Source organism: Pseudoalteromonas rubra (genome assembly GCF_005887115.1).
Lineage (GTDB): Bacteria > Pseudomonadota > Gammaproteobacteria > Enterobacterales > Alteromonadaceae > Pseudoalteromonas > Pseudoalteromonas rubra_F.
This window is the reverse complement of the sequence record NZ_PNCJ01000007.1, coordinates 115,343-230,685: the sequence shown is the minus strand read 5'-3', so window position 1 is coordinate 230,685 and position 115,343 is coordinate 115,343. Positions and strand designations below refer to the sequence as shown.

Sequence of the window (115,343 nt, the reverse complement as noted above, 5' to 3'; positions counted from 1 at the left end):
CTTATGCACGCTGATCTAACCATAGCGTTAGATATGATGGGGGGCGATTACGGCCCCCGTTCATCAATTCCTGCCGCAATCGCTGCAGTCGAAAAACATCCTCGCTTAATCCTACTCTTATGTGGCAATCGTTCCGTTTTGGAAGAGGCGCTCGAAAAAGCCAATGCACTGTCTCATCCACGTCTTATTGTTAAGCACTGTGATGAAGTGGTGACCAATACCTGCGATCCCGCTCAGGCGTTACGTAACAAGCGAAATTCTTCTATGCGCGTAGCATTGGATCTGGTCAAAGCCGGTCAGGCACAAGCCTGTGTGAGCTCTGGTAATACGGGCGCGTTGCTATCGATGGCGCACTATGTACTGAAGATGCTCCCTGGTATAAAGCGACCAGCACTGATCACTTCCGTACCCACTGAAAAGAAACAACCTGTGTATCTACTGGATCTTGGCGCTAACGTGCAATGTGATCCGGAAACCCTGTTGCAGTTTGCTATAATGGGGTCGATTGTTGCAGGTGCCGCGCTTAAACTCGACAAACCCAAAGTTCATTTGCTTAACATTGGCCTCGAAGATATAAAAGGTCACGATGGTATTAAGCAAGCAGCCAAGCTTATGCATGATTGCAAAGTGATCAATTATCAGGGGTATTGTGAGGGCAGTGATATATTTTCAGGTAAATCAGACGTCATTGTATGTGAGGGGTTTGTTGGCAATGTCGCATTGAAAACTTGTGAAGGAATTGCCAAACTTATCATGTTTAAGTTCACAAAAGCGTTGAAAAAACACCTTTTTTACCGATGTCTGGCGTTTTTACTCAGGCCCGTCATAAAAAAACTGTATAAACGTGTGAACCCCGACCAGTATAACGGCGCAAGTCTGGTAGGATTGCGCGGTATTGTAGTGAAAAGTCACGGAAATGCGTCGAAGAAGGCATTTATGGCTGCGATTGAAGAAGCAGCCAGAGAGATCGATAGACGTATTCCAGATAAAATCCAGGCGGCCTTTGAAGAAATGGCGCCGGTTGAAGAGACATCTGCCAGATCCTAGTTTCATCCAAATAGTGTGGCTAAGGAAAAGGCAGAATATAGAAATCAAAAGAGCACACTATGTCACAAAAGATTGCTTTACTATTCCCAGGCCAGGGCTCTCAGAGCGTAGGCATGCTATCGGAATTATTAGAAACTTCTCAAGTTGTTCAGGATACGTTTGCAGAAGCCTCTGCTGCATTAGGATATGACCTGGCTAAATTAGTATTAGACGGCCCTGAAAGCGAATTAAATGAAACACACCGTACTCAGCCTGCATTGCTCACAGCCAGTGTGGCTATTTTCCGTCAATGGCAGAGCGAGCAGGTCGATGCTGAATTGGTGCTGGCTGGCCATAGCCTGGGCGAATACTCTGCCCTGGTATGTGCAGGTGTACTAGAACTGTCTACTGCCGTTAAACTGGTTGAAAAACGTGGTCTGTATATGCAACAAGCAGTACCGACTGGTACGGGGTCTATGGCTGCAATCATAGGTCTGGATGATGATACCATTGCGACGATCTGTGAGGAACAGTCTGAGCATCAAGTCGTGGCGCCGGTCAATTTCAACTCTCCGGGCCAGGTGGTCATTGCTGGTCATAAAGAAGCGGTAGAGCGTGCGTCAGAAGCTTGTAAAGAGGCGGGCGCGAAGCGTGCATTGCCATTAGCGGTGAGTGTGCCTTCTCACTGTGCATTAATGAAACCGGCTGCGGAGCAACTTGCAACAGATCTTGCCGAAATCGAGTTTTCAGCACCAAACTTTCCAGTGATCAATAATGTCGACGTTGTTGCGCAAGAAAGTGGTGAAGCGATTAAAGATGCGCTTATTCGCCAGTTATACAGTCCGGTTCGTTGGACTGAGACGGTTCAGCAATTAGCAAAAGACGGGATCACGCAGGCGTATGAGTTTGGTCCAGGTAAAGTCCTGACTGGCCTGGCAAAGCGCATTGATAAATCTGTTGCATGTAGCGCGGTAAACGACGTTGCTTCTCTTACATCTGCAAAGTAAATAACGGAAATTAAGATGACAAACCTATTTGATTTAACAGGTAAAGTAGTACTTGTTACAGGCGCGAGCCGTGGTATTGGTAAAGCCATTGCAAATGCGATGGTTGCACAAGGTGCAAAAGTAGCGGGTACCGCAACAAGTGAGTCAGGTGCAGAAAAAATTTCTGACTACCTCGGCGAAAATGGTAAAGGGTACAAACTTAACGTAACCGATGCTGAGTCAATTGAAGCAACTCTGCAGGCAATCAAACAAGACCTGGGTGATGTAGATGTCTTGGTTAACAATGCCGGTATTACCCGTGACAACCTGTTGATGCGAATGAAGGACCAGGAGTGGGATGATATCCTTGATACTAACCTGAGCTCAATTTTCCGTTTGTCGAAGGCGGTTTTGCGTCCTATGATGAAGAAAAAATCAGGCCGTATCATCAATATCGGCTCAGTAGTAGGCACAATGGGTAACGCTGGTCAGGCGAACTATGCAGCGGCTAAAGCTGGCGTGATTGGTTTTTCGAAGTCGATGGCACGCGAAGTCGCATCACGTGGTATCACTGTGAATGTTATCGCACCTGGTTTTATCCAAACAGACATGACTGATGAGCTAACTGACGAGCAAAAGGCGGCAACGCTCGCGAACGTGCCAGCAGGGCGTCTTGGTAAGCCAGAAGAGATCGCAGCAGCGGCGGTTTACCTTGCATCAGATGCTGGTGCCTATGTTTCAGGCGAAACTTTGCACGTAAATGGCGCTATGTACATGGTGTAACAATTGTACGCGAGGTTGAAGTTTTTGTGATCTTGCGGCAATCTTACTTGAAATCGCTATTAAAATAGGCGATAAAAGTACAAAATATTTAGTAACAGGTTTGACCAGAAAAAAAAGTCATGGTCAATCCTTGAATCACAGTATGATGCGCCGTAAACTACGCCGCAATCTGAAATTAACGCGATAGCGTTTAAATAAAGGAAAGAAGAATGAGCGACATCCAAGAACGCGTAAAAAAAATCATCGTTGAGCAACTAGGTGTTAAAGAAGAAGAAGTAAAATCAGAAGCGTCTTTCGTAGACGATCTGGGTGCTGATTCTCTTGATACTGTTGAGCTGGTAATGGCTCTGGAAGAAGAGTTCGACACTGAAATCCCTGACGAAGAAGCTGAGAAAATCACGACTGTTCAGGCAGCGATCGACTACGTTACTGCTCACGCTGAGTAATTAACGACTTTAAATTAGGGCAGCGTTCGCTGCCCTGATTCTTTATCCCCCCATCATTTCGAAAATCCCTTTTGGAGGAAACCGTGGCTAAACGTCGAGTCGTAGTAACTGGCTTAGGTATGTTGACGCCGCTAGGTAATGACGTGGAGTCAACCTGGCAGGGCTTGTTAGAAGGCCGAAGTGGTATTCGCAATATCACACACTTTGACACAACTCAGTTCGGTACCAAATTTGCGGGTCTGGTCAATGATTTTGACGAGACTCAATACATGTCAAAGAAAGATGCCAAGAAAATGGACTTGTTCATTCAGTACGGTATCGCGGCGGGCGTACAGGCGCTTAAAGATTCCGGACTGGAAATCACAGAAGAAAATGCCAAACGCGTTGGTGTCGCTGTGGGATCTGGGATCGGGGGCCTGACACTGATTGAAGAAAACCATGTGAAGCTGCTCAACAGTGGCCCGCGCAAGTTGTCTCCTTTTTATGTGCCCTCGACCATCATTAATATGATCTCAGGTCATTTGTCCATCATGCACGGCCTGCAAGGCCCTAATATTTCTATTGTGACGGCATGTACGACAGGCCTGCATAATATCGGGCACGCGGCACGTATGATTGCCTACGGCGATGCGGATGCGATGGTTGCCGGTGGTGCAGAGAAAGCGTCAACCCCAATCGGTATGGGTGGCTTTAGTGCAGCGCGCGCTTTATCGACACGCAATGATGATCCACAAGCGGCGTCTCGCCCTTGGGATAAAGATCGTGACGGCTTCGTCCTGGCAGACGGCGCGGGTGTGATCGTGCTTGAAGAATATGAGCATGCGAAAGCACGTGGCGCGAAAATCTACGCAGAGCTGGTTGGCTTTGGTATGAGTGGCGATGCTTATCACATGACGTCACCGCCAGAAGATGGTGCAGGTGCTGCGCTGGCGATGGAAAATGCCTTACAAGACGCAGGTGTAAATGCCGAGCAGGTCGGTTATATCAATGCCCACGGTACGTCTACATCGGCGGGTGACAAAGCAGAAACTTCAGCAGTGAAGTCTATCTTTGGTAATGCGGCGAAAGACGTGATGGTAAGCTCATCCAAGTCTATGATGGGCCACTTATTGGGTGCTGCGGGTTCTGTAGAGTCGATCATCAGTATTTTGTCGTTACAACATCAAAAAGTAACACCGACCATCAATCTGGATAATCCTGATGAAGGGTGCGATTTGGATTACGTACCACACACGGCACGTGATGCTAAGCTAGACTATGCGCTATGTAACTCATTTGGGTTCGGTGGCACAAATGGCTCTTTGCTGTTTAAGAAAGTCTGATAGCTAACTCAGTATAAGAACCCGGCAATGCCGGGTTTTTTTATGTCTATATGGCACCGTGTGAATGGCGAATATGATACAGTTGGGTCAATCTATTTGGTGTGGTTAAGAATAATGCAGCAGGTAAGTAGTCTGGATCGTGGCCTCAATTACGGTGATGGCTTTTTTACAACGGTTAAAATTTCAACGGGTAAATTGGAGCACTGGGAAGGCCATTTAAAACGCTTGGCGCAGTGCGCACGTGCTTTGTATTTCCCAGAGCTAGACTTTAGGGCACTGACAGAGCAATGCGAGAGCGCGTCGAGGGATGTGGATGAAGGCGTGCTCAAAGTGGTGATCACCCGAGGAGAGGGCGGCAGAGGCTATAGCTTGCCCGACCAGGTTCAGGTGAAAACCCTAGTGTCGCTATCGGCGTATCCAACTCATTATGCGCGCTGGCGTGATGAGGGCGTGACTCTCGCCCTGTCTGATGTTCGTTTGGGTCACCAACCTACGTTAGCCGGGCTGAAAACACTGAACCGTCTGGAGCAGGTGCTGATCAAGCAAAATGCTGCCAATAAAGCTACGGATGATGTACTTGTGATGGACTTACAGGGCTTGGTCATAGAGAGTTCTGCAGCCAACATTCTGATCTATAAAGATAAGTACTGGTATACGCCCGATTTATCTCACTGTGGGATCCAGGGCGTTTTTCTCTCCAGCCTGCAACAGCATAACGCCATTCAAACGACTTCTCTGAGCCTGGAGTCTGTTTATGTGGCTGACGCTGTTTATCTGTGTAACAGCCTGATGGGCCTGGTGCCGGTACGTCAGATTGATAATCATTGTTTCAACCTGGAAAAGGCGCATGCCTGGGCAAAGGAGCTTGTTGTTAGATCATGATTAAAAAGCTGATTTTACTTTTGCTGTTGGGATTAGTCATTGTTGTACTGGCAGCCACGCACACCATTTCAGAGTTTAAGGATGCACCACTTCGCAGCGATACCCACTACTTTGAGGTGAAGCGGGGAGACAGCTTTTTGGCCATTTGCCAGCGCTGGCAACGCCAGAGCTGGGTAGACAGCTGCTTGCCTTATCAGGTTTACGGCAAAATATTCCCCGAGCGGGTCAAAGTCAAAGCGGGTGTCTATGAATTACAAGGTTTGAGTGTACTCGATGCGCTATCAAAGCTAAGTGCCGGGGCGCAGGCCGATTTCATGTTCACCATTATTGAAGGGCAAACCTTTAAACAGGTACTGACAAACCTCAAAGATGCACCGTTTATTCACTTTGACCTGAACGAAGCGGACGTGGCAAAGCACATGCGCCTTGATACAGCAGGGCTGTCCGGTGATCAGGCTTTTCATCCGGAAGGCTGGTTATATCCCGAAACCTATCATTACCACGCGCACAGTAAAGCATCTGCCCTGATAAAACGTGCCAGTGAGCGTATGCAGCAGCAACTGAAATTTGCATGGCAACAACGTTCAGAGGATCTTCCTATCAATTCAGCCTACGAGGCACTGATCCTGGCATCAATCATCGAAAAGGAAACCGGCAAAGCAGTGGAGCGCCCAGTTATCGCGTCTGTATTTGTCAATCGGTTGAACCGCAAGATGCGATTGCAAACGGATCCGACGGTCATTTATGGATTGGGTGAGCGTTTTGACGGTGATATCAAGCGCCGTGACTTACGTGAACATACACCTTATAACACATATAGAATTAGAGGGTTACCGCCGACTCCTATCGCCATGCCGTCATTTGATGCGATAAAAGCGGCAACTCAGCCAGCGCAAACAGATTATCTGTATTTTGTATCCAAAGGTGACGGCAGCCATTATTTTTCAAAGTCTTTACGAGAGCATAATCAGGCAGTACAGCGCTATATTTTGAGCAAGCAAAGTGGGTGAGTGAGCGACAATAGTCATGATTATCAAAGCGTGTCATAAGCGGCTGTATAAATAAAAAAGCACCGCAATACTTCTCGACATTACCGCCTCAAAAAGTAGCAGTTCGCCGCATTGTCAAAAAAAGTTGGAGTCGTTGCACCGGGTGGCTATTACAGTGTGCTTTATATGGATGATAGCCGACCGGTGTATTTGCCATCAATCTCAAAGACATGAAAGCTGTTCCAAGCTTTGGTATGAAAACGCTGATTTATCGCGATGCAGCGCCAGGACATCACTTTCAGATAGCGCTGAACATGCTGTAATCAGATATTGGCCCGATGTGCCAGAATGCCTCGTTGAGCTGCGTGACAAAGTGGCGTAAGGCACTCGGTGACAAGCTTGATACCAAAGTATTCCATTAAGTGAACTTACCAACAGGTAGCAGACCACTGCGATTGTGGGAGAAAGTGTCGACCGTTGGAGAGTATCATAAAGCTAAATTTTAGAGGCGCCTTAGTTTTAGTCCGTAAAAAGGCGCTTATTGTAGATCTAATTTACGTCTTTTTATTATTCTGATTCATTGTTCAAAAAGAGGGAGTGATATCCCTCTCAGTTACCTGACTTAGCAGTTACCGCAGTCTGTGTGTGGCTGACAGTCCCCGGCATGCGCCGTATGGGGATTAGGCAGGCCACCACCCACCACATCTGCGGTTAGATTTTTATTGATGATAGCTTGATGTGTAAGGGCTTTCAGGCTTTTTTTCTTTAAAAGTATTTTCATTTCAATTTTCCTTATCTTTTCAAATATTGAAGAGCAACACTACCTGAGCCAACTAGGTTAAAGTGATGGTCTACAGCTGTCGCTCAAACTGTATGCTTATTGCATACAATATCCATTATTGGTTTTTTATGATGGTTAGTCAAGAGTACGTTAGTTTAAAAGTATGATATTAAGATGCTTATCTTTGATTTAAAGATGAAGTAATACGGTTTTATGATGAAAAATGTTTTATTGGTATAATGTATTCAAAGCTATTTTTGTCTGGTAGGCTTAGCTTATTGAGGTATGAAATAGGTCTTTTCTAAGATGAGTCAGTATATACAACGGCAAACCAGTTTACGCAATCAGCTTCTGACATCCGGCTATGAGGGAATGCTAGTCTTCGGTTATGAGAACATTCGTTATTTGTGTGGATTCAGTGGTCATGCAGCCACGCTATTGATCAGTCATGAACAGTGTTTACTGATTACCGACTATCGTTACTTTGAGCGAGCACAGAAAGAAGCTGAACAGGCTGAAGTGGTACTCAGGCACCGAGATACTGAAAGCCTGGGTCAATGCCTGAGCCGTTTATCTGGGCAGTTAAAGGTACTTGCTTTTGATGCAGCTCATATTGATGTAGGCCAGTGGCAGCAGATCAGTAAGGAACTCTCAGGCCGTGTTCTAACGCCAATACTCGGGCTGGTAGAACAATTAAGACAGGTTAAAACCGCGCATGAGATTACCCGCATTCGTCAGGCTGCACAGATAGCTGATCAGGCACTGGCAGATACGTTACCTCTAATAAAAGAGGGGGTGAGTGAACGTGATCTAGCATTGGAGTTAGATTATCGGATGCAAAAATTAGGATCTGAGGGCGTTTCGTTTGACACCATACTTCTGTTTGGTGCACGCAGTGCCTTACCACACGGAAATCCTTCAAAGCAGACACTTCAGCATGGAGATTTAATCCTGATTGATTTCGGTGCTGTTGTGGACGGCTATCGCTCGGATATGACACGGACCTATGTGTATGGCACCCCAAGTACCAGACAACGGGCAATGTTTGATACAGTGCAAACAGCTCAGCAAGCAGCTCTGGCTAGAGCGCGCGCTGGTTTAGATTGTCAGGTGTTGAATGAGGCTGCCCATGCTGTGCTGCTTGACAGTGATTTTGCTCAATATGCAGGTGAGGGACTAGGTCATGGCCTGGGGCTTTTCTTACATGAGCAGCCTTTCATCAAATCCGGTGTCAATTATCATCTTGAACAGGGCAATGTCATTACCATAGAGCCTGGTATTTACATTCCGGGTTATGGTGGGGTCAGGCTGGAAGAAGATATTGCTATCACTGAAGCTGGCTATGAGCTCCTTACTCACTCCCCTCAACATTTTGAGCTCTAAGAAGAGATTATGAAAATCATCGACCGTAAACAGGTTCATCAGGCGCTCACATTTCCAAATCTGATTGCGGCGCTTCAGTGCGGGTTTGCCAGCGAGCATGCTATGCCAAAGCGCAGTGTTTTTGAACTGGATACACATACCGATAATCATGATGCATTCGCTGTGCTACCAGCATGGAATGACACTGTCATTGGTGTAAAAGCTTTCACCTATTTCCCCGACAATGACGTCCATGGTAAAGCCAGCCTTTACTCCAAGATTATGTTGTTTGATCGTGCGTACGGTGAACCGTTGGCGCTGGTGGATGGCACCCAGGTGACTTTATGGCGCACGGCAGCGGTGTCAGCTCTGGCAGCATCATACCTTGCCAGAGAAGATACCACGCATTTGGTGGTGTTTGGCTCTGGCAAGCTGGCACCTTACATGGTCCGCGCGCATCTGGCCGTAAGGGGTTATAAAAAGGTAACGCTGATCGCCAGAAATGCCGATAAAGCGGCCAGCCTTCAGGCGTCTTTGGTGGCTATGTTTCCTGAGGTTAGATTCGAGCTAGGTCAAAGCAGTGCAGAGGTGATCAGTTCGGCAGATGTTATCTGCACTGCGACAGGAAGCCATAAGCCACTATTTGACGGGCGCTGGTTGAAACCAGGTACACATATTGACCTGATAGGTAATCATCACAAAAATGCCAGAGAAATAGATACTGCGACTTTACTTGCCAGTCGTGTGTTTGTGGACAGCAGAGCTAACGTCTTGAATGAAGCTGGAGAACTACTTATCCCAATACAGCAAGGGGTATTTAAAGCCGAGCAGGTTGAGGGGGAGCTGGCTGATATGGCTCGGGAAAATCGTTATCTGCGCAACCTCGATAGTGAAATTACTTTGTTTAAGTCGGTAGGTACAGCACTCAGTGATTTGATTGCTGCCAAACTGGTAATGGAGCATTGTTAATATGTGGCGCCTTTCAAGGAAAGAGAAACCGTATTATCGTCAGTGCCCGGTCATTGATTTAGTGCTTGTCAGTGATAAGCGTCTGATTAACCCGTTGGTGTGTCATCAGGCGCATATGCTGGTAACCTACCAATATGCTGATCAGAGGGTGAGTGACACGATTTTGTTTGACCATGCGTTATACGAGCGTTTCAAATCCGGGCGGCCATGCCAGATATTAGCAGCGAGTGACGGTGTGATACAGAGATAACATTTTTCAACATTCTCTCACTGAATGCCACGGTGTTCCCGAATATACTCTGCCTTAATAAATACATATTAGTCAGGGTAAACATCATGAAAAACTGGATTGCATTCTCTTTGGTCGCCATCTTTGCAAGTGGTTGCGCACATCACAATAACGTTCGTCCTTCAGCTGACGGCAAGCACTATGTAAACTTGACTGCTGAGACCAGAGAGGCTGCGGGTAAGGAAGCGCTAGATCAGGCCAATCATTATTGCGATGAGCAAGAGCGCGGTCATGCTTACATTCAAAATGAAAACATTACTTATATGGGATCAATGCCTGAGCAGGAGTACTTGCAAAAACGCAACATAGCGACGGCAGTCGAAGCAGCTGGCACCGCAATGTGGATCTTAGGTGAGAATGCAGTTGATGATGTTGGTGCTGCAATGAGTATTGGTGGTGGTATAGCCGAAGATTCTATGGGTGAACCGTATCAGATCACTTTGGCATTTAGTTGTAAGTAAAGATCAAGATGGCTTAAAGGCTGTGCTGATACCTGGGAAGTAGCCTGACTTTTCATCATTCTTTGAGCTGTAAGCAGCTTGCAATAAGCATGAAGGTGATTGTTTTTTAATGTGATTTGGTTACACTGTCAAAAAGTAGGCAGTTACGGGGCCAGGCACCTGCATGATCCAATGGGTTGCACAGAAATCTCTCCTTTTTATCACACTGGCGTGCTCTCAGGTATTGGCCTTTGGTGCCAATGATGCGGTCACGCCTATCAATATTGCCGTGGTCGGAAAGACCAAAAACGACAGCTTCTACCAGCAATCGCATAAAGGGTGCGTGCACTTTTCACATGACTACCCCAATGTTAATTGTCTTTACGATGGTGCTGACGACTATCAGGATGTCAGGACACAGGTTCTGATAGTCAAAGAGCTGATCAAAAAAGGCATCGACGGTCTGCTTATTTCAACTACAGATTCAAAGTTCCTTGTTGATGGTGCACTCAAACTGGCTGCTAAGAAAGGCATTCCAGTCATTACCTTTGACTCCGATTTACTTAAAGAACATGAGGCATACCGCTTAGCGTATGTCGGCACCAATAATTTTGATTTTGGTAAGGCACTCGGAGAAGAAGCAAAGCGCTTTAAAACCGAGTCGAAACAATATATCTGCCTGCAGTCCGGGCATCAGACAACTCCTAATCTGAATCAACGTATTGCGGGCGTGCGATTTGCGTTGTCCGGGCAAAGTAAAGCCAGAATGTCTGGTGAAAATGGCTGGATAGAGCACTACCGTTGTCCACTCTTTACGATGGGAAGACGAGCTGATGCGTTGGATCAGTTGGTTACAATGATGAAGTACCCCAATTCACCCATATTTCTGGCTGTTGCCGGGTTTGCACAATTTAACCCTGACTACATAGCCCGGATGGCGCAGTTTAAAACGCTGATCGCTAACAAGGAACGGGTGATAATCTCCGCTGATACAGAAAACACGCAACTTAAAGCGCTTCAACGAGGCTTATCTGTGACCAACATCGGTCAGAAGCCTTTTGAAATGGGACGTCTGGGGGCTGAGCTACTGTACCAGTTTATTACCCAGAACAAGAAGCCAGCTCAATCACACTACTACCTGGATTATCACTATTGCAACAAGGGCAATGTTGCAACTTGCACGACCAATCATTGATATTTACCCTAGTGATACTAAAATAATCGAATAAACATTACCTTAAAAGCTCGGTAAGCCAATGAAGAAGTCCCTGTTATTGTTGCTGTTGTGGTGCGACAACGTGTTTGCTGGGCCCTTACAGTTTGTATCAATTAATTATCTGATTGAGCAGGAAGTAGGGCGCTTGGTCTTACCTGAGGTGTACCGCAAGCTTAATGTATCGATTGTGATAACGCCTTACCCGGGCAAGCGGGCACAGCAGCTGGTGCGCAGCGGAAAGCGACATGGCGAAATCATGCGAATATACAGCTATGGCGATGAAAATCCGCATACTATTCGCGTACCAACCCCTTATTACACGCTAGAGACCATGGCCTTTGTTCGCAGTGATAGTCATGTCGATCTCCAAAGTGAACAGGATTTGAGTAATTATAGAATTGCAAAAGTGCGCGGTGTAAAACACACCAATAACATCACTAAAGGAATGTCCAAGGTAGAGGACACGGACACCACAATACAAGCATTGAATCTGGTTTCTAAGGGATTGGCCGATGTTGCACTGACCAATCGTATCGACGGTTTAGTCATGCTGGCTCAGGCTGGCATTGAGAATGTTGTACCGCATCAGAGTAGTTTTCGAGTGCTGGAGTTATACCATTATGTCCACAAGGACCAAAGGCATTGGGTTAAAAAAGTCGATGACGTGTTACGTCGTATGACACACAGTGGTGAGCTGGCTATACTGATAAAAAAAGCCGAGAATCAGGTAATTTCACAACACTGTCGGCAAAGTGCAGTCGTGACTGAACTATGCCGGCAGCATTTGTCTCAAGAAGAAGAATGAGTAGTACGGTTGGCTCGCCATTGGCGTATTTTGTTACCCAGGCTCAGTTTTAGGCACCAGTACACAATAACGAGTAAGATTACGGGCTCAGGGATTGCTAACAGACCTGAGTCTATAAGTGCCTGCGGCACGACTTTTACTGCGCCTTGTGACAAGAATGAGCCAACCGATATAAATAAAGCAAAACACATCCTCCATAAATGGCGTATCAGTCGTGGCGCTGAGTCCAGACCTGCGGAGTACACCAGGCGTACGTCACCAATAAAAGACAGGCTGGCGAGTAATACAAAAAAGTAGTAATCATAAGCGCTGATGCCATGTTTCATTTCAGCTGGGCTCGAGCCTGCCTGACCACTATAGTACATACAGGCGATGATGATCAGCAGTGAACACACTGGGAAAGCGTAATCGAATCTTCCTCGAGTATTCGGTGCTGACTTGACTGCCAGCCACGCGGAAATGACCAGATAAGCAGTGTAGATACCTGCGATAGCTGTGATAATCATGGGCTGTAATATTGCGATTAAGGTGCCGCTTAGCGCCATTATGAGCATAGTGTAGACAAACCAAGTGCCTGCCGCGGCGTGTAAGGACTTTCCTTTTGCAACCGCTATAGCGATACCCCCTGCAATTATGGCAACGGTTCCAGTAATTATATGTATCAGCATAGTCAATGTAATCTGTTCCATCTTGTTATTCCTGTTTATTGCGATGTGTTGGTAATGCACTTTATACTGGCAGTCACAGGCTGTCGTCCAATACTAAAGGTTAGGACAGTATTGTTATTTATAAGTATAAAAATCATAAGGTTGAGCTTTTGTTTGGTGCTGAATTGACGTTTGTCTACACTTTTTTACTCGGTGCATTAGGGCTTGCATTGACAATTCTGGCTGGCAGAGTGCAACGTTGGCATTGTTACCGGGCACTGGCACTGTTTCTATTTTCTTTGTTTGTGATCTTATCTGGCCCACTTATCTTCGCCCAGTTCCCCGCAGCGCGTTATGTTTATATTGCGGCGATTGTTCCGGCATGGTTGTTACTTTTTCCCTGTTTTTACCTCTATACGAGAGGGTTGACCTCACAGCTTCCCTGGCTCTTTACCCGCCAAAGTTTGTGGCATTTTGTTCCGGCCTGTATTTCATGTGTGCTGTCAGCCAGCTTGTTGCGGCTTTCTGACAGCGCCTTGTTTAGTATCTTTTTTGCCGAAGGTGACGTTGAGCTGGCAGATGATGCGCGACTCACTGTGTGGTTTATTATAACTGTTATGCTGTTCTGGCCGTTGCAAAGCTTGATTTATGTGGTTAAAACCTGGCGTAATTTGCTTACTTATCGGCGTCAGTTGCATGCGGTATTTGCCAGTACTAAAGAGCGTGAACTGGGCTGGTTAGGTGTTGTGCTAACCCTGATGGTATTTACCTGGGGCTGGCTGGCGCTGACCCTTATCCAGGATCTGAGTGCACAGCCCACGTTCTTGCGTGAGGGGGGAGTCGCGACGTTGACCGCTGTAACTATCTGGCTGTTGCTCTACTGGTCTTTGAGACAGAAGCCTGGGTTCGACAAAATTTATCATCTTACCGAACAGCCAGAGAGGTCAAACGTACTAAGCGACAAGGCAGCAGAGCGGTCAGTTTTAGCCAAATACCAGCATTCGGCGTTGAGTGATGAGCAGGCAAAACGTATTGCAAAGAAAATACACACTGCCGTGGTCACAGAAAAGCTCTATTTGGAGCCGGACCTGACCCTCTACAAACTGGCGGAATATTTGAAAGTATCTGCAAATTATGTGTCTCAAACTTTAAATCAGACATTAGGTAAGTCATTTTTTGACTATGTGAATAAAGCTCGGATTGACGCCGCCGTGGAGCTATTGCGCACCGGTGATAAAACTGTGCTTGATATAGCCATGGCAGTGGGTTTTAACGCGCGCTCTTCTTTTTACAAGGCGTTTAAGACTCACACAGGCATGACACCAGGAGAATATAAGAAGCATACACGTGCGAATACATAGTGTGATAAATGTGTTGTATTTTTGTTTATTTTTTGTTGATTCGGTTGGGGGGTAGCTGTTAGCTTAAAAGGTGAGTGATAAATAAACAAGGAAATAATATGAAACTGAAAATTAAGAAGTTAAAAAATTTGACTAACACAAAAAAGCTTGCCGATGCACAAACACCTTTTATCGCAGGTGGTATGCCACCAGATATTACCAACTATGAACTATGTAATACGCTGACTGACAGGTGGAGTTGTACGCGTGCAGCCTGCCAGGTGTAAATAGTCGGAGAAAAGGTCAGCTCAATCGCATTAACATCATTTGTTGCGATTGAGCACTACTGAGGTGTTTTTCTCTGTAAACTCAGAAGTTGTAATTACTGATGCAAATACCTGCTCAATATAACTCTACCAGTGGTACTCTGATATTGCTGGTTTGCACCGATTTACCTGCTAAAAATGTTTTTATCACTTCCGTCACCTGTGGCGAGCGCATAAACAGATTATGCCCTGCATTTTCGATGATGACTTGCGTCACATCGCTAAAATTCCTGACGGCGTCCAGCTGACTGTGTGGGTAAGTGCGGCCATCTAATGAGCCCGACAGCACTAATGTCGATACATCAGATACTGGGGCTTTGCGAAACGTATCACCTAAGTCCAATTCGGCAATGACCCCCTGCAATTGAGGCATAGGGAAGTTTAAATAGGCACCAAGCAATGCTGTTGTGCTTTGCTGGTTAACCTGAGCCAGCCTTTGCTGTGTGATGCCGGAGGCTATGTCCATGGCGAATGGCATGAGTCTGAAACTAATTTGATTATCGCTGAAATAACCTCTATTTGCGATGTGCTGAAGCGGTTCAACGTTCCCCATGTCCAAAGCCCGATAAAGTGCCAACAAACGTTTCAAACCCCGATGTGGGTCGGCTATCATTGCTGATGCCAGGCGCTGCATCTGCCAGCGCTGGAACAATAAGCCGACTTTTTCCCCATTTTTATCAGTTAGTTGTATTTTTACTGGAGACGTATCAAGGCGCTTGTGTACACGACGGATCAGTGCGGCAATATCGGGATACAGCGCCTTTGCTTTAGGCTGAGTGTTAATAACCTGCTGAACCCGGGCAAAGTAGGCATCTGTCCGAGCCGGCAGTTTGACTGTCTGGTCTAGTCCCTCAACACTGGCCAGCACTAGCTTGTCCAGCTTATTGGGCATCAGTTTGGTTGCAGCCAGCGCCAGATGAGTGCCATAACTGATCCCCCAAAGAGTCAGTTTTTTGGCTTTGAGATGACGTCTGAGGTCATCCAGGTCTTCTGCACTTTGCTCTGTTGTGTACCCCTTAATATCATATCCTTGTGTCTGCCAGAATGCGGCACATTTGAGTGCGGCATGCTGATATAGGTGGGTAATTTCCAGATCGGTTTGTGGCGTATCTGTGCTGGTGTAAATGCCTGACTGACAAGCGGGGAGTTGATCGGATTTACCTGTACCGCGTTGATCCAGTGCTATCACATCACCAAATTCGCGCAGGGCCATAAACAAAGGAAATCGGAAATTGGCATATTCGGCTGTCTTAATGCCTGACCCACCGGGGCCGCCGGCAAGGTAGACAATGGGGCTGCCGGGTTTCTTGGTAGTTGCTGGAAATCGTACATAGTGAACACGAATAGTTCGGCTACTTGCCTGAGTGCGATTCTCTGGCACGGTAATAAAACCTGAAAAGGCAGCGACTTGTTGGTTGTCCTGAGTCTTAAATGTAATAGCCTCCTCATTCTCATAAGCTGGTTGGTGTTGCTCCTGACTGATTGTATCAAAGGACATGATTAAGATGATGAACAGTAGTGTTCGCAATATAGAGCTGCGAAATTCGTCATAGCGGGTGTCTTTCATAATGATGATCTTGTTGGTTGGAAGTGCACTCAGTTAAGCTTGTTCGAGACCAAATATCATGCGATATTCTACCGAATGTATTGATCTTAATAGTAATATCGACAAGCGGTTGAATTCAGCCGACCAAAGGTCGACATAGGAGAAGCTGTGCGATTTCGTGACAGTAGATTATTGCGAACAGTGCTCTGTACACTGCTGGTGTTGTCTGGCAATGTGTTCGCGCTAGATTGGACACACATAAATTATCATCAGGTGTGGGTGTGCCCGGGCGGTGGGCCGATACCAACTTTTGAAGAGCCAGCTTGTAAGACGCAGTCATTTTTCAGTAGCGATCCACAGGGGCAAGCTATCTGGTTAAAGGCACGATTACATTTATCTGAGCATTGGCAAGAGCGTACGGGGCCATACGCATTTTATCTGTTCGCGAAAGCTTCCAGTGAGGTTTATCTGAATGGCAGGTTGCTCGGCACGAATGGCCGTGTTGCTCTCGATGGTCAGCAAGAGCTGGCCGGGCGTATGGACACTCGGTTTTATGTCCCTACCGATGTCATCAAAGAAGGTGAAAACTGGGTGGTCATGCATCTGTCCTCTCATCAGAGCCTTTTGCGCTTATCTTCACCGTTGCATCTTGCAGCACTGGGTGAGTACCAGAACAGCACAGAATACTTTGGCATAGAGCCACATATTCAACTGAGCATTTTGTGTGTTCTGGTCCTCGGGGTGCTTTATTTGCTGATCCTGAGGTTAAGCCCTTTGCGGGCTCAGATCCCGGCAGGGCTGCTTTGGCTGTTTGGCATTGCTGCCGTTCAACTGGCGCTAGAGCAGTTGCGCGGTTGGATCAGTTATCCTTACCCTTTGCATGACGTCAGGCTCATATTGATCTTACTGTGTGCGTTGGGCTTCGGCTGTGGATTACTGGCATACCTGCTGCGTTCTTGTCAGGTCCTTATTAATACCCGGCTGACGATCCTGGCTCTGAGTATGAGCCTTACCTTGCTTATGGTATTTTTTAGTCCCGGGTTTGACCAGAAAACAACGCTGGCTGTGGCTTTTCCGGTACTCGTTGGGATATTGGTATCTGGCCGATATTATTATCAGTCCCGTACCAATAAAGCTCTGATATTCGTTGCGACGCAATGTGCGTTCCTTCTGGCGTCGATACTGAGCGTACAGTCATTTCACAGTCTGTTGTTCTATATCATGGTCACCGCATTGCTTGGGGTTTTTTTGGGATTGCATATTCGTCATCTTGGTGAGCTTCAAATCCAGAGCATGATAGACCAACAGGCCATTGCTAAATTGCAGGTAAAACTGGCGCAACTGGATAAAACAGACGCACAGCAGTATCTCAAGCTCACTTTTGGTAGCTCAACGGAGCGTATTGATATAGGACAGTTGATATGGTGCCGCGCAGCTGGCGATTATGTTGAGCTGCATTTGGAAGGCGGTGGTGAGCGATTGTATTCAGGCTCGCTGAAAAGTTTGATAGAAAAACTACCCGCCACATTTATGCAGGTACACAGATCTTATCTTGTTGATTTGGACAAAGTCAGAAAGGTCGCGTTGAATAAGGATAAAGCAGTCGCTGGATATGCGTTCTTACACCTCAGTGACGGTCAGAGAGTACCGGTTAGTCGGCGTTTAATTGGTCAGGTAAGGGAATCAATTGAATGAAACAAACTGTGTGCTACCAGCAAAGCTGCTCTGGTAGCACAGACGTCGATTTAGTCGATCAGATCTTCCACACCGACAATAACCCAAGGCGCATCGCCCTGTGTTTTTCTTTCCAGATGCCAGATCTCGTGGATTGGTTCTTCCTGCTTATCGCCAAGATCACGGTATTTACCCTTGAACATGACGCTCACTTCCCAGGCCACCGGTGAGGTTTCTGCACGCACTAACTGCGCATCAACAAACATCACTTCTGTTGCAACATCGCCATGCTGTGCACGGTCTTGTTTAAACTCTTCGACCAGTTCAGGGCTCAGGTACTCAGCCAGAGTGGCAAAATCGCCCTGGTTCCAGGCAGTCTGTACGGTATGATAATGCTCTCGGGCGCCTTGTAAGAAGCCGTTCACATCAAAGTCAGCTGGCAAATTAAATGGTACTTGCTCCTGCTTCTGACCAAAGCCACCGCTCGTCGTGGTTGGTTGAGCTTGCTGACGGAACTGAGCGCTCTGGTTTTGACCCTGATCAGCATTATTCTGGCCAAAGTTACCACCACCAAAGTTACCACCTTGAGGCATCCCCGCCATATGTGGTTGCTGGCGTTTAGTCATGAAGGATTTTATGACTTTGAATAGTACGAATGCCAGAATCGCAAACAAGATCATTTCCATAAACTGGAAACCTTCGAAGTCATCGCCCATCATTGCAGCGATAAGGCCACCTGCCAACAGGCCGCCTAATACGCCAGCCATAATGCCTTTTTTGTTTGATTTAGGCTTTGCGGCGGTATTCGGTGCCAGTGTTTTGGTGTCCACTTGTTTTTTCTGTGCCGTGGTGCTGGTAGCGTGGGTTTTACCCGCACTTTTTTTGCTGCCGAACTTTTTCCGTGCTTCTGCACTGAAACTGGTTGATACCAGAACGGCAATTAATGTCATTAAAACAACAAATTGTTTCATGGTGTTCCTCTGAGTTTTAGATCTGAAGGCATTGTAATTAATCAATGTGGTGAAGCGAAGCGATTTCAACAGCGGGATCTGGTTGTGTTGCACAAAGAAAATGCTAAGTATCTGAAATTGCTTAGGTTATATATGTTTTTTATTCAGGTCGAAATAATCTTTCTGATTGTTCGTAAATAACTGATGGTTATTCCTTTTTCATCAGCTAATTGCTTTAGGTGATGAAGTTGGCTCACAGAAATACCACAACACCGAGTTTAAACCCGGTGTTGTGGTTGGATATAAAGGGCGTAAAATTTATAACCAGCGTAATGATTCTGTCACAGCGGTTTCGTAGCGCTCCAACGGGGTATTCAGATCAGCCACTAAAATGGTGTCTGCTCTTTCTCCTGGCTTGATGCTTCCGCTGAAACGTCCATCGGCAAACTGCTCGTCTGTGCCTGTGCCTTCATTCCTGTCGGTGGGCACAATAAACACAGTTACCGGGCCATGCTCCGACTGAAATATCAAATGCAGACTGCGTTGCCCTTTAAAGTTACAAAACGTTGCATAGGTCACTTTACCCGGCATGGATTCCAGTTTGCCACCAAACATAGCAAGCTTCTCGTTGACAACCTGCAACTGAACTTCATCTGTTAACGCCAGGGCTTCGGCTTCGTAATATACGTGTTCTAACGCGTGTTCACCTGCATGTAATGGCGCCTGAACTGAGGTTGCAAAGTACAAGGAGACAGCCAATAAGGCTGAGGCAGCCGTGGCCAACGGCGCTTTAAAGCGACGGTACCAGGCCAGCTGTCTTACTTCGGCACTTTGTTTGCTGGAAGTCTCTGTATCTGCTTGCTGCTTTGCAAGGATTTTTTGTGCCAGGTCATCAGGCACTGAAATATCCAGCGCACTGTGAAGCGTTGCATCAAAATCCTGCATCTCTTTTACGAGACGTTGTTTGGCCGGATCTGTGTCTGCCTGTGCAATTACATCCTTATCATTGGGATCGGCAAACAAGCGGCGGCGAAATTCAAGTTCATCCATCAGTTTGATGCCCCTTTTGCTGTTTCGGTCACTTGTGTTAAAGCCTCTTTCAATTGGTTTCTGGCACGATATAGCCTGGTCATCACGGTATTTTTGTTGAGTTCCAGGATCTGTGCTATTTCTTCGCCGGAGCAGCCCATTACAACCTGTAACAGCAGTGGCTCACGATATTCCGGTGACAGTAAACTAATCTGTCTTTGGACCATCATTTGTTCTGTCTGCGAGTCGGGTGATGCGCTGGTTGCGTCAACCAGCGTGTCCTGCTCTACGTCGGCATAATCAAATTGTTTGCGTTCAAAGCGGCGCGCATTTTCTCGCCGCAAAATGGTTAATAACCAGGATTTGGCTGCGCTGTCATCCTGCAGGGCGTCCAGTGATCGCCAGGCGCGTAAAAAAGTTTCCTGTACCAAATCTTCAGCAATGGTCGGATCCTGGCACAACCAGTAAGCAAAGCGATAAAGCTCCTTGTTGTACACCTGGACCAGACTTTCGTAACGTTTTTGTTTTGTGGTCATGCTAATAAGACCTTGTCTCTAGCAACATTATTTCATCTTACCGAAGAAAATTTAGTACAACGGCTCAAGATGCTGTTTTTTCGCGTTTTTAACCTGTTTATGCTGTGCGGCAATCAATTGATATAGCACGCTCAGGTCAACGTTCTCTTGTTTGGCACTATAGAGCGCCCCTTGCAACTTTGCAATTTCGTTTTGCAACTCATGGCTGAGCTGGTGGCGCCAGGCATGGATATGGTCATAGCCTTGTGCGCGCGCAAGTGCTTTGAGGGCCTGATAGCATTGTCCCGGATCAGAGTGTTGAGCGGCGTGTTTGAGCTGTTTAATTGCTTGCGCTTCGTTTGGCGTCTGTGGTGCGCTATCGCTCTGCGTTGGCGCTACTTTAGCCGATTGCCGAGTTATAAACCACACTAACAAGGTAATGAACCACAGTACGTAGCCAGATGCAATCAGTGCCCAGTCCAGCCAGGTTTTATCCGCTGGTTGGGTCACAATGTGTGGTTCTGCCTGAGTTGCTGTTTGTTGAGGTGCGTTGACGACAGACGCAGGCGCGACTGATACCTGATTCGGATCGGCTTTTACCTCAATGGTTCTGGATGGCAAGGTTGCATACTGTACTTTGTTGATGACGGTATTGAACCAGGGCACTTTAATTTCTGGCAAAGTATAAGTGCCAGGTGTCTGGGGCAACAAGGCATAAGAGGCGATCAGCTGAGAAATCACCCGGCCGTCGCGCGTCATCTGTTTTCGGTCTGTTTCATCCGGATAAGTTCTGAAGCCATCGACATCTGGCACTTGTATATCGGGCAGCTGTTCTTTGGTGATCCCCAGAGCTGTTAATGTCAGAGTGCGGGTGATTGGTGTACCAACGGTGACGGTCTGCTCATTTGGTTGCCATTCTTCGCTCAGGTTGACCAACTCACTGGGCAACCAGGCTCCTGCATAGGTATCCGGAATAGGTTTCACTTCAACTTCAAAACTGTCAGCTACCGCTGAGACCGCCATCCGACGGTAGCCTTCGCGGATCTGACCATTAAAGATAGGTGGCTCTAATGTAAAGGTGCCGCTTTTTTGTGGCTGTACCAGATATTCTCGGGTCACGACCATATAACGACGACCATTGACTATCTCATAGTCCTCACTTTGTTTTCCCAGTTGGGCAATTTGTGCATCCTGCATCTGCGGGGCACTGAGTTGGCCATCGAGCAGATCCTGGCCGAGATACAGCTTAACAGTGAAGAGCGCAGCCTGCTGAACATGCAATGTATCTGGTTTTAGCTCGGTTTTAATAAAGATATTTTGCTGCGCTTCGCTATCCTGGTCGCGGGCAAGTACCTTGAGCTTGATGGGACGTGACTGATGACCTGCAACCTCAAAACTTGGGATGGTAAATTCCCCGGCTTTGCGAGACAGAAGTTGCATTTGCCAGCTGGTGGTACTGCTCATACTGCCATTAACGATACTGGTGCGGGAGCTGGTACTGACAGGGCTGGTGACAAACTGAGCGCTCAGGGCGCTGGTGTCTGGCATCTGTCCGGATACTTTGCCGTTAGCTTCTATGGTCAGGGTAAAATACTCTCCAACCAGCACCGGGTTTTTGTCGACGCTGGCGCTGAGCTGGTCTACCGCCCAGACAGGCATCATTGTAATAAGTAAGATCACGGATCCCAGTAATCGCGTTACCATGATTTTTCTTCTCCTCGCGGGCGTCGCTGACGCACCCGTTGTTGTGATTCTAATAACATTTTGTTGCGCAGCAAGATGGCCGGATCGTCTGGCACTTTACGCAGTAACTGATCGAGTTGCTGTGCTTTTTCTTTTTCTTCTGGTGTCAGTGGGCGACTTTGCATCATTTGTTGTGCCCCCTGAGGCTGACCTTCATCTTCAGTAGCTTGTTGCTGTGCCTGCTGCATCTGCTGAGCACTCTGTTCAGCTTGTTGATCCTGCATTTCTTGTTGCTGCGGTTGTGCAAGCTCAGGGGCATTGTCATTGTCTGACTCAGGCGTTTCCTGAGATTCAGCGTTTTGCTGGCTTTGTGTGTCACTTTGTGATGCGCCTGATTGTTGCTCAGAGTCAGACTGTTGTTCAGAGTCAGATTGCGAAGACGACTGCTCGTTCTGTTGTTCGCCTGATTGTTGCCCGCTCTGCTGTTCACCGTCTTGCTGCTGGTCACTTTGCTGTTGATCTTGCTGATCACCGGATTGTTCCTGATCGTCAGACTGATCGCCATTTTGTTGCTGAGACTGCTGCTGTTGCTCTTTGAGGCTTTCGACCAGCTGCTTATTGTCCTGCGCTTGCTTGAATTCGGGATCCAGTTGCAAGGCTTGCTCATAGGCCGCAATCGCCTGGTCGAGTTGCCCTGACTTGGCCAGCGCATTGCCATAGTTATACTGCCCGGTGGCAGATGTGGTGTGTTTGAGTTGTTCTGCCGCCTGTTCATACTCTCCGGCTTTGTATAGTGCGGTGCCTTTTAGTAGTGGATCCTGAGCACTCTTAGCCTGTTCAAAGTTGCCTTGCTGATAGGATTCCAGTGCCTGCTGATCCTGATTTTTAAACCAGCTGGTCCAGTCTGCAGTATATCCAGTCTGAGGTTGTAACAACGCCACAACAAATAAACCCAGAGTAAGTGGTTGGGAGCGCATCAACCAAAGAGCCAGCGGTACAATGATAAACAGCAGATATTTACCAGCATCCAGGTGCCACAGCGTTTCACCAGGTTGTTCATTGCTGTCCAGATCGGTCACTTTGGATGGGGCAAAGGTTTTGATGTCATTGTCACTGGGGGTATAAGTCGCATAGCGGCCACCCTGTCGGGAGGCAAGCGCAGACAAACGCTCAGGATACAGTTTGGGTACCACAATCTGTCCATAGCGGTCTTTCAAAAAGCCGCCTTCAGGCAGACCAATTGGCGCACCGTCCACAGTACCAATACCATAAACGTGTAGTCGGTAACCTGTGCCATTTAACAAGTCTGCGATATCTGCGAGCTCTTCCTGTTCGACCTCGTCGCTGATGAGGATAATTTCACCCTCAGTGTAACCGGCCTGATCCAGTAAAGTCTTAGCCTGATCCAGCCCTGCCAGCACATTAGCGCCTTTGCTGGGCATGATGTCAGGGCTCAGGCTGGGTACCAGGTTGGCCAGGGTTTTGACATCGTCAGTCAGGGGAGATACCACAAAGGCGTCTCCTGCGTAAGCAACCAAAGCGGTGTCGCCCTCAGTAAACTGGCCAATCATATCCAGGGTTTTAAAGCGCGCCTGAGTGAGCCGGTTGGGCTGAATGTCAGTGGCATACATGGAGTAAGACATATCCATGACCAGCACCCGGGCTTGTTTGCTCTTGAATACCGGCACTGTGTGCTTTTCAAAGCTGGGTCCGGCTGCGGCCAGTATACTTAATAACAGCAGCAGACTAACCAGCCAGGGCGTGCTTTTGCGCTGCTTGCGGGGGCCATCCTCTAGTACTATTTGTGCAAGGTGAGGTGCGATCAGCGCCTCGTCTGTACTACGGTGACGCCTTAGCCATTGCATGCCCGTTAGCAGTAGCCAGGGTATAAGTAACCATAACAAAGTAGGGCGAATAAATATAAACTCGGTCATAGTGGTTTAACTCGCAATTGTTTGACTGCTTTGCTGAGCAGAGTCAGACTCCATAGCGCCAGTGCAATCAGCAGTGGCACATAAAAGAGTGACAGACGGGGCCTGAAAGTCTGGTTTTCATCGGCAATGGGTTCCAGTTTGTCCAGTTCAGCGTAGATTTGTTGCAAGCCTTTCACATCTTTGGCGCGGAAATAGGCACCACCGGTTTCTGAGGCAATGTGTTTCAGGGTATTTTCATCTATGCTGCTGCCTGTCATCCCACCCATACCAAACAAACTAAAACCACCTCGGCCATCGGAACCGACGCCGACGGTATAGATTTTAATACCTTCTTCCCGGGCCAGGATCAGGGCCTCTTTGGGTTCCAGGTTACCAGCCGTGTTCTGACCGTCGGTAAGCAGGATCAGAATACGGCTACTTTGATCTTTCTGGTTAAAGCGTTTAACCGATAAGCCAATGGCATCACCAATCGCAGTCGCCCGTCCAACCAGACCAATTTGCGCTTCGCTTAGCATCTGACTGACGGTTTGTAAGTCTCGAGTAAGGGGGGTTTGTAAAAACGCCGTGTCACCGAACAGGATCAGTCCCAGTCGGTCGCCTTGCCGCTCGACAATGAAGTCAGACAGCACGGCTTTTACCACTGACAGACGGTCAACATATTTGCCCTGATAAGCCATGTCCTGTTCAGTCATAGAGCCGGACAAGTCCACCGCCAGCATAATATCACGGCCTTCATTGGGTAAGGTGACCGGGTCATCAAGCCAGCTCGGTCCGCTCAGTGCCACAACAAGGCAAAGCCAGATCAGTGCTTCAATTATATTCACGCCACGTTTTGGTGCAGCTGACTTTTGTCCTGCACCGGTTTGCTGCTGATACCCAGGCATGCGTAAGCGCACCTGAGTTTGCGCCGCAGCGGGCTTAAAACGCGCTATCAGCCAGGGCAGGGGAAGCAGAAAAAGGGCCAGGGGCCAGTCAAGTTCAAACATGCACGGCCTCTTTAGTTTTAAAGGTTTTTATTGCCGCTAACAATTTACTGCACGCCACGGTTGGTGTGCTGCTGTATAGCGAGTTCAAATCTTGCTCACTAAACTGTTGACGCGTCAGTTGATTGAGCATCTTATGCCATTGTGCCGTTGGTTTTGCGGCCTGCTCGCTGCCATAGTAATGTCGGGTCAGGCGTTTGAGTATGCCATGTAGCGCCAGCGCATCCTGAGTATGCTGCTGACTCAGTTTAATGGCTTCTCGTTTGGCTCTATTGTGCTGCCAGTGTCTTACTGCTAGCCAGATACCGACACTCACTATGAGTAGCGCGATAAGGATCACAGCCCAACTGGCCGGGGTCAGCGGCCACCAGCTTACCTGCTCGGGCGGGAGCACATCATGGAGTGCGTCTAAAGGGTTTTGCATCATCACTTACCTGCAGATCTGTGTTTCTATTGGCGCTGAGGCGCAAAACGTTTGCATTGTCATGCCGGCACGTTGCAAACGGGCCAGCCGGGTCTGAAAAGCCTGTTCAGCCTGTTCGGCAAATTGGGCTCTGAATTGTTTATCCGCCAGTGGCAATGTCCAGTTACCAGAGGCAGAACTGACTTCAATCGCATCTTTATAAGCGGGCAGGGTATGCTCGAACGGATCGCTGACTTGGCAGCCAATCAGTTCACAGTGCCGACTAAGATGCTCAAGCTGCTTAAAACTGGCCTCGTTAAGCTGGCTGAAGTCGGAGATAAGATAAATAAGACTGCCGGGTTTGGCCAGGTGCGATAAACGTTTCAGGTTATTATCAAACGTCGAGGCTTGATTGTTGCCGCGCTGAGCCAGGCTTTGCGTGTGGATATCACACAGCTGGTGGCAAAATGCCAGCACGCCTTTGTCGCGTGCCGTGGGCTTAAGTTCATGGTGGCCTTGCTCACTGAACACCACACCACCGAGCCGGTCACCGCGCGCGCATGCGGACCAGGCAACCAGGGCACTCAGATGTGCAGCCTGAACAGACTTGAGCAACAGGCGACTGCCGAACAGCAAAGAGCTGGACAGATCGCAGAAGATAAACACCGGACGTTCTTTTTCTTCCTGATACAGCTTGGTATGGGCCTCACCTGTACGTGCCGTAACTCGCCAGTCGATAGCGCGAATATCGTCTCCGTATTGATACTGACGTACCTCGGCAAATTCCATTCCCCGGCCTTTATGTGGTGCCAGATATTGCCCAGCCTGATCACTGCGGATAGCGCGCTTGGGCTTGAGATCCAGCAAACGCGCTTTGCTTTTGTAATAAAGCAGCTCTTTAAGTGTCAGTTCAACGCCATTGCTGTGGCTTTGTGCCAGCCAATTGATATGATCGGTGTGGTGCATTGAATGCTTCATTATCACGACCACTTATGGCACAGGGACCAGTTCCAGAATACGACTGATCACCTGATCTTTGCTGATCCCGTCTGCCTGGGCTTCATAACTCAGAATAATACGGTGACGCAGCACGTTATGCAGCACCGCCTGAATATCATCCGGTGTCACAAAATCCTGACCCTGCAACCAGGCATGCGCGCGCGCACACTTGTCCAGTGCGATGGTGGCCCGCGGGCTGGCGCCGTATTCAATCCAGGCACCCAGCTGTTGATCCAGCTTAGCGGCTTCACGGGTAGCAATGATCAATTGCACCAGATAGTGCTCAAGTGGCTCGGCCAGATGCAGTGATAGCACTTTTTTGCGTGCTTCAAATAAGGCCTGCTGTGAAATAGGCGTAAACTGCGCAGTTTGTTCCGACAGCGCCTCGCCACGTGTTAAACGCAAGATTTCCAGCTCTGTGCTCGCCTGCGGATAATCAATATTAAGATGCAGCAGGAAACGGTCTAGCTGCGCTTCCGGCAGTGGGTAAGTTCCTTCCTGCTCAAGTGGGTTCTGCGTTGCCATAACCATAAACAGCTCTGGCAGCGGGTAGGTCGTTTTGCCTACTGTGATCTGCCGCTCTGCCATGGCTTCGAGTAAGGCTGACTGCACCTTAGCCGGCGCGCGGTTAATTTCGTCCGCCAAAATCAGATGGTGGAACAAAGGGCCTTTTTCAAACACAAACTCACTGGTTTGCTGGCGGTAAATGTCAGTGCCGGTAATATCAGCGGGCAACAAGTCAGGGGTAAACTGAACGCGTTGAAAGCTGCCCTCAATGCCCTTGGCCAGCGCGTTTACAGCACGGGTTTTAGCCAGTCCTGGCGGGCCTTCTACCAGCAAGTGGCCATCTGCCAGCAGGGCAATGAGCAGCGCTTCTGTCAGTGCGCTTTGACCTAGTATTTGAGAGTCGAGGTAGTTTTTCAATTCACTAAATGCGTTTACTGCCATGGTGCTTTGTCCTTGTTGTGACAAATTTTTTGCTTATTTATAAGGATTAAGGCGCAAAACTCAAGGTTTTGCGGGCGATTTTTTGTAACTTGATTAGACACTGAAGCAGACGAAAGTTCCCAAAACTTCATTTATTTTTCAGGGACTTTTTGAATTGAGCAAAAATCAGGCTAGATTTAAAAGCGGCGTTTAGATGGACCATCTCAGTCATGCTCGAATGATAAGATTTTCCAATTTGCTATTGGCATTAAGGATTCGGTTGTTTAGAATCAAACGACAATAACAGGTCAGACCTGTCAGCGGGAGAGCAAAATTCATGTCTGAACAACACATTCTAAAAACAACAAAAGGGGACCGCATTGCCATTGTGTCTGGTCTGCGTACACCCTTTGCGAAGCAGGCTACGGCCTATCACCACGTACCGGCACTGGACCTGGGTAAGGTCGTTGTCAATGAAATGCTGGAACGCCTCAACATAGATAAAAACGAAATCGACCAGCTGGTTTTCGGCCAGGTGGTGCAAATGCCGGAAGCGCCTAACATTGCGCGTGAAATCGTACTGGGCACTGGCATGCCGGTATCCGTCGATGCTTATTCTGTATCTCGTGCCTGTGCCACCAGTTTTCAGGCGGTAGCGAACGTTGCCGAGTCTATTATTGCAGGTCACACGGCGGTGGGTATCGCCGGTGGTGCAGATTCATCGTCTGTACTCCCCATTGGCGTGAGCAAAAAGCTGGCAGGTAGCCTGGTTGATTTAAACAAGGCGCGTACTTTGTCACAGCGTTTGAAAATTTTCTCAAAGCTCAGACTGAAAGATTTGATGCCAGTGCCACCGGCTGTTGCGGAATACTCAACAGGCTTGTCGATGGGTCAGACGGCAGAGCAAATGGCCAAAACCCATGCTATCAGCCGTGCCGATCAGGATGCCCTGGCGCATCGCTCGCATACTCTGGCTGCTAAAGCCTGGGATGCCGGTTTGCTAAAAGACGAAGTCATGACGGCACATGTAGAGCCGTACAAAGGCTTTATCGACAAAGATAACAACATTCGTGCGAACTCGTCTTTGGAAGGCTACGCGAAATTACGCCCGGTCTTTGACCGCAAACATGGCTCGGTCACAGCGGCAAACGCCACGCCGCTTACTGATGGTGCCGCTGCGGTACTGATGATGAGCGAAAGCAAAGCCAAAGCACTGGGTTACGAAATCCTGGGCTATGTGCGCAACTATGCATTTACCGCCATCGGCGTACACGAAGACATGCTGATGGGTCCGGCCCACTCCACGCCACTGGCATTGGAGCGCGCGGGTCTGACTCTGCAAGACTTAGACTTAATTGAAATGCACGAAGCGTTTGCGGCGCAAACTCTGGCCAACATGAAGATGTTTGCCTCTGAGAAGTTTGCTCAGGAGAAGCTGGGTCGCAGCAAAGCGCTGGGTGAAATCGATATGGATAAATTCAACGTAAACGGTGGCTCTTTGGCCTATGGACACCCGTTTGCGGCAACAGGCGCGCGTTTGATCACGCAAACCCTGAATGAACTGAAACGTCGCGGCGGTGGACTTGCGCTGACTACAGCTTGTGCGGCTGGTGGTCTGGGTGCAGCCTTTGTATTGGAGAGTGCATAATGTCAGTATTTAGTTATGAATTAAACAGCCACCGCGTGGCCATCGTCACCATCGATGTGCCGGGCGAGAAGATGAATACGCTGCGCGACAGCTTTGCCGATGAACTGCTGACTATCCTGGAGCAGGGTCGCAGTGATGATGTAACTGGTATGGTGTTTGTCAGCGGTAAAGACGATAACTTTATCGCCGGTGCCGACATCAAAATGCTGGATCAGGCAAAAACCCGCGAAGACGCGCTGCGCTTATCTGAAATGTGCCAGCAGGCATTTTTCAAAATGCAGAAGTTGCCATTCCCGACGGTTGCAGCCATTCACGGTGCGGCACTGGGTGGCGGTCTTGAATTCGCGTTGGCGTGTGATTATCGCGTATGTAGTGATGACGATAAAACCAAATTAGGTTTACCAGAAGTGCAATTAGGCCTGTTACCAGGCGGTGGCGGCACACAACGCCTGCCAAAACTGGTGGGTATTCAAAAAGCATTAGAATGGATGCTGACGGGCAAGCAAGTGCGTGCCAAGCAGGCTAAAAAAGCCGGTCTGGTAGACGACAGCGTGCCGCACAGCATTTTACTGGATGTGGCCATAAAACTGGCCCGTGGCAGCAAGCCTAAAGCACGTAAACCTAAGCTGGATAAGCTGAGCCAGTTACTGGAATCAAATCCGTTTGGTCGTAATATCATTTTCAAAAAAGCGCAGGAAAACGTTGAGAAGAAAACCGGTGGCCACTATCCGGCGCCACTGGCTATTATCAAGGCCGTGCGTGCTTCGGTTGAATTAGGTGAACTGAAAGCCTACAAAACAGAGGCCGAAGGGTTTGCTGACTTGGTCATGACCGAAGTGTCGCAGTCTTTGCGTGGCATTTTCTTCGCGACCACAGAGATGAAAAAAGAGTGGCAAAGCGACGACGCACCAAAAATCAACCGCGCGGCGGTATTGGGTGGCGGCCTGATGGGGGGCGGTATTGCTCACGTGAGTGCAGTAAAAGCCGGTGTGCCTGTGCGCATTAAAGATGTTGCACATCAGGGGATCAGCAATGCCCTAAGCTACAGCTACAAGATCCTGTCTAAAAAGCAGAAAAAACGTATTCTGTCTAAGGCCGATCTGCAACTGGCGATGAACCGCATCACCGGTACCACTGATTACACCGGCATGCGTCATACTGATATCGTGATTGAAGCGGTATTTGAAGATCTGGCACTGAAGCAAAGCATGGTGGCCGACATTGAACGCGAATGTACAGAGCAAACCATTTTTGCCAGTAACACGTCATCGTTACCGATTGCGCAGATCGCTGAAAAAGCAGCACGTCCTGAGAACGTGATTGGTCTGCATTACTTCTCGCCGGTCGAGAAAATGCCTCTGGTTGAGATCATCCCGCACGAGGGCACATCACAAGAGACCATTGCGCGTACCGTGAATTTTGCGCGCAAACAGGGCAAGACGCCTATCGTGGTAAAAGATAAAGCGGGCTTCTATGTCAACCGCATTCTGGCGCCTTACGTAAACGAAGCGGCTAACCTGCTGCTAGCGGGCGAGCCAATCGAAAAGATTGACCAAGCCCTGGTTGAGTTTGGCTTCCCGGTTGGTCCTTTGGCACTGCTGGATGAAGTGGGTGTGGACATCGGCTCGAAGATTGCGCCTATTCTTGAAAAAGAATTGGGTGAGCGCTTTAAAGCACCGGATGCCTTTGCCCGCATGATCGACAGCAAACGTCTGGGTCGTAAGACCGGCAAGGGCTTCTACAAATATGAAGCCAAAGGCAAGAAAGTGGACGAGTCTGTTTATGAGTTGCTGGGTATTACACCGGCACCACGTCTGAACAAGCAAGAAATTGCCAGCCGCTGTGTGGCGCAAATGCTGAATGAAGCTGCGCGCTGTCTGGACGAAGGTATCATTGATAGCGCCCGCGATGGTGACATTGGTGCCATCTTCGGTATCGGCTTCCCGCCATTCTTAGGTGGGCCGTTCAGCTATATGGACAAACGCGGTCTGAACAAAGTGTGTTCAGAGCTGTCTACCTATGCCACCGACAACGCGGTGTTTACACCAGCGGAGCCGCTGCTGGCTAAAGCCGAAGCGGGCGAAGCTTACTACAGCTAAGCATTTGTCTGAACATTGAAAAAGCCGCATTGATGCGGCTTTTTTATTTTCGGCTACAATAAAGGGAATCATTGTCGGCACACTGCTTGCTATTGGTAACAAAGGTGATAGCGCTCGTCATTTGCCCGGGGATATGGCATGCACAACAGGTACTTTTTTACGTTTATTGCCACGCTGGCTGGCGTGACTGTACTGGCGAATGTTGTGATGTTCTACATCAGTGATGATGCCAACGAGGTGATAGCAAGGTTTGAGCAGCACTGGCAGGAACAGGCCGATATTATTTTACGCGAGGCTGAGCTGCTCGATGATCTGGAACATCAACTCAGCAGCGTAAATACGGCGCATCAGGTTAAGGATTATTTACCTGCGCAACCTCGTCCTGAGGCTGATGTCCGAACTACGATGGCCCTGCAGATAGTAGCGATGATTGGGGCGCTTGACTTGAGTGAGGCGGAAAGGCAGGCCCTTGAACAAATTCAGCGCTATCTTGAACACATACCTACTCACAGTGACAACACCACATCACCTCTCTCAGAGACTCAGCCACCTGAGCAGCTGAATCCGCACCAACATCAGCAACTGGACAGCGCGCTGCAAGCATTACGGTCAGGTATGGAAGCTCGCATTCAGACAACCCGGCATCAACATCAGGCTGCACTTGAAAGTGTGATCAACAAGGGCTCAATTGAAGCCTGGTTGCTGTTGTCATTGATAGTGATCCTGGCTTGTGCCGGTGCTGTGGTGCTGCGTGGACAGTTCAGAACCATAGAAGAGCGAGCCTGTTTATTTAATGCGATCCCAGATGCGCTGTTGTATTGCGAGTATAACGGCAGGATCACGCGTGTTAATCAATCCTGTACAGAACTGTTTGGCTATGGCGCTCGTGAACTGCTCACAATGACAGTAGAAGACCTCATCCCTGTACGTTTTCGAGAGCTACATCGTAAAGAGCGGCGCAATTTTAGCGGGCGTGCGCAGATGCGTCGAAAAGGAGAGAACGGGCTGAATATCGTTGGCTTACATAAATCGGGTGATGAGATCCCATTGGATATAGCAATTGCCAGAACGGCATTGGGACAGGAGACTTACTTTGTGGCAGTGATCCGAGATATTCGCCCGGAATTGCAATTGCAGCAAAAAGCCGAACTGGACTTTTTAACTCAGGTCTATAATCGCGGGCAGATAGAGCAGATCCTCAAAGATGAGTTAAGTCGAGCGCATCGCTATCAGAGGTCCCTGTCGGTCATGATGGTAGACATAGACAAGTTTAAGACCCTAAATGACACGCTGGGACATCAGGTTGGAGATGCGGCATTGGCGGAATTAAGTGGATTCCTGACAGCCTCTATTCGCCCCAGTGACCGTCTTGGTCGCTGGGGCGGCGATGAATTTGTGCTGGTATGCCCTGAAATAGGTGCCGAAAAAGCCTTACAAATGGCCGAACGTCTGGTAATGACTTATAACGAACAGAATCAGTATGATCTGAGTTTGAGTATCGGTGTCACCAGCCGGACTCAGGTTGGCTCACAGGCCGATGTAGAGACATTGATTGGCGAGGCTGATGATGCCTTATACCAGGCCAAAGCGGCGGGTCGGGGCAGAGCGATACTGTTCAGCGATCACTAGCACGGGTTTTTACTTTCCCCCTAAAAATCCGTACAATCTGCGGCCATAAACCGATTAGAGGGCCGCCTGCGAGTTGTATGCACCACATTGACGATCTGATCTCGATATTTAACGCCTTATTTTATCCAACGCACAATACCAAACTGGTCGCAGGGACCGATGAACCCATTTATCTGCCTGCGGATACACAGTGCGATTATCACCGTATTGTTTTTGCACACGGTTTTTATGCCAGTGCGATGCACGAAATAGCGCACTGGCTGGTGGCTGGCAAAGCGCGGCGGGAGCTCGAAGACTATGGCTACTGGTACTGCCCGGATGGGCGCAGTAAAGATCAGCAACTGGCCTTTGAGCAGGTGGAAGTCAAGCCTCAGGCCATTGAATGGGCACTGAGCGCAGCAGCCGGGTTTGCCTTTAATGTCTCGGTCGACAATTTAAATGGCGAGCCGACATGCCGTTTTGCTTTTCAGCGTCGTGTTCATGCGCAGGTGCTGAAAATGTTAACCTGCGGGCTCAATGCCCGAACTTTAGCTCTGTTAGAGGCTTTATCTCAGTTTTATTCGACCCCCTGGCCACTGCAGACTGGCCAGTTTGATTGGCACTGTCCAAAGGAGTTCGCAGATGCAGTTTAAACTTGGATTGATAGTGAACCCGGTTGCCGGGTTAGGCGGTGCGGTGGCACTAAAGGGCAGCGATGGCAGTGAAACCGCAGAGCTTGCCCGCTCGCTGGGCGCTGAACCAAAGGCACACAGCCGTACTGCACAGGCTCTGGCGCTGTTGCAGCCTTACCGAGATATGATTGAAGTCTATACCGTGAGCGGTGACATGGGAGAAGACCTGGCGCTTGAGCATGGTTTTTCTACTCAGGTTGTGATGTCCTGTGGCACGCCCAGTACCCCAGAAGATACCGAACAGGCGGCCAAACTGCTGGCCGAAGCCAAAGTCGATCTCTTGCTGTTTGCAGGTGGTGATGGTACCGCGCGCAACATCTGCGCAGCCATTGGCAGCGAAGCCCCGGTACTGGGTGTACCAGCCGGTTGTAAGATCCACAGTGGCGTGTATGCAATTACCCCCAAAGCGGCTGGTCGGGTAGTAGAAATGCTCATTAAAGGTGAGCTCGTTACCATAGACGACGCCGATGTGATGGACATAGATGAAAGTGCTTTTCGGGCAGGCACTGTGCGCGCCAAGCGCTATGGTGAAATGCAGGTGCCCAGTGAAGTGCGGTACGTACAAAGCGTAAAAAATGGCGGCAAAGAAAGTGATGAACTGGTACTGGCCGACATTGCCGCGTATGTGATCTCAGAAATGGAAGAAGATGAGCAGTATATTATGGGGTCAGGTTCAACGGTGGCCGCCATAATGGAAGAGCTGGGCCTTGATAACACCCTGCTGGGGGTCGATTTGATCCGCGACCATGCACTGCTGGGCAGTGACCTGACGGCGCAACAGCTGTTGGATGCCGCCTCACAGGCTCCCACAAAATTGGTGATCACCCTGATAGGTGGACAGGGTCATATATTTGGCCGGGGTAATCAGCAGCTCAGTCCGGCTTTGATCCGCCAGATTGGCAAAGACAATATCATAGTGGTTGCAACCAAGACCAAGTTGCAGGCACTCAATGGTCGTCCTTTAATAGCAGATACGGGCGATCAGGAACTGGACAATGAACTGAGTGGCTACATCAAAGTAGTTACAGGGTATAATGACCATGTAATGTATGCCGTCGGGCATCAGGATTTAATTTAGGAGACAGAATGTCACTTCAAGCGTATATAGAAGCTGCGCAGCAGTTTTTTGATGAGTTGGTAGATAGAGCGAACGATGACGAGCTGTTTGCTGGTGGCTACTTACGCGGTCATTTTGACCTGGCAGTTGGTTATGCTCAGGTTGAGGAGCTGACACTGTCAGTAGATGAGCTGAATGCTAAAGTCGAGGCAAGCCTGGTGAAGGCGTACCGTGATGGCGAGCTTAACGAAGAAGACAAGCACCACGTGGTGACCATCTGGGAGCGTCTTAAGCAGTTAGGGGCTTAGCCAGGGGCTAATACCAATTTCATTTAATACCTGTTCAATTTGAAGGAGCAAATATGACGCTAACGGCGTTAAAAATTTCTCATTTAGAGTAACTAAATAGCAAAATTTTTGCCTTGTTATCGACCCTATTTTCTCGCCTCAAAATGGAACACTTAATTAAGCAAATTGGTATAACTTCCCTTCGAAAAAGGCGGTTTAACACCGCCTTTTGTGATTCACAGTATCCAGCGCCACACCACAAACAACGCCGCAAAAGCAATCAGGTAAGTTAAGCCTGCCCAGGTCAGCAGTTGTACTGGCTTACTTTGCTGCGCAAACTGCGCTTTCGAGATCAAAGAGAAATTCAGCCAGGCGAAAAATGGCGTGGTCAAAAATGCCAGTGTCATGGCAAACATCAGCATGTCTTTCAGGTTGGCTTTAAAAAACAACACCAGCACCATGCCGAAGATGGCCTGCACGGTAATGAAAATCGACAAGCTGGCCTTGTTTTGGTGGGGTTTGATCAGCTTAAGCGCATCGTCCAGGGTTCTGGCGTAGCCGTCCAGTACCGTGATTGTGGTACCAAACATACACAAAAAGGCGATGGTGGCGATTAACCAGCGGGCCCATTCACCTAAGGTCAGTGCATACATATCAATCAGCTGTTTTGAAAAGGCCACGCCGGCAAGTTCTATTTTCTGGCTCTGGCCGTATTGCAGCAACACGCCCAGAGAAAAGAACACCACGGCCAGAAAAAGCGTCAGAAAATAGCCCAGATTAAAGTCAAACAAGCCCTGTGCTTTGCTGAGTGACTGGGTACGGGTTTTGGCTTTAAGCCACAATGAATTGATTGCTGATATTTCAATGGGGGCCGGCATCCAGCCCATCAGAGCCACCATAAAGCCGAGTAATGCAAGCGAATAAGGGGAGGGGGTCGGTTGTGGCGATGGATGTGCCTGGCCCTGTGACACGGCTACTAACAAGGCAGCGAGAGTCGTGACACACAACACCGCCATGATCCCCTTACTTGCTCTGTCGAGCAACTTGTAGTGACCAAATAATAAAATTCCCAGACACACAAACAGCAGGGCATAGCACAGGGTTGTCAGTGAGATACCCCAGGGCAGGGCATACTGCAGCAACGCGGCCGTGAGTAAGAGTACACCTGCGGTATTCACTACAGCAGCGATGATATTGAGTGCGACAAAAAGATAAAACAGGACTCGGTTTTTATTGTGATAACCAGTGACAAGGCTATTACCGCTGTGTAGCGTATATTCCACACCAAAGCGGAAGAAAGGATACTTAAGCAAATTAACCGCTATCACTAGCCACAGCAGCTGCCAGCCGAACAGGGCACCGGCCTGCGTAGCGGCGACAAGATGCGAGCCGCCGACTGCGGCGGTGGCCATGAGGATCCCGGGGCCCAGGTTCCTGAGTTTAGCAAACATTGATTCCAACACGACTTTCCTATTTTTTGCCACTCATGTTAACGATTTGAAAGCATTTGCCAAGTGGAAAATGACTGGGCTAGTGAGGTTGGGTGGTCAAAAGCCCTGTCAGGACGTGTAGTCGGTTAGCTGGTAAAGTATTCTTCGGTGTCGTCTTTGAGGTCCTGATAATCGTCCTCATCCAGGTTCAGGGCATCCAATACGCTTTGCTTCATAATGGGCCAGTCCGGCGCGGCCACAAAACGCTTATTAACGTGGACCAGATTTTCGGCCATTTTCAGCGTGGAAAATGTCAGCATTTCCTCGTCGGTGCGTTTTTCCTGAAGGTAAGTCACATCATGATGGCGAAGAATGAGTTGGCAAATGGGTTTGGGTAAGTTCCAGCTGTTGGCCAGGTAGTAGCCAATGACGGCATGATTGGTCTGGTAGCGCTGCTCTTCGAACTCTACCAGCATCTTATCGTAATTACTGTTTGCAGCGCCCAGTACTTCGACATAATCTGTATAGTTAAAAGCCATGGCCGGAATACCGGCATCATGAAACAGGCCCAGCATATAGAGGTTTTCTACCGGGACTTTACTTTTGATTTTATTACCAATCAAGGTGGCGACATCGGCAATTTCCTGAGCACTGTCCCAGAATCGCTCAAGCTTGATACAGCACTTTGACTGGTCAAAGGCCTGCTTAAGTAAGTAGCCGGTTACCAGCATGGTGATACTGTTTAGCCCCAGAAACATAACGGCCTGACGGATATCAGTAATGGTGCGCGAAAAACCATAGCTGGAGGAATTAATGACTTTGAGTACAGCAGCAGAAGTGGCTACGTCTGTCGCTATCAGAGCGGCGATTTCGCCAAGCTCGGGCTCTGGTTGTTGTAAAACCTGATGCAAGCTTTGCAACAGTTCTGGCTTTGCTGGCAGGCAAAAGCCATGATTCATATCCTTAAGCACGGCGTTGTCTATTTCGATCATAGCGGTCTCATTGAGAAAATACTAAAAAACACAATTAGCCCGTTGAGGATCAGGCTATTTCGCCAAGTATAGTAGCTGAGTCGGATTACGCATTCTTTGCGTCAACGCAAAATAACGCATAAATAATACCCACGTAATGGATAAAGGAACAAATGAATTGGCATTGTTACGGTTGTTAAGTTAAAGTTGGCTAATTTTCTTTTTAGGGATTAACTATGGAACAAGCGAAAAACGCAAATAACGACGCCAGCTTCGTTATGCGATTCCTCAATAATATAGAAAGGGTGGGGAACAGGCTGCCCGACCCGGCCATGATTTTCCTCGGTGCTATGCTGCTTATCTGGCTGTTATCCTGGATGTTTTCAGGTGTTAGCTTTGATGCCATCGATCCGCGCACCGGCGAGGCGATTGTTGTCCACAACTTACTTAGCGGTGACGCTTTGGCGGGCTTTTTAGCCTCAATGGTTAAAACTTTTACCGGCTTTGCTCCCTTGGGCGTAGTGCTGGTTGCTATGCTGGGTGTGGGTGTTGCTGAACATTCTGGTTTCATTAATGCTGGTCTTAAGCTCATGCTTAAACGCACACCTCAGGCACTGCTTACTCCCTCTATTATTTTGATTGCGATTGTCAGCCACACAGCGACTGATGCTGGCTACGTTCTGGTTATCCCGCTTGCCGGCGTTATATTCTACGCCATGGGTCGTCACCCGCTCGCGGGTATCGCGGCTGCGTTTGCGGGTGTAAGTGGAGGCTTTAGTGCCAACTTTATCCCGTCTGGTATAGACCCGTTGCTACAGAGCTTTACGCAAAGTGCAGCACAAATTATTGACCCGGATATCGCGGTCAACCCACTGAATAACTGGTTCTTTACCTCAGCATCGAGCGTCTTTATTATTCTGCTGGGCTGGTATATTACTGATAAAATCATTGAACCACGGCTGGCTTCTACTAAAGTCGATGGCGACACTGACGACCTGCCTGAGTTTAACGAAGTGACCAGCAAAGAGCGTTCGGCTTTCTACACCGCCTCTGCGGTTATGCTGGCGGGTATTGGCCTGCTTATTTTCGCCGCCAGTGGTGAAGACTCGGCGCTGCGCAGTAAAAGTGGCGCACTGACTGACTTTAGTGCTCCTCTCATGCAGTCAATTGTACCGCTGATCTTCTTATTGTTCTGGATCCCTGGTGCCGTATTTGGCTTTATGGTGGGTACCTTTAAGTCTTCAAAAGACATGATAGATGCAATGAGTAAATCGATGAATTCGATGTCTTATTACATTGTTATGGCGTTTTTCTGTGCGCTGTTTATCGCAGCATTCAGCCAGTCAAATCTGGGCGCCTTGCTGGCCATCGAAGGAGCTGAAATTTTAAAAGCAATGGCCCTGCCAAGTTCTGTGACCGTAATTGGTATTATTTTCCTGACTGCATTTGTTAACTTGTTTGTCGGTTCCAGCTCGGCAAAATGGGCACTGCTAGGCCCAATTTTTGTGCCTATGCTCATGCAGCTGGGGATTTCACCGGACTTGTCTCAGGCGGCATATCGGGTTGGGGATTCCAGCTCAAACATCATTACCCCACTGATGCCTTATTTCCCGCTGGTGGTGGTGTACTGTCAGAAGTACGTTAAAGACACGGGGATTGGTACATTGCTGGCACTGATGCTGCCATATTCAATTGCCTTTTTGGTTGGCTGGAGTTTATTCCTGTTGGCATACTGGGGTTTGAGTATTCCTCTGGGCCTGCAATCTAGCTACATCTATCCTGCGGGTTAATTACCTCCCAGGTAAACCCTGCTCGCCGCTGGATGGGGCCGCTGCGCCTCATCCTTCCCTCACTTCCTGCTTTGTTTTAATTCAAACTAATATTCTGTTTGGCAGTCACAAAGAAAAAAGCCGACGTCCGCCGGCTACGTGGATTTGCTATTGGTTGGGCCAAAAGCACCAAGGGAAACTGTACTGCCTCCGTGCAGTAAATATTCAAGGGAGGCTCAAAAATCAAAGTAACCAAAAAGAGCACACATTGGTTAAGAGCGAGCGCATCATACCCATATTAAATGACTAAATTATGACAATTTATTGTGTTCAGTGGTTTAATTTTGCTTGGTCTATTCAGCTGTATAGCTATTGTTCAGTAGTAGCACCTAGTGTACGTTGATAGAGAAAAGTACTTGAATAGATTAGAATAGTTTCAGGTGAAGGGCCTACATGGTCAACTAACGAGGAAGGTGAAATGTTACGAGTCACGCTTGAGCAGTGGCGTATGCTTCGCGCCGTGGTAGAACATGGCGGTTTTAATCAGGCGGCCAAGGCTATTCACAAGAGTCAGTCGAGCATTCATACGGCAGTGCAGAAAATAGAAGCAGCCCTGTCTGTTAAGTTGTTCCTGGTTGAAGGGCGCAAAACCCGCCTGACTGAAGCGGGCGAAATGATGCTGCGTCGGGCCAATTACCTGCTAGATGAAGCCGAGAAAGTCGAAGCGGTCGGTCAGACTCTGGCTAAAGGGGTAGAAAGCCACCTGCGCATTGCGGTTGATGAAATATTCCCTCAGACATTGCTTTATAAGGTGCTGGAGGCGACTTCTCAGGCCTATCCTTTGCTACGCATTGAACTGGTCGAATCTATCCTTTCAGGCTCCTTTGAGGCACTGCAGCACGCCAAGGTCGATATTGCTATTTCGCCTATGGTGCTGAGCGATGGATTCAGCGAGCAGTTGTGTCAGGTTGAGTTTGTGGCTGTTGCTCACCCGGAGCATGCCTTGCATCAGTTGGGTCGCGAGCTGACGCTGGAAGATCTTAAGTCTTTCAGGCAGATAGTGGTCAGAGATTCTGCACTGGGTAAAGGCACAGACAGTGGTTGGCTGGGGGCTGATCAGCGTTGGACGGTCAGCCACTTGCGCACTATGGTGGATATGGTAACACAGGGGCTGGGCTTTGCCTGGCTACCCAGAAGCGCGATAACACAGCAACTCAGCAGCGGGGCACTGCTACCATTAAAACTGATGCACAATCGTACGCGTTTGGCGCAGCTTAATCTGATCTTTAAAGACGGAGATACACTGGGACCTGCAGCCCGGGCGTTTATCGGTGAGCTCAGATACCAGTGTATGGCGCTTGAAGCGCAGGAAAAGACTTAAAGCTCCTGCATTTGATGTGTTTTTGCGAGTACCTGCTCAACCGCAACAGGACGGCTAAACCAGTAGCCCTGAAACTCTTTAACACCCAGCTCGAGCAGTTTATTTAGCTGCTCCTGAGTTTCAACCCCCTCTGCCAGCGCAGCAATCCCCAGGTTATCACACATAGTGAGTATCCCCAGTAGCAGCGCTTGCTGCTTTTGATCTGAGGTGATCTGAGTCACCAAAGAGCGATCCAGTTTGAGGCGTTTAATGGGCGAAGCCAAAACCCGGGCGATGTTAGAATATCCTATTCCAAAGTCATCGATACTGAGACTGAACCCCATTTTGTCCAGCGCTTCCATGATCTGATTGTGATCGTCCGCAAAACTGTATTCTGTCAGTTCAAATTCGAACATACGTGGGCTCAGACCGTAACTATGCACAATGGCCAGGGTTTTACGGGCAAATTGCTCACAGGCAATATCTCGGGAACTGATATTGATGGCAATTGGCACGTGAATGTCCGGGTGGCTCTGAAGCGTATAACAAACCTTGTGCAAAATACGTTGCGTCAGCTGATTGACCAGACCAAACTCCTCGGCAATAGGCACAAACTCACCGGGAGACACCCATCCCAGCAATGGACTGTGCCAGCGTGCGAGTGCCTCATAGCCAATCACCGAGTGGGTATTATCGTGCTTACTTTGCAGCACAATTTGTAATTCGTCATGTTCCAGTGCTTTTTCCAGCAACAGGGCCATTTCATGGCGGGCAAGTGTCTGACGTCGGGTACCGTGATCAAAAATGGCTAGGTCATCGCCGGGGCTGCGCAGCTCGCACGCCTGCTGCGCATTTTTCAATAAGCGCTCAGGAATGTAGCCATGCTCGGGGTAGGTTGCAATGCCCACGGCGTAGCGCGCATGAAACTGGTGCTGACCCAGCTTGAGCCAAAAATCCAGGTGCTGATGCCAGCGCTGTGCGACCTCCAGTACAGGTGCGTCGGGTTCAATGATTATCGCCAGTCGGCCCGCACCAATATAAGCTATCTGGTCGAGCAGGCTGGGGTCGTGTTCGGCAACCTGGTTAATATGGCCATACAAATGTTTATGGAGTTCACCATCAATCAGGTAGTCCAGTACGTGTTTGTTGAGGTTTTCGGCGATCAGCAGAGCAAATGGCCGCCCACGGTCAATATGCACTTGTAGCTGCTCAGTGAGCCAGGTTTTATTGGGCAAATTGGTTCTTGCATCAAAGTATTTTGCTTGCTGATGCGCAACATCCAAAGCCAGCAGATCCTGCTGAAGTTGGTGCTGATCGGAAACATCGTTAAGGTACCAGGCACATAGCTGCTCGGAGTGATACTCCCGCGAGGCCAGCTCAATGGTTCGCTCGCCCACACGAAAGACATTCACATCTGCATCAAACAAATCGTTATTAATGAGCAGGCTGCTCAGGTCGTCCTGTGTGACTCGGGCAAAATTACAGGGCAGGGGTTGAGTCTGGATCCCCAGTAGACTGCGCGCCTTCTCATTGGCTTCTACAATATTAAAGTCTTGGTCAACTAAAGCGATGGCGTGGAAAGATTTTTGAAAGAAGCGTTGGTAAATTTGTTTTTGAGAGGCAAGCAGTTCGTTGTTATTGGCCATGTGCAGGTTGAGTCGGCTGGCCGCCAAACTGGTGCGCCATACAGCCAGTGGCACGGTACAGTTGAAAAAGAAGAACAGCAAAAAGTGAATATAGATATCGCCATCGACCAGCATGCGCTCACCCGGCGGGATCAGTGAAACATTCACTTGCTGCACTATCATCAGAAACGGCGCGATATTCAATATGGCATAAAAAATCGCAGTGCGCTTACCCAGTAACAACAAAGCCAGGATAGGCGTAATATAAACAAAAATAGACCCCAATTGGGCAAGGGGGAGTAGTGGAATAAATAACTTGATGGCCACCCCTGCGGCCACAATAGCAATCATCAGCAGGTGCGCGCATAGTTGATAGGCACTGCGGCTTAGTGTAAGCAGTACACCTATGGTGAGCGTAAAGCCAGATGTCAGCGCCAGCACATAGTCAAGTTCAAATGCCAACGCAGCAGGCAAGCTGTTGACGAAGATCCCCAGGCATAATAAGAGTCCGGTCACCAAAATGATGCGCAGCGCACTAACACGCCAGTTAGGCACCTGACCTGGTGATTGGGTTTCTTCCTCTAGTAAGAAAAAGCGGCTTAAAGAACTCAAAACGTTACAGTTATTATTATTGTTTTTCCCGATACTAAGGCCATAAGAGCCGCAATTCAATGGGTAGAGGCAGTAAAACCTGCGCTAAATCAGCTTAACTGCGGTTTTTTTCAACATAGTGGAGGGGAATTAGGCAAATAACACACTCAATCTGCAAGCAATCTAGTCATTTTATTAACAATTTCGTCATCCCGGATGCGTGCGAGCCGGAGGCCATCAAAACACGGTGCGAAGTGCCATCAGACTTTTGACGCATGTCAGAGAAGCATGAAGTACGTCTACTTTATGTGTCGAGGGAGTAAACCCGCGGCACGAAGTTTCTGGAATTCGTTTGAACTTCCGAAATACGTTTATAAAGTAATGTAACTTGATGGACTTACTATGTCCTCCGCGATTGCCGATATTGGTAAATCAAGTTGCCTGGCATTTATTTGAGCACACTTTTTTGTTTGTATCAGGTAATAGAGACGGGTACCGTATAGTGTTGTTCATTAAATCAGAGCTTTGTCTGTCAAGGAATTACAATGCAATGAAGCATTTAAAATTTAGTTGTTTAGTTTTTGGCTGCCTAATTGTTTTGAGCCTGATTATCCCAAGGTTGGTTGTTTGCCCACCACTGAGTAAAAATGATGAAGCAGCACTTGATATTGAGTCATTGCGCGCCGCAATCTCACTATATTATATCCACAATGATCGTCTCCCAGAGAATCTTGGAAACTTGATGCAAGGCAGTATTCTTTACATAGCTCAAACACTTAAGGATCCCTGGATAACCGACTATCAATACAGTATCTTGTCAGAAGACGCGTTTTTACTATGGTCGAAAAGTTCAATTCTTAATGGCAATACTTTAGTGCTTTTCGCATTCAGGTATGACGGCCACAGCTTTAGGCAAGTCGAGATTGAGCAGTCTAGCTTTGGCCCGTAGTACTCGTAGGGAGGCGACAGTTCTAAATAAACAGACTAACGCGACTCCGACACTTAGTTAAGTCCGGTTTGTTGCTTTTTTATAAAGGAGTTCTGGGTGGAAAAAGTACTCATTAGTTCGTGTTTGGTTGGAAATAAGGTGAGATACAATGCCAGTTGTTTGTCTCTTCCTGAATCTGATTGGTACTGGCTTCAAACAAACGTGGAGTTGGTGGTCTTTTGCCCAGAAGTATCCGCAGGTCTGCCCACCCCCCGGCCGCCAGCTGAAATCATCGCAGGAAAAGGTGTTGATGTACTCAGAGGGTCATCCCGGGTCGTCGGAGATGACGGTATCGACGTCACTGCGCAATTTATCGCGGGTGCCCAAAACGCCCTGGTACTTTGTCAACGGCAACAAATAAAGTACGCAATACTTACGCAAAGTAGCCCTTCCTGTGGCAGTGCCAATATTTATGATGGTACGTTTAGTGGGACCAAAGTTAATGGTTCGGGTGTCACTGCCGCATTGTTAGAAGAGCAGGGCATTAAGGTGTTTAGTCAATACACGATAGGCGAGCTCCAGCGTGAGCTTGTCAAACGATGAGCATCATTGTGGCCGGGACATCATCAATCAAAAAATTATGGCTAAAAAGTGTTTTAAAGGTGATTCGTAACGTCTGATAATTTTATTATCCTGATGTTTAGATTAGTGTTATAAAAGGTGTGTGGTGACTCTGGTATTGAGCTGCTTACACCTTGACAGGACGTTAAATTTAAAAGGAGCAAATTATGAAAAAAATATCAATACTGCTAATGTTAATGTCGATATTTGTACCGATACAAGGGCATGCAGGGTGGACAAAAAGCTGGGGGAAAATTACACAGGTAATGTCTCATGATGGGTTTCATGTAATTTATACCACGATTTCAGATAAGACGTGTGATGAAAGTGGTAATTTCTGGTGGCCAAAGGATGACCCCGATTCTGACGATATGTATTCAATGGCACTTGCGGCATTTATGGGGGGAAAGGAAGTACTGCTTGTCCACGATGAGGCTAATCAAGAGTGTAAGTTTGGGCACATATCTAAAGCAACCCACATGAGAATTAGATAACAGACAATGAGCCAAGTATTGCGTGAGTGAGAATGGTTTAGCTTAGTCTCATTCATCGCCAAGCTTAAGCCGCTATTGCACTTTGGTTTGGGGGAGCTTCCTATCATTAATACCTCCCCAATCGAAGAAAAAAAATATATATCAGGGGCTATGCCTGCAAAATGGTGTTGTCCACATTACACTCGAAAGTTATCTCTCACGCTTTACCTGGTGGTTATCCGCTCCTTTAAAGTGTGGATAAAACGACGTGAGACAGGAATTTGTACATCCGTTCCCGCAAGTAGCACAAAATGTTTTCGGGCGTGATATTTAAGCTCTAAAAGTTGTGTGGCATTGATGATATAGCTGCGATGTAAGCGGTAAAATTGTGAATCAGGTAACTGAGTGCAAAATCCATCCAGTGTTTGCTCTGAAATAATGGTGTCTGTGCTGTGGATGCCGGCGCCTTGCGCTGTTAAATGTACTCGTCGATAACGGCCAATGCTTTCAATGTAACTGATATGCTCAAATTCAATGATCTTTTGTTGCGCATGATCGTTGAGGATCAGGCGCTCTGATGAGCGCTGTGGCTGGTTATGTGTTTGCTGGCGAACAATTTTGCCTATGCTTTTGGCGATAAGTTCCGGCCTGGCAGGTTTAACTAAGTAATCTATGGCATTGGTATCAAAGGCTTTCAGCGCATATTGCTCGTATGCTGTCATAAATATCAGCTGATAGGTTAAGCCTTGCGTTGCCTGTGCCACATCAAAGCCATTGAGTTCTGGCATTTCAATATCGAGAAAGACAATATCCGGGCGCCAGAGCATGATCTGTTCTATGGCCGACTTGCCATCCGCGGCCTCTGCAACAATATTTAGCGCATCAAAGCCACTTATTACATCCCTTAAGTGCCGTCTGGCAGCCTGTTCGTCATCGACGATGATCACGGTTTTTTTATTCATTTGGGGCTCGTGTGCTTACCGGGGCAGCGTAATGAATGCGCTGGTGCCCTCGTCAGTGGATACCAGTTTAAACGTCGCTTCATCTTGATAGTGCAGTGCCAGGGTTTCGCGCGTTATGCGCAGGCCTTCGCCCTGACTCACCAGGGTGTCATCGAATGGCGCGCCTGTATCCTGCACTTCAATCAGCAACGAGCGCGTAGTCGCTTCAATAATGATACTGATATGACCTGCCTGTGAATAAGGTGCAATGCCATATTTTACTGCGTTTTCTACAACTGGCAGTAACAGTAGAGAAGGAACCGCAAGTTGGTCTTATTCACTTTGGCAATCTAAATCAAACGTGAGTCTGTCTGCAAATCTTTTTTGTTGTAACACAAGATAGAGTTCAGCCAGCTTTAGTTCTTGTTCAAGCGCTACAAATTGGTGTTTTGTCAGCTCAATGGTTTGGCGCAACAAGTCACTCAAGTCATAAATCAGCGCCTTAGCCTTGTGGGGTTCCAGGGTGACTTCACTGGCTATCAGGTTGAGGGTATTAAACAAAAAGTGCGGGTTAGACTGCATTTTCAGCATTTGTAATTCGGCTTTTTGCGCTTGCAGCTGAGACTGAAAATAATAGGCCTGTTGTTTAAACATCAGCATCACCGCAATGTAAACCGACGTCTCGAGCAACATAATGACAATAGGCAAAAATGTAACCTGTGCAGCTGGATTGGTGGTGGGCAGGTTGACGACAGGGCCTATCAGGATGTAAAGCAGAATGATGGAAAAGGGTCTGAGCAACCAAATAGTGTGATAAAGCTTTTTTGGCAAATATCGAGAAAAGACAGACTCACACAGGTTAAACAACAGATAACCTGCACAAAATCCTCCCCATATTTTTACGATAACTTGAGCGAACAAGGGCAATGTGAACAGCTAGAGTAGCAGTAACACACTGGATAACAGCAAGATATTGAACCAGGGCCAGATCAGCAAAAAGATCCAGGCCTGCGTTGTTCTTTTGTTATAAAGCCCGGTTTGACTCGGTAATATTTGCTCTGTATTCACTCGGAGTTCCCGTTGTCACTAAGTTATTAAATGGTACAAGCAATCTTGCCCTGATGACATGCCGCCAAAACACCATTGAGACAGACTTTTACACCATCTGCACACCGGGGGCTACGTTGTACTCGTATGCGGTGTTATTCCTATGCCTCAACACGACAAGCAATTGTTATCTGATACATAAGGAAAACGACTATGGTTCACAACATCCGAGAAACACAATTTAAGTTAAAGCAGTCGGTTATGAATTTGCGTAAGGTTATTGGTATCTGTCTGCTTAGTGGCATTTTAATGGCATGCAGTGATGGCGATGATGAAGAAATCAGTGTTGAAGATACGGAGAGTTCTGAGATATCAGCAGAGGCACGGCCCGAAACAGGCCCGCTGAGCGCTGAGTGTCTGGAAGCTGATATCGTGACTTCGACCACAGCAAAAGGCGTAGAGTTTATCCGGACTCCGGATGCGTGTTTTGATGAGTTACCCGACTATGATTTTGCAGCGAACTATCTCGATATTGAAGGACTGAGGCTGCATTACGTCGACGAAGGGCCAAAAGATGGTGAAGTGATACTCATGCTGCATGGTCAGCCGAGCTGGTCATATTTATACCGTAAAATGATCCCCATTCTGGCTGAGGCCGGCTATCGTGTGATTGCGCTGGATAATATGGGCATGGGTAAATCAGATAAACCGCTTAATGTGGCGGTGCATCAATACGAACATCATGTCGCCTGGACTAAAGCATTTATTAACCAGTTGCAACTCACCGATATCAATTTGTTTGTGCAAGATTGGGGTAGCCTGATTGGATTGAGAGTGGCTGGGAGTATGTCTGAGCGCTTTGCCAGAATAGTGGTCGCAAATGGGGATATGCCCATTATTCCGACTGGTACTAACCCTTATCACGTGCCCAGCTTTGAGATAGATGAGTCGCAACCAGCAGATGCCAGCACCTTTTTTGATACCCGTTCAAGCGATCGCGTCGAAGGGTTTCAGCAATGGATCGATTATGCCGCCAGTGTACCGGAGCTGATGGCGGGGGATGTGGTACAAAAGCTCTCTGCGATTGAACTGAGTGAGGCAGAAGTCACTGCATACAATGCACCTTACCCCAATGTACAGTACAAAGCAGCTGTCCGTGCGTTTCCTTCCATGCTCTCTGGCATAGAAATGCAAACTTTACCAGCATGGCAAACACTGGGCGCTTATCATAACCCGTTTATGTTCAATGCCGGGGAATATGACACGGGACTCGGCAGCGAAGCCAATCAGCGCAAGTGGGTGGACCATGTACCAGGCTCAGACGGGGTAGATCACAGACGCTTTCAGGCCGGGCACTTTATCCAGGATGATGTCGGAGAGGACCTGGCGCTGCATGTGTTAGATTTTCTGCAAACGACTGCGCCAGAGGCGCCGCTGATCACAGGTGGGCCAAGCTATAACATGCGGTATTGCGAGATTTTATTGCCTTACCTGCAAGATGACAAAATAGTTGCTCAGGTGTGGGGGACGCCGGGCGTCGATATGTGTCGCCAGGCTCAGTGGGATGCCATTGACTTTGAAGACGTTGCCGCAGAGCACGGTGCATTGAGTGCTATTCCAAACGGCCCGCGCTTTTTTGTGGTGGACGAAAGCCGCGGCGCGGAGGTGATAGCGCAAGAGGCTGAAACGCAAATTCGCCAGTTCGGTGAGATAAACATGCGTTTATTAACCACCGCTGATCTGAGCGCTGCGCAGGGTGAGCAACTTCCTTATGTTGCCGGTGAGGTGTCAAGAAGCAATACCTGGCACTTCTATAAAGGCAGACGCATTTATGAGCTGATCGATACCACTGGTCAGGTTTTTGTGATGCAGTCGTTCAGCCGTATTTCGGACGCCTCATTGCAAATGGATGATTTGGAAAACCTGGGAGACCGGCTCACGCTGCCTGAGGGTTGGCAGTTTTCCAGCCGAATCCTGACTGAGTCGCTTGATATGACACCTGTTGAGGGGGTTGCTTACGTACTACAGGATGAATTAGGCAATAGTTATCAGCTGGTGCAATAGTGTCTCAGGTCACCGCTTCGCAACAGGAGGTGACCGCTCGCCCAGTATACATGGATTTATCTATATGCAAATGTGGTTGTAGTTTAAAGCGAAGTTCCACATAATAATGTTGTTAATTTAGGAACCATCGTTTTCGTGTCGTTTAGGCAAGAATATACGGATTAGGCCAGTATGGAACTACTTACCTTACTTATAATCATCACAGCATTTACGTGTGTTTTTACCCTGGAAATCATCGCTCCAGCGTCAAAAAACAGGTGTGACAGGCGCTGGATGATCCTCGCATCGTGCATCAGCTTATTTCAATCGATTACCACAATCGGCGCAGGCCTGATTTTTGTTGATATTTTTAGAGACCTTTCTGTATTTAGCTTTAACACTCACAATATGTTCCTGCAGGGTATGCTCGGGTTCTTATTAACCAGCTTTGTTGCTTACTGGTGGCACAGGTCGATGCATAAGTTTGACTTACTGTGGCGTGTTTTTCATCAGTTGCATCACAGTCCCAGGCGCATTGAAGCCCTTACATCGTTTTATATGCATCCCTTTGATGGTATTGCAGCCACATTTTTGAATGCCCTGTGTTGTTATTTTATTCTGGGCCTTGATGCCTATGGGACTGCCGTCAGCCTGATTATTGCTGCTTTGTACAACATTTACATACATGCAGATCTTAAAACGCCGTACTGGCTGGGCTTTGTGTTACAGCGCCCTGAAATGCACAGAGTTCACCACAAACATATGCATCACAAACAAAATTATGGCTTAGCTATCTGGGATTTGTTGTTTGGCACATTCTCTAATCCAAAAGTGTATGTCCAAAAGGTGGGCTTTGATGAAACCCGTGCAAACAGAGTTTACGACATGCTAAAGATTAAAGATGTACACAAATCTTAAAAATTAATCATTTAAGTTATATTAATTAGCCATTGAAGTAGCCAGTGATTTAATGCTGAAAGCCATTTGCAATATTCTTTTTTATCGAAGTCCAGAATTCATGACCCCCCAATTTCTCGCTCAATTTATTTTACTTCCTTTATATATGCTGAAAACTGTAGCGTACCCACCTATGCTCGCATATAATTGTACCGATTAATTAAACTCTACCTGCAACTAAATTAAAGATAATTTAACAATTAAATTTAACAACAGTTATCGGAAGCTAACTTAATAATATAACAAGGAGACTGTATGACCGCGATTTTACGTGCCGTCATTCTAATATCCACGATGTTTACTTTGACCGCTTGTGGCGGCGGAAGTGGCGGTGGTGCGAGCACAAACATTCCTTCGGAAAAAGCCGAACAGCTGGATACTGATGGCGATGGTATCGCAGACAATACTGATACTGACGACGACAACGACGGTGTTGAAGATACACTTGACGCATTTCCACTTGATGCAAAAGAAAGCGTGGATACTGACGCAGATGGCATCGGGAATAATGCCGATAATGACGATGACAATGATGGTGTCGAAGATGCGAATGACGCTTTCCCACTCGATCCCAGTGAGAGTGTGGATTCTGACGGTGATGGTGTAGGTAATAACAAGGATGTCTATCCATTTGATAGTAAACCTGTTTTATGGTCTACCTTCCAGCAATCAGAGAAACACCGAGGCAGTATCAAATTAGCCGTTGACCCCCAGTATTTTTCTGAATTATGGAGTGTTAATTTTTCAGATAGCTGGGGCAGTGAAAAGGCGTTTCTTACGGCAAGTGAACGACATATATTCAGAACTGTGGGTAGGCAGCTGTATACGCTCGATGCCCACACTGGCGACGAGCTTTGGAGTGTTAGTTTCTCTACCCGGGATTCTTTAAATCCCCCTGCCTACGCAAATGGCAAAGTGTACGTGCAGACTGGTGGGCATGAGAACTCATATTTATGGGCATTCGACGAAATAGATGGCAGCCTGATCTTTAACTCTGAATATGGGAATCAGTGGAGTGAATACTATGCACCGACCATAGAAAATGAGATTGTTTACATGGCAGGTGGTTACTATGGGGGGATGTATGCATTCAATGGTTCTACTGGTAATCAATTATGGTTTAAAGATTTAAGCCACTACGATAAGTTTACCCCTGCAATTTCTGGTGATTATGCGATTGCCTATACAGGTCCTGAATTAACCGTTGTCGATAAGCTATCGGGAGTAGAGATTTTCACTGTGACAGATCCTGATTACGATTGGAGGGGGTGGAGTACGGATGCTGCGCCCGTTATTGGTAATCAAAACAACGTCATTGGCTATCAAAAAAGTCGCCTGGTCAACTTTGACTTAGAGCGACGAAACATTAGCTGGGCGCTCAATGGTGATTTCGAAGGTGATCCTGCGGTATCTGATGCAGGGATATATATAATCAATGACAATCAAATCGTACTGTTAGATGAAGTAGATGGCAGTATTTTATGGCGCTGGCCAGCTGAAAACGCAACTTTAACAGGTCATATCATTCCAGTTATTGACCATATCTTTGTCTCTACCGACAAGTCAGTCGAGCTTATCAATATCAATACTAAACAAGTCGTTTGGCGCTATGGTGAGACAGGTACCCTTGCGCTGAGCAATGGCATTTTATATATATCAAGCTCAAATCGAGTACATGCTATAGATTTAGAGGGTGACAGAGATCACGATGGCCTGCCGCAATGGTGGGAGCGTCGTTATGGCTTAGATGTTGACCCCGCTTCTGATCAAGATGGAGATGGACTGAGCGCACTGCAGGAGTACGCCGCAAATACGTCACCGGTGTTGGCAGATACCGATGGAGATGGCTTGTCTGATTCTCAGGAAATTAATGAATATGGTACATCTCCCATCGCTACCGACAGTGATGGTGACGGTCTCAGTGATTCAATAGAGATCCTGAAGTGGTTCACCAACCCGTTGTCGATAGACTCAGACAATGATGGTATCAAAGACCAGGTTGAGATTAATGCGGGCCTGAACCCTAATGATATGAAAGATGCAACCCTGGACAATGACAATGATGGCTATACCAATGCACATGAAGTGTATGCTGGCTCGGACCTGAATGACGCACAATCCATTCCTGTGATTGGGGACTGGGGAATGGTCCAGGGTAATGCCAGCCACAATGGTTATCAGGCCATGATGCTAAATGCTGCGGATTTTACGCCACGATGGACACAGTCCTTTGAGTATAGCGTATCTTCACCAGCCATTGCCGCAGGCCAGGTGTTTGTAACAGGTAATGGCAGGGTAATGTCTCTGGATATAACCACAGGCGCAGAGCAGTGGTTCAATGATGCTGTTTCAGGTGATATCAGCGCGCCAAGCTTTGGCAATGATCTTGTTTATGTGCACACTGGTGGACATGAGGACACTGCGCTGTGGGCATTCAATGCGCAAACGGGGGAACAGGTGTTTCGTGGTGAGCATGGCTCGCAGTGGCCTACATATAGTGCCCCCACAATATTTAAAGAGCGTGCCTATATGAATGGCGGTTACTTTGGTGGAATGCAGAGTTTTAATGCTTTAACAGGTGAATATTTGTGGGAAGGTCTGGGTGAGTGGTCCGATAACTGGGAGCCTGCAGTGAATGAGGACTATGTGCTGGTGCCCTACAACGGCGATATCAAAGCCTTGGATCATGACAATGGTGATGTCCTGTTTTCGATTAAAGCCGATGAAATTGCACAGACTGTTGTACTGGGATCACAAAACAATGTGATCACCTACGGTAATACATTGGCAAGCTATGATATTGAGAGCCAAAAAGCACGTTGGACTTCCAAATCGTCTTACACTATCTATCAGATGCCAGCCGTAGGCAACGGGCTGGTAGTGGTGGTACATGGCAATGAGCTTAAAGTTTTCGATGAATTTAATGGTGAGCTCGTTTGGGACTGGATGCCAGACCAAAATATAGAGTCGAATATTGTTTTGACAGCAAGTCATATATTCGCTGCTTCATTTAGCAAAACCTACGCTCTGAACCTGAGAACGAAAAAAGTTGACTGGGAGTATGATCTGGGTGGCCAGCTTTCATTGGGTAAAGAAGGGGTGTTAGTGATTAGTAGTGGCACACAGGTTGCGGCCGTTAATGTTGCGCCTGGTAAATGAGGCAGATCAAGCCTAGGGTGCCACATGCACTCTGAATAATGTGTAAAGGTGGTAATATTTACCACCTTTTTTATTGGTGTGCTTTCAGCAGTAGTATGACCAAATGAAATTGGAGGTATTGTCTTACTCGTCTCGAAATTCCTGACCATCAGCATATCTGAACATGAACTTGCCGTGTTTTTCCTATTCCGATTTTCATACTGCATTGCGTATTGCAATAACATAAATTGAAAAAGTAAAAGTGATTTAAAATCAAGCTTTTAAAATTGGCCTTATGCTTGCAATCTCTCTACAAGCAAATCAAAGCGTTGGAGAGTCACATGAAAAAGCTACTGTTTGGAGCCTGCGTTTTTTCCGCAGGACTATCTGCCGCCCCGTTCGACACATGTCCGTCAAAGGCATTTTTGGTCCAGGGCAACACCGCAACTATGTATGGCGTTAATCTGGTCTCGGGTTCGTACACTACTTTTGCTGAAAGCGTCGGTACCAATAACAAACTCAATGGTATTGGGTTTAGTGTCCACGACCGCTACATATACGGGTGGGATTACAGCAACAAAGACATTGGTCGGGTGGGAAAAGACTATGTACTTGAACCCATTATGACGTCAGGTTTTCCTGATACGAATTTCTATGTGGGTGATGTTGCCATTCACGAGAATGCTTTTTACGTATATAAAAAGGGTGGCAGCTTGGGGTTGTATCGTGTGTCGCTCGACGAAAACAGCGACGACTATCTGCAGGCGGAACGTATCATTGATGGTAGTGCACTGAACCTGAATATTTTTGATATGGCATTCGCACCCAATGAAAATGCCGGTCTGGCTTATAGTGTGGATAGCAATGGAAATTTGCATCGCATTGACGTATTAAATGGTACTAGCGTTAATCTGGGCAACGTTGGTCAGTCAGGGACATTTGGTGCCGTATATTTTGACGTAGAGAATAACTTCTATATCAGTCGTAATCAGGACGGACATGTTTACAAGATAGATATAAACAACCCAGCCAATACCCAGCTATTCGCTTACGGCCCAGTTTCAAACACCAATGATGGCGCACGTTGCGCAACTGCGCCCATTATTGATGATTCAGAAGACCCAACCATAGACTATGGTGATGCCCCGGAAAGCTACGGCACATCGCTTAGTACCAATGGTGCCCGTCACAATGTGGGTGACTTATTCTTTGGTCAGAGTGTCAGTGCAGAATATGTGCCCAAAGCCACAGATGATGACAATGGCATTAGCTTTTTAACCAGCTTGGAGACGGGTTACGATACGCTGATCTCCTTCACGTTATCGAAATCGGGCTACGTGAATGCCTGGATTGATTGGAACGGGGATGGCCAGTTCCAACAGTCAGAACGCGTGGTCAGCGAGTACCAAGGTGTTGCTGGCGAAAACCGTGTACTTATCCCAGTTCCTGTTGATGCCGTTGAAGGCAGCACGTGGGCCCGGTTCAGAGTATCAAACAACCGTGATATTGCACCTATGGGCGGCATTGATAATGGCGAGGTGGAAGACATAAGCGTCTCTGTCGTCGCCAGTAGTCTGATCCAGAATTCTACCTCCTGGAAAACGGCAGCATTTGAAGATCTTTGGCCGCAAAAAGGCGATTATGACTTTAACGATGTGGTTGTCAGGTATCGTGTCACAACCAGCCAAGTTGGTAATCAGGTCGTGCGTTACAAAATTGAAGGTGCACTTATGGCAGTTGGCGCGGGTTATCACAATGCGTTTGCCATACGACTAAAAGATATTGCTCGGCAGCATGTGGATGAGGCGCAAATTGAATTGAGTGTGGATAATGTGGTTCACAAGGGCAGCCCTTTAGAAGCTGATAGAACTGAGGCAATTGTTGTTATATTTGCAGACACCAGAAGCATGGTACCTGTTCAGCCTGGTTGTAAATTTTTCAGAACCGAGGCGTGGTGTAGCGATACCCAGCGGGCCCCGTACCCTTTTGAAATTACAATCCCGCTTTCTACCAGTTACAACACACTAGTCGCAACGCACAGTAAAGTAGACCCATTTATTTTCGCTGTAGACGGTTTTTACCATGGACAATTTGTTGATCAGAATAACGGTCGCGGATGGGAAGTACACTTAAAAAATCACGAGCCGACCGAAGCCTTTGATCCTCGCTATCTGGATCAGGGCGATGATACCTCATCAACCAATGGGTACTATCAAACATCTGCGGGTTTGCCCTGGGCTCTGATTATTAATTCTGAATGGGATCACCCAGTTGAGCAAGCTGATATGTCTGAGGCTTACCCACAATTTGCGGAGTTTGCTCAGTCAGCTGGCGCGCAATATTCAACCTGGTTTGAAAATCCCGTACCAGATCACCAATACACCATCAACAATGCAGCGAAAAACTAGGAGCGGACCATGAACAAGTTAATTGTAACTCTAGTCACTTTATTTTTAACAGCCTGTGGTGGTGGGTCGGGGGAGTCACAAGGGCAAAATCAGGCAAACAATAATGACGCAGCCAATGACATAGTTCAGGGCTCAGTGAGTAATGCCACGCAGGCACAAGCACATAATGTTGCTGAGCAGGGCAGTGATACTGAAGCGCAACTGGATACCACTGGAGAAGATCAGAGCCTTGACACACAGCCTGAGGAAGAGGATGTCAGCGCTGAAGGCATGGAAGCTGTGGTCGTTGATGAAACGTTCGACTTCCAAACCGATGTACCCGTGTCAGTGTTGGTCGCTTCTAATATTGTGGACACCAGAGCATTCATCAATATATGTCAAAAAGAAGCCACGCTGACAAATGATGATACCTGCTTTTTGAGAGCGCCTATCGATAGCAATGGACTTATCGTTCAAATCGTATTGCCACATTCAGAGCAAAAATTGAAAGCTGAGATCTGGTATTACAGCACAGATAAGGATCCGCTGGTTTACAGCTGGGAATTTGACGGGTCGCAACAACAGCAAACATGGGAAATAAACTGATGCGCAATCATTGAAACATATTGTGGTGACTCACAGTAATCCAACGCAAAGCATATCCCGACTCAGAGATATGCTTTTTTCATTGTTTTTTACATTTAGCCCTTACCAGGTGAATCAAAAAATTCATCAACCACAGTCACATAGATACTTGAGAAATTCACCATAGGGTGATAATTTTTTGTTCAGTTAGTCTTTGTTTTTGTAGTGTTTAACCTCGTCATAGCGATTCACGATGGTGTTTTAATGCCGTTGGGACATGAATTCAATAGTATGTATAGGGCAAATTTATGAATGAAGAGCCATGGATTAATAGTGAGCTTTTTGCCGGGGAAGCGATTACTGGTAATAGAGCTGGCCTGGAAATGCTGAAGGCTGCGATTGAACAAGCGCTGGACAGTCCCTTTGGCTCTCAATCTGATTATGTCTGTAACGAAAACATTGTTGTGCATTTAGATGAGAAAGAAAACTACTATAATAAATTCAATCTGGGTGAACGTTCTGTACTTCAAAAGCTAAGGGACCCACTGCTCACATTTATTTTTGTCATTTGGTTTTTCTTTTTGCCTTTTATTGCCGTTGGTTTGGTTGTCTACGAAACGTATTTCAAGGCGCAGAGCGAGTGCCGTTGCTTGATACCAACCAAGTCAGGGGGGCGTTGTTTCCTAAATCATTGAACTAATCTTGCCTTGTGTGATCAGATCTCAAAAGCAAACACCGAGACCGAATTTTGAAAGAAAAGCGTATCACTAACTGGCGTGATTACAACAAAGCCCTTATCGCCAGAGGCAATATCCAGCTTTGGTTTTCCGAGGGTGCAATTAAGCGGTGGAACAATACGCAACATCACGGCGGTAAAGGGCGAGCTAATCATTTCTCTGAGCTGGCGATTGAGACTTGCCTGACTTTGCGGGCTGTATTTCGCTTGTCTCTTCGAGCTGCACAAGGCTTTATTTCCTCACTGATATCAATGATGAAGCTTGATTTGGATACGCCAACTTATAGTTGTTTGTGCAAGCGAAGTGCAGAGCTGGCTGTTCATTACAGACCAAACTCCAGTACTTCCGGAGGCATTGATATCGTGGTTGATAGTACAGGTTTGAAGGTATACGGAAACGGCGAGTGGCACGCAAGAAAACACGGCGCAAACAAACGCCGGACATGGCGAAAGCTGCATCTGGCCGTTGATGCAAATACACACCAAATCGTAGGCGCTGAATTGTCAACAATCACCGTAGCTGATTCAGAAGTTCTGGGCGACTTACTCAGACCATTGCGCCGGAAGGTCAGCTCGGTAAAAGCGGATGGCGCTTATGATACCCGAGGCTGTTATGCCGAAGTGGCAGCCAAAAAGGCCGACGCAGTGATCCCACCAAGGTGTAACGCGCAGTTGTGGGAAGATGGACATGCTCGTAACAGCGCGGTTATTTTAACAAAGCATATAGGTAGCAGTGAGTGGAAAAAGTGTGTGAACTACCATCAACGCTCACTGGCGGAAACAGCAATGTACCGGTATAAACAGCTCATGGGTGACAAGCTGGTCAGTCGTGGATTCAATCAGCAGCACACTGAAGCGATGATCAAAGTGAAAGTGCTCAATAGAATGACTGGGCTAGGTATGCCTGAATATCAGGGAAACAGCTAAAATTGTAGTGTTGCCTAAGCTAGCTGGATTTGATCAACAAGGCCAGTCAGGGGCCCCAAATGCCCTGGCAGTCGTGAGATGAGTATTAAGACAGTCTCCATGTTGCATTTTAGTATCGCTCGTTTAGCACATTATAATTAACCCAACTAAGATATAGCTGGCAGAGTAAACAATTCTGGCGCATGGTTTTCTTAATCAGTTTTTACATGGTGAACAGTGCGTTAACACTAATTCAGCTTAGAAAATTTAACTTAATAAAGGAGTTTCCCGGATGAAACAGGTTTTTTTTATCATTGTTTTCTTTTTGCTTTTACCATTGTTTAATCAGGCGCATGCCGCTTCCGGAGATAGTTCCGGCGTGATTAAAACTATTTTATGGTATGAAGGTCATACAGGGGTGCTGATAAAGCAAACCGGTATGTCAGATTTAGGCAAATGTGGCCGTGCAGATTACTATATTTTGGATGATCATCACCCTTTCTTTCAGGAAATATATTCTCTGCTCCTTGCTGCGCATATGGCTTCGCAGCCACTTTCGTTGCATTTAGATGGATGTGTTCAGGGCATTTCGAGAATCAAACACGTCACGAGTAATAAGTAAATAGTGAGGTTTGACATGGTACCTATGATGGTACGAAACTCAGTGTAAATGAGGTAAGTGCATCATGGAATTAAAGGGAAGTGCAAAACTCTGTGGCGTTACAGTACTGGCCTCATTATGCTTAGCTGGGCTTGTAATGCCCGAGCTTATCGATAAAACGGTTTGTAAACGCGACCTCAGCCAACTGCATTTTCGACAACTGGGTGATGCATTAAGCATGCATAAGTTAAATACAGGTCAATACCCAAATAATAGGGAAGGGCTTGCGCATCTAACCTCTGCACACACCCATGGACATCAGGGGAAATTTTTATCTACATTGCCCCAGAATAGGTGGGGGAACGACTATTATTACTTTAACCTTGAAGAGCGCGTTATTTTGCTTTGGGACCTTGGGGCTGACTCCTTACCTGGTGGTGCAGAAGGTGGTCAGGATTTGTGCTACCTCGTAAATCAGCATGCAGATAACTCGGAGTTAAGCACTCATATTGAGGCCGTTTTAACTAAGCTACCTAAAGCAGTTACGCCTGTTTGCACCAAAATTTACTCAGGTGCTAACCATCACTATAGACTAGAGCGCTTATTGTAATCTGGACAGTGTAATCAGTACTGACGAATATTGTCACCTGTACTGGTATCGCGCCAGAGATCATTGATCTTTGTAAGTAAGGGGGGCAAATAAAATTGATCTGCCCCCTTGGTCTATCTACAGTTTAAAGCTTTCCACCAGTTTGATGGGCTCCCCATCTACGTCCAATACGGCAACTATCTTGAGCACCCCGTTTTTGAGCTCCTCAGGTTGGCGCAAGCGCGGTTGCCAGCGCTTTTTCTCATAGGGAGAAATGGTGATGTCCTGCTGCCAGAGTGCGCTCTGAGCTGCCGGGCTTTGGTAGGGAAGGAACTGTACCGACAGCTGACCACGGGTGTCGCCGGAATAGGGGCCGGTCAGACTGATCTGTAGATCTGAGTTGCCTTTGCTGAACTGGGCATTTAAATACACGCCATCAAAGTGCTGATTTTCCAAAGTGATCTGGCCCGTCTGTGTTAGGCCTTGCCAGTTCAGAGTGTAGCTGACCTGATTTTGGGTTACCGACAACGGTAGTTTGTGTCTACCCGGCGCTAAAGAGTAGGACTTGCCACCTTCAAGCGTAACTTTGGCATTTTGCTGACTGGGATTGTGTGCCGAAATAAAAGGGTCATCTCCGTCAAAGCGTAACGCCAGTTCGATACCGCTGAGCGAATACAATGCATCATCAGAGAGCTGTTGTTGCCAACTTTCGAGCATACTTTGTAAATTCGTGCTCAGTGCTGGATGCAGACTCTGATCGGATTGTTTTGCCAGCTGAGTATCCAATGTTGCCGTACAACCCGGGAGTTGCGCCGAAAACGTGACACAGGTATTGAAGGCTCTGTGTGCCAGAGCTGCGTCTGCAAAGTACCAGGGATTTGCTGTAGCTGTGTTCAGATCCGGTACCTTATAGGTGTGACTATACAGATAAGGCGTAACCATGTGATTCATATTGCGACCTAGCAGGGCGACTTGCTGGAAGTCGATTGCGCTCAAAACGTTGTCAGACACTGTAAAGACAACAGTTTGTGTGCTGTCGGCTGATTTTATCTCAACTTCCAGCCCTGAACTGGTTGAACGCAGATTAAGACCGAGTTGTGAGGTTTGCTCTAAACTTCTCAGCACTGCCGGCGTCAGTGCAACTTCCTGTGTTGTGCCGTTGGCTGTGTCAATGACTGACAGTCGCGCGCCTTCGACTAATAGCACTTGTAGCATCTGATCCTGATCAAAGTCAGCTTTTCCAGTCAATCCGGTACGTTTGGCAAGGCTGTCTTTGCTCAGTTGGGTGAGCAGAGCAATGCCAATTTCACCCCGGGTTTTTTGCTCTGGTTGTAGTGTCAATAAGGCCGCGAATGAATCTTTGCTGACCGGATTAATTGCTGGGTGTGGCTGAGGTGCGGGAAAATCCAGTACCGGGTGGCTAGTATTGTGCATCGGTGTGATATCTAAGCGTTGCAACGCTTTTTCATCGTTGCTGCGTAGCCAATATCCAGAGCCATTTTGTTCCCAGGGGCCCCGTACAATGTAAAAGCTCGGTTTTGCTGACTGAACAAATTGGGCAAAGTCGCGCTCCAGCTGTGGCCAGTCTGCAAAGGTGGTTTTCAATAAGGCATTGGCAGTTGGTAAGGTGGCCTCAGAGTCGGGGTTAAGAGCCATCAGGTTGCGCAGGTAGCGTTTGAAATACTGGTAGCGCATTGGGTCACTTAACAGAAAATGCACAATAAAAAAGTTAAGACCACGGCGCAGTTGGGGATCATCATTGATCTGTTCAAAGCTGGGTTGTCCATTCTTATGATACTGCGCCAGTCCCATGGTCTGGTAGTTCATGGGGGCGCGGTCGAATACCATGACTCTGAGCTGTTTGGCATCACTGTCATAGGTGTGACTGGCGATAGCGTCGGCCATTCCTTCGGTGATCCAGTTTGGCGCCCAGGTAGAGTGACCATTGAGCGCCATATGAAAAGCATGCATAGTTTCGTGGATCACAATATAGCGCTGATGGTGATGCCGGTGGCTGGGAAAGCTGTATCCGGCACGGTTGTAATACATGGTTTCGCCCCCCGCAGTTTTGTGTACGCCACGTAAAAAACCGTCATCCAGCATGGCTTCACGTACACGCTCTCGGGAGCTGCCATATACGACAGCAATACGCTGATTATCAATGTTCGCGGGCGCCATACCAAACAGCTCAACATAGTGAGGATAGGACATTTCCAGTAACTCGAGATAAAGGCGGACTTTCTCCTCACTCAGATCGCTTTTGAGCGCAAAATGTTTACTGACCCACCAGTTATAACCGCGACTGTTGGCTATTTTTCCATCGCTGTAAGTGCGTGGTATTTGTTTCCCAATATAAGCAATGTCGATGTGATTCAGTGTGCTGGTTCTGCCCGCTACTTCGATATCCACACGCATCTGAGCTGGGCTCGGTATTGTCTGCTCTATCTGGCTAGCAACCCGGGCTTCCTGGTTCTGAAGCGGATTTTCTGCCGACTGGCAGCCGCTCAGGAGTGCCAACGCAATTAAACTCAATCGTAACATTTTGACTTTCTCTTATTTGTGTTTTATGTATATTGTATACAATAATAAGCAATAGGATCCAAGTCAATGTCGATAAATACACCAGCAGGTCAGTCAGATGCAGGGACACAGGCCGCAGATGATTCCAATTCTGGGTTTAGCCGTACTTTTTATGTCGCTAATCTGATGGAAATATTTGAGCGGTTAGCCTGGTATGGTTTTTTTGCAGTGTCTTCTGTGTATATGACCACGCCCAGTGCTCAGGGCGGGGTCGGTTTTACCGATCTTGAACGCGGTGCTGTGCAGGGGATCATCCCATTTTTTCTCTATCTTTTGCCCGTACTGACAGGCGCTCTTGGCGATCAACTTGGCTATCGCAAAATGTTTTTGCTGTCATTCGCTATTATGGCTCCGGGATATTTTTTACTGGGTCAGGCGCAAAGCTTCTGGCCGTTTTTTGCTGCGCTGAGCCTGGTTGCTCTGGGGGCGGCGTGTTTCAAACCTGTGGTGGTCGGCACTATTTCTCATAGTACCAATGACAGCAATCGCGGTCTGGGATTCGGTATTTTCTATACCATGGTTAACATTGGCGGCTTTCTTGGGCCCTTGCTTGCTGGTGCGCTCAGGGCGATAAGCTGGGATGCCGTATTTATGATGTCGGCATGCTGGATCCTGCTGAATTTTATTCCTGTTTTGTGGTTTTACCGTGATCCGCCAAGCCTTAAGCGGGAGAGCGCGTCGCTTTATGATGTTGTGCGCGAAGCGCAATCAGTACTAGGTAATGGCCGTTTTGCGCTGACGCTGTTGGTTGCTGTGGTGCTACTGATGTGTTCAGGGATTGAATTGCTCAGCTATGTTGAAGCGTTTTCACTGATCGGGCTCTGGCTGGGTATCAATGTGATTTGGGATAGAATCGCCCAGAGAGTCACGCAGGTGAACGCAGGTTGGTGGGCACAGCCAATGAAGATTAGTAATGTGCGGTTTGCAGTGTATCTGGCTATTCTCGCTGGGTTTTGGACAGTTTACAACCAGTTGTTCTATACCTTACCCTTGTTTATCCGTGACTATGTAGATACCCGAGATTTATTGAGTTTTATCGCCTTTTTTGGCGAGGATGCCGTCGCTTTCTTTGCATATGTAGATAGTGCGCAGCTACAAAGTGCAGTGCAGATATTGCATACACAATTGCAAGCGGGCACTGTACCTGTCGCTGAAGCCCTGCGCCTGGAGTGGGTTCACCTTAAAGTAAATGTACCAGCATCAGAGTTGACCACCCTGATGGCTGATTTGACAGCGTTGGAGACACTCTCGAGTGCACAGTTGCAACAGATCACTCATTCTCTTTTGGAATATCGGCAAATAAATCCCGAGTATTTGATCAATCTGGATTTTGCAGCCATTGTCTTGCTCCAGATCCTGGTCAGCTATTTATGTCAGCGGATAAAGCCGTTTTATGTGCTAATAGCCGGACTTATTGTCATGTTTGGGGCCTTTTCACTCCTGGCTATAGAGCTTACGGCAACGAGTGGAGCATTGATGGTGACCGTCATTTTGCTAATCGCACTGGGAGAAATGCTGACCTCACCGAAAAGCCAGGAGTACGTAGCCAGCATCGCCCCGCCGTCTCAGGCTGCGTTATATATGGGCTATTATTTTGTGTCTATGGCCCTGGGGTTTTTGTTTGCCGGGTTCTTATCAGGGTGGAGTTATGCCACTTTGGTCCAACAAGATGGCCGAGCAGATTTGATGTGGGGGTTATTTGGTGTTTTGGCAATGGTGACGGCTATTGCTTTATACCTTTTCAACCGCTTTTTGATTCAAAGGTCTGTGTCGCAGGTCTCAGTAGAGGAACAAACCGCTTTATAACGCTGTTTCCTCTGACGGTCAGCGAAGTTGGTCGCACTCAGGTTGCCTTTGTCGTCTTGCCATGACTAGACTGAGCTGACTAATTACTACAAAAAAGAAGCAAATATGTTGAAAACAACTCTGATCAGTGCCGCAGTGCTTATGGCCTGTGGCAATGCCTTTGCCGATACATTGGTACTCAATGCCGATGCCGCGCTGGATGTTAAAACCGGAAAACTCATCCGGCCCGCTACTGTGGTGGTCGAAGACAACACAATTGTGTCGGTATCGCGAAGCAGCCGTAAAGCCTACCCGGAAGATGCCACTGTAATAGACCTTACAGGCCATACTCTATTGCCAGGGTTGTTTGATATGCATGTACACCTTACCGGTGATGCACAGGTACATGGTTACAAGCGCTTGCAGCGTACTGCACCGCGCTCGGCAATCACAGGAGTGCGTAACGCTAAGCGCACGCTTGCAGCAGGGTTTACGTCTGTGCGTAACCTGGGCGCTGGTGGCTATGCTGATCTGGCGCTGCGTGATGCCATCTATGATGGCGATGTACCTGGGCCTCGTATCTTCGCATCAGGCCCGGCACTTGGTATAACGGGCGGTCACTGCGATAATAACCTGTTTACTCACGAACACAAGGTGGTAGCAGAAGGGGTGGCCGACGGTCCCTGGGCAGTCAGACAAAAGGTGCGTGAAAACATCAAATATGGTGTCGACGTTATTAAGTTCTGTGCAACCGGTGGTGTGTTATCCAAAGGTACTAAAGTGGGTGCACAGCAGTATTCGTTTGAGGAAATGCAGGCGTTGGTGGCAGAAGTGCATTTACGTGGTCTAACCGTGGCTGCTCATGCGCATGGGACCGATGGCATTAAGTCTGCTATCCGTGCCGGGGTGGATTCGGTTGAGCATGTTAGTTTTTTGGATGATGACGCTATCAAACTTGCCAAGCAACACGGTACTTATTTTTCAATGGACATTTACAATACCGAATATATCCTGAGTGAGGGCGAAAAAGCCGGTATTTTACCCGAAAGCCTGGATAAAGAGCGTAAAGTTGGTGGTACTCAGCGGGCCAGTTTTACTAAAGCCGTTAAGGCCGGAGTGAACATGGTGTTTGGCTCAGATGGCGGGGTGTACCCTCATGGTCAAAACGGCAAACAGTTCAGCCGTATGGTCAAATTTGGCATGAATGAGCTGCAGGCGCTTCAGGCCGCGACTATCAATTCTGCGACCTTGTTAAAAATGCAGGACAAGCTCGGCTCTTTGGAGGCGGGTAAGCTGGCTGATATCATTGCTGTACCAGGTAATCCGCTACAAGACATCCAGGTGATGGAAACCGTGACCCTGGTAATCAAAGACGGTAAAGTGGAAGTGGATAAACGCCAGTAATTTTAAGTACGCTTAATTGAAGTGGCCTGTGGCAGTTTTACCCGCAGGCCCTTTGACTTACCCCAAATGGGCGATTTAACAAGTTAAGACGCTGTGTTGTGGGTCTGTTTTTTTGCTTTGAGCGGATACAAAATGAGCAATGGTAGCATAAGTGCCAGCATCCACAGGTAAGCGCCAATATGCAACTGCAACAAGACCACACTTATGGAAGAGCCAATAATGGCAACGGGGTGGGCGAAAAACACCACCACGATCACGGCAGTACAGAGCCCCGCAATACGTCCTACTTTTTCCTTATAAGTGACAAGGCTTATCAGCCAACTGATATTTGCCAGCCAGGGTAACATCAGTAGTAGTCCGAGCCCGGGCATTTGAGGCAACATAACAAATCCAAATAGAATCTGTGCAGGTCCCAGTATGAGTATTTCATAGCCATCGGTGAGATGTTCTGCTGAATATTCCAAAGGAGAAATTGCAGGCAGGCAAAGAGAAATAAGGTAAATGGCGATAGAAAGTTTTAGTGTTAGCTTCATAGAATCCTTCGTGATTTAAGGTGGTAAAACATCACTTGCCACCACTCACTATCCTATATTCAATCTAATGCTATGTAAAATATACACTTTCATAAATATTCAATTCGCTTTGAACAACATGGCGTCTACTTCTGAGCGCTGGTTGCACCTCTTATTTGTTTCCAATATGCTACCACTTGTCTTTTTTACGTTTTTGAGAGAGCTTCAATGAGTGTGTTAGGCACGCTGATCTACTCTAGTATGCTGGGTATGCTGTTACTTGCGTTGCTACAGGCGGTTAATAAACCCCGACAGAGACAAACGACTTACCTGATAGCGTTACTCGCCTTACTGGTAGTTCATGTGTGCGGTGAACTGGTGGTTTATTCCGGTGCATATCGTTACGTGCCCTGGCTGGTGGGCGCGCAGTTTCCCGTCCGTGTACTGTTAGGTCCGGCACTGTATTTTTACGCCTGTGCGACCATGTCTCCTAATCCTGAGTTTTCGAAACGGACTTATGCATGGGCGCTATCTGGCCCGATTCTGGTGATTGCGGTGATGGCGCCGTTTGTGACCGGTCTGAGCTCTGCAGAGAAACTGGCGCTGGCAGACCCGGCAACCCGAAACCCCCAGCACTATAAGCTGGCTTTATTCTCTTGCTTTGCCTCAACGCAGATCTTTGTTCTGTACACAGCGGTTTATTTTATTAGCGCTTTAAAACTTCATACCCGTCATCGGCAGCAATTGATGGAGCGTTTTTCTGACATTGAGTCGCGTTCAATCAGTTGGTTTGCCGTCATCTTATTGCTGTGGGGCTTGGTTTGGCTGTGCTATGCCACCGGTTACATTTCGGTGTTCTTAGGTTGGCGCTGGTTTGGACAGGGAGTGATACTACCCATTTTTGAGGCTTGTGTACTACTTGCCTTTGCCTATCTGGCAATTAAACAACCGATTTTGACGCCGGCCGACAAAGGAGAGCCGAGAGCTCTGCAGCCTCGTACATCGACAGTAAGCCTAGATAGAATGCAGCGTATTTCGGCTAAGCTGGAAAAAGCGATGGAAGAAGAACAACTGTTTATGGAAGAGGATTTGTCTTTGAATAAGCTTTCCAGTGCAATTGGCGTTAGTGAAAATCATATTTCAGAAACTCTGTCTCAATTAATGCGGACCAACTTCTTCCAGTTTGTAAATCGTTATCGGATATCACAGGCTGAAAAATTACTCAAAGAAACAGATATGCAGGTGTCGAGCATTCAGTTTGAAGTGGGTTTTAACTCCAAGTCGACCTTTAACACCGCGTTTAAAAAAGCCACGGGATTGACTCCTTCGTTATATCGTAAGCAACAGCATAACTGATTAGAACAGCTGAAATAAACGCCACTAAACATACTCTGGTGCTGTTGAATTGCCAGCTTTGCGCCTGACCGATTTTGTATAGGATTAACCCTGTGATAATCACGGTCGGTTCATAGAAAAACCGAGGTGGTAAATCAAATGGAAAGAAAAACAGGCCATGGATCAGGCGACCAAGCCCCGGTGGCAGCAGCATTACAGATGCAAGCAGTATCCAGTGTGCGTGTTTGAGTGAAGATCCCGCGCTGAAAATTGCCCGATACATAAAGAATATGAAGAGCGGGAAAAGGGCGATATCAAGACTCAACACCAACCTGAATATAACGCTGGTGGTGATACGTTCCTGGTATACGGTGGTGTATAAAACCACCGTTGAGATAATAAAAGTCAGCAAGGCAAAAGCCAGGCAGTATCCAAGTTTCCGGTGCGATACCAGCCGCCTCTGGTAAACAAGTGTTGCCTGACTGAGCATACCGGCCACCCAGACAAAGGACAAGGCGCCGTGCCAGTGGTGCATCGTAGTCAGGGATGAAAACTGCAGAATATAACTGGGGATAAAGCCCAACAAAATTATCAGCCCAATGATCCAAAGCCAGGTTATATAGAATGAAAATGGCAAATCAGAGGTCTGCGTCTGTGATGGAAATTTATAATCGACTTTGGAACTCATGAGCTGTTTTACTGTGTAAGGATATTTATGGTTACTTTATCATCCCGTGCATTGAGCTGGCATCTTCCGCCAATGGGAACGGTGAAGATAGGCGTTGTATGACCAAAGTCGAGGTTGCACACAACCGGGCAATGTGTCAGTTGCTCAAAACTGCTCAGGAGCTCTGTCAGGTCTTTAAGGTCTACTTTGCTGTCGACCTGAAAGCGGCCGACCACTAAACCGGCAATATGCTCAGCGCCTTGATGAGACAACAAAGATTGCAGGTTGCGTTCAAATTCCGTCAGGGTCAGGTCACCCAGCAGGTTATCTTCTTCGACAAACAAAACCGCTCCGGATAAATCTGGCATGTAGCGGGTACCCTGCAATAAATTGAAAGAGCAAAGGTTGCCACCCAAAATGGTGCCTTCACACGTCCCTTTGTTGACAATGATAGGGCCAGTATTGGGTAAAAAAGTGCGGTCGGTTTGATCGATAAACCAAAGATCATCAGACCAAAATTCGCTGACGCCAAGCTCATAGTGTGTGTCATCCCCTAAGGCGCGCTCAAAATGTCTTAGGGTAAACTCGAGACCTCGTTGCATGCCAAAAGAGGAAAAGTGCGGGCCCAAATAGGTGATCTGGCCCGTTATGGCATAGATAGCATTGAGCAGTACGGTGATGTCTGAGTATCCGCACAGAGGCTTTGGGTTATCCCGGAGTATGTCCCAGTTTAGATGGTCGAGCGTCCTGTTTGCGTTGTGACCACCAATGGTACTTAAAATGAGCGCAACTTCTGGGTCTGCAAAGGCGTCATTCAAATCTTTTGCCTTATCGCGTATCAACCGGGCTGTTGTAACTTCTCGATGTATGTAATGGGGGGCAAAGTCGCAATGGATACCCAGCCCAGCCAGTGTTTCAATGGCGGTGGCTGTCGTTTCTTCGGACAAGATCTCAGCTGATCTGCTGGGGGATACAATGCGTGCCCGTTTTTTCTGTTTGTTCATTTGTTTCCTTATACCTGATCACACAGACTTATTGGTCGCCTGGTTTGGTTGTAGAAAAAATTGTCGGATTAAGGGGCCGAGCAGTTCGGGTAATTCCTGATGAGCAGCATGAGTGGTGAAGGGGATATTTGCGAAGCTGGCGTCTTTTATACGCGCTTTGAGTGCAACGGCTTCTTCCAGAGAAAAAAGAAAGTCGTCGTCGCCTCGCATTATCAGGGTAGGGCAATCAATGTGTGCGACCAAATCACAGGGATAGCCAGACTCCTCGGTATTAAGCCAGAGCGTTTTTACTGCCTCAACCAGGGCTGGAAAGTTCGGGGCTGGGTTCGATGCCTGATAATATGCGACTCCCTCAGGAAACAGCTCAGTCCACATTTCAACGGTTAGGCCGCGCAGTGTTTCAACTGCCGGATCACCTTCTTCCAGGCGCCAGGATGATCCCAGTGTCAGCAATCGAGTAACCTGAGCCGGGTTTTGCGCCGCCAGACGATAGGCGACTATCCCGCCATCGCTGAAACCAAACAGAAAGTAGCGTGAAATATCCAGCAAACCAAGCAGTGTCTGCACGTCGTTTTGGTATTGTGCATAGCTCAACGGTGCATTGCCCAGGCTTGATTTCCCCTGGCCTCGTAAGTCAATGGATATCAGCCGGAAATGGGGTTCCAGATACTCAGTGAGTACATCCAGATCCCGGGTGGAACCCAGGCCTCCGTGCAGCATGACCAGAGGGAAGCCTTCCGGATTACCACTTTGCTCAAAGTGAATCGATATGCCATTGATATCTGCATAGGCTGATTGTTTTGTCATGATAGAGTCCTTTATGTGGGGTATTGATACTGAAGTGTGTGAACAGTTTTATGAGTGGGTTCGGTCTGCCACTTCGTCAAAGGTTTCAACGGAAATTCGTTCAGCCAACAGGCGCATCTTATGCATTTGTTCGGGGTTGCTGTTATCCCAGAAGTGTATCCAATCTGCGCGCGAACGCCATTTGGCTATAGTTAGCACTTTATTTGGGTCATCAGCGCTTTGTAGCATAAAGCTGCCCAGCGCACCCTGAACGGACTCATGAATCGCATCCGTTGTCGCGCACCATGTTGCCTGAAATTCGGCGATATTTTCAGTGGGTACGTGCCACCGATAAATTACCCTAAACATAGGTAGGTCTCCCTGAGTTAGCCTGCTCATACTAGCGCAATATTGACACTGATATTGGTTATGTCTTTGAGTTTTCAGACTATCATCAGGCGTATTGATACGCTCGCATTTTTTGTATTTGTGCCTATCTCTGTTGACAGAATGTGTCACTGGCTGCTGAGTTCTGCTCTGAGCAGGTTACTCGGCATGCAAGGCGATGCAATTCCCTTCAGAATCTTCAAATTCTGCAACCCAGCCAAATCCGCAAATTGATGTTTTGGGGTAGAGGGTTTTACCTCCCTGAGATAGCGCCTTAGCCAGCGTAGCATCGATGTCATCGGTATGAAAATACAGCCGCGGGCCCGCTTTAGATGGAATATAACTGTCTCCTGTAACCAGCGCACCGGTTATGCCGGTAGCTTGATCATTCGAGGGAAATAGCGCCATATCGTGACCATCGATAACGGCATGTTCGAACTGAAAACCAAATACGGCGTGGTAAAACGCCATCGCGCGATCCAGATCTGTGACTGGAATTTCAAAATATCCAACAGGGTTGTTTTGAGGCATTTCTTTTTCCACTTTTTATAGGGTCAATATAGTATGGCACGTTTATGCAAAGCTTTTATCTTAGGCGTTCTGAACACGCACTTAGCTGATTTCCTGTCTGACATGCCATTACTTCATGTATACCTGAATGTCACTCTAATTTGGCAGCGTTATTTTACTTTTTGGTGAATGCATAGCCAGTATACAAGCTATTTACTCTCTTATGGCATCCGCTTGAAAAACAAACTGACCTTTGGTGTTGTTAAACCCAATTGATTCGTAAAAGCGATGTGCATCTTTTCTTAGCATGTTGCACCTAACTCTGACTGTCCCCCGGTGTTGCGTACGCACATGGTTAACCAGCTTTCGGCCTATTCCTTGCCCCTGGGCGTCAGGAGACACAATTAGCCCTCCGATTTCATAGAAGCCGGCTGATGCCAATCTCCGAGCGTAGAACACATGTATCCAGCCCACGATTAGGCCATTGCGCTCTGCAACGTAGAGCTTGTCCTGAGGAGAGTTGAGTAGTGCATGCAGGTTTTCGTATGCCTCTGAGGGAGATAATTCGGTATAACCCAGGTGGCCAGAGACTTGGTGAATTGCCTCTGAGTCTGATACCTGTGGTTCCCTGATAATTACGGTCATATGGTTTTCCTTAAAGTCTCGATTTCACAGTGTGATACCTGCCGTAACAGCTGCGTGTTTTTATCGAGTACAAATAAAAATGAGTTTCACCTAAACTCCTTATCAAAGGTGTTATTTCGGGGACAGATTACATCAACTTATACCAAAAGTGTCTGTTTATTCGACGAATGACGAGTTAAGGCACTGTATCCACGAATCATTGTGCACTGCTCAAACTATTGATCTAGGAGAGCAATTTATCAAACACGGCCAGCTCGTCGGTCTTGCCGTGTTAATGATGGGTCAGTTATATGGCATCCGTTAGCTGCTGAGTTTATCCAGTAAGGTCGCAACCGTTTTGTGGTTTCTGGTGGTGGCTCTGACTTTAAGTTTGTGCTCAAAAAAATTGGTGTGTATTTTGGTTCTGCCATATCCGTTGGGGCAATAGACGTAAACCATAGTGCCACAAATTCGATATTGATCTGGCAAGAAGGCTTGGTCGTCCATCTGCTCAGTCAGGGTGGTATCAGGTGTGTCATTGAGGAAGGTGAAGTGGCTTTTGCTTTCATCCTGATCAGGACCAAATGTCGGCATCTCATCGTAAATGGCTTGCAGTGCATCAAAGGTAAACAGGAACAGATCGACATCCTGATAGTCGTAGGCATCACCAAGCAATTGTGTGATCGTAGCTTTGATCTCTGAATTGGTCAGTGAGGTGTCAAAGAGCAGATTACCAGATTGCAGATAATAGCTGACATTATCCATCCCAAGTTCAGCGAGTTGCGTGCAAAGCGTTTTCATGTTTATTTTACGCTGGCCGCTGACGTTAATTCCGCGCATCAGGCACACATATTTCATAAGATTGGTCCTTTTTTACTTATTGTTTTTAAATGGTATACCTCATAGCATGCTAACCCTGTACATCTCCGGAGTAAATAGCCGCTTCCGATGCTGTGAAGTTAGTCTTAAATGTAAAGGCATAGGGAGTATCTCCCTCTTGTCGCAAGTGCATCAGACGCGCCAATGCGTCTTCTTGCGTCGGTATATGGTCTTCGTCAATCCACCACAGCACATAGGTATCTTCGGCCAGGCGATGAAACCATTCGCTTTTTCTGCGCATAAATTCGCGATGATGGGTGCGGAACATAAAGTTTTTAAGTGCATCAACAGACTCCCACACCGACATATTGACGATAATACTGGGGTCGTCAAACATCTGAATGTGAGTTGCGTCACCCGATTCGTCTTTTAGTCGCCATACAAACCCCTCACTGTCTTCAGCAATACCATTAACCAGCTCTAAGTTGTCGATAAAATCTTTTATCTCGGGGGCATCCAGCGGGTATTTCGCTTTAGCTATATTTAACTGGGCCAATTTCATGTGTACGCTCCTTGAGGTTCCTGATGAGTATTTATATGACGGTTGATGTTTTTTTATTCACGACCATTGAAGGATATAAGATTGTTTTTCAGGAACACAAGGGGGCAACTGTTGGACTATACCAATTCCCGTTTTTGTAGACTTGTTAAGTGAGGCAATAAAGGGGAGGGGCATGCAGTTTGCTTGTCAACCCTCGCGCCAGCCGTACTGGCGCACAGAGTATCGTTTGTTAACTGTCAGATGTTCTTTACTAAAAGCTTAATCCCTTGATGTTCTGTAATGGACGAAAAAGGAGTATCGCCTGCGAACTCAAACTCACTGTACTTAATAAACTCCTTCTCTTCAAAGCCCAGTTTGTTAGCAAAAATATGTTGCGATATATTGCCCGTGGCTTCTGCCTGTGCAAACTTAAACCCCTGTGCTTTAGCTTCTTGGATACACTTTGAAATAAGGGCTGTCACCATTCCCTTTACTTTAAAGTTGGCGTCTGTGGCGACAAACTTGATGTTTAAATAGGTGCCTGTTTGTATGTCACCTTGAGTAAAGTAAGCGCCGTTTAATGCACCAATTAATGCCGCTATCGGATTGGTGTGTACTTCGTTCAGACCGCTATCCCCATTAACGGTTTCGGCTAAGTCAGCGGAGAGTATCGCACCTATTACCCGATCTGTATTGGTCTCTCTGGCAATAAAACCCAGGCCTTCTTCTGCACATTTTTTTGATAAAAAAAGCATGTAGTCGGCGAACTCTCTGGGGTCAGCGGCGTTCAAATGTGCCAAAGGCTCTCGTTCATTGAACACATTAACAATTAAATGCGCGGCTTGTTGAACGCTATTTTTGTCAATTGACTGAATAATAAAGTCTGAGGACATTGTATGATTCCTGCTGAGGTGGGGTTGTAAATCTGCGGCACATAATGAGAAGGGCGCCATAGTCTCGGGCATCACCGAGTAGTCGACCAAAAACTTCTCGTCAGGCATCCTGTTCAAAATTTGTGGAGCTGACGATTAATTCCCGGCTTTTGGGCAAAGAGCTAATCGTCAGGGATTTTACAGGCTACTTTGCTTTTGGTACTACTTTATAGATCCCGCTGCCATCTATCCCCAGGTAAAGATCACCGTTGGGGTGGGTCGCGATGCTGCGCACACGGCCGGCGCCTTCGAAGAGCTTACTGTGACCAACCACTTTATTGCCGTCAAGTTCAACCAGTACCAGATGGGCGAATTTCATTGAACCGACAACCAGATGGCCTTGCCATTGTGGGTATTTGTCGCTGGTAATAAATTCCATACCGGATGGTGCAATAGAAGGAACCCATACCCAGTCAGGTTGTTGCATGCCATCTCGGGTGCGTTCGTCGGTGATCTTTGTTCCGTTATAGTTGATTCCATAGGTGATCACAGGCCAGCCATAGTTCAGGCCCGGCTTGATGATATTGATCTCATCGCCGCCCCGAGGGCCATGCTCATGGGTCCAGATCTCGCCCGTTTTGGGGTGCATAGCCATACCTTGTGGGTTGCGGTGGCCATAGGAATACACACTTTTACGCGCATCCTTTTGTTTTGCAAATGGGTTTGAATCGGGGATAGTGCCGTCGGCATTGATACGATGAATTTTACCTGCATCATGATCTAAGCGCTGCGGGTGCACGTCCCGGTTACCCCTGTCTCCAATCGAAAAGTACAGGTAGCCATCTTTGTCGAATTCAATGCGAGAGCCGAAATGAAAAGAAGGCTTGGTATTTGGAAAACCATCAAATATTAACTGCTTATCAACCAGCTTCATATCTTTGAGGCGTGCACGCATGATAGATGTATTGCTGCCTTTTTCTTCGCCTTCAAAGCCGGAATAAGAAAAATAGATCCAACCGTTTTCGCTATAGTCAGGGTCTATCTCGATATCCAGCAGGCCACCCTGGCGCTCAGCATGTACCTCTGGCACACCTTCGATCGGTTTGTCGACCAGCTTACCCTCTTTGATCAGGCGGAGTTGCCCCGATCTGTCAGTGACCAGCAGCTCTTTGTCGTTTAGCCACACCATTCCCCAGGGGATCTGAATACCCCTCGCAACCAGTTCCAGTTGATAGTTATCAGCGCTCTTTGCAACTGGGATAGTTTGAGGCTCAACCGCCTGGACGCTCTGGGCAGAGATAAAAAATAAGCTTAATGCAATGTTGTTTAATGTTTTCTTCATGCTTGCTCAACTTAAGTCGACAGAAAGAGGATCACAGATTAGCGCGTTTTGGTCAAAAATGTCACCGGGTGCGGTAAGCGGCAGGTTACCAGCGGTCAGAGCGGGTGAAAATTGTTCGATCAATTCTTCCGGGCAAAAAAGGGCTCAGAATTGCCAATAAACCGTTTACTGGTAACTATTCGCTAACTTTAATGAGGGCGGTATCTCACGGGGGGTATATAAGCAATTGATAATTAGTTTTATTCTTCTTGGTTCTCTTGATGTTTTAGGTAAGAAGATAAAACAGCATAACTGCATTTTCACTACAGAATTTACAAACTGAAACCTCCATTGCACAGTGTTTTACATCCCTTACATTCGGGCGAAATTCTTTAATTTGAACGTGTCAGCGTTGTCATATAGGCTTGCGCGAATTTTTTAGCTTTACCCCGGAATGTGTCTCTATGTCATTTAATTCCCGACGCACTATTTTGTTTTCGAGTGCCCTGATCATTGGCTCTGCCTCCGTTGATACGAACGCGACAGAGTTAGATACGCTTAAGCGTGAACTTGTTAATTTGCAGCAAAAAGTGGTACAGCTTGAAGCACAACAAGAAGCAGACAATAAACCTGCTGAGCAGGGCGTAAAGGTAGGCGGAGCTATTCGGTTTAACTATGGTATGAACTCCTACGATCAGGACAGTGAGCGTCGTGGTGGTGACATCGACTTTGATCTGGCTCGTATTAATTTATCAGGTAAGGTTGCTGATATCGGTATCAATGCGGAAGTGCGATTTCATGACTACATGCGGGTTGTGAAGTTTGCTTACCTGGACTACGACCTCACACCGCAGTGGCAGGCTCAGCTCGGCCTGGCGCCTGTACCATTTGGTAATACGCCGGTTGCATCACACAGTTACTTTATGACACCCAATTATTTCGTTGGTCTGGAAGAGGACTATGATTTAGGTCTGGTGTTCAAACGTACTATGCAGGATAACTGGCAACTGGATCTGGCCTTTTTCAAAAACGACGACCACGGGGGCATAGATGGTGCGGCGGAAGATCGCAAAGACCGGTACTCGGTGGACATCGTTGGTCTGCGCACTGCGGGTGAGGGCGTTTACGACACGCCTGGACAAAAGCTGGCTGAGTATAACACTCTGGCAGGGCGCTTTGCCTATCAGCTGGATCATGCCTTTGGCTCTACCCAGATCGGATTCTCAGCACTGCATGGCGGTCTGGACAATGGCATCTCCCGGGCCGGCAATTATCACGCCTGGGCTATGCATGCGTCTAATCGATATCATCAGTGGTATGTCCATTTTCAACACACTGAGTATGATTATCAGGTCGATGAATTTACCCAGATTGCGGTTGCTGCGAATGCGATGCATGACACCATAGCGGCACAGGCTGCGTCGACGACTATGGGCGTATCTTATGACTGGCAGGTTGAGTTTGGGCCGCTAACTGAGCTGACCGTTTATAATGACTTTGGCTTAATGCATGGTAAGTCTGATGACAGCGCAAACACCTGGATGAATATCACAGGTATGGCAGTGGCAGCAGGCCCTGTATTTGCCTATATCGACTTGGTGCATGCCAAAAATCAACCCTTTGTTGGTGGGACACTGGTCGGTGATAGCGATGACGTTGAGCGCCGTTTCAATGTTAACATCGGCTACTATTTCTGAAGCAAGTTGCTTGTTTTCGTGTCCTGAACTTTATCAACCACCTCTGTGCCTGGCGCTCAGAGGTGGCCGGCTAATGGCTACTGTGGGCAAACCACCAATGAGCATTCGCCTGAGCAATTCACCAGTGAGGTGATCTCACACAAAATGCCTGCTGAGATTGAGGCGCCCTGGTGGCCACCCGCAATTTGTGGAGTTGCCTGTTTTGGCAGGGTATTTTGCTTGTTCGATAAACGCTTTAGCTGGGTTTTTTTAACCGTTAGTTTCATATTTATTCCTTGTTGATATGGGTACTTAATTGCATTTGGCAGCGTCTTTTTTGGGTTGGAGTAATGCGCTGCCTGAGTTATATCAATCCGCAATAATGCATAACCAATTGGAAAGGGTTAATCTGCTGATAACAGGGTTAAAAATTTCTCATTTAGAACAACTAAACAGCAAAAATTTGGCCTCGTTATCGCCGAGACTAACTCGTCTCAAGATTGGCTACTGAATCATGCGGATTGGCATTATTAAATCGTATAAAAATTAATTAATCAAACGATTTTACTAAATAAAAATATATTCAGTCATTACAGATTGTTACGTGACTTTTCTGAAGCTGTTTTGAGGACGCGGGGAAGTTGATGCAGTGCGTGTAATTCAGAGTTTGGGTTAATTATGGGTCTGATACCATTTGAGGTATTGGTGAGTGTAAATTGAGGATAGCGCCGCGTGTCACGCAGCGCTGGATTGTGGTTAGCTATCTAGACCGAATGGATCATCAATTGTGTGTGCAGGTTCGGTAAACCACTTTGGTCCGTCTGGCGTCATATAAAAATGATCTTCCAGTCGAATACCAAATTCCCCGGGTAGTACCAACATTGGCTCATTAGAGAAACACATACCCGGTGCCAGAGGCTCCGGATTGTCCTTCACCAGATAAGGCCATTCATGAATGTCCAGGCCAATACCATGTCCGGTTCGGTGTGGACAACCCGGCAACTGATAATCCGGTCCCAGTCCTTGTGCTGCAAGATAACTGCGAGCAGCTAAATCGACATCACTACAAGGGGAGCCTGGCTGAGCCGCTGCAAATGCAGCAAGCTGCGCATTTTTCTCGTGCTGCCACATAGTGCGCTGGCGCTCAGTCGCGTCACCAAATACATAAGTGCGGGTGATATCGCTCAGGTAACCCTGTAACTTACAGCCAGTATCTATCAATACAACATCGCCCTGCTTAAGTGTCTGCGGGTCTTTTACACCATGCGGAAAAGAGGTGGCTGTGCCAAATAACACAATGCAAAAATAACTGCCGGTTGCACCCACTTTACGGTGCGCTTCATTGATAAAGGCTTCCACCTCTGTGGTGGTGATCCCCTCATGAAGTATCGAGGCTGCTGCTTTGTGCACTGCGAGCGTCATGTCCATGGCCCGCTGGATAAGGGCCAGCTCTGAGTCAGACTTATGCATGCGACAGTGGGCCGTGACGCACTTGGCGTTGATCAGGTTGAGCGCAGGTCCGGCCTGACGAATGCCATCGGCGATAAAAAAAGCGGCGCTTTCATCAATGCCCAGTGTCGCATCCGGTGCAATGCCCAGCTCGGTCAGCACCTTGGTCAACAGGCTATAGGGGGACTGCTCTTCCTGCCAGGTATGCATAGGGCCTTCTATAACCTGATAGTCCTTGATGGAACCGACTTCAAAAAACGGTACTATAAATTGCACTTCGCCTTGCGCTGGTAAAATAGCGCCGACCATACGCTCGCTCGGATACCACTGTAAGCCGGTAAAATACTTTAAATTGGTACCAGCATTCAGATAAACCGCTGCTATATTATGCTGGCGCATATAGGCTTGCGCCGTTTCTATGCGGTGTAGATACTCCTCGGGTTGAACTGCAACCACATCCTGCGTCATATCTGTCAGTGCGGCCAGTGCCGCTTCACGATTCTGATAACCTATGCCTTTCATAGTGATTCCTGTTTGTTTTTCGTTATTGAAAACGCGCAATACTGTAGGGGCCAATATCCAGCGTTGTTGGTTGATTTGCAATGCACTGTGCGATGAGCTCACTGGTGATTGCGGCCTGAGTCAGGCCCAGATGCTGATGTCCCAGGGCAAAGTAAATGTTCGGATGATTCGGTGCTCGCCCTATTACCGGCAAAGAGTCAGGCAGTGAGGGCCGCGGTCCCATCCAGTGCTCGCCCTGTTGCAAGGCGTCGTTGTCCCTGAGTATGGCCCGGGCGTGAGTCAGTAACATCTGCGCGCGTTCATAGTTAGGGCGGGTGTCCAGACCTGCAAACTCCACGGTTCCGGCCAGCCGCAGGCCATTTTGCATGGGGGTCATGATAAACTGGCGATCGGCAGAGGCTACGGGGCGGCTCAGGCCACTGATGACAGGCAGCATATTATGGTAACCACGCTCTGCTTCGATTGGCAGTTTATAGCCAAGTTGAGCACACAGAGTTTTGCTCCAGGCCCCGGTGGCCAATACAAGCCGGTCAAAAGTGCGACAACTGTGTGTCTGTGTGGTAAGTTTTATCTGAGTCAACTCAGGACTGTTTGAACCCTCTTTCAGAGGAGTGATAGCGCACACTTCAGCCTTTACATATCTTCCTCCCAGCGCGCTAAACCGCTGAAATAAAGCCTGGCTTAGCTGATAAGGGTCGGAGGTATGGCCCACTTCGGTAAAGTACAGCGCATAGTGAATGCATCGACTCAGGCCGGGCTCCAGCGCAAAGAGTTGTGTGCGGTCCAGCAACTCAACAGCCACCCCTTGCTGCTGGTATTTGTGCTGTATGGCACGGATCTCTTTGATTCTGTCATGTTCAAAGGTCAGCAGGCTGCCACGCAGGTTGATATTGCTCTCAAAGTCCTCCTGCAAAAGCCGCTTGAACGCCGCTAAGGCTGATTCATTGAGTGCCCGCAAAGCCCGGGTATGGCGTTTAAACCGGCCCGGCAGCATATTCAGGCAAAAGCGGCTCAGCCAGGGAGACGCTTTAACAAAGTATTTGTGATCAATGCGCAAAGGACTGAGCTTATCGAGCAGCATCATGGGTATGCGAGGCAGCAGGGCCTTGTCAGCCAACGGAAATACTTGCTCGGTTGCGAAGTGACCGGCATTACCCCGCGAACATTGCTCACCAATACCTGCCGGGTCATACAGTGTGACGCTGTGTCCCTGACGGGCGAGTTGTAAGGCATTACACAAGCCAATTACACCAGCTCCCACAACTGCAATTTGAAGTGAATGTGTCATTGTTATTCTCGTTTGTCAGATTGCATGTTATCAACCAGAGGCCACTGCAAAGCTAACCAAAAAATAAACCGTATAATTTTCATTGATTTACCAATTTGTATGTCGCAATTTTTGACGTTCTGGCAATTTTCTTAAATTTGGATATTGATTATTGTATACAATATACCTATGATGGCAAGCACAAACTAAGCAGAGGACTTATCATGAAAGTAGATTGGCAGGGTGTTTATCCCGCAGTAACGACCCAGTTTAATGACGACGAAAGCATCAACTTTGACACCACAAAAGCGATGATCAACACCCTGATTGAAGAAGGGGTGCATGGTATTATTGTATTAGGCACAGTGGGTGAAAACTGCTCGCTACGTGCTGAGGAAAAACGCGATGTATTGCGCGCAGCAAAAGAAGTGGTTGCAGGACGAGTACCCGTTATTTCGGGTGTGGCCGAAACGACCACCGCACTGGCTGTTGAGTTTGTGCGCGACGCTGAAGAAATCGGTGTTGACGGTTACATGGTACTGCCTGGCATGGTTTATCGCTCTACAGAGCGAGAGGCCATCCACCATTATCAGCAGGTTGCACGCAACACCACCTTGCCTGTCATGATATACAACAATCCGGTAACTTACGGTGTGGATGTTTCGATTGAAGGCATGAAAATCCTTGCTGAAGAAGCGAATATCGTGTCTGTGAAGGAAGCAACAGAAGATACACGCCGGATCAGTGAATTGTTCTCGGCCTTTGGCGATCGCTATGTGGTGTTCGGTGGAGTGGATGATATCGCACTGGAAAGCTTAATGCTGGGCGCAACCGGGTGGATCTCTGGTCTGACAAATGTATTTCCCCGTGAATCTGTTGCTATTTACAAGCTGGCTCAGCAGGGCCGTTACGAAGAAGCACGTGAGCTGTGGCGCTGGTTCTTGCCTTTACTACGTCTGGACACTATTCCAACTTTGGTACAGTGCATCAAATATGCAGAGCAATTGGCCGGGCGCGGCAGTGAAGTGACTCGCTCTCCGCGTTTACCGCTGACCGAAGATGAGAAAGCCTATGTTCGTCGCTTGTATGATGAGGCACTGACTAACCGGGTTGACTTAAGCAAGTTTAATCTGGATTAAGCCTATGAATAAGGGAACATTTTTCTGTATTGACGGGCACACCTGTGGCAACCCGGTACGGCTGGTAACCAGTGGACATCCACAGCTCCAGGGCGCGACTATGAGCGATAAACGCCAGCACTTTTTGGCGGAATATGACTGGATCCGTCGCGCACTGATGTTTGAGCCCAGAGGGCACGACATGATGTCGGGGTCATTCTTGTATCCACCCACCACAGCAGACGGTGATGTGGCTATTTTGTTCATTGAAACCTCTGGCTGTTTGCCTATGTGCGGGCACGGCACCATAGGTACCGTGACATTTGCGCTGCAGCAGGGGCTGGTAACACCAAAAGAGCCAGGACGTCTCAGGTTAGATACCCCTGCCGGGCGGGTCGACGCTTATTATTCTATGCGCGATGGCAAGGTGGAATGGGTCAAGTTGTTTAATGTTCCCGCATTCTTGGCACACAGGAATGAGGTGATCTCAGTTCCCGGGATTGGGGAGCTGCAGGTCGACATTGCCTATGGGGGAAATTTTTACGTTATTGTTGAACCTCAGGGCAATTTTAAAGGCACGCATGCGACGAGCGCCGCTGAGCTGCTGGCGATGAGCCCCAAAGTCCGTGATGCCGTCAATGCGCAGATTGCTTGTGTACATCCACTCGATCCGACTGTATGCGGTGCCTCTCATGTGTTGTGGACAGGTGACCCCAAGCAGCCGGATTCCAGCGCTGCTAACGCGGTATTTTATGGCGATAAAGCGATAGACCGCTCTCCGTGTGGTACCGGCACCAGTGCGCGTATGGCTCAGCTGTTTGCAAAAGGCGCATTGCAAAGTGGTCAGGACTTTATTCATGAAAGCTACATTGGCAGCCAGTTTATTGGTCGCATCGAGGGCACCACAGAAATCGCCGGTCACAGTGCCATATTGCCCAGCATTCAGGGTTGGGCCCGTGTGACAGGGCATAACTGTATTACCGTGGATGACGACGACCCATATGCATTTGGGTTTCAGGTGCTTTAACCGTGAACAGGCTGATGTCGGCCTGTTCACATCACTTGTCTTAAGGAGACAGCTATGACTTTGACAGGACAGAGTTTTATTGCCGGGCAATGGCGCGGTAAGGCAGACAATGGGCAGTTTTTTGCGTTTTGCCCACAAACCAATGAAAGACATCATCAGCCGTTTTTTAATGCCGATCATGCACAGCTGAACGACGCAATTTCCAAAGCGCAAACTGCATTTAAAACCTATCGCCGTATCGCGTATGCGCAGCGTGCAGCCTTTTTACGTAAAATTGGCGAAGAGGTCCTTGCGCTGGGCGATGGTCTGATTGAAACCACTATGCTGGAAACCGGGCTACCCAGAGCCAGGCTGGAAGGCGAGCGGATGCGCACGATAAACCAACTCAACGCATTTGCTGCAGCGCTTGAACAGGACTTGGCACCACTGGCACTGACACGTCAGGACCCCGCAGATCCAGACCGAGCACCCTTACCTAAACCTGCCACTGAATTGCGTTATTTGCCTGTCGGCGTGGTGGCGGTTTTTGGTGCATCTAATTTTCCTTACGCTTTTTCTACCTTGGGTGGCGATACGGCAGCCGCGCTGGCCGCAGGTTGTCCTGTGATTGTGAAAAGTCATACCGCACATCCGGGTACCAGTGAGTTAATGACGCGTGCCATTGAGCGTGCCATTCATGACTGTCAGATGCCAGATGGTGTGTTTTCGATGATTCAGGGCGCAGACTATGCACTGTCCCATCAATTGGTGGGGGCCGCAGCGGTTAAAGCGGTTGGTTTTACCGGATCGTTGAATGTGGCCAAGGCTTTGCTTGAGACCATCCATCAGCGTGAAGAAGTGATCCCCCTGTATGGCGAATTAGGTAGCGTTAATCCGCAACTGATTTTGCCTGAGTATGCACAAGCGCGGGGTACAACGCTGGCTACAGCACTCGTACAGTCTTTGCTGATGGGCAATGGTCAGTTCTGTACCAGTCCGGGACTGTGGCTGGTTCCTCATGGACAAGCTGAGTTTGAAGCGACGGCAGCAAAGGCAATTGAAGCCGCACCATCGGATACTTTGTTGACGCCCAGAATTTTGAGTAGTTTTGACAAAGCCATGGATGAATTGAAGCGCAACCCTCATGTCAGCACACTGGCTTGTGCCCAGCAGAGCCAGCCTTTTCATGCCAACGCCCATTTGTTTGCCTGTGAGGCAGAAGACTTCATTAAGGATGCCAGCTTGCACGAAGAAGTGTTTGGTCCCAGTGCCCTCATTGTTCGATATCGTGATGAAGCTCAGCTGCTAAGTGTTGTAGAGCAACTGCAAGGCCAGTTAACAGCCAGTGTGCATGCCACTAATGCAGAAGCTGCGGTACAGGAAACGCTTCTGGATGAATTGAGCTATAAAGTGGGTCGTCTCATCTTTGGCCAAATGCCAACCGGTGTAGAGGTGTGCGGGTCGATGAATCATGGCGGACCTTATCCGTCATCTACGGATGTCCGTTCGACCTCGGTCGGGACACAAGCGATGACGCGGTTCTTACGTCCATTATGTGTACAGAGTTAGGCAATCACAGAAGATAGAACGTCTGTAACCCCCGTGGAGTGCGGTTGCATAAGCTTGTTCCTTAGCTTGTGCAACCGCCTATTTGATCATGATATCATCTCATAGAGCGCGAACTATGTGCCTCACAGCGTGCAATTTATAGCAATGCACGTATAATGTATCCCAATGATAATAATTAATTAACCCTATGGCGATTGTACATAAAACCCGAACTCAACTGGTTGCTGAAGCGATCCGAGAAAAAATCCTCTGTGGCGAAATTAAAGCCGGAGAACCGTTACGTCAGGCTGCACTGGCCGATGAACTGAATGTCAGCCGGATCCCTGTCAGAGAAGCGCTACTGCAGTTGGAAGCGGAAGGACTGGTAAACTTTGAAGCACACAAAGGGGCCACTGTTACCCGTTTGAGTGCTGAGCAAATTGATGAGATTTTTGATTTGCGCGCCATTTTGGAAGCGGAGTTGCTGAGTCACTCAATTGAAAACCTGACCAAACGCGACCTGCTTGAAGCTGAAGCGATTTTGGCCGATCTGGAAGAAGCGACCGACGCTGGTGATACGCAGCTGGCAACGGGTAAACTCAATGCCGAATTTCACAACAAACTGTATAGCCGAGCTGAGCGCCCTCAGACCCGTGAACTGGTTGATGTGTACAGTAAAAATTCAGAGCGCTATGTTCGTATGCATATTCTGCTTGCCGGTGGTTTGAAAACCGCGCCAGAAGAACACCGCACCTTGCTTAAGTTGTGTCACGAAAAAGACAAAGCCGGTGCTTGCGAATTCCTGAAAAAGCACATTATAGGTGCCAAAGACGACATTAAAGCCCTGTTGCTGCGCCTTGAGCAGGAAGGGAAGTAAGCTCACAGACATTTAACCCAGCACTTAGCGGGTAAGTAAAAAAAGCACACTAGCCAGAGCACACTGTACGCTGGCTAGGCTTCTATTCAAGTCAGAACAGTATCCCTTGTTCATTAAGCAATGCCTTCGCGGCATCGGTATGAGGCGCAAAGCGTTTCCAGCGCCCAATTGCCCGGCGGTTGAGTGGCTCTCGCACTTGTACTTTACTGGCGGTCGATACCGGCGCATCGTTAAGATGAAAGTGCATGCAGCTGTCTTGCCAGGAGAGCTCACAATAAGCCAGTAGCTTTGATATTTCTTGCTCCGGATTATCGACCAGCGATTCATACTGCATCATATAAAACTGCTCGCCATGGAGCTGTTTCCAGTGCTGCATTAACTGATAAAAGCGGGCATAGAATCGTGCCGTATCCATGAGATCCAATGAGTAGGCGTAGTAGGGGTTATTAATAGTAAAAAGCTGGCGGAAATTACCAATACAGGTGTCCATAGGGTCACGCATCAGGCAGACTATTTTGGCGTTAGGCAGTGCCCGGCGGATCAAGTCAACATAGAAAAAATTAAAGGGTAACTTGTCGACAAAATGGGCGTGGCTACCTGTGACTACCCGGGTCGCATCCAGGTAAGTTTGCCCGAGTTGCTGCGCATTGCACTGATAGGCCTGTTCAAGGGTAGTGGGGTCCAGCACGGTCTGGCTGGTCGTCTGAGCCAGACGTTTTACACTGATCCCAAAATCTTGTAGCTCACCGGCCGACATCACGTCACTGTGACTGGACAAGATCCGCTCAACCAGAGTGGTGCCGGAGCGCGGCATACCCAGTACAAAGATGGGCTCACGGCTTGAGTGGCCGGCGTTCTGATCATAGGGCTCAGCCTGACTGAGACTTTGAATGCGTTCAAAGAGTGCTTCATTGCCTGTGTGGTCAAACGGGCGCGCCGCATGTAATGCCGCTTTGCCCTGCTGCAGTGCTTGGTATGCATCGTTAAATTTGCCAAGATCCTGATACTCTTTGGCCAGCGCATGACCCAGGTGCAATCTGGATTCAGCAGAGCTCGCTCGCTCGAAGGCTTCCTGTAAACGCCTAATATGATGTGCATCTGGGGTCGCTTTTTTTAGATCTGACAGCGCAAAGTGCGCTCTGTGGTGATCAACGTCCAGTGCGAGTGCCTGCTCAAACGCTTGCTCAGCCTCATTAAACAGTCCAACAAATTTGGCACTGACGCCAAAGTTATAATAATACTGGGGGTTATTGCGGGTCAGTTGCAGAGCCTGGCGGAAAAAGGCCAGTGCATTCTCGTGCAATCCCACATGGCTGAGCGCTACGCCAAAGGTGTCGGCGTCAAGTGCCCGGGTGAGTGAACCCGGGTTGGTTTGCTCTGCGGTTTGGCGGGCCAGCGCCAGCTCACCCTGCAAGGCATAGCATTTGGTTAACTGCGCGCGGTACTCATCGCTGCTGTGCAACCCCAGGGCTTTTTCAAACAGTCTGACGGCCTTTTTTAACTGTCCGACCTGAAGGTTGATTACACCAAGCAGAAAGTAGCCATCGGCGTAGTCGGGCGCATCGCGCAACAGGTGTACAAGGTGCTGATGGGCCGTTTCTAGCTGGCCCTGATTCAGAGCTGCCACGGCGTTTTTATGTCGTTGCTGGATTGATATCATCCTGATTGGTCACTTTTAATAACATAAAGGCTCATCACTATGGATGAGCCTGGGAGTGGGAGAGTTAAATTTACTAAAGTTCAAATTGATAGTCGAACTTAATCCCGACCGTCAGAGGCTTATTGAGGTAATGACCATAGTTGCGTTGGATCTCAGCACCATTGGCGGTGGTGATATCCCGAACGTCCCGGCGCACAGAGGTAAACGCATACTTATTGAATAAGTTGTTTACGTAAAAAGTGGCAGACCACATATCGCCAGTCAGCTTGGCTGAGAGGTTGCTGATCCCATAACCAGACAAGGTTTCGCCGCTATCGCGCAAACCTACTTTGGAAATGATATCGCTCTGTGCGGTTAAACCATAATTGATATCTAAGGTTTTATCGCCCATCACTTCTGTTGAATAGTTTACGCCCAGCGAGAACTGATGTTCCGGAGAACCAGGCAGCCTGTCGCCATCTTTGGCGCCATCTGTGCCGTCTGCATTAAACAAGAATGGGGCATCTGACGTCAGCTCAGCTTTGGTGTAGGCATACGTAGCATATGTGCTGATATGATCGGTGAGAATGGCGCGTGTCGATATTTCTATCCCTTTGGCGTTAGCCGTGCCCGCATTAGAAGTATAGGGGATCTGACCAACCACAGTTGCCCCCGCGATTTGCGCATCTTCCCAGTCCACATTAAATATGGCGGCATTGAAATGCAGTTTGTTTTTCAGCCAGGTACTCTTAAGGCCCAGCTCATAGTTGGTTGTAGTATCCGCTGTGTACAACAGTTCATCAGGCATACCACAGCCGATCTGTTTGTCGGGCAATGGATCCGGACAAGGAGCCAGACCGTTTGAACCACCGATACGGAATCCTTCACTGGCTGTGATATAGGCCATGACAGAGTCGGTAAACTGATAGTTGGCATTGAACTTAAACAAGTTACCGTCGTCTTCGGCGTTACTTTCTTTAAAATCCAACGTGATATCGTTTGGTCCTGCACCACTGTATAGCGTATTTGCCAGCGGAAAGTCGACGGCAGACTCTGCTTTTACTTCATATTCATAAAAACGTGCCCCCAGCGTGATGGTCAGTTTGTCGGAAACCTGATAACCAACTTCACCAAACAGTGCCTGTTCGGTTACCTCACTGCGATCGACCGAGAAATATTCAAGGTTGTCGGGGCGGGTTTGCTCACCACCAAAGTTGGCAACGGCAAACTCACCAAAACCTGGGGTAAATTCTTTACTGCTGCCATCACTTTCAAATTTGTTGTAGAAACCGCCAACAATCCAGTTCCAGTCGGAGTCGCCCTGCGATACCAGGCGAATTTCCTGAGTGAAGGTATCTTCCTCTTCTTCTTCACGGGTGAATGCTGAGAAAGAAGGGAATTCTTCATAGCCGTAATCAAGGCGGATCAACAAGTCAGTTTGATCGCGTTGGCCGTCTGCTTCAAAGCTCGACCAGCCCGATGCTGAGACCAATTCGGCAAAGCCCAGATCGGCTTTTAGCTCCAGGCTTAGCAGATCGTCTTCTTTGTCTCTTGGCTCCTCGTAGCGATAGCCAGACTCATACTTACCGATGCGATCATTCAGTCCGTTTGCCGAATTGAGCGCCTGATAATGCACGATAGAACGGCCTTCGCTTTCTTGTTTCTGATAAAAATAGTTGAGCGTGCCGTCAAACCAGTCGTTTGGTTTCCAGCGCACAGAGATGCGCCCTGTGGTGGTGGTTTCACCGTTCGCGTCGGTAATTTGTCGAAGGTTGTTATCGACCGCACTTTGATCTGACCAGTCTGGATCAGCTTTTGACACACCGGGTTCGCGCACCACATAGTTGTAATCAATAAACCCAGGATCTTTATAGTGATTCAGGCTGGCACGCAGCGCCAGTTCATCTTCGATGATAGGGGCATTAAAGACAAAACCGCCTTCGCCACCCACGGAGTCGCTTTCTTTGTTCTGGAACATATCACCATAGAGCTGAACCGTGGTGATATCTAACTCAGGGGCCTTCAGCATGTAGCGAATGGCGCCACCTAAGGTGCCTGCGCCATACAGGGTACCCTGAGGGCCGATCAAGACTTCGACTCGTTCTACATCAGTCAGGCGCATATCAAGCGAAACCGGAATTTCATTGATATAGGTAGCAACTGTACCGCCATCAGAGCCGGGACCTGAAGAGTTGGTGTTGAGACCCCTGACAATGATAGGTGAGCCTGAGCGACCACCCTGATCTGTCACTGTCAGCCCCGGCACCCAGCGTGCAACATCGGCCAGCTCACCGATGTTCTGATCTTTCATAACGTCCGCATCAAGCGCTGTAATGTTGAGCGGAGCTTCTTGTACAGAGCCGCTGCGTCGGGTTGCAGTGATCTGAATAACTTCGAGTGATTTTTCTTGTACGCCGGCTTCGTCGGCACTTACTGCTGATGACAGCAGTAGTGAGCCCGGCAGCGCACCGGCGATGGCCAGAGAAATGAGTTTAGGTTTTAGCATTGTAGCGCATCCTGAAATGTACTGGTTGTTGTTTTTATGCAAACTAAGAAAGCATAAAGTGAATCAGGTAACAAGATCATTGAAAAAGGTACGTGAATTAATATTTATTATATTTGCAAAAATATTCACTATCAACGGGTTTTTAGCCGAATTTGTGCATGAAATTGCAGTAAAAAAATTTTCACGGTTATTTGCGTTTTAATTGGTTTTTTTATCTCAATGGTGGGGTTTTTATGCGGCGTTTTAAATTAAGTATGCGGTTTTATTGTTTCTTATTTTGCTTAGGGCTGTTTGGTAAGCGAAATAGTATGCAAAGTGGTCACAAGTTGCTCAATATCTTGGGGGGCCTTTAGGGCATTATGGCGTTTATTTAAGCGCCGCAAGTCATGGTAAGGCAAAAAGTGGCTAGTATTGGCTAAAAGGTGAATAAATATGCTGGTGGCTTACCCAGATGAGTCGTCATCAGTGAATAGGTTTGCAAAATCAGGGGCAAGCTGAGTGGGTGATACGCTTTCCCAGGCTTGATTACTCGGAGGCAGGTGACTGGTACATCAGTCATATCGCAACAGGCGAGTGAGGGGAGCGCTACAGCAAGTGTCAACTCGCAATCAACACTTGCTGTAATTCTGGCGGTTATTTTACATAGATCAACAACTGGTTTTGCTCTGCACCGCTGTACTTTGCGTGTGTGTAGGGCCAAATGTCAAACTTAGTCCCGTGTTGATACAGTGAAGCGCCAACGGTCAAATGGCTGTCAGAACGTGAGGTATGTTTTGTGCTCAATGCGATGTAAGAGTAATCGAGTCCGGTACTGCTACAACCAACGACTTCATCATGCCACAGCAGGGCTACATCAAACGGTACAGGGGGAAATGTGAGACTGGCCACCTCATTGGTTGCAACGCAATTTCCGCCTAGTAGCTTATCTTTACTGATAAACGCGATTTTCCCATGTTCGTCTATGGTCATGATCCCAACTTGCATTGAGTTGATGATACTGCGCCATTGCATATCAGTTAATACACCTGGCTCTGCAGGTAGCACCTGTGTTTTTGTCGTCAGAGCATCCAGCCCATCCTGATGGTTAGCAACCAGCGTCCACCCGCCATCAAGCTCTGTCATATTACAATAGGCCTGAAATCCGTTACCTTTATACTGGTTGGATGGTTCAACGTAATAGGTGCCATTCACCGCGTTGGAGGTCTCTCTCTTTATTGATGCACAAGTAATGGCGTCTGGGCTTGGCTCTGTAGTTGGCGGCTGAGTTGTATCGTTTTCAATAAATTGGCCATAATACTCGAGCTCACCAATGACGATGGCATTGTGACCATGAGTTGCATGCACAACCAGACGAATATGTTTGCCTGTGGCGGGGGATAATAAAGTGAACTGATTTTCGTTGACTTTATCCAGAGTAAAGGTCTCATGATCATGGAAGTTGATATTGTCGTCAGACACTTGAAGCGTTACGCGTCTGGGGCTCATGCCTGGGGTTACAGCACCAGTGTAGACAAAGGTTTTGAAACCTGTGATGTAGGCGGTTTTTGCAAATGACACTTGTAACCACTGAGGTGCATTATTTTGATAGCCTAACCAGGCACCTGAATTTGTTTTGCCGCGTGTATCTGAGTTGATGAGTGTGCCACCATTGTAGCCATCAAATGCGGCTGCCGGAATATAGGTGCTATAGGTACTGCTGGCGGTAAAGTTACTTGTGGTTAACCCATTTGTGCCATTGAGTGCGATATTACCCCGCTCGCCAGTCTGCTCTCCCGGTGTAAACGTGAGCTCGGTATTCAAAGGCACAGAGCGCAAGCTATAGGTATCACCGCCATATGAGCTGTTATCGGTAGCAAAAACGTACTCCCCAATGCGCAATATACTGACTGATTCACGGACATGAACGGTTTCCTGATCTCTGCTTTGCTCTTCCTGAATAAACAGTTGCTTGCTGCCAACCTGGATCCCTGTATGATTTAACAGCTCACTGTTGAGCACAAAGGTATCGCCATTGGCCATATCCACGGTTTTATTCGGTGCATAAATGGCGACATAATTTACTATCTCATTGACCGAATTACTGTTAACACTCTCAGCATAATTAAGCTGAGTTTTGAAGCTTTGTCGGGTCAGGCTGGATGAGCGAACATTAAATGCCCGGTTGGCGTTATTGGTGCCTGCCGTTAGATACAGTTTAGGTACTTCGGGGAAGGCTTCCTGGAATAACACAAATTGATTGTTACTGCTTAAATCAATTTGACCCGCTTCAATAATGGTGCCGTCAGCATATTCATAGCGTCCTTTCTCAAAAATCAGATAAGGTACCAGCTCTTCATCATGGACCCCGTCGTAATTGTCCCATTCCTTAAATGCAAGTGAGGCAGTATTAGCGGTCAGGCTGGTTACACTAACAACGCCTGGTTCTGCGTCTTTAAAAGACGGCACCCCAGTTATTAAAACGGGTTGATTAAACGCACTCATATCTAAAGTGGTTGGTTGATGATTTAGCAGCAAAGAGCCGGTGCTATGATCAGCCGCGGCCTGCGATGCAAACGACATGGCAGCAACTAAAGCAAGTTTTTTAAACATGTTCTTCCTTTCTAATGAGATATTGGAGTTGTTTTGCACCACTTGGCAGTGAATGCCATAGCCATGCAGTTTTTATTTCGCCACGTACATTTGGTAGTTATATGTATTGTACTGTGGGTGCAAAATGAAGGTTGCTCTGGTCATAATATCTGAGGTTTTGTTGTTTATAAAGGAATAAAGTACCAACAGGATGCACTTTGACGCGCCTTTGATTTAGGTCATACTGAGTCACAGTTAAATATTTGTGATATCCACTATGCGCTTTTTCTTTATATGCTTGCTTAGCTTAAATTGCTATGTGCCGGCCGCCGATAGCACTGAGCTTTACCCGGGAGCGCCAGCAACGGCCAGTGACTACGGGTTTTTGATAGGACACTGGCAGTGCCGGTATGAGCAGCTGGATCGGCAAGGCAAAACACTTTTTTCAGCGCCATGTCGCTGGCAAGCACACTACGCCTTTGACAATAAAATGGTAGTGGACGATTTCAGCCTGCTGGATGCACAGGGCAAGGTAACCTACGCAGGCAGAACACTCAGAACCTTTTCACTCCAGGACAAGCGCTGGCATCAGGTGTTCTTACCGGTACAAATGAATGCGACGTTAAACCCGTTTACCGCACATCGGGATAAAGAAGGCGTTCATCTTGAAGTTGAACAGCGCCTGCCAAACGGCGAGCTTCAACCCGCACGTTTTCGCTTTAGTCAGATAAGTGACAAAGGGTTTGTCTGGGAAAGCAGCAAGCAACTTGATGGCAGCGACAACTGGTATGTTGATATGCGGATTGTGGCAGAGCGGGGTGGGGAGTGAGTTTATGGCTATGTTAGAGGGTTTAGGTGAGTGCTTTTTGTTGGTTTTGTTGTGATAAAATTTTTGCAAAATCGAAATTAAGTGGGTACTTTTTTGGAGTGTTTATGGAAGAAATTATTAGTATTAGTGCCACAATTTTATGTTCTCTTGGCGGTGGTGCAGTTATAATTTTCGGCTTATCAAACTTTTTAGGTAAAGTTTGGGCAGATCGTTTGATGAGTAATGAAAAGGCCAAACATGCTCAAGAGTTGGAAGCAGTGCGTTCAAAATTTCAGAGAGAAAGTCACCAAAGTCTTGCTTTTCTGCAGAGCGAAATTGATATTCTCAGAGAAGCGAAGCTGAGAGAGTATAATGACAAACTGGTTATTTATCGTGCTGCAATGGATTTAGTTGCAACAATACTTGCGAAGTTAGAAATGACTGTTCTTGAAGGTCGTAAGTTTAGCGAGACAGATAAAGAACAATTTCAGATTGATAGGCTGAAAATCTATGCCTACTTAGCTATGGTGGCCAATCAGGAAATTATGGATGAAAACGATAAATTTACTGATCTAATGATAGAGATTTTATTTGAGGGCAGAGAATCCAGTTGGGAAGAGCTCAGAATGATTGCTTTAGGTTTGGTGAATGCTATGAGAAAGGATATTGGAATCGACAAATCGACAGTTTCTTATAATGGAGAAAGGTAATTCCATATAAGGTAAAGCGTTTGATATAAAGAAAACACTTGGCTTTAAGATGAACCCATTGGGAATGTTAGTAGGCTTGCTTTTCTGACTATCCCATCATCGGTTTTACTCTCATACAAAACCCCGGATTACGCATTGGTACCCTCTGCCACTTGGTGATAAAATTTGGCACACAAGCATTGTGGTCACGCCTAATCCAAACTGTGACCAACACTGAGACCAGAAAGTAAAAAAGAGAATGTCTCAGATAAAATCATATGAAATTTAAAGGCTTTTTATTCTATGTGTGAACTTTTGGGCATGTCTGCCAATGTACCCACGGATATTTGTTTTAGTTTTTCCGGGCTGCTGGAGCGTGGGGGGAATACCGGGCCGCATAAAGATGGCTGGGGGATCACGTTTTACGAGGGGAAAGGGTGTCGGACGTTTAAAGACCCTGAACCAAGCTGTCAGTCGGAAATTGCTAAACTTGTTAAAGCCTATCCGATTAAGAGTGTGTCGGTGATCAGTCATATTCGCCAGGGCAACCGCGGCAGAACCTGCCTTGAGAATACCCATCCGTTTACCCGTGAGCTTTGGGGCAGGGAGATCACTTATGCCCACAACGGTCAGTTGTCTAATTATAAGGACCTGACTACCGAGTTTTATAAGCCGGTGGGCAACACCGACAGCGAGCTGGCATTTTGCTGGATTTTGGACAAGATCCGTGAAAAATACCCGAAACGGCCAAAAAACATGGCGACCGTATTTCGCTATGCCGCCAAGCTGGCAAAGACCCTGATGGACAAAGGAGTCTTCAATATGCTGCTGACCGATGGCGTATTTGTGCTGGCCTATTGCTCTAACAATCTGCACTGGATCACGCGTCGTGCACCTTTTGGTAAGGCAACACTCATTGATGCTGATATGGTGGTGGATTTTCAAAAAGAAACCACTCCGGACGACGTGGTGACCGTAATTGCCACCCGGCCACTGACGAATGATGAGCAGTGGAATAAGATGGAACCAGGGGAATCAGTGTTGTTTAAGCTTGGAGAGAAAATATAGCACCTGCCAGTAAAGTAGGTGCTCAGAGCCAACGACACAAAAAAGCCCTGACTATCAGGGCTTTCCTGTATTACTCAGCCGGCTGCTCTGCATCAAAGCTCTTTAGCTGGATCATAAATTGCTCCACGCCATCTTTTCCTTTAAACATTTGCACAACTGAGTAGTGGTATGCGGGTGCCAGCCAGGCCATGGCTTGGCGCTTGTTATTGTCGTAAAGACGTTTAACTTTTATGGTTTCCACATTACCTATGGGCAGTGTAATGGCTTCGGTGCCAACCACTTCAAAGTCATAGCTGCGGACATTGCCATTTTTATCCACAATGGGGTAGCTCATTTTGGTTTTTCCGGCTTTTACATCATTACGCAGGGCTATCTGGTAAGACAAAACATCCTGGCGCTTTTCGTGCCAGTCGGCATTGACGGGATATTTCTCGTCGTCTTTATAGAGCTGTTTGTTTTCCCGGTCAAAGCGGATCTTGTAGTTTTTGTCGGGGCCAGTGCCTTCGCGCTTTAGCGTATATAAGAGAGGTTTTGGCACTTTATCATGATAAGTAAACAGAGAGTTTTCAGTTCGCTCGTCTGAAAATATCATCCATTCAATATTGCTTTCATAGTTGAGCGAGTAGGTGTCGTTTGAGACCTTAGAGAGCTCTCTGATGGCGTTGCCATGGACCTCACCTTTGCGCAATACGTCATATTCAGCGCGGTAGGGCACAATGTCACTGGCAAATAGGGAAGAAGAGAAAACAGCGCTTAAACCTAATAGTAAAGCGCTGTATTTTTTATTCTTCTGGGTAGGTTGCGCCTTGAGCTGGAAGGGGGTGATTGTCAAAAACGGCATAGTCTGCTTCCATCGTTAGTCTGTGTTCGCTGAACCACTTGACCACCAAAGGATAGATTATATGTTCTTGTTCATGAACCCGCTGTGACAGCGTGTGCGCAGTATCATCAGCCAGGATTGGCACCTTAGCTTGTACGATGACCGGTCCACCATCTAGTTCTTCTGTCACGAAGTGAACACTGGCGCCATGAAACGTTTCTTTTGCATCAATCGCTCTTTGATGGGTATTCAGCCCTTGGTACTTAGGCAACAAAGAAGGATGAATGTTCAACATTTTTCCTTTAAATTTTTGCACTAAGTCTGCGGTTAGAATACGCATAAATCCAGCTAATACAACTAAATCTGGATTATAAGAGTCAATTAATTGCGCCAAACGTTGGTCATAGGCTTCGCGGCTGTTAAAGTCTTTATGACTTAACACTTGCGTTTCAATGTCCGCTTGTTGGGCTCTTTGCAGCCCATACGCGTTGGCTTTATTACTGATGACGGCACAGATCTCGCCATTGATGTCGTTGCGTTGACAGCCATCCATAATGGCCTGCAAATTGGAGCCACTACCAGATATCAATACAACAATACGAATTGGAGATCGGTTGGGTGCCATTACTCGGCACCACCCAGGATTTCAACTTGCTCTTCGCCTGCATTTGCAGCCTGAATTTCACCAATGTGCCAGGCGTTTTCGCCCTGTGCTTTTAGGATCTCCAGACTTTGCGCTAGCTTATCGGCTGGTACTACCAGGATCATCCCAACACCACAGTTAAATGTACGGTACATTTCGTGGGTGCTGATGTTGCCGTTTTCTTGCAGCCAGTTAAATACTGCAGGCCATTCCCAGCTGTCGCCTTTTACGACTGCTTTGGCTGACTCTGGCAATACGCGCGGGATATTTTCCCAGAAGCCACCGCCTGTTATGTGCGACAGAGCATGTACGTCTACTTCTTTCAGCAGTTCCAGGATCGGTTTAACGTAGATACGGGTTGGCTCAAGCAGGTGTTCAGATAGGGGTTTACCTGCAAACTCTTCGCTGGTATCAGCGCCAGATACTTCCAGTACTTTGCGGATCAACGAGTAGCCGTTTGAGTGTGGACCGCTTGAAGCAAGAGCAATAAGTTGGTCACCTTCAGCAACTTTAGTACCATCAATGATCTTAGACTTTTCTACAACACCGGTACAAAAACCAGCCATATCATAGTCTTCGCCTTCGTACATGCCAGGCATTTCAGCTGTTTCACCGCCGATCAGGGCGCAACCTGCCAGCTCACAACCAGTACCAATGCCTGTGACAACGTCGGCAGCAGTATCAACGTCCAGCTTACCTGTAGCGTAATAGTCAAGGAAAAATAGGGGTTCAGCACCTTGAACTATTAAGTCGTTTACACACATGGCAACCAGATCGATACCTACGGTATCGTGCTTTTTAAGATCGATGGCCAGACGCAGTTTAGTACCTACACCATCTGTGCCAGCAACTAAGACAGGCTCTTTATATCCGGTTGGTAGTTCGCACAAAGCGCCAAAACCGCCAATGCCGCCCATCACTTCAGGGCGACGCGTTTTTTTAACTACCCCTTTAATGCGCTCAACCAATGCATTGCCCGCATCGATATCAACGCCTGCGTCTTTATAGCTAAGAGACTGTTTTTGTTCGCTCACAGGTTTTCCTCAAAAATAACAGAATGGATTTGCTTAGAAACGCGCGTATTTTACATCAAATGCGCCGGTGCGGCTAGTCGATTTGGTTAGCATAAACGTGGATCACCTGGGCAACGGGTGGCGTCGAATATTCACTTATCAGGTGCTTGTACCTGGTATCAGCAACGCGCGGTAGTGATTTGTTCACTATACTCAGTACATTTGAGTCAGTGCGAATGTGGTAGATGTGGAAAACCTGAGCTTAGGCCTTATTTTGACTGGGTTCCTGCTATTGGTGGCGGCGTTATTCCCTGCAACACATATCTGTCGGATTGCGCAAAACAGAGGCTGGCAAGTTTTACTTGCCCTTGTGTTATTTTTTATCTGTGGATATTTGGCCTTTGCACATCAGGTATATCGCACAGAGAATAATTCCCCTCTGGTATTGGGTTTGTCCGTGATCCTGATGCTTGGCGCTGTCTTTGTAATTGTCGTGGTTCGGCTTAGTCGTGCCAGTTTACTTCAGCTTCAGGATATTGCTGAAAGTGAGCGCTACCAGGCTCGCCATGACTCTCTTACACAACTCGAAAACCGTCAGGAATGCACTAAATATATTGAGCAATGTATTGCAAAAGGGACGGCATTCAGTGTGTTACTTATGGATCTAAACAATTTTAAGCAAGTCAATGATGCGCTCGGGCATTTCTTTGGCGACAAACTGCTCATTGCATTTGCAGTCAAAATGCAGTCTCTGGTCACGCGAGGGTGCAAGGTCTACAGGATGGGTGGGGATGAGTTTGTGATCGTTACGCACTCAGCAAGCGAGACTGAGTTGTTTGCGCTCAATAATACACTGCTAAAAACTTTTAATGATGGCCTGATAGTTGATGATATGCAGATCGATGTGTTTTACAGCGCTGGCGCACGTATCTTTTGTGCAGAAGACAAACCTTCGGTTACTCAACTGCTGAAGCACGCCGACATCGCAATGTATGCTGCCAAAAGCAGCCGTCAAAGTCTGGTGATATTCGACCAAACCTTACATGATGGGGTAGAAGCCGAATTTGAAATGTTCAATGCATTAAAAACAGCACTTAACAATAATCAGTTGGAGGTGTTCTATCAACCGCTGGTGTGTGGTCATAGTAACGAAGTGCATGGACTTGAGGCTTTGCTTCGCTGGCGAGGTGTCGATGGCGCATTTATCAGTCCGCTGACCTTCATTCCCATAGCCGAGAAAAATAATTATATAAAACAGATCAGCGCATTTGTGATTGAGCGAGTATTTAGCGAGTTGAATCATTTTCTGACCATAGAGCCGAATGTGACCCTGCACATCAACTTATCCTGTCAGGACTTTCATGGTCGTTATCTGGTTAATCAGCTTGTTGAGCTGCAATCAAAATACAATGTCAAACCCAGTTGTATTGTATTCGAGCTAACCGAGAGCATGGTGATGGTCGATGTCGATCAGGCCAGGTATATGATAGGCATGTTGATTGATATGGGGTTCTCAGTCAGTATCGATGACTTTGGCACTGGATTCTCGTCTTTTTCCATGCTCAGAGAGCTGCCGATCTCTCAAATTAAAGTGGACCGCTCATTTGTTACTGGTTGTCTGGATAGCGACAAAGACCAGGCAATTGTTGAGACAACTATTTATTTGGCTAACCGGTTGGGGTGCTCTGTGGTGGCTGAAGGGGTTGAAGACAGTAAAACCGCAGCTTACCTCAACAGTAAAGGGTGTCATTACTTGCAGGGGTATTATATGAGTGAAGCGCTTGAACGCGAAAGTGCAAAACAGTGGCTACATTCTCACAGGGTGGTTAAAAAAGTACTAAAACGATAAATGGGCGCCAATTGAGTACTCTCTAAACACAGAGCCAACCTGACCAGATACTGAATTTGAACGATTTCCATACACTTTTTCACACACTCAACATGACTTTAGCGTTACAGTTAAATACACACATTATCTGACTCTATGCTCTGCGTTGGAGTTGGACCAGGAAGTCAAACTCTAAAAGTATCGAGGAACGAACGTGAACAAGTTAATTGTCGGAACTTTCTTACTGCTGTTTTCATCCCTGACATGGGCCTCTCAAGCACCTTTAGCGCTGATCAATGAGGTGGGTGAAACCCTGTTTTCAGATATTAAACAAATCAATCAGGATGGTCAGGCAAGTCCCCATGAGATTCGCAAGTTGGTTAAGGCACACCTGATGTCACACATTGATATTCGGTTTGTGTCTTATAAGTTACTGGGTAAACACATTAAAGGCCTTAAAAAACCAGAGGCCGTTGCGTTTATTTCGGCGGTTGAGCATTATCTTGAAGTAAGCTACGCAAACGCGCTAATGCAATACAAAGGTCAGCAGGTACAGTTTGAATCTATGCCAATGGATGAACAAAGCAAGTATGCAACCGTGAAAGCGATAATAAAGCAACCTGCGGGCCCAGATATTGATATTCATTTTAAGTTCCGCAAGAGTAAAAACGGACAGTGGCGAGTGTATGACCTGGTTGCTGAGGGTATTTCTTTACTGAGTGCGAAACAAAAGGAAATCTCGGTGCGTATCTCCCAGGTGGGCCTGGCGAAAGTGACGGCTGAGCTGAATGCGAAAAGCTAGCAGAGTAGCCATTGCTGGCTACTCAGACTGAGATAACCCTGTATGACGTTAGAAATCTCTCGGGGAGAGAAACTCCCCATTACTGATCTCTTCCCAGGTTTTTGCCGCCAGGGTATCCAGTGCACCCAAATCTCTGCCGCCTGCGGAAAGCTTATGTTCCACTGGCAGGATATCAATATCCTCAAAACCAGATAGCTGCGCTACGCGGGCAAAGGTATATGCATGCTTATACTTCTGCTGCTTATAAAAAATACTCACCAGACTGGCAAATACTTCGGGATCCGGAGTTTCTCCCGCTTTGTTTAGCTCAAGCACTCGGTACAGAATATCAATGGTTTTATCGTCGTCTATTTTCGCGTAAAAAGTGGCAAGAAACAGCTGTATTTCCGGGTCGCTTTTTACATTGTCCTGATCTTGCATATTCAACAGCTTGTTCAGCGCAAGTCGGTTATTCCGTCTGGACCAGTGGTAATAAAGCAGTCCGGGGTGCTCGGTGTTGATTGTGTCCTGATAGATTCGAGTCATTTCTTTGAGGCTGGTAAGGTGACCTTCAACGCGTGACGTGGTTTTTTCTTTTAGTTTGATATGCTCAATTTGCGCGGCCAGTGAAACACACTCGTTATATTGTTCAAAATTTTTCAGTAAAGTGTATCGGTTGTCATCCGTGGGCGCTTTGTATTCGTGATATCGAGCAAATATCACCTCCGCGCGCTCCTCTTTACAATGGCTATCTTTATTGAGATCTTCACAAAATCCGGGGGTCTCTGTGCAGATTTTATTCAGCGTGATTGTGTCATCGCAGCCACTGAGCAACGCTGTAGTAATACACAGGCCTGATATTAGCCACCACCTCATTGTTATACGTACTCCAAGTCTTTGTTGTTGCGCGTGTATAGTACCAATTTCGACAATTCTGGCCACCCTTTATTTACCTCAAGTGTAGCAAGGGATTAGGGGCAAAGCGCGGCTAAGTGGTTTTTCTTATATTTTTATGCTTCTGTGGCGGGTCAATCTATGTATGCTTAACTGTGGAGTTAATTTTACAGTAACAATTATCAGTAAGAGGTGGAGAATTGCAGCCATTTCAATTAAAATGTCGCTGCCTTGGGGCCTGTTGACTCTCAAATTATGCAATACATCAGGCTCGGTTAGGCTATCCGTTCAAAAATTGTTTATTAGGCAGAAAAAATGACCTTATCTCACGAGCAAGAATATCAAAACAGCTGGCAAGAACGTCAAGACTACGCAGAAAGCATGCAACCGATCATTGGTCGTTTGTATCGTAATCTGGGTGTTGAAATTGCGGTTTATGGCCGTCCCCTTGTAAACACCAGCACTATCGATGTTATTAAAGCCCATAAAACAGTCGCACGTTTCGAAGAAACTAAACTGCGTTTGCGCGAGAGCTTCCCTTTCCTGGAAGCCATCAGCAAGATGGAACTGGCACCTGGCCGTGTTGACTTAGGTAAACTGGCATATGCTTACATTTATAAAAATGCAGGTGAAGGTCGTTCAATCGAAGAATACCTGAACGCTGAGCTTGCTGATCTGCTTAATACAGGCAACCGTCCGGCCCCTCGCGACGTTGTTCTGTATGGTTTTGGCCGTATCGGTCGTTTGCTGGCTCGTTTGTTGATCGAACGTGGCGGTTCTCACGCTGACCTTCGCCTGCGTGCAATTGTGGTACGTGGTGGTCGCGATGGCGACCTTGAAAAACGCGCAAGCTTGCTTCGCCGTGACTCAATTCATGGTCCATTCAACGGTTCAATCACTGTTGACCATGAAAAAGGCGCTATTAAAGCAAACGGTAACTACATTCAGGTTATCTATGCGAACTCTCCTGAAGAAGTGGATTACACTCAGTACGGTATTGAGAATGCACTGGTTGTCGATAACACGGGTGTATGGAAAGATGAAGACGGCCTTGGTAAACACCTGCAATCAAAAGGTGCATCTAAAGTGCTTCTTACTGCGCCTGCAAAAGGTGATATCAAGAACGTGGTTTACGGTGTTAACAATGTTGATATCCTGTCTGAAGACAAAATTGTGTCTGCAGCAAGCTGTACGACTAACGCCATCACGCCTGTACTTAAGGCACTGAACGACAAGTTTGGTATCAAAAATGGTCACGTTGAGACAGTTCACTCTTACACCAACGACCAAAACCTGATCGATAACTACCACAAAGCCGAACGTCGTGGTCGTAGTGCAGCACTGAACATGGTTATCACTTCAACAGGTGCTGCTAAAGCAGTAGCAAAAGCACTGCCTGAGCTAGCTGGTAAACTGACTGGTAACGCAATCCGTGTTCCTACGCCAAACGTATCAATGGCTATTTTGAACCTGAACCTGAATGCTGAAACAACGGCTGAGGAATTAAACGAGTTCCTGCGCGAAACATCTTTGCATTCTGAGCTTCGCGACCAAATCGATTACACAGCGTCGACTGAAATTGTATCAACTGACCTGGTTGGCAGCCGCTATGCCGGTGTGGTTGATTCACAAGCGACCATTGTTGACGGCGACCGTGTAGTACTTTATGTATGGTACGATAACGAGTTTGGCTACAGCTGTCAGGTTGTACGCGTAATGCGTGATATGGCTGAGGTGGAATTCCCGAGCCTGCCGCGTTAATTCACGCTTTGTCCAAAAAAGCCAGCGATTGCTGGCTTTTTTTGTTTTTGTCTCGCACCAGGTGTGTTAGGCTTGCAGCTGATTTATTGCTACAAATCACTAACAAAAATCATCAAGGTTAAAACAAAATACCTTGACTGTGTGACGTGCCGTCAGGCGCTTTACTCACAACATCTGGCGCAACGAGATGGTTTTTCTATTTAGGGTATATGATGAAGATCACCAGTAATTTTGACAGCGGAAATATCAAAGTAATTTCTGCTGAGGCTCCACTAGATATTCAGCTGGAGATTAACCACGATAACGATTCCGAGTTTTTCCAATGGTTCCACTTCCGTCTTGAATCAACGCCATTTGTAGAACACAAGCTACACATCAACAATCTGCAAAACTCAGCGTATCCTGGGGGGTGGGATGATTATCAGGCAGTAGCCTCTTATGACAGACAAACCTGGTTCCGGGTGCCGAGTTCCTATCAGGATGGTCAGTTGGTGATCGACTTTGAACCTGAATGTCATCACACTTATTTCGCTTACTTTGCTCCATATAGTTATGAGCGTCATTTGGATCTGGTGTACTGGGCACAAAGCCATGATGCGTGTCGCGTCGAAACACTGGGTGAAACTTTGGATGGCCGTGATATCAGCCTGCTGTGCGTCGGTGAACCGGGTGATGAGAAGAAAAAAATCTGGATCACCGCACGTCAACACCCTGGCGAGACGATGGCAGAGTGGTTTGTAGAAGGCCTGCTGCATAAGCTGCTGGATGACGAAGATCCGCACGCTGCAGCTCTGTTGTCAAAAGCGGTGTTTTATATCGTACCAAACATGAACCCTGATGGTAGTGTTCGAGGTCATTTGCGTACCAATGCCAAAGGGGTAAACCTTAATCGTGAGTGGCAAACACCCTCACTTGAAAACTCACCTGAGGTTTATCATGTATTGAATAAAATGCATGAAACGGGTCTGGACTTGTATTTGGATATTCACGGTGATGAAGCGTTGCCATACAACTTTGTTGCAGGTAGCGAAGGGATCCCAAGTTATGATGCCCGTCTTGCTTCATTAGAAGCACAATTTAAGCAGGCCTTGTTGGCTATTACGCCAGAGTTTCAGGACGAGTTCGGCTATCCAAAAGACGAGCCGGGTCAGGCTAATCTGACAGTCGCATCTTGTGCTGTGGGCGAGGCCTTTAAAGCCCTGGCATATACCATTGAGATGCCATTCAAGGACAATGCAAATTTACCTGATCCATATTATGGCTGGTCTGATCGCCGCTCATACCAGTTCGGTCAGGATACGTTAGCAGCCATCGTTAACGTGGTCGATAATCTGAGATAACATCATCACAGGCAACCTTACAGGTTGCCTGTTGCATATAATAACAACGAAGAAGAGGAAGAGTCGTGGACGCGTTAGGAAGTTTTCTGGATAGTCTGGATGCCTTGTTGGGGGGCTCCTGGTGGTTCCCCTATGTACTACTTGGAGTGGGTTTGTTTTTTACCCTGTATTTAAAGTTCCCACAGATCCGATATTTCAAGCATGCCTGCAAAATTGTCACCGGGAAATACGATAAGAAAAGCCATGAGGGTGACACAACACACTTCCAGGCCCTGTCAACTGCTCTGTCAGGCACAGTCGGTACTGGTAACATCGGTGGTGTTGCACTGGCGATTTCAATTGGTGGCCCGGCAGCTTTATTCTGGATGTGGATGACCGCATTTTTTGGTATGACCACCAAGTTTGTTGAGGTTACCTTATCTCACAAGTACCGTACTAAAGCAGAAGACGGCACAATGGCCGGTGGTCCCATGTACTACATGGACCGTCGTCTTAACATGAAGTGGTTAGCGGTATTATTTGCCATCGCAACCGTGATCAGCTCATTCGGTACGGGTAGTTTGCCGCAGATCAACAACATCGCGCAGGGTATGGAAGCCACTTTCAATATTGAACCTATGGTCACCGGTGCGGTGCTTTCTATCTTACTTGCTCTGGTTATTCTTGGTGGTATTAAGCGTATTGCAGCTATCACCTCGCGGGTTGTGCCACTGATGGCCGCTGTATACATTATTGGTGCCCTGGCCGTTATTCTGTATAACGCTGAAAATATTATTCCTTCTTTTGCCGCTGTGTTCACCAATGCATTTAGTGGCTCGGCTGCAGTCGGCGGCTTCCTGGGGGCCTCCTTTGCTTATGCCTTTAACCGCGGTGTAAACCGGGGTTTATTCTCAAATGAAGCGGGTCAGGGTTCTGCACCCATTGCACACGCGTCAGCTAAAGCGGACGAGCCAGTATCTGAAGGTATGGTGTCTATTCTGGAGCCCTTTATTGATACCATAGTGATCTGTACGTTGACCGGTTTGGTTATCTTGTCCTCCGGTGTATGGACTGAAAAGTTCGAAACCACCTTTGAGCGTTCGTCGATGACCATAGTGCAAGGCAACTATGTTGAATCGAATGACAGTGATCGTGAAGAGCTATATAAATACCTTAATGGTATTGATGGTCATAGTGTTGAGGCCTACAGTGGTAACATCCGCGTTGTTGAGGGCGTAGCGGTCAATAAAGACTTCACGGTGATCCACGCGCGCTCTATCGGTGAAGATATCCGTTTTGGTATTACGGCAAAACACCGCTATACCGGCACTGTTGAAGTCGATAAGGGCATGCTGGTCGACACCAGTATTAGCATTAAAGGTAAGTCGCTGGTGCACTCTGCTGAGCTGACAACCAAGGCATTTACCCGAGGCTTCTTTGGGGAAAATGGCCAGTATATAGTTTCGATTGGTCTGCTGTTATTTGCATTTTCTACGGCAATTGCCTGGTCATACTATGGTGACCGAGCCATGACCTATTTGCTGGGCTCACGTTCGGTAATGCCTTATCGTGTATTCTACGTGGCGGGTTTCTTCTGGGCATCTTTTGCAGACACAACCTTAATCTGGAAGCTGGCAGCGGTAGGTATTGTTGTGATGACGCTACCAAACCTGTTCGGGATCATGTTGCTGCGTAAGGAAATGAAAGACTCTGTTGACGAGTATTGGGACAAGTTTGATAAAGAGCAAAGTCAGTCTGAAGGAAATACTGAGGTACAAAAAGACAATTCAATGCATTTCCAAAAAGACAAACCTTAATAAACCAAGTAGAATAGGGCGCCACATGGCGCCTTATTTTTTGGTCTTACTCTTTATGAAGCAGTCGTACCACAGAGGCTTATTATTGCTTGATTTGACAGCTACTTTTGGCTTAGTCCGCGCAATTCTAAGTACACGGGTATCAGCACTCTAAAGGTGGCCGGCGTGTAGATGCTAGTTTTTCGTTAGGAGTCACTCGAGTATGGCAATTGCCCAATGCCCCAGTTGTAACAAGCCCATTTCTTCTATGCACAAAACCTGCCCACATTGTCATTTTGATCTTGCGAATATGGATGAGGAATCTCTGCACAGAGAAACGGTTCGCAGACGAATTAAGAAACAGCAAACCATTATGAATTATTCATTTCTTGCGCTGATCTTGTTTCTCGGTGGGTTCTTATATCTATACTGGCAGCAGCCTGTAGAAGGGACATGGGAAATGTTGGCAGCCAAGGGCGCAATTGGTGTTGGCCTGGTTTGGTATCTGGTAAACCGAGTGATTTTAGTTGTACTGAAAAAGAAAAAGTGAACATGAATATAGACAGTTTAGTTAAAAATATAACGCCGGAACTTTATGAGCGCTTGCAGTATGGCGCCGCTACCGGACGCTGGCCGGATGGTACCGAGCTCAGTGATGCGCAAAAAGAACAAACCGTTCAGCTGGTCATGTTATATCAGGCAAAGGTAGCCAAAAGCACAGAGCAGTTCACCATCAATGAGCAAGGTGAGATGGTTCAGAAATCCAAGCGTGAGTTGCAACAAGAATTTAAAGCAGAAAATGAAATAGCCAGGTTTAGCGAAAATGATCTTTAAAAACCTTTTTACCCCTAAATGGAAGCACCCGAAAACACAGGTGCGATTAGCCGCTGTGGACAAACTGGACACAAGTAAAGACGCCGAGGTGTTACAAACACTCGCGTTGGAAGACGATTCAAGTCAGCTCAGGAAAAAGGTCCTGGATAAAATGAATGACCTGAGTTTGTGGTGGAAGGTGTATAAGCAGGACCAGGAATTAAAAGAGCTGGCAGAGCAGCACATTTCTCAAGCTGTGTTGTCTGGTTCAAAATCCCTGAGTCAGGAGATCCGCAACGAGTATATTGACCGTTATGCTCCGGCAAAAACACTGGAAAAAGTCGTCTTTAGTGATGTTGCCAATGAGCAAAAAGCAAAACTCCTCAAGCGTCTTGCCAATGCAAAGTTGATTGAAAAAGCATTTAAAGAGGGTGGTGAACCATTACAAGTTCAGTTACTCCCGCTGATCGCTCAGTACCAGCTGGAAAAGGCTGTACTTAAAGCTGCATCTGGCGAGGCGCTGACCTCACTTGAACAAACTCTGGAACAGCAACGACTGAGCCAGATTATGCCAGAACAAGTGACTCAGGAGGCTAAGCTGGTTTTGGCCAAACTCAACGCACTACGTGACAAACAGGATTATCAGGTGGTTGCCAATCAGGCCGATGCATTGACAGCACAATGGCAGGCGCTTGAAATCCAGTGGCTTAGCGAAGAAGTGCAGCAGGCCAATCAGGCAAAGTTTGAATCTATCTCAGTAAAGCTAAACAAACATCGTGAGACCTTACAGTATGCGTTTGAGCAGGCTCAGCTGCAAGCTGAACAGGCCCAGGCGAAAGCGACAGCAATAAATGCATTTGAAGCTGGATATGAAGCGCTTGAACATGCCCTTTCTGATGCAGTTGCAGCCCTTGACTTAACCGCTCAGAGTACATTGCAAACACAGCTGAACCAGCTTAAAAGTGATATCGAAGCGTCCGACTACCATGCGGAGCCTGCACTGAAGGCACTGCTTGATAAGGTTCGGGGGAGTGCCAAGCAGCTGGAGAGCTTACCTGAACTGGTAAGCGCAAAGGAGCAGTTCGATAAGGCCCTGGGTGCACTTAACGAGGTTGCACCAAGCGAAGAAATGGCGCAGTTTGATAGTGTGTTGGCAGCTCAAAAGCAGGCTTATCAGCATGCTCAATCACAGCTTCGTCAGTTACCTGCGGCTTTGAAAAAGCAAGCTTCAGAACAACTTAAGGAAACCAGCACTCGGTTTAACCAGACTATGAAACCTCTGGTTGATATGCAGGAAAAGCACCTCAAAGAAGCACGCAAAAAAGCGCGTGATGTGCAAAGATTGCTTGACCAGGGCCGCTTTAATGTTGCGTTTGGTGTGTTTAATGGCTTTATGGAAAGCTATGAGCAGCTGAGTGAAGGGTTTAAACAGCAACTGGCAAAACAGTTCACAACATTGAGTGAGGCGCTACAGGAACTGAAAGACTGGCAAAAGTATGCGTCACAGCCAAAGCGCACCGAGCTGTTGCAACAGCTTGACGAGCTGCTGACCGAGCAGGAAGTCGATCCTAAAGCCCGCGCAGCACAAGTTAAATTACTACGAGTGCGCTGGAACGAACTGGGGCGCGTTGAAAGCGACGAGGAGAAAGCGCAGGCAGCTCAGTTTGATGAGAAAATTGAGTTGTTATTCGCTCCGTGTCGTGCTTATTTTGCTGAGCAAGATGAACTACGCAAAAAGGTGATTGAACAGCGTGAAGAGCTTGTCGGACAAATGGCTGCGCTCATTCCTTTGACACAACAGCCGGAAGCAGACTGGCGTCAGGTTGAAAGTGTGTTCAATCGGGTCAACAAGCAATGGCGCGGTGCAGGTAGTCTGGATGCGGCAACCTATCAAGCACTGAATAAGCGTTATCGTGATGCTTATACTCAGGTCAACGAGCGATTAAAAGCCCGTCATCAGGCAAATGCACAACTGAAGCAAAAGTTGGTGGCAGAGGCACAAGAACAGCTGGAGCTTGAAGATGTTGGACAGGCCTGCGATACGTTGAAAACCCTGCAAAAGCGCTGGCAAGAAATTGGCTTTGCTGGCACTAAGCAGGAACACACATTGTGGCAGGAATTCAGAAAGTACAACGATGCGGTATTTAGCAAACGTCAGGAGCAGAAAAACGCCGAACGCGAACAGGCTCAGGCGCAGGAAGCACAGCAACGTCAGTTGTTGGCTGAATTGGATAGCCAAATGATTGATGCGAAAACCCAGTCAGAGCTACTGTCGGTCAAAGAAGCTGTGCTCAGCACTGAGGTGCTTGCATCGCTGAGAAAAACCAAGCAGCAGTTGCTAGAGCAGACTGAGGCAAAATTGAATGAGCTTTTCTCAGCGCAGAGCCGTGAAAAATTCAACGAGTTGGTTGAGGCTGTTCGTGCAGGCGAGACCCCGCCTAGCAGTTGGTTGACCGGAAATGATTCTGGACTATCTGCTGAACAGTTATTACTGCGACTTGAAGTGATGACGAATAACGACTCTCCTGCGAGCTTACAACAAGCGAGGATGGCAGAGCAGGTGGCATTACTGGAAGCTAAGTTACAGGGCGGTGCCCAGTCACTGGAATATTACCTGAATTGCTACCTGTCACAGGTCGTGAATGATACTCATAATGTTGAACAGGAAAGACTTATTAATGTCCTGACAGCATAACAAGACTAATACGTAAAAAGCGCCATGGGGCGCTTTTTTATTGTTTGTAGTAAACACGGTTATACCAATTTGCTCCTCGAATCGAATAGGAGGAGAGTGACATGCATATTAGTGTAAAAGTTGCTGTAATGCTTCTTCAAGGTTTGGATAGCGAAAGCGGTAGTTGGCTTTGAGCGCTCGCCGTGGCAGCACGCGTTGGCCATAAATAAGCAGTTCAGACATTTCCCCAAACATGGCTTTAAGCACGAATTCAGGCATTGTAAACATGGCTGGTCGCCTGAGTGTCAGCGCCAGGCGCTCAGCAAATTCTTTGTTTGATACGGGAGCTGGGGCTGTGGCGTTAAATACACCGGACAGTTCCTGGTGTTTGAGCAAGAATAAGAGTAACTGCACCATGTCGTCGATATGGATCCAGGACATCATCTGTTCGCCACTGGCCATCGGACCGCCCATACCAAATTTAAAGGCGGGCAACATTTTCTTCAGGGCACCACCATGTTTGGACAACACAATGCCTGTTCTGACAATACAGACACGCGTATTTTCACTCTCGGCATGCTGAGCCTGTGCTTCCCACTCCTTACACAGCTGATGACTAAACTCCTGATAAGGCTCGTCGAAATCTTCGCCCACTTTGACGGTTGCGCTTTGCCTGCCGTAATAACCTATGGCACTGCCTGATATAAAGGTATGTGGCGGGGTCTGGCAATCTCGGATACGCGCGCTTAGTTCTCGCGTTAATAATACTCGGCTGTCTACTATTCGAGCTTTTTGTTTGTCCGTCCAGCGCTTGTCTGCTATTGGCTCTCCTGCCAGGTTTATCACCACATCCAGCTCATTGAAATTAACCTGATCGAGGTTATCAATGGGTTCAATCTTGCTGTCGAGCTTGCGCCTGGCCCCAGACACATTGCGTGTTAAGACGATTATTTTATGTTTGTTGACCAGGAACTTGCAAAGTTCAGATCCTATCAGCCCGGTGGCACCGGTAATTAATACATTCATGTATAACCCATTTTTAATAATTTAGTCTCTTATACTTAGTGCAGTGTATTGTCGATCAATTTAATCGTTGTGCGTACTTTGATGCTAAATTCCGTTACAATGAAGCTCCCGAGTGCCTGGATATTATCGAGCACATACTTTATATCCGGGTCATATACCGGTATTAATTGCCGGTTTAGCACAGTTAATGTAAGGAAAAGTCGTGTCTTCATTGTCTGGGATCACTAAAAGCTTAGTCGTTATCGCGTCATTGTTCATTGTTTTAGCCGGAATAAAACTGGCCAACGAAATTGTTGTCCCTTTTGTTTTGGCAGCCTTTATTGCCATTATTTGCAATCCACTTTTGAAGTTTTTCGCAAATTACCGGATCCCTAAGGGGCTGGCAATCGTGCTGATTATTATGCTGGTCATGCTGATGGGCATGAGTCTGACAGGCCTGGTTGGCCAGTCGCTCAATGACTTTTCGAGCCAGCTACCGCAATATCGTGAAGCGCTGAGAAGCAAATTTATCTGGTTTGTCGATATGGCGGCTCAATACAATATCTTAGTGGATAAGCAACAGCTGATTGCGCTGTTCGACCCGGGCAAAATGATTGATGTAGCGACCAATATGCTAACTGGCTTTGGTGGCGTCATGGCAAATATTTTCCTGATCCTCCTGACGGTAGTATTTATGCTCTTTGAAGCACCGATGATCAGCACTAAAGTTCACCTGGCGCTAGATGATCCGGACATGAAAATGAAACAGATTGACCGTTTTCTGGATTCTATTAACAGCTATCTGGCAATTAAGACCTTAGTATCACTGGCTACGGGCGTGCTTGCTGCGGGTTTTTTGTGGGTGCTTGATATTGATTACTTTATCTTGTGGGGGGTTTTTGCATTTTTGCTTAATTACATCCCCAATATCGGCTCAATTATCGCCGCTGTCCCTCCAGTATTATTAGCACTTGTTACCCACAGCCCTATGATCAGCGCTATCGTTGCTGCCGGCTATATCAGTATTAACACCATTATGGGCAATATCATCGAGCCTCGTTTTATGGGCAGAGGGCTTGGGCTCAGCACTTTGGTGGTGTTCCTGTCTTTAATTTTCTGGGGATGGCTGCTTGGTACGGTAGGCATGTTACTGTCTGTGCCACTGACTATGGTCGTTAAAATTGCCCTGGAGAACAGTGAGGATGGTCGCTGGCTAGCGACTATGTTAGGTGGTGAAGAGCAACATGATGCCAGATAGCTAAGGCTATCTGGCGCCTTAATCCACTTAAAAGCAACCTTAAAGTAAGCGTAAGCCGGTTGCCATCAGCCGCAGCAGGTAGATATAGGTTTTCACGCGGGTATTATGGGTTACTGGAGCAGAAAATCTGCCTGTAGCTCATGTGTATGCTGTTTAATAAACTCAATTTTACAGCGTTTATAGACTTTAGCTGCCATAGTCGCATTAGGCATCTGTTTTAGATAGCGCCATCGGCAGGCATCTTCCATATACCGCTCCTGATTTATAAAGCTACGCTGAATGATTGGCAGCAGCTGAGAGTTACCAGTTTCTTTTTGCAGATTTTCTGTGTCCATGACCAACTTGGTTATCCAGGTCTTCCTTTCACGCTCAAGCAACTCAATATTTCCATCCAGGCACATCAGGTACCGCTTGGCTTTTTCAGGGTGATCTGAATTGAGGTGGTCGCACTGTTGCAGGGTTAGTCTGGCTGCCTGAGCAGACACGCTGAGCGTTAACAGGGTAAAAAAGCACAGTGTTTTATTGGTTCTGTTCATAACTAAATTCTATTGTAAACTGAGCACCGCCCAGCTGGCTGTAATCAATGTCTATGCTTCCATGGTAGGAAGAGACGAGGTCAGATACAATGGCCATCCCCACACCATGGCCACTTTCGTAAGTGTCGAGTCGTGTCCCACGTTGGAGCAGGGTCTTTCTGTTTTGTTCAGGTATTCCGGGGCCATCATCGCTAATGATGAAGCGAACGCCTTTGCTTTGATTATATTTAACTTCTATATCGACCTGTGAATTACAGGCTTTACACGCATTGTCGATCAAATTGCCTAAAATTTCCATTAGATCGGTCTTATCACCTAAAAAAGCCGCCTCTGAGGGGCACTCAGAACTAAAGTTGATTTGCTTATCATGGTAGACCTTGGTCATGGCGTTTAGAATGGAACTCACCACAGGCTGCACCTGAGTTTGTTTTTTCCAGGTATCTGAGGCGCCTGATGCAGCCCGTTTTAACTGGTGTTCAATCATGGCATTGATGCGGTCAAGCTGTTCCTGGGCTTCGTCATTTTCCGCCAGCGGGCTAGATTTCAGCACGGCCAGTGGGGTCTTGAGCGCATGCGCTAGATCGCTCAGTGAGGCACGGTATCGTTCTTTCTGGCGTCTTTGTGAGTCCAGCAGTAAATTGAGATCCGCCTTAATGGTATTCAACTCAACCGGATAGAGGCCACTGATCTTATCTATTTCACCGGCTTCAACCGCTTTGATCTCCCTGTCCAGTCTTTGCAGTGGCCGAGCACTCCAGATAAAACCAAATGCCATGAGTGCGGCTATCATGACGCCCATTACCAGCATCCAGTTAACCAGAGTGTTACGAAACTGTGCCATTTGTGCGACCAAAGCCGAGTTTTTCTTTAATAGTATAAACTTAGCTTGCTGTGAGTGGCTGGCATTGCCGAGAATGACGGTCATACTCAGCTGCCAATAAAGTTCCTGGTTGTATTCAACCCGTTCGAATTCAGCAGCCCCAGCTTTACTTTGCGAAATGTCCGGCGTTACGGTTAAATTCATTGCAGATTCGGAGTGCCAAACCAGCGCGTTTTGCTGATAAATGAGTGCATAAGTGTCTGAGTTCAATCGGTTCAGCTCAGGTGCCAAGATGCTATTTGGCATTTCCATTGTTACAAAATCAACTTCGGAGATCAGAGAGTAGAGATGGGCTTCCAACGTTTTTTCTGTGGCGTCTACTAAAGTAGCGTAGTAGGCACGACCTATCGAGAAAAACAATGCGGGGAGGGCAACGATTAAAACAAAGACAAGGATAAATCCTTGTCTTATTTTTAGAGAGATTTGAGCGCGATTTACCACTGGTTTTTAAACCTATAACCTCGCCCTCTGAGGGTTTCGACAGGGTTCAGTGTGCCGTCTGGGTCCAGTTTCTTTCTGAGCCTGAGCACGAAGACTTCAATGACATTCGAGTCCAAATCAAAATCCTGGTCGTAAATATGCTCAGTCAGTTCCGATTTAGAAATAACCTTGTGAGGGTTGACCATCAGGTATTCAAGTACCTTGTACTCATACGCTGTCAGTGTCAGCTCGCGGTCTTCTACCCAAACTTGCTGAGAGCGAGTGTGGATTTTGACGGGGCCAATACAAATCTCCGGGTTAGCTTGTCCGGCACTTCTGCGGATCAAGGCGTTACAGCGAGCTATCAACTCCTCTGTGTGGAACGGCTTAGTAAGATAGTCATCGGCGCCGGCATCCAGCCCTTCGACCTTCTCCTGCCAGCGATCCCGAGCGGTTAAAATTAAGATGGGTAACTTAATGTCTTTTGCCCGCGCCTGTCGAATGAGTTCAATGCCATCAAGCTTAGGTAAACCCAAATCGACCACGGCTAAATCCAGTGGATACTCAGTTAAGTGAAAAAGACCATTTTCTCCGTCGTGGCATAGATCCACACTGTATTTTTCTTTCTCCAGCGCGGTACGCAGGTTCTCAGCCAGTTGTATATCATCTTCTATTACAAGAATTCGCATTGTTTAGTCCTTCTTCACTTCGCCCGTAACCTGGTGAACTTTTAAATCTATGATCCGACCATCGTCGCGTAAAATTCGCACAATGTAGTAATCTCCTTGCTTGGAGATTTTGAGGGTTTTACCCGCATACTGGTCGGTTGCAAGTTTAACTGCTTGTTTTTTGCTTATAGTGTCTTGCTTCTCGGTGGCCTGCGCAGAGTGTATCCCCAGTAAACAACAGATCAACGCTGTAGCAAAACATCTTGGCAACTGCATTTAATAAGCTCCACGGTTAGGGTTGCTTAACATCTTGTGGCACAGGCTAAAAGTGATCGACTTAACCCATGCTGAACTTGCTAAGGCAGTACTTTCTTGTATGGCTTAACTACGCTGTTCGCATAGACGCCAGCCGCGATGTAAGGATCTTCTGCTGCCCAGGCTTGGGCTTGTGTCAGGGAGTCAAACTCGGCGATGACCAGCGATCCGGTAAAACCTGCTTCACCTGGATCCGGGCTGTCGATGGCGGGCAAAGGGCCTGCGGCAAATAGACGTTGTTGCTGTGCAAGCTCGTCCAGTCTTGCCAAATGTGCTGGGCGTGCAGCCAGACGCTTCTGTAAAGAGTTTTCAACATCAGTTGAATAGATCATGTAAAGCATAAGATGCAAAGAATTATTGTGTAATTTGGGCCTATCATAGACCGAATCTCCCCTTTGTGTAAATGCTCCGGGCGCGGGTGTCGCGCTGGGCAATAAGCTATCTGTCAGGTGTAAAGCCGCCAGGTTTACGCTTCAGCGCGACGGATTAGACGTTTATACTTGAAATTTCGTGCGGATGGCTGGTAGAGTCCTTCGACTATTCTTATAAAATAATAATAAGGTTTTTCTTGTGAGCGCAAATCGTGAGCACTTCAGCTCGCGGCTAGGATTTATTCTCGCCGCAGCAGGTTCCGCAGTAGGGATTGGTAACCTGGTTGGGTTTCCCGTATCTGCAACAAAAAATGGGGGCGGTGCTTTTCTGCTAACTTATGCCCTGTTTGTTATCTTTATTTGTTTGCCAGTGATGATGGCTGAGATGGCGATGGGTCGAAAGGCACAAAAAGACCCTTATGGCTCATACAAATCACTGACACAAGGTGATAAAAAGTGGTCACTCGCGGGGGCGATTGCAGTATTAACACCGTTTATGATCGCAGTGTTCTACATGGTGATCACGGTATGGATTTTCGGTTACCTGGTTCAGACGGTCATGGGTAATCTTGACCTATTGGCAAATCCGGGCCATTTTGATGCGTTTGTGAACCAGTACTCTATGTTCATCTACATGGTATTTGTTGGCATTATTGTTAATCTGATACTGATTGGTGGTGTAAAAGAAGGGATTGAAAAAGCAGCTAAGTTTATGATGCCTGCCCTTTTTGTATTGCTGCTGGGTCTGGTGATGTATGTACTAACACTGGACAATGCCATGGAAGGGGTGCGTTACTACCTGGTGCCTGACTTTTCCAAAATGAATGCCAGTGTGCTCAATGGCGCCTTATCTCAGTCATTCTTTTCACTGTCGCTGGGGATGGGTATCCTCATCACATACGCGTCGTATATCTCCAAGAAAGATGACATTGTCGGTAGCTCCAAAATGGTTGCGATCACCGACTCTCTGGTTGCATTTATTGCGGGTCTGATGGTGTTACCAGCCATCTTTAGTTTTAACCCGGATACGGATCCCGCCCAGTTGAGTGACTCATCCGTGTCAATGATTTTCGTTTATCTACCCAAGTTACTTCTGGCACTGCAATCTGACATCGGCTATTTCGGAGCCTCAGCAGTGGCTTCGGTGTTCTTTTTGTTAGTCTTCTTTGCTGCCATCACCTCACTGGTTTCTATCATTGAAGTACCGACTGCAGCGCTGATGGAAGAGAAAGACATCAGTCGTAAGAAAGCACTGGGTCTGCTGGCATTGACTACCGGTGGTCTGACAGTGTTGTGTACTATGTCTTTTGGTATGGTGGGGTGGCTGACTGATTTTGTGAATTATGGTGGGGCCAGCCAGAGTATGTTTGCACTGATCTCTGACGTATTTTACGAAACCATTTTGCCATTCAACGGTTTACTGGTGTGTTTATTCGTTATGTATCGATGGAAAAAGCACAATCTGTCTGAAGAATTAGCACAGGGCTCACCAAACTATAAAGGGAGTTTAATGGAAAAGTACGTGAACTTTTCTCTGTCAACCTTTATTCCGGTTATCCTGTTGCTGATTTTTGTCAACACAGTGACCACTAAGTTCTTCTCTTTCAGTCTGTTTGGTTTCTAATTACCGACACGACAATTACTCTCGGGCGTCAGCATGACCGCGGCGCCCGGGAGTCCTAAAAAGTAACGCCAGAATCTAAGTAATGACCTAATCCCAGTGTAAACACCCACAAGCCCCAGAGGCTGTGCTCAAGCACACATACTGCCAGAGAGCGACTATGCGCATAGGTATAAGCAAACAATAACCCACCTGCAAAAGACAGCGCTATTGCCACCCAATTATCATAGACACAATGGGCCAGGGCGAAGACAGTAGCACTGAGTACAACCCGAGTGGGTTTCTGAGGTAAAATGCGTTTGTAACGGTGGAAAAAGTAGCTCCTAAACACAAGCTCCTGAGGTAAAACCGATAAAATTGGATAAGCTATCAAAAGTATCAACCAGTCATCGGTGGAATTGAGTGGCATATCAAACCAGCTCTCCTGGTTGACCAGACCATAGAACATAGCCGAAAACAATGCCCCGATAAAAAATGTTGAAAACAATCGCCGTTTAACCGTCGAGAAGGTTCCGAGGCTGGTGAGGCGAAAACGTTTGAAATGAGGATCGGTCAACAACAAATATGTACACACAGCTGTGAGTATAATAAGTGCCGGAAATAACCAATTGGCGAGTTGATGGCGAAATGCATAGGCAATAACGGGTAACAGAAAAAACACCAAGAATAGTTCGCACCAGCGATATTGGTTAGCGTTCAATGTGACCTCTGGGTAAGTCTGAAAGCGTTAGCCTAACTATAGTCAAGGCAGCTCAACTCGGGTATGGCAGGGCAAGGAAAACTTCGTTTAATCCGCTCAAGATTGACATTTGTGACAGAAGTCCTTAGCCTGCCTCGCTTTGTTGTATAAAGACGGATTGCATGATGAATAAAAGTGAACTGGTTGCTGCCATGGCGGCACATAGCGAATTGACCAAAAAAGACACTCAGGCGGCACTGGGGAGTCTGTTGAAACTTATCACCAAACGTCTGTCCGAAGGGGATCAGGTCCAGCTCAATGGAATGGGCACTTTTACTTTAAGTTATCATCCGGCTAAACCGGGCAGAAACCCGAGAACCGGCGAAGAGATCATGATTGAAGGGCAAAACAAAGTGCTGTTTAAGCCAGCCAAAGCATTCAAGGATGCGCTGGCTGACAAATAACGTGTTAACGCTGGGTCGCGGCTTTCATGTCGCGCACAAACGCACATAGCGCCTGATACATAACAGGTTTGTCATCCAGGTGCTGCTCAATGATTTTGACCACCGCAGAACCAGAGATAGCACCTGCGGCACCAGAGTCCAATGCGGCTTTGACCTGCTCCGGGGTAGAGATCCCAAAACCAAGCAAGGCCGGAGCGGCATGGTATTCGGTAAGCTTGGTAATGATCTCATCCGTGGGCATCTGTACCTGACTTTCTGTGCCTGTGACTCCGGCACGAGAGAGCAGGTAGGTATAGCCTCTGCCATAACTGGCGCACTCACGCAGTGTATCGTCACTGGCATTAGGCGTTGCAATGAAAATTGGTTCAATACCGGCTGCTACTGCCGCTCTGCGGAACAGTTTGGATTCATGCAGTGGCACATCGGCAACCAACACGGAATCAACCCCCGCGGCTTTGGCTTGCTGGTAAAAACTCTCCAGACCTCGTGCGAAAATCAAGTTAGAGTACAATAACAACCCAATTGGAATATGGGGATATTGCGCTCTGATGGCAC

Annotated in this window: 108 protein-coding genes (1 of these 108 cut by a window edge); 59 read left to right on the top strand and 49 right to left on the bottom strand. The window is 47.4% G+C overall.

Annotated features, from left to right (window positions below):
* The first annotated feature begins 3 nt into the window (after positions 1-3).
* The 8 genes from plsX (at position 4) to CWB98_RS24700 (ending at position 6,757) form a co-directional block, all read left to right on the top strand.
* Positions 4-1,047, top strand: a complete 1,044-nt coding sequence (gene plsX / locus CWB98_RS04935; RefSeq protein WP_138543850.1) for a phosphate acyltransferase PlsX — start codon at positions 4-6, stop codon at positions 1,045-1,047.
* A 59-nt stretch (positions 1,048-1,106) separates the two neighbouring features.
* Complete coding sequence (gene fabD, locus CWB98_RS04930; protein WP_138543849.1) at positions 1,107-2,033, top strand: ACP S-malonyltransferase; 927 nt, start codon at positions 1,107-1,109, stop codon at positions 2,031-2,033.
* Between the two features lie 15 nt (positions 2,034-2,048).
* On the top strand, positions 2,049-2,795 hold the full coding sequence (gene fabG / locus CWB98_RS04925; protein WP_138543848.1) for a 3-oxoacyl-ACP reductase FabG: 747 nt from the start codon (positions 2,049-2,051) through the stop codon (positions 2,793-2,795).
* A gap of 209 nt (positions 2,796-3,004) precedes the next feature.
* Positions 3,005-3,241 (top strand): acyl carrier protein, encoded by a 237-nt coding sequence (gene acpP / locus CWB98_RS04920; RefSeq protein ID WP_010374019.1) that lies wholly within the window; start codon positions 3,005-3,007, stop codon positions 3,239-3,241.
* A gap of 83 nt (positions 3,242-3,324) precedes the next feature.
* Positions 3,325-4,563 carry a beta-ketoacyl-ACP synthase II gene (gene fabF, locus CWB98_RS04915; RefSeq protein ID WP_138543847.1) on the top strand — a complete coding sequence of 413 codons (1,239 nt, stop codon included), beginning with the start codon at positions 3,325-3,327 and terminating at the stop codon, positions 4,561-4,563.
* A 42-nt stretch (positions 4,564-4,605) separates the two neighbouring features.
* Complete coding sequence (gene pabC, locus CWB98_RS04910) at positions 4,606-5,445, top strand: aminodeoxychorismate lyase (RefSeq protein WP_249364610.1); 840 nt, start codon at positions 4,606-4,608, stop codon at positions 5,443-5,445.
* Positions 5,442-6,455, top strand: coding sequence for an endolytic transglycosylase MltG (mltG, locus tag CWB98_RS04905; protein WP_138543846.1), 1,014 nt, complete (start codon positions 5,442-5,444; stop codon positions 6,453-6,455). The genes pabC and mltG overlap by 4 nt, the downstream gene beginning before the upstream one ends.
* A gap of 194 nt (positions 6,456-6,649) precedes the next feature.
* On the top strand, positions 6,650-6,757 hold the full coding sequence (locus CWB98_RS24700) for a hypothetical protein (RefSeq protein WP_349304481.1): 108 nt from the start codon (positions 6,650-6,652) through the stop codon (positions 6,755-6,757).
* Positions 6,758-7,056: 299 nt separating this feature from the next.
* Here CWB98_RS24700 and CWB98_RS23890 read toward each other — a convergent pair whose 3' ends face one another.
* On the bottom strand, positions 7,057-7,215 hold the full coding sequence (locus CWB98_RS23890; protein WP_171045584.1) for a hypothetical protein: 159 nt from the start codon (positions 7,213-7,215) through the stop codon (positions 7,057-7,059).
* 306 nt (positions 7,216-7,521) lie between these two features.
* On the opposite strand from CWB98_RS23890, the gene CWB98_RS04895 reads away from it, so the two are divergent.
* The 6 genes from CWB98_RS04895 (at position 7,522) to CWB98_RS04870 (ending at position 12,296) form a co-directional block, all read left to right on the top strand.
* Entirely contained in the window at positions 7,522-8,598 is a 1,077-nt protein-coding gene (locus tag CWB98_RS04895; protein ID WP_138543845.1) for a M24 family metallopeptidase, read from the top strand.
* A 9-nt stretch (positions 8,599-8,607) separates the two neighbouring features.
* Positions 8,608-9,546, top strand: a complete 939-nt coding sequence (locus CWB98_RS04890) for an ornithine cyclodeaminase family protein (protein ID WP_138543844.1) — start codon at positions 8,608-8,610, stop codon at positions 9,544-9,546.
* A gap of 1 nt (position 9,547) precedes the next feature.
* A complete protein-coding gene (locus CWB98_RS04885; protein ID WP_138543843.1) occupies positions 9,548-9,796 on the top strand; it encodes a hypothetical protein in 249 nt (82 codons plus the stop codon).
* Between the two features lie 86 nt (positions 9,797-9,882).
* A complete protein-coding gene (locus CWB98_RS04880; protein WP_138543842.1) occupies positions 9,883-10,296 on the top strand; it encodes a hypothetical protein in 414 nt (137 codons plus the stop codon).
* 163 nt (positions 10,297-10,459) lie between these two features.
* Positions 10,460-11,470, top strand: coding sequence for a substrate-binding domain-containing protein (locus tag CWB98_RS04875; RefSeq protein ID WP_138543841.1), 1,011 nt, complete (start codon positions 10,460-10,462; stop codon positions 11,468-11,470).
* A 61-nt stretch (positions 11,471-11,531) separates the two neighbouring features.
* Positions 11,532-12,296, top strand: coding sequence for a substrate-binding periplasmic protein (locus CWB98_RS04870; protein ID WP_138543840.1), 765 nt, complete (start codon positions 11,532-11,534; stop codon positions 12,294-12,296).
* On the opposite strand, the gene CWB98_RS04865 is transcribed toward CWB98_RS04870, so the two are convergent.
* Positions 12,281-12,985 (bottom strand): hypothetical protein, encoded by a 705-nt coding sequence (locus CWB98_RS04865; protein ID WP_138543839.1) that lies wholly within the window; start codon positions 12,983-12,985, stop codon positions 12,281-12,283. The two genes, CWB98_RS04870 and CWB98_RS04865, sit on opposite strands and share 16 nt — an antisense overlap.
* A 128-nt stretch (positions 12,986-13,113) precedes the next feature.
* Between CWB98_RS04865 and CWB98_RS04860 the strand changes: the two genes are divergently transcribed.
* Together CWB98_RS04860 and CWB98_RS23885 are read left to right on the top strand one after the other, a co-directional pair.
* Positions 13,114-14,304: a helix-turn-helix domain-containing protein gene (locus tag CWB98_RS04860; protein ID WP_138543838.1), complete on the top strand. Its 1,191-nt coding sequence runs from the start codon at positions 13,114-13,116 to the stop codon at positions 14,302-14,304.
* A 98-nt stretch (positions 14,305-14,402) separates the two neighbouring features.
* Complete coding sequence (locus CWB98_RS23885) at positions 14,403-14,570, top strand: hypothetical protein (protein ID WP_171045583.1); 168 nt, start codon at positions 14,403-14,405, stop codon at positions 14,568-14,570.
* Positions 14,571-14,685: 115 nt separating this feature from the next.
* Here the strand turns inward: CWB98_RS23885 and CWB98_RS04855 are convergent, their stop codons facing one another.
* Positions 14,686-16,176 (bottom strand): alpha/beta fold hydrolase, encoded by a 1,491-nt coding sequence (locus CWB98_RS04855; protein WP_249364609.1) that lies wholly within the window; start codon positions 16,174-16,176, stop codon positions 14,686-14,688.
* A 147-nt stretch (positions 16,177-16,323) separates the two neighbouring features.
* Here CWB98_RS04855 and CWB98_RS04850 point away from each other — a divergent pair, with 147 nt between their 5' ends.
* Positions 16,324-17,850: a LytR/AlgR family response regulator transcription factor gene (locus tag CWB98_RS04850; RefSeq protein ID WP_138543837.1), complete on the top strand. Its 1,527-nt coding sequence runs from the start codon at positions 16,324-16,326 to the stop codon at positions 17,848-17,850.
* A gap of 50 nt (positions 17,851-17,900) precedes the next feature.
* Here the strand turns inward: CWB98_RS04850 and CWB98_RS04845 are convergent, their stop codons facing one another.
* From CWB98_RS04845 to CWB98_RS04805, 9 genes are all read right to left on the bottom strand, one after another.
* Complete coding sequence (locus CWB98_RS04845) at positions 17,901-18,800, bottom strand: Tim44 domain-containing protein (RefSeq protein WP_138543836.1); 900 nt, start codon at positions 18,798-18,800, stop codon at positions 17,901-17,903.
* Between the two features lie 297 nt (positions 18,801-19,097).
* Positions 19,098-19,829, bottom strand: coding sequence for a DUF3379 family protein (locus tag CWB98_RS04840; protein WP_138543835.1), 732 nt, complete (start codon positions 19,827-19,829; stop codon positions 19,098-19,100).
* Positions 19,829-20,344 carry a sigma-70 family RNA polymerase sigma factor gene (locus tag CWB98_RS04835; protein WP_138543834.1) on the bottom strand — a complete coding sequence of 172 codons (516 nt, stop codon included), beginning with the start codon at positions 20,342-20,344 and terminating at the stop codon, positions 19,829-19,831. The genes CWB98_RS04840 and CWB98_RS04835 overlap by 1 nt, the downstream gene beginning before the upstream one ends.
* A gap of 51 nt (positions 20,345-20,395) precedes the next feature.
* Entirely contained in the window at positions 20,396-22,027 is a 1,632-nt protein-coding gene (locus CWB98_RS04830; protein WP_138543833.1) for a BatD family protein, read from the bottom strand.
* Entirely contained in the window at positions 22,021-23,940 is a 1,920-nt protein-coding gene (locus tag CWB98_RS04825) for a vWA domain-containing protein (protein ID WP_138543832.1), read from the bottom strand. The genes CWB98_RS04830 and CWB98_RS04825 overlap by 7 nt, the downstream gene beginning before the upstream one ends.
* The gene (locus CWB98_RS04820) at positions 23,937-24,926 is read right to left on the bottom strand and encodes a vWA domain-containing protein (RefSeq protein ID WP_138543831.1); all 990 of its coding nucleotides are present in this window, start codon (positions 24,924-24,926) and stop codon (positions 23,937-23,939) included. Before CWB98_RS04820 ends, CWB98_RS04825 begins: the two co-directional genes overlap by 4 nt.
* Positions 24,919-25,350: a DUF4381 domain-containing protein gene (locus tag CWB98_RS04815; protein WP_138543830.1), complete on the bottom strand. Its 432-nt coding sequence runs from the start codon at positions 25,348-25,350 to the stop codon at positions 24,919-24,921. Before CWB98_RS04815 ends, CWB98_RS04820 begins: the two co-directional genes overlap by 8 nt.
* A gap of 3 nt (positions 25,351-25,353) precedes the next feature.
* Positions 25,354-26,304 carry a DUF58 domain-containing protein gene (locus CWB98_RS04810; RefSeq protein WP_249364608.1) on the bottom strand — a complete coding sequence of 317 codons (951 nt, stop codon included), beginning with the start codon at positions 26,302-26,304 and terminating at the stop codon, positions 25,354-25,356.
* 12 nt (positions 26,305-26,316) lie between these two features.
* On the bottom strand, positions 26,317-27,273 hold the full coding sequence (locus CWB98_RS04805; RefSeq protein WP_138543829.1) for an AAA family ATPase: 957 nt from the start codon (positions 27,271-27,273) through the stop codon (positions 26,317-26,319).
* Between the two features lie 316 nt (positions 27,274-27,589).
* On the opposite strand from CWB98_RS04805, the gene fadI reads away from it, so the two are divergent.
* The 6 genes from fadI to CWB98_RS04775 all read left to right on the top strand — a co-directional run bounded on the left by fadI (position 27,590) and on the right by CWB98_RS04775 (position 34,664).
* Positions 27,590-28,900 carry an acetyl-CoA C-acyltransferase FadI gene (fadI, locus tag CWB98_RS04800; RefSeq protein ID WP_138543828.1) on the top strand — a complete coding sequence of 437 codons (1,311 nt, stop codon included), beginning with the start codon at positions 27,590-27,592 and terminating at the stop codon, positions 28,898-28,900.
* Positions 28,900-30,999, top strand: a complete 2,100-nt coding sequence (fadJ, locus tag CWB98_RS04795) for a fatty acid oxidation complex subunit alpha FadJ (protein ID WP_138543827.1) — start codon at positions 28,900-28,902, stop codon at positions 30,997-30,999. The genes fadI and fadJ overlap by 1 nt, the downstream gene beginning before the upstream one ends.
* Before the next feature lie 138 nt (positions 31,000-31,137).
* Positions 31,138-32,628, top strand: coding sequence for a GGDEF domain-containing protein (locus CWB98_RS04790; RefSeq protein WP_138543826.1), 1,491 nt, complete (start codon positions 31,138-31,140; stop codon positions 32,626-32,628).
* Positions 32,629-32,705: 77 nt separating this feature from the next.
* The gene (locus CWB98_RS04785) at positions 32,706-33,260 is read left to right on the top strand and encodes an elongation factor P hydroxylase (protein WP_138543825.1); all 555 of its coding nucleotides are present in this window, start codon (positions 32,706-32,708) and stop codon (positions 33,258-33,260) included.
* Positions 33,250-34,377 (top strand): ATP-NAD kinase family protein, encoded by a 1,128-nt coding sequence (locus tag CWB98_RS04780; RefSeq protein WP_138543824.1) that lies wholly within the window; start codon positions 33,250-33,252, stop codon positions 34,375-34,377. Before CWB98_RS04785 ends, CWB98_RS04780 begins: the two co-directional genes overlap by 11 nt.
* Positions 34,378-34,385: 8 nt before the next feature.
* On the top strand, positions 34,386-34,664 hold the full coding sequence (locus CWB98_RS04775) for a YfcL family protein (RefSeq protein ID WP_138543823.1): 279 nt from the start codon (positions 34,386-34,388) through the stop codon (positions 34,662-34,664).
* Between the two features lie 215 nt (positions 34,665-34,879).
* Here the strand turns inward: CWB98_RS04775 and CWB98_RS04770 are convergent, their stop codons facing one another.
* On the bottom strand, positions 34,880-36,055 hold the full coding sequence (locus CWB98_RS04770; protein WP_138543862.1) for an NRAMP family divalent metal transporter: 1,176 nt from the start codon (positions 36,053-36,055) through the stop codon (positions 34,880-34,882).
* Positions 36,056-36,219: 164 nt separating this feature from the next.
* Positions 36,220-37,065, bottom strand: a complete 846-nt coding sequence (locus CWB98_RS04765) for an HDOD domain-containing protein (protein WP_054013940.1) — start codon at positions 37,063-37,065, stop codon at positions 36,220-36,222.
* A 215-nt stretch (positions 37,066-37,280) separates the two neighbouring features.
* Between CWB98_RS04765 and CWB98_RS04760 the strand changes: the two genes are divergently transcribed.
* Both CWB98_RS04760 and CWB98_RS04755 read left to right on the top strand, forming a co-directional pair.
* Entirely contained in the window at positions 37,281-38,834 is a 1,554-nt protein-coding gene (locus CWB98_RS04760; RefSeq protein ID WP_138543822.1) for an AbgT family transporter, read from the top strand.
* Positions 38,835-39,291: 457 nt separating this feature from the next.
* On the top strand, positions 39,292-40,194 hold the full coding sequence (locus CWB98_RS04755; RefSeq protein ID WP_138543821.1) for a LysR family transcriptional regulator: 903 nt from the start codon (positions 39,292-39,294) through the stop codon (positions 40,192-40,194).
* Here CWB98_RS04755 and CWB98_RS04750 read toward each other — a convergent pair.
* Positions 40,191-42,410: a GGDEF domain-containing phosphodiesterase gene (locus CWB98_RS04750; RefSeq protein ID WP_138543820.1), complete on the bottom strand. Its 2,220-nt coding sequence runs from the start codon at positions 42,408-42,410 to the stop codon at positions 40,191-40,193. The genes CWB98_RS04755 and CWB98_RS04750 overlap by 4 nt on opposite strands.
* 529 nt (positions 42,411-42,939) lie before the next feature.
* On the opposite strand from CWB98_RS04750, the gene CWB98_RS04745 reads away from it, so the two are divergent.
* The 3 genes from CWB98_RS04745 to CWB98_RS04735 all read left to right on the top strand — a co-directional run bounded on the left by CWB98_RS04745 (position 42,940) and on the right by CWB98_RS04735 (position 44,432).
* Positions 42,940-43,338 carry a type II secretion system protein GspG gene (locus CWB98_RS04745; RefSeq protein WP_171045582.1) on the top strand — a complete coding sequence of 133 codons (399 nt, stop codon included), beginning with the start codon at positions 42,940-42,942 and terminating at the stop codon, positions 43,336-43,338.
* A 96-nt stretch (positions 43,339-43,434) separates the two neighbouring features.
* Positions 43,435-43,920, top strand: a complete 486-nt coding sequence (locus CWB98_RS04740) for a DUF523 domain-containing protein (RefSeq protein ID WP_138543818.1) — start codon at positions 43,435-43,437, stop codon at positions 43,918-43,920.
* Between the two features lie 185 nt (positions 43,921-44,105).
* Positions 44,106-44,432: a hypothetical protein gene (locus CWB98_RS04735; RefSeq protein ID WP_125778936.1), complete on the top strand. Its 327-nt coding sequence runs from the start codon at positions 44,106-44,108 to the stop codon at positions 44,430-44,432.
* Positions 44,433-44,635: 203 nt separating this feature from the next.
* On the opposite strand, the gene CWB98_RS04730 is transcribed toward CWB98_RS04735, so the two are convergent.
* From CWB98_RS04730 to CWB98_RS24580, 4 genes are all read right to left on the bottom strand, one after another.
* Positions 44,636-45,373 (bottom strand): LytR/AlgR family response regulator transcription factor, encoded by a 738-nt coding sequence (locus tag CWB98_RS04730; RefSeq protein WP_138543817.1) that lies wholly within the window; start codon positions 45,371-45,373, stop codon positions 44,636-44,638.
* A gap of 15 nt (positions 45,374-45,388) precedes the next feature.
* Positions 45,389-45,655 carry an ATP-binding protein gene (locus tag CWB98_RS23880; RefSeq protein WP_349304480.1) on the bottom strand — a complete coding sequence of 89 codons (267 nt, stop codon included), beginning with the start codon at positions 45,653-45,655 and terminating at the stop codon, positions 45,389-45,391.
* A gap of 30 nt (positions 45,656-45,685) precedes the next feature.
* Positions 45,686-46,219, bottom strand: coding sequence for a histidine kinase (locus CWB98_RS04725; RefSeq protein WP_138543816.1), 534 nt, complete (start codon positions 46,217-46,219; stop codon positions 45,686-45,688).
* 69 nt (positions 46,220-46,288) lie between these two features.
* On the bottom strand, positions 46,289-46,420 hold the full coding sequence (locus tag CWB98_RS24580) for a hypothetical protein (protein ID WP_283241196.1): 132 nt from the start codon (positions 46,418-46,420) through the stop codon (positions 46,289-46,291).
* Positions 46,421-46,612: 192 nt separating this feature from the next.
* Between CWB98_RS24580 and CWB98_RS04720 the strand changes: the two genes are divergently transcribed.
* The 9 genes from CWB98_RS04720 (at position 46,613) to CWB98_RS04680 (ending at position 58,362) form a co-directional block, all read left to right on the top strand.
* Entirely contained in the window at positions 46,613-48,463 is a 1,851-nt protein-coding gene (locus CWB98_RS04720) for a haloalkane dehalogenase (RefSeq protein WP_138543815.1), read from the top strand.
* A 171-nt stretch (positions 48,464-48,634) separates the two neighbouring features.
* Positions 48,635-49,360, top strand: coding sequence for a sterol desaturase family protein (locus CWB98_RS04715; RefSeq protein ID WP_138543814.1), 726 nt, complete (start codon positions 48,635-48,637; stop codon positions 49,358-49,360).
* 294 nt (positions 49,361-49,654) lie between these two features.
* Entirely contained in the window at positions 49,655-52,558 is a 2,904-nt protein-coding gene (locus CWB98_RS04710; protein WP_138543813.1) for a PQQ-binding-like beta-propeller repeat protein, read from the top strand.
* Between the two features lie 320 nt (positions 52,559-52,878).
* On the top strand, positions 52,879-54,945 hold the full coding sequence (locus CWB98_RS04705; RefSeq protein ID WP_138543812.1) for an LruC domain-containing protein: 2,067 nt from the start codon (positions 52,879-52,881) through the stop codon (positions 54,943-54,945).
* Positions 54,946-54,954: 9 nt separating this feature from the next.
* Positions 54,955-55,530, top strand: a complete 576-nt coding sequence (locus tag CWB98_RS04700; RefSeq protein ID WP_138543811.1) for a hypothetical protein — start codon at positions 54,955-54,957, stop codon at positions 55,528-55,530.
* 287 nt (positions 55,531-55,817) lie between these two features.
* Positions 55,818-56,204 carry a hypothetical protein gene (locus tag CWB98_RS04695; RefSeq protein WP_138543810.1) on the top strand — a complete coding sequence of 129 codons (387 nt, stop codon included), beginning with the start codon at positions 55,818-55,820 and terminating at the stop codon, positions 56,202-56,204.
* Between the two features lie 50 nt (positions 56,205-56,254).
* The gene (locus CWB98_RS04690; protein WP_138543809.1) at positions 56,255-57,172 is read left to right on the top strand and encodes an IS5 family transposase; all 918 of its coding nucleotides are present in this window, start codon (positions 56,255-56,257) and stop codon (positions 57,170-57,172) included.
* A gap of 271 nt (positions 57,173-57,443) precedes the next feature.
* Positions 57,444-57,773, top strand: a complete 330-nt coding sequence (locus tag CWB98_RS04685) for a hypothetical protein (protein WP_138543808.1) — start codon at positions 57,444-57,446, stop codon at positions 57,771-57,773.
* A 64-nt stretch (positions 57,774-57,837) separates the two neighbouring features.
* Entirely contained in the window at positions 57,838-58,362 is a 525-nt protein-coding gene (locus CWB98_RS04680) for a type II secretion system protein GspG (RefSeq protein WP_138543807.1), read from the top strand.
* Between the two features lie 117 nt (positions 58,363-58,479).
* Here the strand turns inward: CWB98_RS04680 and CWB98_RS04675 are convergent, their stop codons facing one another.
* Complete coding sequence (locus tag CWB98_RS04675) at positions 58,480-60,882, bottom strand: hypothetical protein (RefSeq protein WP_138543806.1); 2,403 nt, start codon at positions 60,880-60,882, stop codon at positions 58,480-58,482.
* 66 nt (positions 60,883-60,948) lie between these two features.
* Here CWB98_RS04675 and CWB98_RS04670 point away from each other — a divergent pair, with 66 nt between their 5' ends.
* Both CWB98_RS04670 and CWB98_RS04665 read left to right on the top strand, forming a co-directional pair.
* Positions 60,949-62,727: an MFS transporter gene (locus CWB98_RS04670; protein WP_138543805.1), complete on the top strand. Its 1,779-nt coding sequence runs from the start codon at positions 60,949-60,951 to the stop codon at positions 62,725-62,727.
* A 105-nt stretch (positions 62,728-62,832) separates the two neighbouring features.
* Positions 62,833-64,110 carry a metal-dependent hydrolase family protein gene (locus tag CWB98_RS04665; RefSeq protein ID WP_138543804.1) on the top strand — a complete coding sequence of 426 codons (1,278 nt, stop codon included), beginning with the start codon at positions 62,833-62,835 and terminating at the stop codon, positions 64,108-64,110.
* Between the two features lie 83 nt (positions 64,111-64,193).
* On the opposite strand, the gene CWB98_RS04660 is transcribed toward CWB98_RS04665, so the two are convergent.
* A complete protein-coding gene (locus tag CWB98_RS04660; RefSeq protein ID WP_138543803.1) occupies positions 64,194-64,643 on the bottom strand; it encodes a hypothetical protein in 450 nt (149 codons plus the stop codon).
* A gap of 207 nt (positions 64,644-64,850) precedes the next feature.
* Between CWB98_RS04660 and CWB98_RS04655 the strand changes: the two genes are divergently transcribed.
* Positions 64,851-65,978: a helix-turn-helix domain-containing protein gene (locus CWB98_RS04655; RefSeq protein WP_138543802.1), complete on the top strand. Its 1,128-nt coding sequence runs from the start codon at positions 64,851-64,853 to the stop codon at positions 65,976-65,978.
* On the opposite strand, the gene CWB98_RS04650 is transcribed toward CWB98_RS04655, so the two are convergent.
* The 10 genes from CWB98_RS04650 to CWB98_RS04605 all read right to left on the bottom strand — a co-directional run bounded on the left by CWB98_RS04650 (position 65,923) and on the right by CWB98_RS04605 (position 73,509).
* Positions 65,923-66,447: a hypothetical protein gene (locus CWB98_RS04650; RefSeq protein WP_138543801.1), complete on the bottom strand. Its 525-nt coding sequence runs from the start codon at positions 66,445-66,447 to the stop codon at positions 65,923-65,925. The two genes, CWB98_RS04655 and CWB98_RS04650, sit on opposite strands and share 56 nt — an antisense overlap.
* A gap of 206 nt (positions 66,448-66,653) precedes the next feature.
* Positions 66,654-67,628: a S66 family peptidase gene (locus CWB98_RS04645; RefSeq protein WP_138543800.1), complete on the bottom strand. Its 975-nt coding sequence runs from the start codon at positions 67,626-67,628 to the stop codon at positions 66,654-66,656.
* An 18-nt stretch (positions 67,629-67,646) separates the two neighbouring features.
* Positions 67,647-68,435 (bottom strand): alpha/beta fold hydrolase, encoded by a 789-nt coding sequence (locus CWB98_RS04640; RefSeq protein WP_138543799.1) that lies wholly within the window; start codon positions 68,433-68,435, stop codon positions 67,647-67,649.
* A gap of 48 nt (positions 68,436-68,483) precedes the next feature.
* A complete protein-coding gene (locus CWB98_RS04635) occupies positions 68,484-68,783 on the bottom strand; it encodes an antibiotic biosynthesis monooxygenase family protein (protein ID WP_138543798.1) in 300 nt (99 codons plus the stop codon).
* 177 nt (positions 68,784-68,960) lie between these two features.
* Complete coding sequence (locus tag CWB98_RS04630) at positions 68,961-69,332, bottom strand: VOC family protein (RefSeq protein ID WP_138543797.1); 372 nt, start codon at positions 69,330-69,332, stop codon at positions 68,961-68,963.
* Between the two features lie 192 nt (positions 69,333-69,524).
* Positions 69,525-69,956, bottom strand: coding sequence for a GNAT family N-acetyltransferase (locus tag CWB98_RS04625; protein ID WP_138543796.1), 432 nt, complete (start codon positions 69,954-69,956; stop codon positions 69,525-69,527).
* A 300-nt stretch (positions 69,957-70,256) separates the two neighbouring features.
* Positions 70,257-70,793 carry a DUF1697 domain-containing protein gene (locus CWB98_RS04620; protein WP_138543795.1) on the bottom strand — a complete coding sequence of 179 codons (537 nt, stop codon included), beginning with the start codon at positions 70,791-70,793 and terminating at the stop codon, positions 70,257-70,259.
* 52 nt (positions 70,794-70,845) lie between these two features.
* Positions 70,846-71,316: a DUF3291 domain-containing protein gene (locus tag CWB98_RS04615; protein WP_138543794.1), complete on the bottom strand. Its 471-nt coding sequence runs from the start codon at positions 71,314-71,316 to the stop codon at positions 70,846-70,848.
* A gap of 236 nt (positions 71,317-71,552) precedes the next feature.
* Positions 71,553-72,188, bottom strand: a complete 636-nt coding sequence (locus CWB98_RS04610) for a GNAT family N-acetyltransferase (protein ID WP_138543793.1) — start codon at positions 72,186-72,188, stop codon at positions 71,553-71,555.
* 184 nt (positions 72,189-72,372) lie between these two features.
* Complete coding sequence (locus tag CWB98_RS04605; protein ID WP_138543792.1) at positions 72,373-73,509, bottom strand: PQQ-dependent sugar dehydrogenase; 1,137 nt, start codon at positions 73,507-73,509, stop codon at positions 72,373-72,375.
* Between the two features lie 443 nt (positions 73,510-73,952).
* On the opposite strand from CWB98_RS04605, the gene CWB98_RS04600 reads away from it, so the two are divergent.
* Complete coding sequence (locus tag CWB98_RS04600) at positions 73,953-75,185, top strand: carbohydrate porin (protein WP_138543791.1); 1,233 nt, start codon at positions 73,953-73,955, stop codon at positions 75,183-75,185.
* A gap of 77 nt (positions 75,186-75,262) precedes the next feature.
* Here the strand turns inward: CWB98_RS04600 and CWB98_RS04595 are convergent, their stop codons facing one another.
* The 3 genes from CWB98_RS04595 to CWB98_RS04580 form a co-directional block, all read right to left on the bottom strand.
* The gene (locus CWB98_RS04595; RefSeq protein ID WP_138543790.1) at positions 75,263-75,451 is read right to left on the bottom strand and encodes a hypothetical protein; all 189 of its coding nucleotides are present in this window, start codon (positions 75,449-75,451) and stop codon (positions 75,263-75,265) included.
* A gap of 469 nt (positions 75,452-75,920) precedes the next feature.
* The gene (locus tag CWB98_RS04585) at positions 75,921-77,135 is read right to left on the bottom strand and encodes a M24 family metallopeptidase (RefSeq protein WP_138543788.1); all 1,215 of its coding nucleotides are present in this window, start codon (positions 77,133-77,135) and stop codon (positions 75,921-75,923) included.
* 22 nt (positions 77,136-77,157) lie between these two features.
* Positions 77,158-78,423 (bottom strand): NAD(P)/FAD-dependent oxidoreductase, encoded by a 1,266-nt coding sequence (locus CWB98_RS04580; RefSeq protein ID WP_138543787.1) that lies wholly within the window; start codon positions 78,421-78,423, stop codon positions 77,158-77,160.
* A gap of 203 nt (positions 78,424-78,626) precedes the next feature.
* Between CWB98_RS04580 and CWB98_RS04575 the strand changes: the two genes are divergently transcribed.
* From CWB98_RS04575 to CWB98_RS04560, 4 genes are all read left to right on the top strand, one after another.
* Positions 78,627-79,541, top strand: a complete 915-nt coding sequence (locus CWB98_RS04575; protein ID WP_138543786.1) for a dihydrodipicolinate synthase family protein — start codon at positions 78,627-78,629, stop codon at positions 79,539-79,541.
* Between the two features lie 4 nt (positions 79,542-79,545).
* On the top strand, positions 79,546-80,547 hold the full coding sequence (locus CWB98_RS04570) for a 4-hydroxyproline epimerase (protein WP_138543785.1): 1,002 nt from the start codon (positions 79,546-79,548) through the stop codon (positions 80,545-80,547).
* 54 nt (positions 80,548-80,601) lie between these two features.
* Entirely contained in the window at positions 80,602-82,095 is a 1,494-nt protein-coding gene (locus CWB98_RS04565) for an aldehyde dehydrogenase (NADP(+)) (RefSeq protein WP_138543784.1), read from the top strand.
* Positions 82,096-82,282: 187 nt separating this feature from the next.
* A complete protein-coding gene (locus CWB98_RS04560; RefSeq protein WP_138543783.1) occupies positions 82,283-82,951 on the top strand; it encodes a GntR family transcriptional regulator in 669 nt (222 codons plus the stop codon).
* 91 nt (positions 82,952-83,042) lie between these two features.
* Here CWB98_RS04560 and CWB98_RS04555 read toward each other — a convergent pair whose 3' ends face one another.
* From CWB98_RS04555 to CWB98_RS04545, 3 genes are all read right to left on the bottom strand, one after another.
* Positions 83,043-84,611, bottom strand: a complete 1,569-nt coding sequence (locus CWB98_RS04555) for a tetratricopeptide repeat-containing sulfotransferase family protein (protein WP_138543782.1) — start codon at positions 84,609-84,611, stop codon at positions 83,043-83,045.
* 73 nt (positions 84,612-84,684) lie between these two features.
* The gene (locus tag CWB98_RS04550) at positions 84,685-87,096 is read right to left on the bottom strand and encodes a TonB-dependent receptor (protein ID WP_138543781.1); all 2,412 of its coding nucleotides are present in this window, start codon (positions 87,094-87,096) and stop codon (positions 84,685-84,687) included.
* Between the two features lie 633 nt (positions 87,097-87,729).
* Positions 87,730-89,685, bottom strand: coding sequence for a discoidin domain-containing protein (locus tag CWB98_RS04545; RefSeq protein ID WP_138543780.1), 1,956 nt, complete (start codon positions 89,683-89,685; stop codon positions 87,730-87,732).
* A gap of 256 nt (positions 89,686-89,941) precedes the next feature.
* Between CWB98_RS04545 and CWB98_RS04540 the strand changes: the two genes are divergently transcribed.
* From CWB98_RS04540 to CWB98_RS04530, 3 genes are all read left to right on the top strand, one after another.
* Positions 89,942-90,493 carry a hypothetical protein gene (locus CWB98_RS04540; protein ID WP_138543779.1) on the top strand — a complete coding sequence of 184 codons (552 nt, stop codon included), beginning with the start codon at positions 89,942-89,944 and terminating at the stop codon, positions 90,491-90,493.
* A gap of 104 nt (positions 90,494-90,597) precedes the next feature.
* Positions 90,598-91,182 carry a hypothetical protein gene (locus CWB98_RS04535; RefSeq protein ID WP_138543778.1) on the top strand — a complete coding sequence of 195 codons (585 nt, stop codon included), beginning with the start codon at positions 90,598-90,600 and terminating at the stop codon, positions 91,180-91,182.
* Positions 91,183-91,464: 282 nt separating this feature from the next.
* Complete coding sequence (locus tag CWB98_RS04530; protein WP_138543777.1) at positions 91,465-92,229, top strand: class II glutamine amidotransferase; 765 nt, start codon at positions 91,465-91,467, stop codon at positions 92,227-92,229.
* A gap of 70 nt (positions 92,230-92,299) precedes the next feature.
* On the opposite strand, the gene CWB98_RS04525 is transcribed toward CWB98_RS04530, so the two are convergent.
* Genes CWB98_RS04525 through purM form a run of 3 tightly spaced genes read right to left on the bottom strand, consistent with a single transcriptional unit; the run spans position 92,300 to position 94,726 of the window.
* Positions 92,300-93,061, bottom strand: a complete 762-nt coding sequence (locus CWB98_RS04525) for a DUF3108 domain-containing protein (protein WP_138543861.1) — start codon at positions 93,059-93,061, stop codon at positions 92,300-92,302.
* Entirely contained in the window at positions 93,012-93,674 is a 663-nt protein-coding gene (gene purN, locus CWB98_RS04520) for a phosphoribosylglycinamide formyltransferase (protein ID WP_138543776.1), read from the bottom strand. Before purN ends, CWB98_RS04525 begins: the two co-directional genes overlap by 50 nt.
* Positions 93,674-94,726 carry a phosphoribosylformylglycinamidine cyclo-ligase gene (gene purM / locus CWB98_RS04515; protein WP_054013896.1) on the bottom strand — a complete coding sequence of 351 codons (1,053 nt, stop codon included), beginning with the start codon at positions 94,724-94,726 and terminating at the stop codon, positions 93,674-93,676. Before purM ends, purN begins: the two co-directional genes overlap by 1 nt.
* Before the next feature lie 226 nt (positions 94,727-94,952).
* On the opposite strand from purM, the gene CWB98_RS04510 reads away from it, so the two are divergent.
* Together CWB98_RS04510 and CWB98_RS04505 are read left to right on the top strand one after the other, a co-directional pair.
* Positions 94,953-96,554 carry a putative bifunctional diguanylate cyclase/phosphodiesterase gene (locus CWB98_RS04510; protein WP_138543775.1) on the top strand — a complete coding sequence of 534 codons (1,602 nt, stop codon included), beginning with the start codon at positions 94,953-94,955 and terminating at the stop codon, positions 96,552-96,554.
* A gap of 193 nt (positions 96,555-96,747) precedes the next feature.
* Positions 96,748-97,335, top strand: coding sequence for an MlaC/ttg2D family ABC transporter substrate-binding protein (locus CWB98_RS04505; RefSeq protein WP_138543774.1), 588 nt, complete (start codon positions 96,748-96,750; stop codon positions 97,333-97,335).
* 48 nt (positions 97,336-97,383) lie between these two features.
* On the opposite strand, the gene CWB98_RS04500 is transcribed toward CWB98_RS04505, so the two are convergent.
* Positions 97,384-98,190 carry a DUF2989 domain-containing protein gene (locus tag CWB98_RS04500; protein ID WP_138543773.1) on the bottom strand — a complete coding sequence of 269 codons (807 nt, stop codon included), beginning with the start codon at positions 98,188-98,190 and terminating at the stop codon, positions 97,384-97,386.
* A 333-nt stretch (positions 98,191-98,523) separates the two neighbouring features.
* Between CWB98_RS04500 and CWB98_RS04495 the strand changes: the two genes are divergently transcribed.
* From CWB98_RS04495 to CWB98_RS04470, 6 genes are all read left to right on the top strand, one after another.
* Positions 98,524-99,969: a glyceraldehyde-3-phosphate dehydrogenase gene (locus CWB98_RS04495; RefSeq protein ID WP_138543772.1), complete on the top strand. Its 1,446-nt coding sequence runs from the start codon at positions 98,524-98,526 to the stop codon at positions 99,967-99,969.
* 212 nt (positions 99,970-100,181) lie between these two features.
* Complete coding sequence (locus CWB98_RS04490) at positions 100,182-101,309, top strand: M14 family metallopeptidase (RefSeq protein ID WP_138543860.1); 1,128 nt, start codon at positions 100,182-100,184, stop codon at positions 101,307-101,309.
* Between the two features lie 65 nt (positions 101,310-101,374).
* Complete coding sequence (locus tag CWB98_RS04485; protein ID WP_138543771.1) at positions 101,375-103,105, top strand: alanine/glycine:cation symporter family protein; 1,731 nt, start codon at positions 101,375-101,377, stop codon at positions 103,103-103,105.
* A gap of 202 nt (positions 103,106-103,307) precedes the next feature.
* Positions 103,308-103,634 (top strand): hypothetical protein, encoded by a 327-nt coding sequence (locus tag CWB98_RS04480; protein ID WP_138543770.1) that lies wholly within the window; start codon positions 103,308-103,310, stop codon positions 103,632-103,634.
* A 2-nt stretch (positions 103,635-103,636) separates the two neighbouring features.
* Positions 103,637-103,918, top strand: a complete 282-nt coding sequence (locus tag CWB98_RS04475; protein WP_054013889.1) for a YeaC family protein — start codon at positions 103,637-103,639, stop codon at positions 103,916-103,918.
* The gene (locus tag CWB98_RS04470) at positions 103,908-106,592 is read left to right on the top strand and encodes a DUF349 domain-containing protein (RefSeq protein ID WP_138543769.1); all 2,685 of its coding nucleotides are present in this window, start codon (positions 103,908-103,910) and stop codon (positions 106,590-106,592) included. The genes CWB98_RS04475 and CWB98_RS04470 overlap by 11 nt, the downstream gene beginning before the upstream one ends.
* A gap of 108 nt (positions 106,593-106,700) precedes the next feature.
* Here CWB98_RS04470 and CWB98_RS04465 read toward each other — a convergent pair whose 3' ends face one another.
* Positions 106,701-107,597, bottom strand: a complete 897-nt coding sequence (locus CWB98_RS04465; RefSeq protein WP_138543768.1) for a TIGR01777 family oxidoreductase — start codon at positions 107,595-107,597, stop codon at positions 106,701-106,703.
* A 202-nt stretch (positions 107,598-107,799) separates the two neighbouring features.
* On the opposite strand from CWB98_RS04465, the gene CWB98_RS04460 reads away from it, so the two are divergent.
* Positions 107,800-108,834 (top strand): AI-2E family transporter, encoded by a 1,035-nt coding sequence (locus CWB98_RS04460; protein WP_138543767.1) that lies wholly within the window; start codon positions 107,800-107,802, stop codon positions 108,832-108,834.
* Between the two features lie 110 nt (positions 108,835-108,944).
* Here the strand turns inward: CWB98_RS04460 and CWB98_RS04455 are convergent, their stop codons facing one another.
* The 5 genes from CWB98_RS04455 to CWB98_RS04435 all read right to left on the bottom strand — a co-directional run bounded on the left by CWB98_RS04455 (position 108,945) and on the right by CWB98_RS04435 (position 111,994).
* A complete protein-coding gene (locus tag CWB98_RS04455; RefSeq protein WP_054013885.1) occupies positions 108,945-109,370 on the bottom strand; it encodes a hypothetical protein in 426 nt (141 codons plus the stop codon).
* A complete protein-coding gene (locus CWB98_RS04450) occupies positions 109,354-110,691 on the bottom strand; it encodes an ATP-binding protein (RefSeq protein WP_138543766.1) in 1,338 nt (445 codons plus the stop codon). The genes CWB98_RS04455 and CWB98_RS04450 overlap by 17 nt, the downstream gene beginning before the upstream one ends.
* A complete protein-coding gene (locus tag CWB98_RS04445) occupies positions 110,685-111,359 on the bottom strand; it encodes a response regulator transcription factor (protein ID WP_054013883.1) in 675 nt (224 codons plus the stop codon). Before CWB98_RS04445 ends, CWB98_RS04450 begins: the two co-directional genes overlap by 7 nt.
* Positions 111,360-111,362: 3 nt before the next feature.
* Positions 111,363-111,614, bottom strand: coding sequence for a PepSY domain-containing protein (locus CWB98_RS04440; RefSeq protein WP_138543765.1), 252 nt, complete (start codon positions 111,612-111,614; stop codon positions 111,363-111,365).
* An 80-nt stretch (positions 111,615-111,694) separates the two neighbouring features.
* Positions 111,695-111,994, bottom strand: a complete 300-nt coding sequence (locus tag CWB98_RS04435; protein ID WP_138543764.1) for a YciI family protein — start codon at positions 111,992-111,994, stop codon at positions 111,695-111,697.
* A gap of 229 nt (positions 111,995-112,223) precedes the next feature.
* Here CWB98_RS04435 and CWB98_RS04430 point away from each other — a divergent pair, with 229 nt between their 5' ends.
* Positions 112,224-113,648: a sodium-dependent transporter gene (locus tag CWB98_RS04430; RefSeq protein ID WP_138543763.1), complete on the top strand. Its 1,425-nt coding sequence runs from the start codon at positions 112,224-112,226 to the stop codon at positions 113,646-113,648.
* A gap of 55 nt (positions 113,649-113,703) precedes the next feature.
* Here the strand turns inward: CWB98_RS04430 and CWB98_RS04425 are convergent, their stop codons facing one another.
* Entirely contained in the window at positions 113,704-114,345 is a 642-nt protein-coding gene (locus CWB98_RS04425; RefSeq protein ID WP_138543762.1) for a CPBP family intramembrane glutamic endopeptidase, read from the bottom strand.
* A 164-nt stretch (positions 114,346-114,509) separates the two neighbouring features.
* On the opposite strand from CWB98_RS04425, the gene CWB98_RS04420 reads away from it, so the two are divergent.
* Positions 114,510-114,788 carry an HU family DNA-binding protein gene (locus CWB98_RS04420; protein ID WP_138543859.1) on the top strand — a complete coding sequence of 93 codons (279 nt, stop codon included), beginning with the start codon at positions 114,510-114,512 and terminating at the stop codon, positions 114,786-114,788.
* Between the two features lie 4 nt (positions 114,789-114,792).
* Here CWB98_RS04420 and trpA read toward each other — a convergent pair whose 3' ends face one another.
* Positions 114,793-115,343 carry the 3' portion of a tryptophan synthase subunit alpha gene (gene trpA, locus CWB98_RS04415; RefSeq protein WP_138543761.1) on the bottom strand. 256 nt of this gene lie beyond the right edge of the window, so the window shows 551 of its 807 coding nt (coding positions 257-807); the start codon falls outside the window, past its right edge; it ends in the stop codon at positions 114,793-114,795.

Bases quoted from the DNA above. Each gene is read 5' to 3' on its own strand.
- plsX (WP_138543850.1), top strand. From the start codon at position 4: ATGCACGCTGATCTAACCATAGCGTTAGATATGATGGGGGGCGATTAC.
- fabD (WP_138543849.1), top strand. From the start codon at position 1,107: ATGTCACAAAAGATTGCTTTACTATTCCCAGGCCAGGGCTCTCAGAGC.
- fabG (WP_138543848.1), top strand. From the start codon at position 2,049: ATGACAAACCTATTTGATTTAACAGGTAAAGTAGTACTTGTTACAGGC.
- acpP (WP_010374019.1), top strand. From the start codon at position 3,005: ATGAGCGACATCCAAGAACGCGTAAAAAAAATCATCGTTGAGCAACTA.
- pabC (WP_249364610.1), top strand. From the start codon at position 4,606: ATGTCTATATGGCACCGTGTGAATGGCGAATATGATACAGTTGGGTCA.
- mltG (WP_138543846.1), top strand. From the start codon at position 5,442: ATGATTAAAAAGCTGATTTTACTTTTGCTGTTGGGATTAGTCATTGTT.
- CWB98_RS23890 (WP_171045584.1), bottom strand. From the start codon at position 7,215: ATGAAAATACTTTTAAAGAAAAAAAGCCTGAAAGCCCTTACACATCAA.
- CWB98_RS04895 (WP_138543845.1), top strand. From the start codon at position 7,522: ATGAGTCAGTATATACAACGGCAAACCAGTTTACGCAATCAGCTTCTG.
- CWB98_RS04890 (WP_138543844.1), top strand. From the start codon at position 8,608: ATGAAAATCATCGACCGTAAACAGGTTCATCAGGCGCTCACATTTCCA.
- CWB98_RS04885 (WP_138543843.1), top strand. From the start codon at position 9,548: ATGTGGCGCCTTTCAAGGAAAGAGAAACCGTATTATCGTCAGTGCCCG.
- CWB98_RS04880 (WP_138543842.1), top strand. From the start codon at position 9,883: ATGAAAAACTGGATTGCATTCTCTTTGGTCGCCATCTTTGCAAGTGGT.
- CWB98_RS04875 (WP_138543841.1), top strand. From the start codon at position 10,460: ATGATCCAATGGGTTGCACAGAAATCTCTCCTTTTTATCACACTGGCG.
- CWB98_RS04870 (WP_138543840.1), top strand. From the start codon at position 11,532: ATGAAGAAGTCCCTGTTATTGTTGCTGTTGTGGTGCGACAACGTGTTT.
- CWB98_RS04865 (WP_138543839.1), bottom strand. From the start codon at position 12,985: ATGGAACAGATTACATTGACTATGCTGATACATATAATTACTGGAACC.
- CWB98_RS23885 (WP_171045583.1), top strand. From the start codon at position 14,403: ATGAAACTGAAAATTAAGAAGTTAAAAAATTTGACTAACACAAAAAAG.
- CWB98_RS04855 (WP_249364609.1), bottom strand. From the start codon at position 16,176: ATGAAAGACACCCGCTATGACGAATTTCGCAGCTCTATATTGCGAACA.
- CWB98_RS04845 (WP_138543836.1), bottom strand. From the start codon at position 18,800: ATGAAACAATTTGTTGTTTTAATGACATTAATTGCCGTTCTGGTATCA.
- CWB98_RS04840 (WP_138543835.1), bottom strand. From the start codon at position 19,829: ATGGATGAACTTGAATTTCGCCGCCGCTTGTTTGCCGATCCCAATGAT.
- CWB98_RS04835 (WP_138543834.1), bottom strand. From the start codon at position 20,344: ATGACCACAAAACAAAAACGTTACGAAAGTCTGGTCCAGGTGTACAAC.
- CWB98_RS04830 (WP_138543833.1), bottom strand. From the start codon at position 22,027: ATGGTAACGCGATTACTGGGATCCGTGATCTTACTTATTACAATGATG.
- CWB98_RS04825 (WP_138543832.1), bottom strand. From the start codon at position 23,940: ATGACCGAGTTTATATTTATTCGCCCTACTTTGTTATGGTTACTTATA.
- CWB98_RS04820 (WP_138543831.1), bottom strand. From the start codon at position 24,926: ATGTTTGAACTTGACTGGCCCCTGGCCCTTTTTCTGCTTCCCCTGCCC.
- CWB98_RS04815 (WP_138543830.1), bottom strand. From the start codon at position 25,350: ATGATGCAAAACCCTTTAGACGCACTCCATGATGTGCTCCCGCCCGAG.
- CWB98_RS04810 (WP_249364608.1), bottom strand. From the start codon at position 26,304: ATGAAGCATTCAATGCACCACACCGATCATATCAATTGGCTGGCACAA.
- CWB98_RS04805 (WP_138543829.1), bottom strand. From the start codon at position 27,273: ATGGCAGTAAACGCATTTAGTGAATTGAAAAACTACCTCGACTCTCAA.
- fadI (WP_138543828.1), top strand. From the start codon at position 27,590: ATGTCTGAACAACACATTCTAAAAACAACAAAAGGGGACCGCATTGCC.
- fadJ (WP_138543827.1), top strand. From the start codon at position 28,900: ATGTCAGTATTTAGTTATGAATTAAACAGCCACCGCGTGGCCATCGTC.
- CWB98_RS04790 (WP_138543826.1), top strand. From the start codon at position 31,138: ATGCACAACAGGTACTTTTTTACGTTTATTGCCACGCTGGCTGGCGTG.
- CWB98_RS04785 (WP_138543825.1), top strand. From the start codon at position 32,706: ATGCACCACATTGACGATCTGATCTCGATATTTAACGCCTTATTTTAT.
- CWB98_RS04780 (WP_138543824.1), top strand. From the start codon at position 33,250: ATGCAGTTTAAACTTGGATTGATAGTGAACCCGGTTGCCGGGTTAGGC.
- CWB98_RS04775 (WP_138543823.1), top strand. From the start codon at position 34,386: ATGTCACTTCAAGCGTATATAGAAGCTGCGCAGCAGTTTTTTGATGAG.
- CWB98_RS04770 (WP_138543862.1), bottom strand. From the start codon at position 36,055: ATGGCCACCGCCGCAGTCGGCGGCTCGCATCTTGTCGCCGCTACGCAG.
- CWB98_RS04765 (WP_054013940.1), bottom strand. From the start codon at position 37,065: ATGATCGAAATAGACAACGCCGTGCTTAAGGATATGAATCATGGCTTT.
- CWB98_RS04760 (WP_138543822.1), top strand. From the start codon at position 37,281: ATGGAACAAGCGAAAAACGCAAATAACGACGCCAGCTTCGTTATGCGA.
- CWB98_RS04755 (WP_138543821.1), top strand. From the start codon at position 39,292: ATGTTACGAGTCACGCTTGAGCAGTGGCGTATGCTTCGCGCCGTGGTA.
- CWB98_RS04745 (WP_171045582.1), top strand. From the start codon at position 42,940: ATGAAGCATTTAAAATTTAGTTGTTTAGTTTTTGGCTGCCTAATTGTT.
- CWB98_RS04735 (WP_125778936.1), top strand. From the start codon at position 44,106: ATGAAAAAAATATCAATACTGCTAATGTTAATGTCGATATTTGTACCG.
- CWB98_RS04730 (WP_138543817.1), bottom strand. From the start codon at position 45,373: ATGAATAAAAAAACCGTGATCATCGTCGATGACGAACAGGCTGCCAGA.
- CWB98_RS04720 (WP_138543815.1), top strand. From the start codon at position 46,613: ATGGTTCACAACATCCGAGAAACACAATTTAAGTTAAAGCAGTCGGTT.
- CWB98_RS04715 (WP_138543814.1), top strand. From the start codon at position 48,635: ATGGAACTACTTACCTTACTTATAATCATCACAGCATTTACGTGTGTT.
- CWB98_RS04710 (WP_138543813.1), top strand. From the start codon at position 49,655: ATGACCGCGATTTTACGTGCCGTCATTCTAATATCCACGATGTTTACT.
- CWB98_RS04705 (WP_138543812.1), top strand. From the start codon at position 52,879: ATGAAAAAGCTACTGTTTGGAGCCTGCGTTTTTTCCGCAGGACTATCT.
- CWB98_RS04700 (WP_138543811.1), top strand. From the start codon at position 54,955: ATGAACAAGTTAATTGTAACTCTAGTCACTTTATTTTTAACAGCCTGT.
- CWB98_RS04695 (WP_138543810.1), top strand. From the start codon at position 55,818: ATGAATGAAGAGCCATGGATTAATAGTGAGCTTTTTGCCGGGGAAGCG.
- CWB98_RS04685 (WP_138543808.1), top strand. From the start codon at position 57,444: ATGAAACAGGTTTTTTTTATCATTGTTTTCTTTTTGCTTTTACCATTG.
- CWB98_RS04680 (WP_138543807.1), top strand. From the start codon at position 57,838: ATGGAATTAAAGGGAAGTGCAAAACTCTGTGGCGTTACAGTACTGGCC.
- CWB98_RS04675 (WP_138543806.1), bottom strand. From the start codon at position 60,882: ATGTTACGATTGAGTTTAATTGCGTTGGCACTCCTGAGCGGCTGCCAG.
- CWB98_RS04670 (WP_138543805.1), top strand. From the start codon at position 60,949: ATGTCGATAAATACACCAGCAGGTCAGTCAGATGCAGGGACACAGGCC.
- CWB98_RS04665 (WP_138543804.1), top strand. From the start codon at position 62,833: ATGTTGAAAACAACTCTGATCAGTGCCGCAGTGCTTATGGCCTGTGGC.
- CWB98_RS04660 (WP_138543803.1), bottom strand. From the start codon at position 64,643: ATGAAGCTAACACTAAAACTTTCTATCGCCATTTACCTTATTTCTCTT.
- CWB98_RS04655 (WP_138543802.1), top strand. From the start codon at position 64,851: ATGAGTGTGTTAGGCACGCTGATCTACTCTAGTATGCTGGGTATGCTG.
- CWB98_RS04650 (WP_138543801.1), bottom strand. From the start codon at position 66,447: ATGCTCAGTCAGGCAACACTTGTTTACCAGAGGCGGCTGGTATCGCAC.
- CWB98_RS04645 (WP_138543800.1), bottom strand. From the start codon at position 67,628: ATGAACAAACAGAAAAAACGGGCACGCATTGTATCCCCCAGCAGATCA.
- CWB98_RS04640 (WP_138543799.1), bottom strand. From the start codon at position 68,435: ATGACAAAACAATCAGCCTATGCAGATATCAATGGCATATCGATTCAC.
- CWB98_RS04635 (WP_138543798.1), bottom strand. From the start codon at position 68,783: ATGTTTAGGGTAATTTATCGGTGGCACGTACCCACTGAAAATATCGCC.
- CWB98_RS04630 (WP_138543797.1), bottom strand. From the start codon at position 69,332: ATGCCTCAAAACAACCCTGTTGGATATTTTGAAATTCCAGTCACAGAT.
- CWB98_RS04625 (WP_138543796.1), bottom strand. From the start codon at position 69,956: ATGACCGTAATTATCAGGGAACCACAGGTATCAGACTCAGAGGCAATT.
- CWB98_RS04620 (WP_138543795.1), bottom strand. From the start codon at position 70,793: ATGAAATATGTGTGCCTGATGCGCGGAATTAACGTCAGCGGCCAGCGT.
- CWB98_RS04615 (WP_138543794.1), bottom strand. From the start codon at position 71,316: ATGAAATTGGCCCAGTTAAATATAGCTAAAGCGAAATACCCGCTGGAT.
- CWB98_RS04610 (WP_138543793.1), bottom strand. From the start codon at position 72,188: ATGTCCTCAGACTTTATTATTCAGTCAATTGACAAAAATAGCGTTCAA.
- CWB98_RS04605 (WP_138543792.1), bottom strand. From the start codon at position 73,509: ATGAAGAAAACATTAAACAACATTGCATTAAGCTTATTTTTTATCTCT.
- CWB98_RS04600 (WP_138543791.1), top strand. From the start codon at position 73,953: ATGTCATTTAATTCCCGACGCACTATTTTGTTTTCGAGTGCCCTGATC.
- CWB98_RS04595 (WP_138543790.1), bottom strand. From the start codon at position 75,451: ATGAAACTAACGGTTAAAAAAACCCAGCTAAAGCGTTTATCGAACAAG.
- CWB98_RS04585 (WP_138543788.1), bottom strand. From the start codon at position 77,135: ATGAAAGGCATAGGTTATCAGAATCGTGAAGCGGCACTGGCCGCACTG.
- CWB98_RS04580 (WP_138543787.1), bottom strand. From the start codon at position 78,423: ATGACACATTCACTTCAAATTGCAGTTGTGGGAGCTGGTGTAATTGGC.
- CWB98_RS04575 (WP_138543786.1), top strand. From the start codon at position 78,627: ATGAAAGTAGATTGGCAGGGTGTTTATCCCGCAGTAACGACCCAGTTT.
- CWB98_RS04570 (WP_138543785.1), top strand. From the start codon at position 79,546: ATGAATAAGGGAACATTTTTCTGTATTGACGGGCACACCTGTGGCAAC.
- CWB98_RS04565 (WP_138543784.1), top strand. From the start codon at position 80,602: ATGACTTTGACAGGACAGAGTTTTATTGCCGGGCAATGGCGCGGTAAG.
- CWB98_RS04560 (WP_138543783.1), top strand. From the start codon at position 82,283: ATGGCGATTGTACATAAAACCCGAACTCAACTGGTTGCTGAAGCGATC.
- CWB98_RS04555 (WP_138543782.1), bottom strand. From the start codon at position 84,611: ATGATATCAATCCAGCAACGACATAAAAACGCCGTGGCAGCTCTGAAT.
- CWB98_RS04550 (WP_138543781.1), bottom strand. From the start codon at position 87,096: ATGCTAAAACCTAAACTCATTTCTCTGGCCATCGCCGGTGCGCTGCCG.
- CWB98_RS04545 (WP_138543780.1), bottom strand. From the start codon at position 89,685: ATGTTTAAAAAACTTGCTTTAGTTGCTGCCATGTCGTTTGCATCGCAG.
- CWB98_RS04540 (WP_138543779.1), top strand. From the start codon at position 89,942: ATGCGCTTTTTCTTTATATGCTTGCTTAGCTTAAATTGCTATGTGCCG.
- CWB98_RS04535 (WP_138543778.1), top strand. From the start codon at position 90,598: ATGGAAGAAATTATTAGTATTAGTGCCACAATTTTATGTTCTCTTGGC.
- CWB98_RS04530 (WP_138543777.1), top strand. From the start codon at position 91,465: ATGTGTGAACTTTTGGGCATGTCTGCCAATGTACCCACGGATATTTGT.
- purN (WP_138543776.1), bottom strand. From the start codon at position 93,674: ATGGCACCCAACCGATCTCCAATTCGTATTGTTGTATTGATATCTGGT.
- CWB98_RS04500 (WP_138543773.1), bottom strand. From the start codon at position 98,190: ATGAGGTGGTGGCTAATATCAGGCCTGTGTATTACTACAGCGTTGCTC.
- CWB98_RS04495 (WP_138543772.1), top strand. From the start codon at position 98,524: ATGACCTTATCTCACGAGCAAGAATATCAAAACAGCTGGCAAGAACGT.
- CWB98_RS04490 (WP_138543860.1), top strand. From the start codon at position 100,182: ATGAAGATCACCAGTAATTTTGACAGCGGAAATATCAAAGTAATTTCT.
- CWB98_RS04480 (WP_138543770.1), top strand. From the start codon at position 103,308: ATGGCAATTGCCCAATGCCCCAGTTGTAACAAGCCCATTTCTTCTATG.
- CWB98_RS04475 (WP_054013889.1), top strand. From the start codon at position 103,637: ATGAATATAGACAGTTTAGTTAAAAATATAACGCCGGAACTTTATGAG.
- CWB98_RS04470 (WP_138543769.1), top strand. From the start codon at position 103,908: ATGATCTTTAAAAACCTTTTTACCCCTAAATGGAAGCACCCGAAAACA.
- CWB98_RS04465 (WP_138543768.1), bottom strand. From the start codon at position 107,597: ATGAATGTATTAATTACCGGTGCCACCGGGCTGATAGGATCTGAACTT.
- CWB98_RS04455 (WP_054013885.1), bottom strand. From the start codon at position 109,370: ATGAACAGAACCAATAAAACACTGTGCTTTTTTACCCTGTTAACGCTC.
- CWB98_RS04445 (WP_054013883.1), bottom strand. From the start codon at position 111,359: ATGCGAATTCTTGTAATAGAAGATGATATACAACTGGCTGAGAACCTG.
- CWB98_RS04440 (WP_138543765.1), bottom strand. From the start codon at position 111,614: ATGCAGTTGCCAAGATGTTTTGCTACAGCGTTGATCTGTTGTTTACTG.
- CWB98_RS04435 (WP_138543764.1), bottom strand. From the start codon at position 111,994: ATGCTTTACATGATCTATTCAACTGATGTTGAAAACTCTTTACAGAAG.
- CWB98_RS04420 (WP_138543859.1), top strand. From the start codon at position 114,510: ATGAATAAAAGTGAACTGGTTGCTGCCATGGCGGCACATAGCGAATTG.